Consider the following 115,343-nt stretch of genomic DNA (forward strand, 5'->3'; position numbering starts at 1 on the left):
GCGCGGCGTCGCCCCCCCCGGCGTCTGACCCGCCGTCAGCGTCCTACCCAGCGGAGGGGACCGCCACGCGCGCGTGGCGGTCCCCTCCGCTTTTCAGCCGTCCCCGGCGCTACAGCCCGTCAGGGCTTGAGCACCAGGGTGTCGTTCGTGCTGTCGTCGACGGCCTTCTTGGAGTAGGCCCACGGCAGCAGCTCGCCCTTGATCCACTTGTTGGTCTGGTCCGTGTAGTGGTCGCTGTAGGCGTGTCCGGACGCGCCGGTCAGGTTGATCCAGCGGGACTTGTCGAGGTCCTTCAGGTTCACGACCATCCGCATGGAGGGCACCCAGATCACTCCGTAGCCGCCCGCCGCGTTCCAGCCGGTGGCGTTGACCGTCGCCTCGCCGCCGCCCAGCTTGAAGGGGCCGCGGTTGAGGACCCACTGGAGCCAGCCGGGTCCATCGGTGCCGAGCGTCTGGTTCTTCAGCGTGAGGCGGTGCAGCCGGCCCCAGCTCCAGGTGTCGATGTCCTTGCCGAGCTTGGCCGTGAGGTCCCAGCGGGCGTCCTCCATGGCCCGCGCGAGCAGCTGGTCGCGGTTCTTGGTCTCCGCGTCCGTGCGCGTGCCCGGCGACTTCCACCAGTCGCTGTCCTTATTGTCGAGGTTCTTGCGGATGACCTCGAAGTAGCGGTCGCCGCCGTCGGGCTGCGCGGAGTCCGCGTCCCGCTCGCCGCACTCGCGCACCCGGTTCTCCTCGTCGGCGGGACGGGTGTTCCCGGCCGGCTCGACGGACAGGCACTGGCCCTTGACCCGCAGTTCCTTGGGCAGCTTGTTGCCGATGGAGAGCTGGAGGACGCTGCGCCAGACGGCGTTGAAGTACGCGGCGGCTGCCGAGTCGGCGTCCTGGGTGTAGTCCCAGCCCTCCAGGAGCTTCTGCGCCTCACGGACGTGCTTGTCGGCGATGTCAATCTTGAGCAGCTTGGGCACGAGCAGCCGGGCGATCTCGCTGCTGTTGTCCGTCTGCATCAGCCGCATGTCCTCCGTGGAGATCTTGCCGCCGTTCTTCGTCTTCGCCTTGATGAGGTCGTCGATGCGCTGGCTGCGCGCCCCGTAGCCCCAGTCCGCGGTGAGCTTGTACGGGTACTTCTTGCCGTCGCCGTCGTCGATCACGGCCTGGTTGGCGGTGACGATGTAGCCGCGCTTGGGGTTGTACTCGTACGGCAGGGCGTCCTGCGGGACGGGGTCGCCCCAGCGGTAGTCCGGGTCCCAGCCCGGCGAGGGCAGCGAGCCGTCGCCCTTGCCGCGGGTGGGGATCTTTCCGGGCGCCTGGTAGCCGATGTTGCCCTCGGTGTCGGCGTAGATCAGGTTCTGCGAGGGCACCTCGAAGGACGCGGCCGCCTCGCGGAACTCCTTGAAGTCCTTGGCCCGGTTCAGCTCGAAGACGGCGTCCATGGACTTGCCGGGTTCGAGGGCGGTCCAGCGCAGCGCGATGCCGTAGCCGTCGCCGCGGTCCGGGGCCGCCGCGTCCACCTGGGCCTTCTTGCCGACCTTGACCAGTTCGTCGTCGCGGTCGGAGATCAGCGGGCCGTTGTTGGTCTCGCGGACCGTGATGGTCTTGGTCTTGCCGCCCGCGACCTTGATCTTCTCCTCGCGGGACCGGAAGGGCTTGATCTTGCCGTCGTACTGGTAGCCGTCGGCGGTGAACTTCTCCAGGTAGAGGTCGGTGACGTCGGCACCGAGGTTCGTCATGCCCCAGGCGATGTCCTTGTTGTGGCCGATGACGACGCCGGGCAGGCCGGAGAAGGTGTAGCCGCTGACGTCGTACTGGCACTTCGACGACACCGACCGGCAGTGCAGGCCCATCTGGTACCAGACGGAGGGCAGCTGCGGCGCCAGGTGCGGGTCGTTGGCGAGCAGGGGCTTGCCGGTGATGGTGTGCGCGCCGGAGACGACCCAGGAGTTGGATCCGATGCCGTTGCCGTTCGAGCCGAGGCCCGCGTCCGGGATCTTGTCCAGGACGTCGGAGAGGCCGGAGAGCTGGGACTGCAGGCCGGTGCCCGCGGTCTGGGTGTTCCCGGCGACGCCGGTGCCCGCCGTGCCGGTGCCGGTTCCGGTGCCGGTTCCGGTGCCGCCCGTGCCCGTGCCGCCGCTGCCGGTACCCGTACCGCCCGTGCCGGTACCCGTACCGCCGGTACCGGTGCCCGTGCCGCCTGTACCGGTGCCCGTGCCCGTGCCGCCGGTACCGGTGCCGGTACCCGTGCCCGTGCCGCCGCCCGACGCGTCCTCGTCGCCGTCGAACTCCTTGGTGAGCTCGTTGTAGCGGCCCTCCTGGACGATGGGCTTGTGCAGGTCGTACGGGTAGTCCGGGTACAGGTCCTTGATCTGCGACGGGCCGAGGCGGCTCGTCATCAGGGAGCGGTCGATCTCGTCCTGCATGTTGCCGCGCAGGTCCCAGGCCATGGCCTTGAGCCAGGCCACGGAGTCGACGGGCGTCCACTCCTGCGGCTGGTAATCGTTCTTGAAGGAGAGCGCCGCGTACTCGACGGAGATCTCCTTGCCGTCCTTGCCGTCGAGATAGGCGTTGACCCCCTTGGCGTACGCCTGGAGGTACTTCTTCGTCCGCGGCGAGAGCTTGGAGTCGTACTCCTTCTCTGCGACGCGGTGCCAACCGAGGGTGCGCAGGAACTCATCGGTCTTGACCTGGCTCTTTCCGAACATCTCGGAGAGCCGACCGGAGGTCATATGGCGGCGTACGTCCATCTCCCAGAAGCGGTCCTGCGCCTGCACGAAGCCCTGTGCCATGAACAGGTCCTCGTCGGTCTCGGCGTAGATCTGCGGAATCCCGTTCCCGTCCCGTTTGACGTCGACGGGGCCCGAGAGGCCCTTGATGTCGATGGTGCCCTTGGTCTGCGGGAAGGAGGCGCGAACCGTGCTGATGCTCCAGTACGCGCCGAAGCCGATGCCTCCTACGACGGCCAGGACCAGGACGATCACGATCAGTCGGGCTCGGCGCCCCTTCTTCCTACCGGACTTGCGACCGGAAGAGGCGTTGGTGTTGGAGGGCATCGCTGTCCTTGCTGTCCTTCGCGCGCGGCAGGGCGGGGCGTGTGCGGGTCCTGGAGTGCTGGAGCAACCATAGGCGCAGGGCGATACGGCCTCGGACGCGGAGTCGGAAACCGATGTCGAACACAAGTTCGGAGGACAAGTTCAAAGGAGGGGTGCGGCGCGAGGGCGCCCGTCAAGGGAGCGTTAAAAGTTAGGTAAAGTAACGAAGCGTCTCGGCTCGCACGACGCCTCCCGGCCCTCGCCCGAGGCGTCCTGACCCGCACGAAGCGTCTCGGCTCGCACGACGGAAGGAACGCCCCTGTCTGTCCACGACCTCAACCAGCTCCTGCTCATCAGCTCGCTCGTCCTGCTCGTCGCCGTCGTCGCGGTGCGGCTCTCCTCGCGGAGCGGGTTGCCCAGCCTGTTGCTGTACCTCGGCATCGGCGTCGCCATGGGCCAGGACGGCATCGGCAACGTCTCCTTCAACAACGCCCAGCTGACGCAGGTCATCGGCTATGCGGCGCTGGTCGTGATCCTGGCCGAGGGCGGCCTCGGCACCAAGTGGAACGAGATCAAACCGGCGTTGCCCATGGCCGCGTGCCTGGCCACCGTCGGCGTCGCGGCCAGCGTCGGCGTGACGGCGGCGGGCGCGCACTATCTGGTCGGGCTCGAGTGGCGGCAGGCCCTCATCATCGGCGCGGTGGTGTCGTCGACGGACGCGGCCGCGGTCTTCTCCGTGCTGCGCAGGGTCCCGCTGCCCTCCCGTGTGACAGGTGTCCTGGAGGCGGAGTCCGGGTTCAACGACGCCCCGGTGGTCATCCTGGTCGTGGCCTTCTCCACCGCGGGACCCGTGCACCACTGGTACGTCCTCGTCGGCGAGATAGCCCTGGAGCTGGCCATCGGCGCGGCCATCGGCCTCGCGGTGGGCTGGCTCGGCGCGTACGGGCTGCGACACGTGGCGCTGCCCGCGTCCGGTCTCTATCCGATCGCGGTGATGGCCATCGCCGTCGCCGCCTACGCCGCCGGAGCCATGGCCCACGGCAGCGGATTCCTCGCCGTGTACCTGGCCGCGATGGTGCTCGGCAACGCCAGGCTGCCGCACTGGGCCGCCACCCGCGGCTTCGCCGAGGGCGTCGGCTGGATCGCCCAGATCGGCATGTTCGTGCTGCTCGGCCTGCTAGTCACCCCGCACCGGCTGCTCGACGACATCTGGCCCGCCGTGATCATCGGGCTCTTCCTGACGATGGTCGCGAGGCCCGTGTCCGTCGTGGTCGGCCTGCTGCCCTTCCGGATGCCCTGGCAGGAGAAGGCGCTGATGTCCTGGGCCGGCCTGCGCGGCGCGGTGCCCATCATCCTGGCGACCATCCCGATGGTGAACGGCGTCGAGAACAACGAGGAGATCTTCAACATCGTCTTCGTCCTGGTCGTCGTCTACACCCTGGTGCAGGGGCCGACCCTGCCCGGACTCGCCCGCGTCCTCGGCCTCGGCAAGGGCGGCGGCGCCGACGACCTCGGCATCGAGTCGGCGCCCCTGGAGCGGCTGCGGGGCCACCTCCTGTCCGTGTCCGTGCCCGAGGACTCCAAGCTGCACGGCGTCGAGGTGGGCGAGCTGCGGCTGCCCGCGGGCTCCGCCGTGACGCTCGTCGTGCGCGACGAGAAGTCCTTCGTACCGAGCCCCACGACCGTGCTGCGGCAGCACGACGAGCTCCTGGTGGTGGCGACGGACCCGGTGCGCGACGCCGCCGAGCAGCGGCTGCGGGCGGTCGCCCAGGGCGGCAAGCTCGTGGGCTGGCTGGGGGTGCCGGACTCGTGATCCCGGGAGTACGGGGCTCGTGACCCCGGCGGCGGCGGGCTCGTGATCCCGGGAGTACCGGGCTCGTGACCCCGGCGGCATCGGGCTCGCGATCCCGGGAGCACCGGGCTCGTAATCACAGGCTCCTCTTGCGCAGCACCTGTACTATGAAGGCACACTTCCTTACGCACATGTGAGTACTCGAACCAACTCTGTCTGACGCAGAGCTGGCGCGACCGTATGGCGGCCGCGGCGCCACGCAGTGGGCGACCCGGTATCTACCGCAGTTCTGCGCAAGAGGACAGCTCTCGGCGCCCCCGCACGGGCGCGCTACCAGGCAGCAGAAAGGCATGGGCCGTGGCGTCCACGGTCACCGAGACCCGACCGGGCTACGGACAGTTGCTGCGCACCCCGCGCGCCTGGACCTTCCTGCTTCCGGGCTTCGCCGCGCGGCAGCCGTTCGCGATGCTGACCATCTCCATCGTGCTGCTCGTGCAGCACACCACGGGCTCCTACGGAGCCGCCGGTGCCGTCTCTGCCGTCACCGGCGTCTCCATGGCCCTCTTCGCCCCCTTCGTGGGCAAGCTCGCCGACCGCTTCGGGCAGCGCGCCGTGCTCCTGCCGGGCGTCCTCGTGCACAGCGCGTCCGGCGTCGCCCTGACCGTGCTCGCCCTGTCCGGCGCGCCCCTGTGGACGCTGTTCGCGGCCGCGGTGCCCACCGGCGCCTCCACACCGCAGATCGGGCCGATGGTGCGGGCCCGCTGGGGCGCACAGCTCCAGGGCACCCCGCTCGCGCAGACCGCGGCGGCCTTCGAGTCCGTCACCGACGAGCTGACCTTCGTCCTCGGACCGCTGCTCGCCACCGCTCTGTGCACGGGCATCGACCCGGCGGCGGGGCTGCTCACCGAAGCGGGCCTGACCCTCGTCGGCGGCCTCCTCTTCGCCGCGCAGAAGAGCACCCAGCCGCAGCCGTCCGCAACCGGCGCCCACGCGCGCGTACGGCACGATTCGGCGCTCCGGGTGCCCGGCGTGCGCGTCCTGATCGTCACGTTCCTCGGCATCGGCACCGTCTTCGGAGGCATGCAGGTCTCGCTGGCCGCCTTCACGGAGTCCATCGGCAGGCCCGGCCTGAACGGCGTCCTGTACGGCACGTTCGCCGCCGGCAACATGCTCTCCGGAGTGGCCTGCGGCGCCATCGCCTGGAAGATCACCCCGCAGCGGCGGCTCGTCGTCGGGTACGTAGGCCTGACCCTGATGGCGGCCGGACTGTGGGCGGCGCACTCCGTGCCGCTGCTCGCCGGGCTCGGCCTGCTGGTCGGCGTCTGCATCGCGCCCGCCCTGATCACCGGCTACACGCTGGTGGACAGCCTCGTGGCGCCGACCGCGCGGACGGAGGCCTTCACCTGGCTCACCGGCGCCGTCGCGCTCGGCCAGGCGGCGGCCGTCACGGTCGCGGGACAGCTCGAGGACCGCTTCTGGGACGGTGCCGGATTCCTCGTGCCGCTCGGCGGCACGGCCCTCGCGCTGACCGTGCTCCTGGCCCTGCGCTCCCGGCTCACCCCGAAGTCCTCGGGGCGGACCGTGGCACGTGGCGTGGGTCACCGCGTACCGGCCACGGTGGACTGATCCCGCGGAATACGTCACTATGGACCGTCGTTAGCACTCATCGAGTGAGAGTGCCAGGAGGAAGCAAGTGCCGACGTACCAGTACCAGTGCACCGAATGCGGCGAGGGCCTCGAGGCGGTGCAGAAGTTCACCGACGACGCCCTGACCGTATGCCCGAACTGCGACGGACGCCTCAAGAAGGTGTTCTCGGCCGTCGGCATCGTCTTCAAGGGCTCCGGCTTCTACCGCAACGACAGCCGCGGTTCGTCGTCGAGCAGCGCGCCCGCCTCCGCCTCGTCGCCGTCCGGCTCGAAGTCCTCGTCCTCGTCCTCGGACAGCAAGCCGTCCTCCACGTCCTCGTCGGCGTCCTCTTCCTCGTCGGCGTCTTCCTCGTCGGGGTCTTCTTCGGGGTCCTCCTCGTCGTCCAGCACGTCGTCGACGAGCTCCTCGGCCGCCTGACCCGGCACCTCACAGGCACCGCTGCCCTCGCGGGCGCACAGCTCCTCCAGGACCCCGCTGTCGTACGACGGCGGGGTCCTCGGCGTATCGGCGTCCGGCTACTGTGCCGACCATGGTGAACACGGCGAACGCGACTCAGGCCGAGATCGGCGTCATCGGCGGCTCCGGCTTCTACTCCTTCCTCGACGACGTCACCGAGGTGCACGTCGACACCCCTTACGGCTCCCCCAGCGACTCCCTGTTCCTCGGTGAGCTCGCCGGGCGGCGCGTGGCGTTCCTGCCGCGCCACGGCCGCGACCACCGCCTCCCGCCGCACCGCATCAACTACCGCGCCAACCTGTGGGCCCTGCGCTCCGTCGGCGTGCGCCAAGTGCTCGCCCCGTGCGCCGTGGGCGGTCTCCGCCCCGAGTACGGGCCCGGGACGCTGCTGGTCCCCGACCAGCTCGTGGACCGCACCAAGAGCCGCCCCGCGACCTACTTCGACGGCATACCGTTGCCCGACGGCACCACCCCGCTCGTCGTCCACGTGTCGCTGGCCGACCCCTACTGCCCGGCGGGGCGCACGGCCGCGCTCAAGGCCGCGCGGGGCCGGGACTGGGAACCGGTGGACGGCGGCACGCTCGTGGTGATCGAGGGGCCGCAGTTCTCGACCCGCGCCGAGTCGCGCTGGTACGCCGCGCAGGGCTGGTCCGTGGTGGGCATGACCGGCCACCCCGAGGCGCCCCTGGCCCGTGAACTGGAGCTCTGCTACTCCTCGCTGACCCTGGTCACCGACCTGGACGCGGGCGCCGAGACCGGCGAGGGCGTCTCCCACGAGGAGGTCCTCCGGGTCTTCTCCGCGAACGTGGACCGGCTGCGCACGGTGCTGTTCGACGCGGTGGCGGGGCTGCCGGAGAACGACGGACGGGACTGTGCGTGTGCGGGGGCGCTGGGCGGGATGGAGCCGGGGATACGGCTGCCGTAGGGCGCGCGCGGCTTCCCCTCGGGGGCGCCTGGCCCTCCATCGGGTGAGGGAGTTGTCCACAACCGGTGAGTAGTCCACGGGGCTCAGCGGGGTGGGGCGCGAACCCGCATCGTGAGAACGGAGTCCGGCCCCGGAACGGGCCTCGGAACCAGCCCCGGATCCGGCGTCGGATCCGGATCCGTGCACTTCTCACGACAGGTGGTGGCCGTCATGGCTCGCGCTTCTTCCCAGGTCTCTCAGCGGGACGCCGCCGTGCGCCTGGACGGTGCCCCGGGGCGGGGCGGCGGCAGTGACGCGCCGCCGCCCTGCCGGATGCCGCACTTCTCGCCGCTCCATGTGCGCGGCGGACGCGGGCGCCTGCGGCGGCTGGTGCGGCATCGGCGGCGGGCGCTGGCGGCGGGGCTCGCGATGACGGCCGCCGCGCTCGCGGCCTCGGGTCCGTCGGGTGTCGGCGGTGCGGGTGGGCCGGGCGCCGCGGAGTCCGCCGAGTCCGCGCGTGCGGAGTCCGCCCGCGCCGGGGCCGCCCGGCCCGGCCCGTCGACCGGCGTGGACGGTGACGGCGAAGCCCGCCACAGGGCGCGGCGGGCGGCCCGGTTGGTGACGGCGCCGGTGCGGATCGCGGACGCGGCGACGGTGCGTCTGCTGCGGCCCGGTGCCCGTGTGGACGTGGTGGCGGCCGAGGGGCCCGGAGCGGGCCCTGCTGCGAGTGCGGTGGGCGGGGACGCGCCGCGCGTGGTCGCCGAGGGCGCCAGGGTGGCGCACGTGCCCCGGACGTCCGACGCGGAGACCGGGGGCGGAGCCTTGGTCGTCCTGTCCGTGCCGCGTGCGACGGCGGCACGGCTCGCCGGGGCGAGTGCGACGGCCCGGCTCGCGGTGACGCTGCGATGAGCGGGTACAGGACCATGTCAAGTCGCTCGTTCGCGTTACCGAACTGGACAGAGCTGCCACGCGCTGCCGTAGGTTGCGGAGCGATTTGCCGCACGATCAGCACATGCAACGAAAGGCCCAGTGGTGAGCGAGAAGAAGGAACCGGGCATCTGGCAGGGCTTCAAGGCCTTCCTGATGCGCGGCAATGTCGTCGATCTGGCGGTCGCGGTGGTCATCGGCGCCGCGTTCACGAACATCGTGAACTCGGTGGTGAAGGGCGTCATCAACCCCGTGGTCGGCGCCTTCGGCACGAAGGATCTCGACCACTACAGCTCTTGCCTGAAGTCACCGTGCGTGGTGAAGAACGGCGAGGCGGTCGAGGGCATCCCGATCATGTGGGGCACGGTGCTCAGCGCGACGCTCAGCTTCGTGATCACCGCGGCCGTCGTCTACTTCCTGATGGTCATGCCGATGGCGAAATACCTGGCCAAGCAGACCGCCCGCAGGGAGGCGAAGGAAGGCACCCAGGAGGTCATCGAGATCTCGGAGCTGGAGGTGCTCAAGGAGATCCGCGACGTGCTGGTCGCGCAGCACGGCGCCGGGGGCGCGGGCGGCCCCGGGCTCACCGGAGGTGCGGAGGGGCCTGGCGGCGGGTCCGCGCCGGGTGGCGGAACCGGCCCCGGGGCCTCGCCGCAGTACTAGTCCGAGGTTGTTGGGAGGAAAGAGGCCCGGAAGAGAGGGGCCTGCCCGGGGTGCCGGGCGGGGTCCCCGCTCGGGCCCTCGTGTCCGGTGGGGCCGGGCTCAGATGTGGTGGGGCGGCTTCTCGTCGAGGAAGCGGGCGAGATCGGCGGCGCTGTCGCCGGAGGACGTCGGCCGCTCGCCCCACCCGCGGTCCGTATCGTCCGAGGACTGCTGGGCCAGCGGGTCGTCGAAGACGAGCGCGCTCGCCGGCTTCTCGGCCTTCTGCCGGGGCTTCGGCTCGGCGTCCTTCGGATCGCGCGGTTCGGGGGCGGGGGCGGTGCTCATGCCTCAAGCGTACGTCGGCGGGCTTGCGCACGGCAGGGTGGCGGGCGGAACACGAGGGGCACGCGGGGCTCGGCGGCGCGGGGGGCCGCGCGGCGGTGCGAGTGGCGCAGGGCGGTGCGAGGGGCCGCGCGGCCGGACAGCCGGGGGGAGCGCTGAGCGCGCGCGGCGCGGGGCGGGGTGGTGCGGGCGGCCCGACCGGTCCGTACGGCCGCGCGCGGCGCGGGGCGGTGGGGCGGTGCGGCCGGCCCGACCGGTCCGTGTAGCCCAGGCGGCCCGGACCGGGGGCGGCGAACGACCGGTCCGCACGGCCCAGACCGACCGGACCGAGGACGGCGAACGACCGGTCCGCACGGCCCAGGCCGCCCGGACCGGGGGCGGCGAACGGCCGTGGTACGCATGGCGCATGACGACACGTGACGTACCTGCGGAAGCCGGACGGGCCGGGGCGCTGACCGATGTGGCCGGGTTGCGGGTCGGGCACGCCGGGCGGGCCGGGGACGGCTGGCTCACCGGCACCACCGTCGTCCTCGCGCCGGAGGGCGGGGCGGTCGCCGCCGTGGACGTGCGGGGCGGCGGTCCGGGCACCCGGGAGACCGACGCGCTCGACCCGAGGAACCTGGTGCGGCGGGTCGAGGCGGTCGTCCTGACCGGCGGCAGCGCGTACGGGCTCGTCGCGGCGGGCGGGGTGATGGCGTGGTTGGAGGAGCAGGGCCGCGGGGTGCGGGTCGGCCCCGGTCCGGGGCACGTGGTGCCGGTGGTGCCCGCCGCGTGCGTGTTCGACCTGGGGCGCGGGGGCGACTTCGGGGCGCGGCCGGACGCCGGGACCGGGCGGGCGGCGATCCTCGACGCGGCGGCGCGGGAGAGCGGCCACGCGGTGGCCGAGGGGAGCGTCGGCGCCGGGACCGGGGCGGTGGTGGGTCAGGTCAAGGGCGGCATCGGGACGGCGGGCACGGTGCTCGGGTCGGGAGTCACGGTGGCCGCGCTCGTGGTGGCGAACGCGGCGGGGTCGGGGATGGATCCGCGGACGGGGGTGCTGTACGGACGGTATTTCGGTGCCGAGGACGTGCGGCCGCCGTCGGCCGGGGTGCACGCCCTGGCGCGGGAGCGGCTCGCCGCGGCGGCGGCGCGGAACGTGGCGCCCCCGCTGAACACGACGCTGGCCGTGGTGGCCACCGACGCGGCGTTGACCAAGGCGCAGGCGCAGAAACTCGCGGGCACCTCGCACGACGGTATGGCGCGCGCGGTGCGGCCGGTGCACCTGCTGAACGACGGTGACACGGTGTTCGCCCTGTCGACCGGTGACCGGGCCCTGGACGAGGCGGACCCGCTGGCTCTGAACGAGGTCCTGGCGGCCGGCGCGGACATGGTGACGCGGGCGATCGTCAGGGCGCTGCTCGCGGCGGAGTCGGTGGAGACACCGGCAGGATCATTCCTCGCATACCGGGACCTTTACCAGGAATGACGTGAAGGCGATGAGAAGGCAGTAGAGCCCCTTCAACGCATGGCTATTGGCGTGGCACGGCGGTCGGGTGTGCCGGTCTTCACATCGGCTGGCGGAACCATTCCCTCGCCCGCTCTCTCTTTACTCGTACTGGATCGGACGACGTACTTGGAGCAGCTCGTGACAACGCCGGACTTCGCAGCGCAGCCTCGGCCCCGTCGCCGTCGGCGCGTTCTGCTGGCGACCGCCGCGCTGGCGGCCGTCGGCGCACTGACGCTCTCGGCCTGCGGCGGTGACGCCGACGCCAAGGACGACAAGAAGTCCGGTGGCGGCAAGGACGCGTCCGGCGCGCGGATATCCATCTCCTCCAAGGACGGCGCCACCGACGCCTCCATCAACGCCACCGGCGTGAAGGTCAAGGACGGCAAGCTCTCGAAGGTCGAGATGACGGACGTGACCTCCGGCAAGGCCGTCGAGGGCGCCATATCCGCCGACGGTGGCACATGGAAGCCGAAGGAGCAGCTGGAGCGCGGCACCAAGTACAAGGTCACCGCGGACGCAAAGGACTCCGAGGGCCGCCCGGCCACGGAGAACGCGACGTTCACGACCGTTTCGAACGCGAACAGCTTCATCGGCAGCTACACCCCCGACGGCGGCACCACGGTGGGCGTCGGCATGCCGGTCTCCTTCAACTTCGACAAGGCGATCACCGACAAGAAGGCCGTGCAGTCGCACATCACGGTCAGCTCCAGCAGCGGTCAGAAGGTCGTGGGCCACTGGTTCGGCAACCAGCGCCTGGACTTCCGGCCGCAGGAGTACTGGAAGGCCGGCTCCAAGGTCACCATGAAGATCGCCCTCGACGGCGTGAAGGGCGCGGGGAACGCGACCGGTGTGCAGGACAAGACGGTCACGTTCACCGTCGGCCGCAAGCAGGTCTCCACCGTCGACGTGAACGCCAAGAAGATGACGGTCGAGCGCGACGGCCAGGTCATCAAGACCGTGCCGATCTCCGCGGGCAGCCCCTCCAACCCGACGTACAACGGGCAGATGGTGATCTCGGAGAAGTTCACGCAGACGCGGATGAACGGCTCCACCGTCGGATTCGGTGGGGAGTACGACATCAAGGATGTACCGCACGCCATGCGTCTTTCGACGTCCGGCACGTTCATCCACGGCAACTACTGGAGCTCACCCTCCATCTTCGGAAGCTCGAACACCAGCCACGGCTGTGTGGGGCTCCAGGACGCCCAGGGTGCGCAGGGCGACACCATGGGCAAGTGGTTCTTCGACAAGACCCTCATCGGTGACGTCGTCACGGTGAAGGGTTCCCCGGACAAGACGATTGCCCCGGACAACGGCCTGAACGGCTGGAACATGTCCTGGAGCGAGTGGACGGCGGGCAGCGCCGTCTGACGGTCCCACAACGCAGCGAGCCGCACGGGAACTTGCCGTGCGGCTCGATCGTTTTCCCGTTCCCGGACATGATGTCGGACCCAGGGGCTACGGTATGCACGCACAAGGTGACATGCAGCAACGCCGGAAGCATCCGGGAGTATCCGTGAGCGTCCCGTACGAGGCAGCGTACGAACCACCCGAGTCGCCCGAGCCCGCCTCCCCCGAGGAGCACCTCGAGCGACTGCTCAGCCGCGCCCTGAACTCCTTCGACCTGCCGGACGAGGCCATAAGGAGCCTGGAACGGTCCCTGGCGTACGACAGTTCGCTGCACTCCGCGCACCACAGCGCGGGCATGCACCGCGAGACGTACCGCCACACCTGGCTGCTCGCCGACGGCCAGGCGGTGACCCTCTGGGAGCTCGTGCACAACACCGGCCCCGGCAGCGCGGCCCAGTACGAGCTGTATCTGGACGAGGAGGAGGCCGGCGTCGCCACCGCCCGCCTGCCGCTGCCGCCCGACACCCCCGCGGGCGAGCTGTCCGTCGTCCTCCAGCAGATCCCCGCGCCCGAGCCGCGGCACGCCTATGTGCCGGACGACTCCGCCGACCACGCCCGCCGGCTGCTGCGCCGCGCGGAGAACCCGGCGGGCGCCGACCGGCCGGGCGACGACTTCGCCCGCCTGCTGCGCTCCGCGTTCGCGCACCAGATCACGCAGGCCTTCGGCAAGTCCGGGATCAGCGGCGAGACCCGTCTCGGCTTCTCGCTGTACGAGCACGCGTTCCTGCTCTTCGACGGCTCCGAGGTCAGCCTCTGGGAGGTCGAGCACACGGCGACCACCGACGGCAGGCACATGTGCGAGGTGTACACGAGCGAGCACGCGGCACGCGCGGCGATGGCCCGCAGAGCCCGCGCGTTCCCCACACTCCGCGCCCGCTAGGGCCCGCCGGTCCGGGACCTGGAGCCGGGGCCCTCAGGGCCTGCCGCCGCCGAACTGCCGTGCCAGGCGGGCGAACGCGGCGCGCTCGTCCGGGGTCAGCTCCACCGTCTCCGCGCGCGGCGGGCCCGACTGCACGGGCAGGGAGCGCAGTGCGGGCCCGCCCGGCGCGGGGAGTTCGGCCGCGCGGCGGCGCTGCACGCGCAGGAACGTGACGGCCCAGATCGCGGTCACCGCGGCGAGCAGGGCCACGCCTGTCTGCTGAACGATCGATGCACCCTGGAACATGCGCCCAGTAGACAACAGCGGCCAGATCTACAACAGAGGCGCCAATGACCCTTTGAGCCCGAAGTGACGCATCTCGCACTTGTCACGCTTGTGTCACCCTTGCCGGTGTTGTGAAACGCCCGGCGCGCTCACCGCCCGCACCCGCCGGACCCGAGGCCTTCCGCGCGCCCTTGAGGAGGACGACCACGGCCGTCGCCACCGCGACACCCGCGGCGATCGCGACCAGGTACAGCAGCGGCTGCCCGATCAGCGGGACCACGAACACGCCGCCGTGCGGGGCGCGCAGGGTGCAGCCGAACGCCATCGACAGGGCGCCGGTGACGGCGCCGCCCGCCATCGAGGCGGGAATGACCCGCAGCGGGTCGGCGGCGGCGAACGGAATCGCGCCCTCCGTGATGAAGGAGGCGCCGAGGAACCAGGCCGCCTTGCCGTTCTCGCGCTCGGTCCTGGTGAACAGGCGCCCTCGTACGGTGGTGGCGAGGGCCATCGCGAGCGGCGGCACCATGCCCGCCGCCATCGTCGCGGCCATGACCTTCAGGGAGCCGTCCGTCGGGTGGGCGAGGCCGCCGACCGCGAAGGCGTACGCGACCTTGTTGAGCGGCCCGCCGAGGTCGAAGCACATCATCAGGCCGAGGACGACGCCGAGGACGACCGCGTTGGCTCCGGTGAGGCCCTCCAGCCAGTCGGTCAGGGCGCTCTGCAGCGAGGCGATGGGCTTGCCGACGACGAGGAACATCAGGAAGCCCACGACCGCCGCCGAGAGCAGCGGGATCACCACCACCGGCATGATCCCGCGCAGCACCGCCGGGATCCGGACCCGCTGGATGCCGAGGACCACCCCGCCCGCGAGCAGCCCGGCCGCGAGGCCGCCGAGGAAGCCCGCGTCGATGGTGACGGCGACGGAGCCGCCGACGAAGCCGGGTACGAGGCCGGGGCGGTCGGCCATCCCGTACGCGATGTAGCCCGCGAGCACCGGGACCAGGAAGGCGAAGGCGAGTCCGCCGGTCTGGAAGAGGAGCGCCGCCCAGCTCGTGTGGTCGGTCCACACGAAGTGCTCGGCCACGGACGGGGCCTTGTCGATCTTCCAGCCGCCGATGGCGAAGCCCAGGGCGATCAGGAGGCCGCCCGCGGCCACGAAGGGCACCATGTAACTCACGCCCGACATGAGCCAGGTGCGGAGCTTGGTGCCGTAGCTGTCGCCGGTGTCGCCCGCGCTGTCCACGGGTGTGGGGCCGGTGGGGGCGGCCGTCGTCTCGCCGCGGGCGGCCTTGTCCCTGACCTCCGCGATGAGTTCGGCGGGCCGGTTGATGGCTGCCTTCACCCCCACGTCGACGGTGGGCTTGCCCGCGAAGCGGGGCTTCTCCCGTACGGGGACGTCGTGGGCGAGGATCACCGCGTCGGCGGCGGCGATCGTCGCCGGGTCGAGTCGGGTGAAGCCTGCCGAGCCCTGTGGCTCGACCGTCAGCTCCACGCCGGCCTCGTGGGCGGCCCGCTCCAGGGACTCGGCCGCCATGTAGGTGTGGGCGATGCCCGTGGGGCAGGAGGTCACGGCCACCACCCGGAACGGGCGTTCCGGGCCGGGCGGCGGTCCCGCCGCGGGGGACGCGAGGTCACCGGTACCGGGGGCCGCGGCCGGTGGGTCCTCGCCCTGGATCAGGGCCGCAGCCGACTCCGCGTCCGGCGCCGCCCGCAGGGCCGCTGTGAAGCCCTCGTCCAGCAACTGGCGGGCCAGGGCCGACAGGATGGTGAGGTGGGCGTCGTCGGCGCCCGCGGGGGCGGCGATGAGGAAGACGAGGTCGGCGGGTCCGTCGGGGGCGCCGAAGTCGATGCCGGTCGCGGAGCGGCCGAACGCCAGGGTCGGCTCGGTGACATGGGCGCTGCGGCAGTGCGGGATGCCGATACCACCGTCGAGACCGGTCGGCATCTGGGCCTCGCGGGCGGCGACGTCGGCGAGGAAGCCTTCGAGGTCGGTGACGCGGCCGAGGTCCACCATGCGCAGAGCCAGGGTGCGGGCCGCGGCTTCCTTGGTGTCGGCGGACCGGTCGAGTTCGAGGTCGACCAGGTCCGCGGTGATCATTGCACTGCTCATCGCGGGCTCCTACGCGGGTTCTGTCAGGGGGCGGTCGAGGGGGATCCCGGTCGTGCCGGTGACGGCGTCCGGGGACAGGTCGGCCGGGGTGGGCATGGCGCTGCCGGGGAGCTGGACGGCGGCGGCGCCGTGCGCCACGGCCGAGGCGAGGGCGCGGGGGCCGCTGCCCCCCGCGATCAGGAAACCGGCCAGGGAGCTGTCACCGGCGCCGACGTTGCTGCGTACGACGTCGACGCGGGCGCTCGCGAAGTGGGTGCCCCCGGCGTCGACGAGGAGCTGGCCGTCGGCGCCGAGGCTGGCGAGGACGGCGCGGGCGCCGCGTGCGCGCAGTTCCTCGGCGGCCTCGACGGCGTCGCCGACGGTGGCGAGGGGGCGGCCGACGGCACCGGCGAGCTCCTCGGCGTTCGGCTTGACGACGTCGGGGCGTTCCGCGAGGGCGGCGAGCAGGGCGGGTCCCGAGGTGTCGAGGGCGATCCGGGCGCCCGCGGCGTGGCAGCGGGCGACCAGCTCGGCGTACCAGGAGGGCGCGAGGCCGCGCGGGAGGCTGCCGCAGCAGGCGATCCAGTCGGCGTGCGCCGAGTGGGCGCCGACGGCGTCGAGCAGGGACTCGCTCTCGGCTGGCGTCAGTTCGGGCCCGGGGGCGTTGATCTTCGTGAGGGTGCCGTCCGGTTCGGCGACGGCGATGTTCGAGCGGGTCCTGCCGGATACGGGGACGGGGCTGACCTCGATGCCCTGCTCGTGCAGGAGCCGGGCGACCAGGGCGCCGGGGGCACCGCCGAGCGGGAGCACGGCGAGGGTGCGCACGCCCGCGGCGGCGACGGCCCGGGAGACGTTGACGCCCTTGCCGCCGGGGTCCATGCGCTCGCCGGTGGCGCGGACGACCTCGCCGCGGTCGAGGGCGGGGACCTCGTAGGTGCGGTCGAGGGAGGGGTTGGGGGTGACGGTGAGGATCATCGGCGTGTCCGGGTGGTTCTCGGCGGTGACGGGGTTGCTGCGCGTACGACCGGGGCTCTTCTGCGTACGTTTCCGGGGCTCATACGCGTACGACCCGCGTGCCCGCCTTCTCGACGGCGGTGGCGTCGGCGTCCGTGAGGCCGGTGTCCGTGATGAGCAGGTCGACGTCGGTGAGGTCGGCGAAGCGGGCGAAGTGCTCCTGGCCGTGCTTGGCGGAGTCGGCGAGCAGGACGACCCGGCGGGCGGCGGCGACGGCGGCGCGCTTCACGGCGGCCTCGGCCAGGTCGGGGGTGGTCAGGCCGTGGGCGGCGGAGAAGCCGTTGGCGGCGAGGAAGAGGACGTCGGCGCGGATCTCTCCGTAGGCGCGCAGGGACCAGGCGTCGACGGCCGCCCGCGTACGGTGCCGGACGCGGCCGCCGACCAGGTGGAGCTGGATGCCGGGGTGGTCGGCGAGGCGGGCGGCGGTGGGGAGGCTGTGGGTGACCGCCGTCAGTTCCGCGTCCAGCGGGAGGGCGGCGGCCAGGCGGGCCACCGTCGATCCCGCGTCGAGGATGACGCTGCCCTCGGGCGGGAGTTCGGCGAGGGCCGCGCTCGCGATGCGGTCCTTCTCGTCGGCGGCGGTGCTCTCGCGTTCGGCGAGGTCGGGTTCGAAGTCCAGGCGGCCCGCCGGGATGGCGCCGCCGTGCACCCGGCGGAGGAGGCCCGCGCGGTCCAGGGCCTTCAGGTCGCGGCGGATGGTCTCCGCGGTGACCTGGAACTCGGCGGCGAGGGTGGGGACGTCGACGCGGCCTCCCTCGCGGGCGAGGCGCAGGATCTCCTGCTGGCGCTCTGGGCCGTACATGGCTGGGGGCCTCCTGCTCTATGCCCGATCGTGTGGGTTGCCCTGCACCCTAAGGCCGAACTATGGCTTAAGTAAACACACACGGGCTCGAAGCAGACATAAACAGGCATCGCCAGGCTGGGGGCTGTGCCCACCCGTTCCGCCCCTGGCGGACCAGTTGCCCACAGAGAGAACCCCACCCGCCCCCCGGGGTGAACGGGTGGGTGGGTGGGGCGTCCCGCCGCGGAGCGGCGGGTTACAGCAGGGCAGCCTTGCGGGACTCCGCAGCGTCCGAGGCGTCTGGGGCCTCCAGGGAGGCCACCGCCCCGGCCTCCGGGGAGGCCTCCGCTCCCTCGATGTGCTGGGCGGGCCGCTTCGGCAGCGTGAGCATCAGCAGGAAGATGGCGACGAGGATGCCGACGACCCACCACAGCGCGCTCTCGAAGGCGTTCACGAACTCGGTCGGGACCTGCTGCGGCGCCGCCTTCTCGTCGATGACGCCGAAGAACACCACGGACACCAGGCCGAGCCCGAGCGCGTTGCCCATCTGCTGGACGGTGTTGATCAGCCCGGAGGCCGAACCTGCGTGCTCGCGCGGCACTTCGGAGAGCACGGCGTCGGTGAGCGGCGCGACGATCAGGCCCATGCCGACGCCCATGACGACCAGCGGGAGCGCCATCTGCCAGGAGGCGATGGAGGCGCCGTACCGGTCGGCCTCCCAGATGTAGATCAGCACGCCCGCCGCCATGGTCAGGGCCCCGGCCTGGAGCACCTTGCGTCCGAAGCGCGGCACCAGCTGCTGCACGGAGAGCCCGGCCGCGGCGGACACCGCGATGGAGAACGGGATGCCGGTCGTCCCGGCCCTGAGCGCGGACCAGCCGAGGCCGACCTGCATGTAGAGGGTCCACACCAGGAAGAAGATGCCGAGCGAGATGCCGAAGACGGTCTGCACGGCGATGCCGCCGGCGAAGCTCTTCACCTTGAACAGGGACAGCTCGATGAGCGGGGAGCCGTCCCGCTCCGCCTTCCGCTTCTCGTACGCGACCAGGGCGCCGAAGACGACGATGCCGCCCGCCATCATCACGTACCCCCACACCGGCCAGTCCAGCTCGTGGCCGCGGGTCAGCGGGTAGAGCAGCATCAGCAGGCCCGCCGTGACCAGGACGACGCCGACGAGGTCGAGCTTGAGCGCCCGCGGCGCCCTGGACTCCTCGATGTACTTGCGGCCGAGGAGCAGTCCGGCGACGCCGACCGGGAGGTTGATGAGGAAGATGGGGCGCCATTCCAGGCCGAGGATGTTCCACTCCGTCAGGAGCGCGCCGAGCAGCGGCCCGGAGACCGCGCCCAGACCGACGATCATGCCGAACAGACCGAAGACCTTACCGCGCTCGTGCGCCGGGAAGGTGGCGTGCACGATCGACAGGACCTGCGGCACCATCAGCGCGGCCATCGCACCCTGGAGGATGCGGGACGCCACCAGCATCTCCGGGTTCGCCGCGAACCCGCAGAGCGCGGAGGCGACGGTGAAGCCGGCGATGCCGACGAGGAATATCTTCTTGCGGCCGTAGATGTCACCGAGCCGGCCACCGGTGATCAGACCTGCGCCGAGCGCGAGCGCGTACCCCGCGGTGATCCACTGGATCTGGCTGAACGTGGCGCCCGCGTCCCGCTGGATGGACGGGATCGCGATGTTCACGATCGTCACGTCCACCAGGTCCATGAACGCGGCGGTCATCACGATCGCGAGGGCGAACCAGCGCCGCCGGTCCGATCCCTGTGACGTGTCCGATCCCTGTGCCGCAGGGGTGCTGATGGGAGAAGTCATGCCGTAAGGCTAGGGGTCGTATAGGTCAGATCGTGTCCTAGTTGTACGGCATCCTGGATTCGGCAGGGCGGGACGGCGACGGGAGGCCTCATGGGCGCGAGTACGGGCACGAGTACGGGCACGAGTACGGACACACCGGCGCGGCTGTTGCAGTTGTTGTCCTTGTTGCAGACGCCGCGCGAGTGGCCCGGCGGTGAGCTGGCCGAACGGCTGAACGTCTCGCGGCGCACGGTGCGGCGGGACGTGGACCGGCTGCGGGAGCTCGGCTATCCGGTGCAGGCGACGCAGGGCGCGAGCGGCGGGTACCGGCTCGTCGCCGGGAAGGCGATGCCGCCCCTGGTCCTCGACGACGAGGAGGCGGTGGCCATCGCGGTGGGGCTGCGGGCCGGGGCCGGGCACGCGGTCGACGGGGTCGAGGAGGCGTCCGTGCGGGCGCTCGCCAAACTGGAGCAGGTGCTGCCGTCGCGGCTGCGGCACCGCGTGTCGGCGCTCGGCGCCGCGACGATGTCGCTCGCCGTCGGGGACGGTGCCCGGATCGCGCCCGAGACACTGACGGTGATGGCGTCGGCGACGACCGCGCACGAGCAACTGCGGTTCGCCTACGAGGCGAAGGACGGGACGCCGTCGCGACGGCTCGCCGAGCCGCACCGCCTCGTGTCCACGGGGCGGCGCTGGTATCTGGTCGCGTTCGACCTGGAGCGGCAGGACTGGCGCACGTTCCGGGTGGACCGGGTGTCGGAGCCGTTCGCCACGGGGGTGCGGTTCGCTCCGCGGATGCTGCCCGGGGGCAGCGCGGAGGCGTATGTCCGGCGGAGCGTGCTCGCGCGGCGGCAGGAGTCCGCCGCGTACGAGGTCGACGTGGAGTTCCGGGCCCCCCTCGACCGCGTGGGCGGGCGGCTCCCCGCCTCCCTCGGCGAACTGGTCGCCACCGGCGCCGACCGCTGCCGGCTGCGCGGCACGGCCACCGAGCCCGTGGAGTGGGTGGCGGCCCGCCTCCTCTGGGTGGAGTGCGACTTCACCGTCCACGGGCCGCGGGATCTCATCCTCCGGGTACGGGACCTGGGGCGCCGCCTTACCGCTGCGGCGGGCGCGGGCGATGCCTGATCCCCGCGCTCCGCGCGGGATCCCCTTTCCCACCCACCCACCCGTACACCGGCGGTCGAGACCTCCGCGTCGCCCGACCGCCGCGAGGGCTGGGCCCGCTCCCGGGCCGCCGCTCAAACCGACGGCTCGGAGCGCCCGCTCCAGCCCGTCCGGCGTTTGAGGACAAGGCGCGGAGCGCCGATATCGGGAACCGGAACCACAGCGAACGGAATGTCGAACAACGGGGCCGGGGGGGCACGAGCCCCCCTGCTCGCCCGGCCGGCCTCAGGCCGCCGCGTCGAAGCCGGTGTCGTGCGCCAGCTTCTTCAGCTCCAGAAGCGCGTGCTTCTCGATCTGCCGAATGCGCTCGCGCGTGAGGCCGTGCTCCTTGCCGACCTCCGTCAGCGTGCGCTCCCTGCCGTCCTCGATGCCGTACCGCATCTTGATGATGGACGCCGTGCGCTGGTCGAGGCGGCCGATGAGGTCGTCGAGCTCCTCGCTGCGCAGCAGCGTCAGGACGGACTGCTCGGGGGAGACGGCGGAGGTGTCCTCCAGGAGGTCACCGAACTGGGTCTCGCCCTCGTCGTCCACCGACATGTTCAGCGAGACCGGGTCGCGGGCCCAGTCGAGGACGTCCACCACGCGCTCGGGCGTGGAGGCCAGCTCGGCGGCGATCTCCGCGGGCTCCGGCTCCCGGCCGTGCTCGCGGTTGAACTCGCGCTGCACGCGGCGGATCCGGCCCAGCTCCTCCACCAGGTGCACGGGCAGCCGGATGGTGCGGGACTGGTCGGCTATGGAGCGCGTGATGGCCTGGCGGATCCACCACGTCGCGTACGTGGAGAACTTGAAGCCCTTGGCGTAGTCGAACTTCTCGACGGCGCGGACCAGGCCCGCGTTGCCCTCCTGGATGAGGTCGAGGAGCGGCAGGCCGCTGCGCGGATAGCGCCGGGCGACCGCCACGACCAGGCGGAGGTTGGAGCGGATGAAGATGTCCTTCGCGCGCTCGCCGTCGGCGACGAGGGCTTCGAGCTCCTCGCGCGAGGCGGACGCGGTGGCGTCGGCGCGCTCCACCTGGCCGTCCAGGATCTGCCGGGCGTAGACGCCCGCCTCGATGATCTGGGACAGCTCCACTTCCTTGGCGGCGTCCAGCAGGGGTGTGCGTGCGATCTCGTCGAGGTACATGCCGACCAGGTCGCGGTCGGCGATCTCGCCGCCTACGGCGCGAACACTGCGTGCCGCGTCGGTCTCGCCGGTGTCGGCGGACTTGCGACGGGCGACGGCACGGGTTGCCATGCGTGCTCCCTTGCGTGGTTGTCACTGGTCGGACCGGCGTGCGGGCCGGGTCCTCGGGGCGGTCCGGGGCTGGACCTGTGGTGGACGGCACACCTTCCCAGGTGCCCTGCATCCGATGGAAACAACGACTGGAATCCGGACAGAATTCCCAAGCCGCTCTCTCAATTTCGTGATCATGCAGTACCCTGTGCGGCTCCCGGCCGGGGGCCGCTGCTGTGGGTGACTACAGATACGCAGGTCAGGGCAGAGACCGCAGGTGTTCGGGTGCCCATGACGGACTGCCGCAATCGTCCGCTCCTGAGATCGCCGTCACATTCGGCAGAACCTCTTTCACGCCGTCACCGCAACCGCCCCGCGGGCACCCCCTGCGGGAGAGTGCCGCCGTTGCCGCTCTTCCACCCCAGGAGACGGCCAGGACCGCGCGATGGTTGCGCAGCGGTACAAAGCAGGCATTCTTCTGTGCTCGGGTCTGCTGTGCTCGGGTCTGCCTTCTGTGCTTCGGTCCCCGGGCCTAGGCCCCGCGACCGTTACGGCCGGTCATGGGCCCCGCCTAGCGTGCCGCCCATGAACGCCAACGCCACGAGCGACACCAGCGGCATCCTCGACGAAGCCCTCCAGCGTCTGCACGCCTTCGGTCCCGAGCGTCTCGGGCGCCTCACCAACCACGGGCCGATGGCCGTCGAGGCCCTCGTCCACGGCGGTCGGGCCGCCGTCGTGCACCGCTGGCTCGACCACTACCGGGCCAAGCTGGAGGACATGCCCGCCCGTGTCGCCCCCGTCACGGACGGCGACTGGCGTACGGCGCTCGGCGATCCGCGGCGTGCCGCCGACTGGATCGACCACTTCGAGCGGGCCCTCGCCGAGCGCCCCTGGCAGGAGGTGCTCGCCGCCTGGTGGCCGGTGCTGCTCCCCGGCATCGCGGGCGGCTCCACGCACCCGGTGATCCGGGTGGGCCACGCCGTGCGCACCCTGCTCGGGCCCGGCGGCCAGGCCCCGCCCCGCGTCGCCGAGCTGGCCCACGGCCTCGGCTACTGGGCCGCCCGCCACACCCCGCTGCCCGACCGCACCCCCGTCGCCCTGCCGTCGCCGGCCGACGCGGCGGTCGCGCTCGACGCGGTGGCGCGCATCCCGGACCAGGACGGACCCCTGCCGGCGCGCTTCGCCCAACTCACCACGGTCCCGACATGGCCCGCGCCCGCGCCCGGGAACGCGCCCGGAAAAAAGGCGCCCGCGCCCGGAAAGGCCCCCGGGACCGGACCTGACGCCGCCCCGCCCGAGCCGGCCCCCGACGCCGCCCGCGACCGCCTCGGCGATCTCGTCGCCGCCGCCGTCCACCGCTACGCGGCCCTCGGCCACGGCGATCCGATCATGCTGGTGCACGCCGCGACCGCCCCGAACGCGGTCCTGCGTACGCTGCCCGCGCTCCCCCGCGCGCTCTGGGCGCCCTCGCTCGACGCGGCCTGGGCGGCGAGCGCCGCGGTCACCGCGGCCTACGCGCCCGCGACCCCGGTGACGTACGAGAACGCGTACGCCGAGGCCGGCAGCAGCACCTTCGACGAGGTCTTCGCGCGGGCCGCCGCGCACGGCGACGACCATACGATCAAGTTCGCGGACACCGCCCTCGACGTGGGCGGCCGTACGGCGCGGGCGGCGGCGCTGCGTGGCGTGGAGCTGAACCCTCCCGCCCGGTGAGGACCGCCCCGTGAGGACCGCCGGGGGGCGCGCCGAAAGACACAGGAAAGGCTCGTACAGTGGGATACATGGACACGCCATCCACTGCGTCGGTGGACTCCGCAGGACCGCACTGGCTCGATGCGGAGGAGCAGCGCACCTGGCTGTCGTACATACACGCCGCCACGCTCCTGGAGGACTTCCTCGACCGCCAGCTCCAGCGTGACGCGGGCATGCCCCACGTCTACTACGGGCTGCTCGTGCAGTTGTCCGCGGCGCCGCGGCGGCGGCTGCGCATGACCGAGCTCGCGAAGGGCTCGAAGATCACCCGGTCCCGGCTCTCGCACGCGGTCGCGCGCCTGGAGAAGAGCGGCTGGGTGCGGCGCGAGGACTGCCCGACCGACAAGCGGGGGCAGTTCGCGATCCTCACGGACGAGGGTTTCGAGGTTCTGCGCGCCACCGCGCCGGGGCATGTGCGGGCGGTGCGGCAGGCCCTCTTCGACCGGCTCAGCCCGGAACAGCAGAAGTCCCTCGGCGAGATCATGCGGATCGTCGCCGAGGGACTACAGCCGAAGGACGCGGGGGCGGACCTGCCCTGGCTCCGTTAGGAGCGCCGGACGGGTCGGCCCCCGCCGCACCGCACGGTGCGGCAGGGGCGTGACGTCAGTGCGCCACGACCGGGATCTTCAGGGCGTCCTCGACACCCTCACCGTCACCGGAGGCCACCGGAGTGCCGCTGTCGGCACCGGTGTTGACCAGGACGGCGGCGATCGCCGACGCCACGACCAGGATGCCGACCGCCCACCAGATGGCGGCGGTGTAGCCCTCCACCATGGACTGGGCGGCGAGCAGCTTCTGCGCCGCCGGGGTGGTGGCGGAGGCCGCGTGGTCGGTGATGTACGCGGTGGTCGCGGAGGCCGCGATGGTGTTGAGCAGGGCCGTACCGATGGCGCCGCCGACCTGCTGCGAGGTGTTGACCATCGCGGAGGCGACACCGGCGTCACGCGGCTCGACACCGTGGGTGGCGAGCGACATGGCGGGCATGAACGCCGTACCCATGCCGAGGCCCAGCATCAGCTGCGCGGGCAGGATCAGACCGGCGTACGAGGTGTCGATCTCCAGCTGCGTCAGGAGCAGCATGCCGACGGCGGCGAGCAGGAAGCCCGGGGCCATGAGCAGGCGCGGCGCGACGCGGGTCATCAGGCGGGTGCCGATCTGCGTGGAACCCACGATCATGCCGAAGATCATCGGCAGGAACGCGAAGCCGGTCTTGACCGGCGAGTAGCCCTTGACGATCTGGAGGTAGTACGTGAGGAACAGGAACAGGCCGAACATCGCGATGATGGCGAGGCCGAGCGAGAGGTAGACGCCACCGCGGTTGCGCTCGGTCAGGACGCGCAGCGGGAGCAGCGGCGACTTGACCTTGGCCTCGGTGACGACGAACGCGGCGAGCAGCACGGCGGAGGCGATGAACATCGTCACGGTGACCGCGTCGGACCAGCCGTCGGACTCGGCGCGCGTGAAGCCGTAGACGAGCGCGACCAGACCGAGGGTGGAGAGGACCACGCCGGGGATGTCGAGCGGCGAGCGGTTGCGGCCCTCGGAGGGCTCACGGATCACGAAGTACGCACCGGCGGCGGCGATGATCGCGAACGGGATGTTCACGAAGAACGTCCAGCGCCAGTTCAGGTACTCGGTGAGGAAGCCGCCGAGGATCAGGCCGACGGCGCCACCGCCACCGGCGATCGCACCGTAGATGCCGAACGCCTTGGCGCGCTCCTTGGCCTCGGTGAACATCACCGCGAGCAGCGAGAGCGCGGCGGGCGCGAGCAGCGCGCCGAAGACGCCCTGGAGGGCGCGGGCGCCGAGCATCATGGCCTCGTTGCCCGCGGCACCGCCGAGCGCGGAGGCCGCGGCGAAGCCGATGAGGCCGGTCACGAAGGTGCGCTTGCGGCCCCACAGGTCGGCGATGCGGCCGCCGAACAGGAGCAGACCGCCGAAGGCCAGGGCGTAGGCGGTGATGACCCACTGCTTGTTGCCCTCGGATATCCCGAGGTCTTCCTGGGCGGAGGGCAGCGCGATGTTCACGATGGTCGCGTCCAGGACGACCATCAGCTGGGCCAGGGCGATGAAGACGAGTGCTCTCCACCGCTTCGGGTCGGGGGCGAGTGAGGTGACGGGTGACTGAGACATGGGTGTATCCACCTAGGAAGACAAAGAGGTAAGTACGGGGTGAACGAGACACCGTTCAGGCGTGCGTGCGCATGCGCCCCTGGTCCTGGGGGCGGGTCCTACTTTTGACCCAGGCCCTCCTCGCTGCGGCGCGCACGCCGCTGCCCCCGTTCGTCATGGTCGCGGCGCAGCTCTTCCAAGGTCGCGGCGTGCCCGGGGAGTTCGGAGCGTGCCGGTGCCGTCAGTCCGTCCAGGAACAGCTGGAGGTGACGGTGGACGAACTGGTCGAAGTCCACCAGGCAGCCGGCGCCGGGCAGCGGCCTGGTCAGTTGGGAGAGGGCGACCATCAGATCCCCGACGGCGATGTCGGTGCGCAGCTGGCCCGCGGCGCGTGCGCGTGCCATCAGCCCCTCGACGGCATCCTCCAAGCGGATGCGGGCGGCGCGGAGATCGGGATGGTAGGGGTCGACGGCCTCGGAGAGGATCGGGCAGAGCGCGCCGATGCGCTCGTCCACCGCCGCGTGGACGAAGCCCCGCAGCGCCTCGAACGGGGAGCCGGACTCGGCGTCGGCGGCCTCGATGGCCCGCGCCGCCAGCTCCGTGACCCGGTCGGTGACGTACAGGACGACGTGGTGCACGAGCTCTCCGCGGTCGGCGAAGTGGCGGTACACCGTGGCGTTGCCGACTCCGGCGCGGCGCGCGATCTCGTCGAGCGGCGCCTCGGAGCCCTGCTGGACGAACATCTCGCGGGCGGCGGTGACGATCCGCTCCCGGTTGCGCAGGGCGTCGGCCCGCGGGCGGGTGACGCGGCGCTGCGCTGCGGTGGCGGTTTCCACGGTGGACACTCCTCGATGCGGTCAAAGGCCTCAGATTCGCAGGGCCCGCGGTGGCGGGTCCACCGAATTTCCCGCCGGGAGCCTTGACGTCCCGGCGGGAGCCTGGGGTGGGCGATCCGGGGAGTGGATCCCCGTTTCGCTCGGACACCGGTTAAACGGGGAGCCGATCCCCGCTTATTTCCCCCCTCGGATGTGACCTGTATCACAAACCGATGAAGCGCTCTTCTCGCGTGCCGTTCCCGTACGTGCCCCGCCTCCGGTCCTCCCGGAGGAGGGTCCGCACGCACTCGAAAGACCCTCGATCGGCCGCGAGACCCTCGATCGGTCGCGCTCAGCGAGCGCCCGCGCACCCCCCGACACAGGGTGATCGAACAGGGTGCAGCTCGGGACCGCGGGCTGCCGCGGAGCGGAAGGCGCGTGGATGCAGCAGCCGACCTGGAAGCCGATAGCCCGCTCCCGCCGAGCCGCCCAGGGCCCGCCGCGCCCCGGCAGGCGGGACCGACGCTCCTTCCGGACGCTCCGGCGGCTGCCGCCGCGCACCACCGCGCTCGCCGGGCTCACCGTGCTCGCCCTCGCCCTCACCGCGTCGGCGAGCACCGGCCGGCTCCTCGCCGAGCCGCCCACCGCCGCGGGGCCCAGCGCACAGGCCAGGGCGACGACCCTCGGCCGCTGCCTGATCGGCGGGGACCTCGGGGTGCAGATGTCGGAGGGCATCCCCACCGGGCCCGGCTACTCCCGCTCCACGGGCACGGTCCGCGCCCTGAACCTGATGGTCGACTTCTCCGACGCCCCCGGCGAGGGCCGGGCCCAGGACCGGCTCGGGGAGTTCTTCCCGCAGACCACCGACTGGTTCCGCACCAGCTCCTACGGCCGCGTCGACTACCGGCCCGAGGCTCCGCTCCAGGACTGGCTGCGCATGCCCAAGCCGTTCAAGGCGTACGGGATAGAGCGCGGCGCCCCCTTCGACCCCGGCTACCGGGAGCTGGTCGACGACATCGTCGCCGCCGCCGACCCGGACGTGGACTTCGCGGCGTACGACCTGGTGAACATCCTCGTCACCCCGAACGCGGGCCCCTCCGCCCTGGACACCGTCCTGTCGGTGACGTTCGCGGGCAATCACGAGGCGCCGGTCGCCGACGGCGTGCCGATCTCCAACGCTTCCTTCGTCTACAGCCGCCAGGACGACGGCTCGGGCAACTACGACCAGACCGGCTACCGGGTGCTCCCGCACGAGAACGGCCATGTCTTCGGCCTGCCGGACCTGTACACGCAGGACGGCGGGGGCGCGGTCGGCCACTGGGACATCATGAGCGAGGACTGGGGCGCCAACAACGACCTCCTCGCCTGGCACAAGTGGAAGCTGGGCTGGATCGACGACAAGCAGGTCGACTGCGCGTCGGCGCCGGGCACCACGGAGCACCTGCTCACCCCGCTGGCCCGCACCGGCGGCACCAAGCTCGCCTTCGTCCCGCTGACCAAGGAGACCGGGTTCGCGGTGGAGGTGCGCACCCGCGCGGGCAACGACGAGGTGGTGTGCCGTCCCGGCGTCCTCGTCTACCGCATCGACGCGGACGTCGACACCGGCCACGGCCCGGTCACGGTCTTCGACTCCACCCGTGACAGCGGCGGCTGCACCCGCAGCCCGAACGTGCACACCGAGCTGTCGGACGCGCCGTTCACTCCCGGGGAGACGTTCACCGACCGCTCGTCGGGAGTGCGGGTGACGGTCGCGGGCGCGGACCTGGACGGCAACTACCGGGTGCACATCACCCGCCGCTGACGCCCCCGGCTGCCCCGGCCGCCCTGACTGCCCCGCCCGACCGGGGCGCCCCGCCCGCTCAGGCCGCGAGCGCACTGGCACCCGGCACGGTCTGCCGGACCTGCCGCAGGAACGCCGCGTTGTCCGGCGTACGGCGGATCTGGTCAAGCAGCGCTTCGAGGCCGCTCGACCCCTCACGCGGCTCGCGCTGGTCCCGGGGGTCGCGGGCATCACGGCCGTCCCGGGAGTCCCGCAGATCGAGGGCGCGGCGCAGCCCGCGCAGGGCCGTCAACTCGGCTGTCGGTACGAGGAGTTCCTCGCGGCGCGTGCCGGAGGGCGTGATGTCGACGGCGGGGAAGACGCGCCGGTCGGCGAGCCTGCGGTCGAGGCGCAGCTCCATGTTGCCGGTGGACTTGAGCTCTTCGAAGTAGTAGTCGTCGGCGCGCGATCCGGTCTCCACGAGGACGGTCGCGAGCATCGTCAGGGAGCCGCCCTCCTCGGCGAGCCGCGCGGCGCCGAAGAGGCGCTTGGGTCCCTGTACGGAGCCCGCGTCCACGCCGCCGCTGAGCGTACGGCCGCCGGAGGACGCGGAGTTGTTGTAGGCGCGGCACAGCCGGGTCAGCGAGTCGAGGAGCAGCACGACGTCGCGGCCTTCCTCGACGAGCCGCTTGGCGCGCTCCACGGCGAGTTCGGCGAGCGCGATGTGCGCCTTCGGGGGCCGGTCGAAGGTGGAGGCGAGCACTTCGCCGCGTACGGAGCGCCGCATGTCGGTGACCTCCTCGGGGCGTTCGTCGAGCAGGACGACCATGAGGTGGCACTCGGGGTGGTTGTCGGCGACGGCGGCGGCGAGCTGCTTGAGCAGGACGGTCTTGCCGGTGCGCGGGGGCGCGACGATCAGGCCGCGCTGCCCCTTGCCGATGGGCGCGACGAGGTCGACGACGCGGGTCGCGACCCGGTCGGCGGTGGTCTCCAGGCGCAGCCTCTCCCGCGGGTGCAGCGGGGTGAGGTCGCCGAACCGGGCCCGGGAGCCCGCCTCCTGGGGGGCGTGGCCGTTGACGCGGGCGACGTCGGCGAGGACGCGCGGCTTGTCGCCGGGGACGCCTTCGACGAGGTCGCCGGCGCGCAGGCCATACCGCCGGACGAGGGCGGCGGGGACGAGGAGGTCGTCCGGGCTCGGGACGCAGCCCTCGACGCGGAGGTGTCCGTGCGGGGCGGTGCGGTCGGTGCGGCCGTCCTTGGTGGTGGTGACGGTGTCCTTGAGGTCGAGGACACCGCTCTGAAGGGTGTGGCTCGACTGGCTGTTCATGGGTGGGGTCATGGGTGGGGGTCCTTTCGCGGACAAGCGGGTGCGGAGCCCGGCGAGGCGGCGTGGTCACGCCTCGTACGGCGGGCGGAACGGCTCCGGGCCACGCGGCACTTACGGGCCGCGGTCAGGCCGCCGAGCGGATACCCGCGGCGGGAGCGGAACGAGAACGAGAGCCCCGGAGCGGGAAGCGAAACGCACGGGAAAGCGATGAATGCAAAGCCTCAGAAGAATTCCGAGGAGAAGAAGCACGGCGCCCAGATGGGGCGTACACAGGTGCCGAACGCACAGTAGCACACCGTGCGGCGTGAACGGCGCAGTGCGAGGGGGATCTTGAGCTTCCGCACGCCCGGTGACGCAGTGTGCGCAATCCCGTACGGTGAGTTGCCATGGGTGTCCGTCCGGCCCCAGCTGACCCCTCTGCCCGGCTGCGGCCCCCATGGGCAACCGGCCAGGGTGTGGGTGCGGGCGGCGAGAGGGAGGCGCGCGTCGACGGCCACGGCGCGCGCGGCCCTGACTGCGGGGCTCGCGAAGCCCGAGCCCCGCAGTCATCAACCTGTTTGCCCTGCCGTGTCGCCCCCGCTCCGCCGTACCGTTCTCCCATGCCCGAACTCCAGCGCCTGCGCCCCGACCACGCTCCGGCCCTGCTCGCCTTCGAGCGGGAGAACCGCGCCTACTTCGCCGCGTCGGTGCCGGACCGGGGTGACGACTACTTCACCGGGTTCGACGTGCGCCACGCGGCGCTCCTGGCCGAGCAGGAGAGCGGCGCGTGCCACTTCCATGTGCTCGCGGGCGGGGACGGCGAGATCCTCGGCCGTGTCAACCTCGTGGACGTGGCGGGGGGTTCGGCCGCTCTCGGATACCGCATCGCGGAGAAGGCGGCCCGGCGGGGGCTCGCCACCTCCGCCGTGGAGAAGGTGTGCCTCCTCGCGGCCACCGAGTACGGACTGACGTCGCTGCGGGCCGAGACGACGCTGGACAACCCCGGCTCCCAGGCGGTCCTGGCCCGCGCCGGTTTCGTCGCCACCGGCGAGACCGAACTCGACGGCCGCCCCGGGATCGCGTACGTCCGGGACCTGACGGGCCGCCCCCGCCGCACGGACACGGTGTCCGGGCGACGGTACACGGCGTAACCACTGCCTGCGGACACGTGACGGGTCACCTGGGGGTACGCGACGGTCACCTGGGGGTACGCGACGGTCAGAGGAAGCTGACGTTCTGCGCGAGCGACAGCCGCCCCGAGTAGTTCACGGTGTTCGTCGCGGACCTCATGTACGCGCGCCACGCGTCGGAGCCGGACTCACGGCCGCCCCCGGTCTCCTTCTCGCCGCCGAAGGCGCCGCCGATCTCCGCGCCCGACGTGCCGATGTTGACGTTGGCGATGCCGCAGTCGGAGCCCTCGGCGGACAGGAACAGCTCCGCCTCGCCCTGGTCGCGGGTGAAGATGCTGGAGGACAGGCCCTGCGGCACGTCGTTGTGCAGGGCGACGGCCTCCTCGAACGTGTCGTAGGTCAGGACGTACAGGATCGGCGCGAAGGTCTCCTCGCGGACCACGGCGGTCCCCGCGCGGACGCGGACCAGGACCGGCTCGACGTACGCGGCGTCGGGTGCCAGGTCCGCGAGGCGGCGGCCACCGCCCGCGAGGACCTTCCCGCCCTCGGCCCGGGCGCGGGCGACGGCCTGCCGCATCCGGTCCAGCGCGGCTACGGAGATCAGCGGCCCGACGAGCGTCGCCTCGTCGAAGGGGTCGCCCACGGGCAGCTTCGCGTACGCGGCGGTGAGCCGGGCGACGAGCGGGTCGACGATGTCGCGGTGCGCGATGAGGCGGCGCAGCGTCGTGCAGCGCTGCCCGGCCGTGCCCGCCGCCGCGAACACGATTCCCTGGACGGCGAGGTCCAGGTCGGCGGAGGGCGCGACGACCGCGCCGTTGTTGCCGCCGAGTTCGAGCAGGGTCCGCCCGAACCGGGCGGCGACGCGCGGCCCGACCTCGCGCCCCATGCGGGTGGACCCGGTGGCGCTGACGAGCGCGACCCGGGCGTCGTCGACGAGCAGTTCCCCGACGGCCTTGTCCCCGATGAGCAGCCGGTGCACCCCGTCGGGGGCGCCGACGTCCGCGGCGGCACGGTCGAGGAGGTGCGCGCACGCCAGCGAGATCAGCGGGGTCAGCTCGGACGGCTTCCAGACGACGGTGTCACCGCAGGCCAGGGCCACGGCGGTGTTCCAGGACCAGACGGCGCAGGGGAAGTTGAAGGCCGAGACGACACCGACGACGCCCAGCGGGTGCCAGGTCTCGGCGAGCCGGTGCCCCGGCCGCTCGGAGGCGATGGTCCGCCCGTACAGCTGCCGGGAGAGACCGACCGCGAAGTCGCAGATGTCGATCATCTCCCGGACCTCGCCGAGCGCCTCCGAGCGGATCTTGCCCGCTTCGACGGTGACGAGGTCGGCGAGGTCGCTCTGGTGCTCGCGCAGCAACTCGCCCAGGCGGCGCACCAGTTCACCGCGGACCGGGGCGGGGGTGGAGCGCCAGGCGCGGAAGGCCCGGTGCGCGTCGGCGACGGCGCGGTCGGCGGCGGCCGGGGTGGCGGCGGGCACGGGGAAGAGGGCCTCGCCGGTGACGGGGGTTCTGGCGTGGCACACCGGCCCCGCGCCGGCGCCCTCCGGGAGGGTGAGACCGACCCGGTCGAGGGCGGTGCGGGCGCGGGTGCGGAGGTCTTCGGTGGTGGGAAGGGGGGTGGGGTGCGGGTGAGGCATGGGGGCTCCTCGGGGGTGGGGTTGGGGTTCGGCGTCCGGTGCCCGGGGGCCGGGGGCCCGGGGGCCCGGGGGCCGGGGGGGCAGGCGCCCAGGGTTGTCAGCCGTCGGCGGGCGGGGGTGGCGGAATCGGGTGTTCCAGGCGCAGCTCGCGTGCGGCCCGCGCCAGGGAGAGGGACTGCTGCTGCTCGTACAGGGCGAAGGGGTCGAGCACGTCGCGGCCGACGGCACCGGAGAGCCAGTCGCTGTCGTACGCGACACCTGCTTGCCCCGCCTCGCCCGCCTCGCCTCCCCTACGGGTGCCGGATTCCTCCAGGTTCGACTGGAAGATTCCGGCGGCGGACCGGGGCAGGAAGTCCTCGTACACGATCGGTTCGGCGCGTATCCAGCCCTCGCGGAGGAGCCCCGGGAGGTCCGGGGGCGGGGTGCGGCCGTCGCGGGCCCGGTCGGTGACGGCGTGGTACGTGAAGTGGGCGAGACCGCGGGCGGCGAGGGCGTGTTCGGTGGCGGGGAAGCGGGTGGGCCAGAGGGAGCGGAGGCGGTCGGCGCGGGTGGGGGTCCCGGCGGGGGCCTCGGCGGCGTCGTGGGTTCCGGCGGTGGCGCGGACCCGGGCGGCGTCGCGGCCCCCGGCAGTGGCATGCACCTCCGCCGCCTCCCGGCCCGCCGGGACCGCCCGGTCCGCTCGGTCCTCCCGGTCCGCTCGGTCCTCCCGGTCCGCCCGGTCGAGCAGTTCGTCGTAGCAGGCCCGCCCGCGCCGCGTGAGGGCGATGCCGCGTGCCTCCACCTCGCCGAACCGCACCCGCAGGGACCCGGCGGTGACGGTCCCGTCCGCGAGCCGCAGCGCGCGCGGCTCGTCGAGGGCGCGGAACGAGGTCTGGCGGAGCAGCACGTCAGGGCCGACCCCCCGCGGCGGGCCCTGAATGGTGTCGATCATCTCGATGCCGCGGCCGGTCATCCGCCGGTACAGCTCGTCGATGTCGAGGACGCGGGGCGTGAGGTGGTTGATGTGGGTGCTGCGCACACCGCCGATGTCGGCGGCCACGGCCGACACCCGCTCCAGCGTCTCGTACCAGGTCTTGTCGACGGGTTCCGACGACAGCTCGAAGGCGCCCACGGCCAGGCGCAGGAACCGCTCGGCGTCGCCCTCGGACAACCCCTGCTCGGCCTCGGCGCGGTCGGCGAGGGCGAGCAGCTCCGGCGGGAACAGCTCCCGCCCGGCGAGGAAGCGTTCGAGGCGCTGCCGCAGCTCGGGTTCGAAGAAGCGGGGGTCGGCCGGGGTGAGCAGGGACGTGAAGACGCGGAAGGGGTTGCGGGCGAGTTCGTCGCCGTCGACGGGCCGGAAGGCGGTGGACACGACGGGCACGGCGCTCGCGGCGGCCTCCCGCAGGTCGTAGAAGCCGACGGGCCGCATGCCGAGGGCCCCGAAGACGCGTCCGACCTGCTCCAGCTCCGCCGGGGTGCCGACCCGGATGGCGCCGTGCCGCTCGGCGGTGACCCGCGCGATCGCCCCGAGCCGCTCCGCGTCGCCACCGCGTGCGCGCAGGACGTCCTCGTTCACTTCGCGCGTCACGTCGACGAGGGTGTCGTACGCGGGGACCTCGCGCCCGTACATGGCGGAGAGCCTGACGGCGAAGGCGGCGCGGAGCTGCCAGGGCTCGAGACGGGTCGCCGGTCTGTTCATGAATGCGCCTCCTGCACCACGTGGTCTCGGGGACATGGGCCTCGGTTCACACGACGTGGACCTCGGGACGGCCGCCGGTGACGGGGCCGTCGGCGAACCGTCCGGCGCTCAGGGGTGAGACGTCGACGAAGGGCTCGCGTCCCAGGTACAGGTCCCGTACGACTTCGCCGACGGCCGGGGCCTGCAGGAACCCGTGCCCGGAAAACCCGGTGGCGTAAAGGAAGTTGGAAACATCCCCCGCCCGTCCGATGAGGGCGTTGCAGTCGGGTGTCACCTCGTACAGACCGGCCCACCCGTCGACGACCTCCAGGTCGGCGATGTCGGGCGCACGCACCCGGGCCACGTCCCGGAACGACTCGACCCAGTCCTCGGTCCACGTCGTGTCGAACCCTTCCTGCTGTCCCGGGTCGGCGAGCCCGAGGAGCAGCCCACCGCCGTCGGCGTTGTGGAAGTAGGCGGTGGAGGAGAAGTCGATGGTGAAGGGGATGCGGGGAGCGGGCGGCCGGGGTGGGCGCGGGGGGCGGGTCAGGGCGATCTGGCGGCGCAGCGGCCGTACGGGGAGCGGCACCCCGACGGCGTCGCCGATGCCGGCCGACCAGGCGCCGGCCGCGCACACGAGGGCGGAGCAGGGGATGACGCCCCGGTCGGTGCGCACGGCGGTGACGCGTCCGCCGCCGGTGGTGCCGGTTTCGACGTCCACGCCGGTGACCGTGGTCCCCGTACGGAGGCGCGCCCCGGCCCGTGCGGCGGCGCGCGCGTACCCCTGGACGACGAGCCCCGGCCGGGCGTGCCCGTCGTCCGGCGAGTACACGGCGCCGACGAGGCCTTCGGTCCGTACGTACGGACACAGCTCACGGGCCCGCGCCGGTCCGACGACCCTGCTGGGCACGCCCATGCGGTTCTGCACGGCGACGCTCGCCCCGAACGCGGCGAGGTCCGCGGGGTCGCTCAGCAGGAACAGATAACCCACCCGGTCGAGCCGGATGTCGCCCCCCGGCCGCGCGGCGAAGCCCTCGTACGCCCGCAGGCTCCGCAGCCCGAGAGCGATGTTCACCGGATCGGAGAACTGCGCCCGCACCCCGCCGATCGGCTTCCCCGAACTCCCGCCCCCGAGCGTGCCGCGCTCGACGACGACGAGGTCGCGTACGCCGGCTTCGGCGAGATGGAAGGCGACGGAGAGGCCGATGACGCCGCCGCCGACGATGACGACGGAACCGGCCGTACGGGAGGTTGCGGACACGGCGAGACCCTCCGACTCAACGGGAGTTGAGCAGTTTCCGCTGCGGGAGCCGCTGCGGGAGCTGCCGCAGCTGTTGCTGCGGGAGTTGCTGACGGGCGGGCGATCCACCGGTCATGGTCCAGCAGGACGACCACCACCGTCCACGACCACGCCCAGCCACACCAGCCCCCAGACCGATTCCCGCCCCTCCCCGCTCCTCCCCCCTCCTGCCCGCCCCCCACTCCAGCCCAGCCCTCGGCTCCGGCCCAGCCCCGCACACGCACGCCGGCCGGGCCGACGAGGCCCCCGGCACCTATCCGCTACGCTGTCCTTGGTCACGCCTTCGTAGCTCAGGGGATAGAGCACCGCTCTCCTAAAGCGGGTGTCGCAGGTTCGAATCCTGCCGGGGGCACAGAGAAGTAGCTGTGCAGGGGCCCTTCCGTCCGACAGGTGGAAGGGCCCCCGCTGGCGGCGTACAGGGTGTGCGCCAGGGCTGATGAGCTGCTGTGCGTCAGCTTTCCAGCAGAAACGGCGTGGATTCGGTACGCAAGTCTGTAACTTCTTCTTCTCGGAAAAACTCTGGGTGCCTCAGTGGCAGGATGGCGCCATGGTGCTTCAGGTGGGGGTCAGAGCGCTCCAGAAGAGACGAGATCAGCTACGCGACTCCGCCGAGTCGGTGGACTCGGACGACGCGCTCGGAGACGTGGCCACGGTCTGCCTTCTCTTATTTTATGCCGCTGAGTGCGGGCTCAAGGAGCGGTTACTGGTCCGGCAGGGACGCCGGGACTCTGCCGCCATGGAGGCCACACACGACCTGCGCAAGCTTGCCAAGGAACTACGGCTGCCTCGGGTGATGGGTGCACGCCTCGACCGCCTCCAGAGTTGCAGAATGAACCCGCCCATGCGTGGCTCCGTTGCTCTGGCCGATCTCCATCAGGCATGGCGCTATGGTGCAAAGCTCGACTCAGCGGATGAAAAGGAAGCCCAAGAGGCACTTCGCGCTCTGATCAGTTGGTGTGAGCAGGACTAAGGGTAGGAGTACGTGGTCATGGCCGAGCTGACTGACCTGGAAGGACTCGCTCCACCCGAGCATCTCTTCACTTGGGTGGATGTGGAAGAGCACCTGGCTCTCCTGGCGGCATCGGACCGGTGGCCCCGCTGGCTGCAAGCAGCGGATGGCTGGTGGGACGGGTTGGAGCTCGTCATCTCACCCGGCACCGATGCCGAGAAAGTGAAGCAATGGTTGGACGAAGCTTTCGGAGCTGGTTCGACCGAATGGCACGACGGTACGCTGGTGCTGGCGCTCGACGATCCAAGGACCACAGAATTCGTTGGCCTGCCCGTCATGCTGAGCCCGGCCTCAGACAATGCGAACCAGCCACGACGTATCCCACTACTACGCGAGAAGCACATCACTCCGCAGCTGGCACTCCCGCTGGAAAGGCCCGCCGACGAGTCCTTTGCCGACGATGTACAACTGGTGGCGTTCCATTCATTCAAAGGCGGTGTCGGGCGTACGGTCCACGCGGTTGCCATGGCTGACACTATTGCCCAGCGTGGTGGAAGCGTCCTGTTGATTGACGCCGATCTTGAGGCTCCCGGCATCACGTGGATGCACAGAGCCCAAGGGGGTCAACTCGACTTCTGCTACGAGGATCTGCTCGCTCTGCTGCAGGGGGCCGATGACGGCAGTTGGTCGGGGGCCGTGGACATCGCCGCCGCCTACTTGCCCAACCAGCAGGTCGGGCGATACGCCAGCGGCGGGCGGGTGACCGTGGTCCCGACCAGCCGGAGGCCACTGCTCGGCCCGCCCCGGATCGACCCGGCGGATCTGCTGACGCCGAACCGCTCCCCGTATTTTCTGACCGAAGCACTCTCGGCGCTCGCCGCACGCGTGAAGGCAGACACCCTCGTCGTGGACCTGCGAGCAGGAGCGACCGAGTTGTCTGCCCCTGTATTGCTCGACCCCCGAGTCCAGCGTGTGTTCGTCACCACCTTGAGCCACCAGTCACTCGCTGGAACCGAAAGGCTGCTGCGACAACTGGGACACCGGGCCCCGTCGCTGCAGCATGTCGATCCGGCCAGCGCCGTGATCATTACGCAGTACCGACAGGACGTCCACGAGGATCAGGTGGAACGTGCACGCAATGAACTGGGCAGCGCTCTCTTCGCGTCGCTCAGGCAGTCGGCCCAAGAACCCGGCGCCGAGGTCGACGACACCGGTGAAGTAGACACCGGCCTCCTCTCCCAGCCACTACTCAGTCCGTTCCGGGAAGAGCTGCTTGCACTCCCTTCGGCTTGGGACGCAGTAATGCGAGTGCTGGAGAGCAGCAAGGTAGCCGAAGCCCTGGAACCGATCGTGCCCACTCTGGTTTCTCCGGCTTCCCCCGAAGCAAAGGAACTACTGGAAACGATCGATCACACCACGCTGCGCAGTCGACTGGCGGAGACCGCTCGACGGTTCATTTACGCCGAACGAGAAGGCATGTCGTCAGCCAGCGGCTTCCTGGTAACCGATCCGCTGCGCAGGCTACTGGGTGATCACCGTACAGAACCGCCTTTGGCTCTCGTGGTGGGCGCCAAGGGCGCCGGCAAGACCTTCCTGTACGCGAAGGCATGCGCGGCACAGACATGGGACAGGTTCGCCCAGCAGTCCGAAATCGAAGGCGTTGAACTATCCATTCCCGTGGTTCCCGTACTCGAGTCGGACAATCTTGAGTATGACGCCCTGACAACGCAGGACTTGCGCTCTGCATTCATTGCGGGGCACAGCGGAGAGTCAGGGCAAGGCGCTGCCTCGCAGGAGATCAAAGACCGACTGAAGGCAGGGCTAGCGACGCTCGACGCACAGGACGAGCTTCAGTGGCGACAATTGTGGCTCGAATGCCTAGCTATCGCGGCAGGTGTTCGGCCGCCTGACAGCCGGAGCGCGGAAACCGTTCTCACCGAGCTGGGCAAGCGGGCGCGGGCTGTGTTCGTCATTGATGGCCTTGAGGACCTGCTGCAGTCACTCGACAGCGAATCCAAGCGCACGGCGCTGCGCGTTCTGTTGATCGACGTCCTCGCCTGGCTGCGGTCGCTACGAGGCCGCCCCCTGGGATTGGTGGTTTTCGTCCGTCAGGATCTGGTGGCACGGGCAGTGCGCCAGAACAGCGGGCAGCTCTTGGCTCGATACGATCCCTATGCACTGCGCTGGGACAAAGAGGAGGCTCTGCGGCTCGCACTGTGGGTAACTGCTCACGCAGGCGCGCTTCCCGCGCCCGTGGATCAGTCCCAGATCGCCGAGCTGCCCTACGACGAACTCGTAGACACGCTCATCCCGGTGTGGGGCTGGAAGATGGGAACAGAGAAGTCCAAAGAAGCGCGTTCCCACCTCTGGGTGCCTGCCGCCCTTGGGGATTTCAATGATCAAGTGCAAGCCAGGGACGTGGTTGTTTTCCTCTCCGAGGCAGCGCATCTGTCAATTCCTCAGACCGCGTGGGAAGATCGCTTGCTGATCCCTGGGGCCATGCGCAAGGCACTGCTCGCGTGCAGCACGAACAAGATCGACTCAATTCAGCAGGAGAATCAGGAAGTCGGCGATCTGTTGAGTCGACTGCAGCAGGTGCGCCAACAAGTGACGGTTCCTTTTGATTTGGAGGAAGTGGGCATCTCGGTGAAGGACGCGGACTTCCTCGTGGACTCCGGGGTCTTCGCTCGAGGCCCTGACGGCCGCTATTGGGTGGCTGAAATCTACCGCCACGGTCTGGGGTACGGAAGCGAACGCAGGGCCAAGGTGCTATGGCGGAGATGACAGGCGAGGGCGTCCCTCTGGCCGGTGACCGAAAGCTGTCCTGAAGAATTTCCCGTACGCGAGCCGAATACCTCCCCCCTGGATGCACGTTGTATAACTCCGGGCCGAGGGCCGGGACACCGCACAAGGTCATGGTCGGCTGGCGTCAGGGTCGGCCGGCCGCGCCATGAGGGCTTTTTTCGTCACGCTCGCGGCGTGCAGGCTTGGGGTTCCGAGGGGCAGGGGATGGAGTGCCCCCCGGAGGCGGCTGCGCCCTCGGGGGCGTGCTTCCCGTCGCCGCCTTCGCCGCCGCCGTCACGGCTGCGATCCGGCTGCGTACGCCTTGCGGCAGCGCCTCTCCCCTGACGGTGGTCGTCGTGTTCACCACGTCCTCCGCCAGGGAGTACAGCTTGGTGTTGGTGTTCTGCGACGCCGAGACCAGGACGTCCCAGGCGCTCTCCGGACTCAGGCCGAAGCTCGACATCAGGATGCCGCGGGCCAGGTCGATGGTCGGGCGCGTCTGCATGGCCCGGCGCAGCTGGGTGATCGTGGTCCGCAGGTCCTCCGGGGATTCCGGGGCCTTGGAGGATTCCGGGGGGTCGGGGGATACCGGGGCCTCGGGGGAATCAGGGCCCTCGGGGGACTTCCGCTTCCCGGAGGGCTCCCGCCCCTCGGGGGACTCCTCCGCCTCGTCCGGAGGCGCGTACAAGAAGACCGCCCCGGTCAGGTCGAGGAGTCGCTCCACGGACGGGCTCAGGGAACGGATCGTCACCGCCTTGCCCCGCCTGATGGCCTCCTGGCGCAGGCTGAGCAGCAGATTCAGGCCCGAGCAGTCGCAGAAGCCCACGCCGGTCAGGTCCAGGGTGAGGCCGCGGGGCGCGTCGCCGAGGGTTCGGAACAGGTCGGGGCGCAGGCGTCGGGTGGAATCGAGGTCCAGCTCACCCCTGATGGTCACGGCGACAAGGCCCACAGGGTCCACAGGGTCCACAGGGTCCATAAGGCCCCGGTCGGGGGCGGACCCAGCGCCGTCCGCAGGACGAGGGCCCGGCTCCGAATCAGCACCGTCCGCAGGACGAGAGCCCGGCTCCTGATCAGTGCCGTCCGCAGGTGGAGGGCCCGGCTCCGCCTGAGTGCCGTCCGCAGGGCCGGACTCCACACCCTTCACCCACAGCACCGCGCCCCTCCCACCCGCCGGCACCCGCACCGGCGCAGGCGCTATCGAGGGAACGTCGTTCGGCGCGTACTCGGTGCACCCGTTGCTTCCTCCTGTGAGGGGCTGCTCAGAGTATGCGGGCTCCGGCATGGCCTCTCCCTCTCGCATCTCCGCCTACCGCCGCTTCCGCCCCTAGGCTGCCCCGCCCCGCCCACACCAGTCAACTAATACATGAAACGTAGTACGTGTTTTTGAAAGCGTGTGACTCTCCCCCTAGAGTTGGCGCCATGGATGGAGTGCCCGAGCCGCATACCGGGTGGACGTTTCTGACGAATCACGCACGGGTGCTTGCAGCGATCGCGGACAATCACAACGCGCGTATCCGTGACATCGCCGCGCACTGCCGTCTCACCGAGCGTGCCGTCCAGAAGATCATTGCCGACCTGGAGCAGGACGGATATCTGTCCCACACCCGTGAGGGCCGCTCCAACACCTACCGGATCGATCCGGCCAAGGTCCTGCGGCACCCGGCCGAGTCCGGCCTCGCGGTGGCCTCGCTGCTCTCCCTGCTCGTCCGCGACGAAGCCGACCGCACCGGCTCACCGGCCACCGGGGTCGAGCACAGATGACGCGGAGAGCCCAGCACGGGTGACCCGGAGAGCCCAGCACAGGTGACCCGGAGAGCCGACCGCCCGACGCCCGAGGAGCCGACCGCCCGACGACCGGCGGGCCGACCGCCGATGACCGGCGAACCCACCGCCGCCGGCCACCGAGCGATCAGGGACCGCAAGAACCTCCTCAGCGTCCCCCCGACTCCGACTCCGCCGGCGCGGAGTCGGAGCCTCCCGTACGCACCCTCCCCACCGTCTTGAGCAGCCGGTCCGCCTGCTTGCGCAGACCGGGGTGGGCGAGGACGGTGTTCCGCAGACCGCGCACCGGTCGTCGCCACAGGCGGTGGGCCGTCGCCACCGGGTGCGGCCGGGTCACGAAGCCCTCGGCCACGCGCAGTTCGCGGGTCTTGAGCCAGTCCTTGTACTCCTTGTCGCCGCGCCCCAGGTCCAGGACGCGGACGCCCGCACGGCCCGCCGCCTCCGCCATCCGCAGATGCATGATCAGGCCGGGTGAGTAGTAGCGCAGGTCGGGGTCGTACGTGGTGAACCAGGCCGCGAAGACCGTGCTCGACATCGGGCCGAAGTGCGCGGCGACCGGACGGTCACCGGCGTAGACCACCGAGAGGACGCCGGTGAACTGCTCCTCCCTGACCTGGAAGAGCTGTTCCACCAGGTCCACTATCCACGGTCGCGCGAAGCGGTCCATGCGGGACGTCCTGCGGTACTGGGCGGACTTCCACCGCATGAGCCGGCGCAGCACGGCCGGATCGCGCTCGTCGAAGACGAAGCGCAGCTCCCCCAGGTCGCGCCCGAGGCGCCGTTCCTTCTTCAGGGTCGTCTTGGCGAGGCCCGGGTAGGTGGCGCGCAGCCACTCCGCGTATCCGTCGGACCCGACGGACCGGAGGGACCCGCCGGACCGGACGGACCCGCCGGACCCCACGGACCCGACGCCGGCCTCGGTGTCGGCGCCGCCGCCGTCCTTCAGGTCGATCACCGGCGAGGCGAACGTGCCGGTGACATAGCGGCCGAACGGCTCCTGCTCCTCCACGAGATGATCGAACTCGAAGACGGACAGGCCGCAGGCCCGCAGCAGTTCCCTGGCGTCCCAGGAGACTCCGGGCCGGTGCACGAGGGCCTGGCAGTCGGAGAGGCCGAGGCCGACGGCCCGGCCGACACCGAAAGCGGTGCGCTCGTACGGGAAGAAGCCGACGGGCTCCCCGCCCTCGTGCAGGACCGCCACATGGGCCCCGCCGCGGCACCTGCCGACGCCCGCCGCGAACTCCGGTGCCAGAAACGGGTTTCCGTAGTCGGGCGACTCCTGCATCGTCCGGTGCCAGGCATCGAGGAGCGGGGTGCTCAGCTCCTCGGCCCTGTGGTTGGTTATCTTCACTCAGATCGACCGCCTCTCCGCGGACTCCGCGAGGGGCGCAGTCGCGGTACGGGCCGGTAAGGCGTATCGATCGTTGTCCTTGGATCGCATGGGCGACCCTCCCCCCAATATTTCAGCCGACGCGCTCTTCGCGTCCTGGTCCTCTGCTGGCTCTACCTGTCTTTCCGACGTGCTGGCTTCTTGCGTCTGTGCTGGTCAGCGCCTTGTACGTGGTTCTCGCACCGTCAACGGTCGCACATCGGACGGCCCTGCGCGGCCAAACCCCGCGAAGCCGCGCACCAGTTGTCCAGACCATCGATGTGCCGTGCCCGGGAGTTACTCGCGGGTCCGTGCGCCCCACCACGGCATCGGCCGCGGGTCACCTCGCCCTGCCCGCACGGGCAGCGCTCCGGTTTCCTCGCGCAGTACCCGCTGCCCCTTCTGTTACGCACCGCTGACAGCCCTCCGCCCAACCGCCGCGCGCACCGCCGCCCTCTTTTCGATCATGCGGACACACGCGCGGCGCGAAAGCGCACCCCTGCCCGAAGGGGCCCCCGTGCCCGAAGGGACCCCCACGCCCGAAGGGGCCCCCGTGCCCGAAGGGACCCCCACGCCCGAAGGGGCGACGGCAGCGAGGCAGCGGGCCACCGCCCGGCGGCGGCGAAGGCGGCGTCTCGTCGACTACCCGCGGCGGGGGCGGCGGGGCCTGCGGCGCTGGCTGCCGTCGTGGCGGCAGTGGCTCGGCGGCCTCCTGCTCGGCCTCGGCGCGGTCGCGGGCCTCTTCGGGTACGTGTACGCCACCGTGGACATCCCCGACGAGAACGCCGCGGCCCGGCGCGAGGCCAACGTGTACTACTGGGCGGACGGCACCCAGATGGTGAGCATCGGCGCCGTGAACCGGCAGAACGTACCGCTCGACGAGATCCCGCGGTCCGTGCGGAACGCGGTCATCGCGGCGGAGAACGACAGCTTCTACAGCGACTCCGGCGTCGACCCGCAAGGGCTCGGGCGGGCCCTGGTGAACATGGTGAAGGGCCAGGAGACCCAGGGTGGTTCCACCATCACGCAGCAGTACGTGAAGAACACCTACCTGTCGCAGGACCAGACCGTGACGCGCAAGGTGCGGGAGTTCGTGATCTCGCTGAAGGTGGACCGCAGCAAGAGCAAGGACGAGATCCTCCAGGGGTATCTGAACAGCAGCTGGTTCGGGCGGGGCGCCAACGGCGTGGAGGCCGCCGCGCACGCCTACTACGGCATCCCCGCCCGGCGCCTGGACGCGAGCCAGGGCGCGCTCCTCGCCGCGCTCCTGAAGGGCGCCGAGCTGTACGACCCGTCGGTGAGCGCCGCCAACCACCGCCGCGCCGCGGCCCGCTGGGCCTGGATCCTGGACCGGCAGGTCGCCGTGGGGCGGATGAGCGCGAAGGAGCGGGCCCGGTACGACAAGTTCCCCGAACCGCTGAAGGAGTCCCGGTCCACCAGCCTGAGCGGGGACTACGGACAGACCGGCTACCTCGTCGACGCCGCCGACAAGTACGTGCGCCAGCGCACCGGGCTCACCGGCAAGGAGCTCGCCCAGGGCGGCTACCGCATCCACACCACCTTCGACAAGCGCCGCGTGCACCGGCTCGCCCGCGCCGCCCGCGACGTCCTCGCCCGGGACCTCCGGCCGCGCGAGCGCGCCGACGACAAGGGCGTCCAGGTCGGCGCGGCCTCCGTGCGCACCCAGGACGGCGCGGTGCTCGCCCTGTACGGCGGCGCGGACGCCACCCGGCACTTCAGCAGCAACGCCGACACCTCGGGCGTCCCCGCCGGCTCGGCGTTCAAGCCGTTCGTGCTCGCCGCCGCCCTCCAGGACGGGCTGCGCGCCGACCGCGAGGGGCCCGCGGGGATGACGCCGGGCGAAGCGCTCGTCGAGGGCGGCAACGCCACGTACCGCGAACTCGGCAAGGAGGTCGGACACCGGCGGGTACGGCAGGTCGCGGTGGACGCGGGCATGCTGGAGCGGAGCATGGCGCGCCCCGACGCGTCGTTCCCGCTCGGCACGTCCACGCCGAGCGCCATCCGGCTCGCGGGCGCCTACGGCACGTTCGCGCGCGGCGGCCTCCAGCACGACCCGTACTCGGTGACGTCGGTGACCAAGGACGGCGAGGCCGTCGGGGGCCTGGAGCCGCCGCGCACCCGGCGCGCCCTGGACACCCGCGTCGCCGGGCAGGTCGGCGCCGTGCTGCGGGACGCCGCCGAGGACAGCCTCGGCCGGGTCGTCTCCCGCGACGGGCGGCCCGTCGCGGCCGGGCGCACCACCGGCCAGGACCGCTTCCGGTCCGCCTGGTTCGCCGGGTACACGCCTCAGGTGTCGACGGCGGTGACCCTGTTCCGCACCCGCCCGCGCGATCCGCTGCTCCAGCCGCTGTCCGGCGTCGGCGGGAAGAAGTCCCGGTACGGCAACGCCCTCACCGAGCGCATCTGGCGGGACGCGCTGCTCGGCATCGACCTTGCCCCTGGGGCAGGGTCCAAGGTCGCCGCACCGGAGGCAGCCGCCTCCGGTGACCGGTGAACCGCCGGTCACGGAGGATGACCTCGTGGACGACGCACCCGGCAGCACCCAAGGCCCCCGCCCCGGCCCCCGCACGGACCCCTCGCTCCTGAGCATCGGCGCCTTCGCCGCCCGCACCCGGCTCTCCGCCAAGGCCCTGCGCCTGTACGACCGGCAGGGGCTGCTGCCCCCGGCGCACGTGGACGCCGCGACCGGCTACCGGTACTACCGGCCCGAGCAGGTCGAGCAGGCCCGCACCGTGGTGCTGCTGCGCCGCCTCGACATGCCGCTCGCGGACATCGCGGAGGTCGTCGGCCTCGACGGCGAGCGGGCGGCCGAGGCCGTCGCGGAGCACTGGGCACGGATCGAGGAACGGTACGCCGCCCAGCGCACCCTCGTGGACTACCTCCGCGGCCGCCTGTCCCGAAGGAGCCCCGCCGTGTACGGAACCTTCGAGATCCACACCGCCGACATCCCCGAGACGTTCGTCCTCAGCGAGCGCCGGCACGTCGTCTCCGACGCCCTTCCCGCCTGGCTCGACGCCTCCTTCGGGCGCCTGGAGCAGGCCGCCGAGCGCTCCTGCGGCGGCGTCACGGAGTCGCCGTTCGTGATCTACCACGCCGAGATCACGGAGGACAGCGACGGCCCCGCGGAGGTGTGCGTGCCCGTCGCGGACCCGGCGGCGGCCCGCGCATGGGCCGACAGGCACGGGCGGCGGTGGGGCGTCCGGGCCCGCGTCGAGCCCGCGCACCGGCTCGCGTACACCCGCATCACCAAGGCGCAGGTCGTCTATCCGCAGATCGTCGCCGCGTACGACGCCGTGGAGGAGTGGCTGGCCCGCGAGGGACTCACGCGGGCGGGGGCCTGCCGCGAGGTGTACTTCACGGACTGGGACGCGGCGGGGCCCGGGGACGAGGTGTGCGACGTGGCGTACCCGGTGCTGCCGGCGGCGGCCGGCACCGGCTGCGCCGGCGGGTGAGGAGTAGTCAAGTCCGTTTTCCGCTGCGGGATTTCTCCTGCCTACCGGCTGGAGTCAACGTACTCGTACCGGTTTATCCTGATGCGCCATGGAGTCCCGTGGAGACAGCGGCGACTCGTCCCTGCCGCCGCTGTTCGTCGCCCGGCCGCCGCAGCGCCCCGCCCGCGTGGTGCTGCCGCCGGAGAGCCCCGACCCCACCGTCCTGCCGGAGATCACCCTCCTCGACCGTGCGGTCTCGCGCGGCGACGACCCCGAGGCCCTGGACGGTCTGCCGCTGCCCCCTGACCGGCTGCTCGCCCGCCAGTACCGGGTGGTGCGGCCGCTCGGGTACGGCGGCATGGGCGAGGTCTACCTAGCGCACGACACGAGGGTCGGCGGGCGCGAGGTCGCCATCAAGATCCTGCGCCCGGAGAACGGCGGCCCGGAAGGACCCGCGCCCGACACCGCGCCGCGGCCAGCGCACGACCCCGCCGACCATCCGCTCGCCCGCGAACGGCAGGAGCTCGTCGAGCTCAACCACGACGACATCATCCGGGTCTTCAACTACGGGCACCATCCGGGCGTAGGCGACTTCCTCGTCCTTCAGTACGTCGACGGGCCCACCCTCGAGGAGGTCCGCACCCGCGCCCGGCTGCGCCCCGAGGAGTTCGGGGGCGCCCGCTTCTACGAGTTCGTGCTGGCGTACGGGGTGCGGTTCCTGGCCGGGCTCGCCTATCTGCACGCCCCGGAGCGCGGCAAGGTGTACGGCGACCTGAAGCCGTCGAACGTCATGCACGACGGGTCCACCACGAAGTTCATCGACGTCGGCAGCGTCCGGCGGGCGGGCGCGCCGGGCCTCACCTCCGCGGACTACCGCGCCCCGACGGTCGGCCCGCACGGCGAGTCCACCAGCGGCGACGACCTGTTCAGCCTCGGCGAGACGCTGCGCCACCTGTGCGGGCTCCACGACCTCGACGCGCTCGCCGACCTCTCCCGGCTCGCCGACCTCTCCCCGCTCGCCGGTGCCGACGCCGCGGCGGACGCGCGGTCCCCGCAGGGCCGGGCCGCCCGGCGGACGACGGTGCCGCTGCCGCCCGACGGGCTCGGGCTCGGCCTCTTCTCCCTCGCGCGGGTACTGCGCCGCGCCACCCGGCCCGAACGCGCCGACCGGTTCGCCACGGCCCGCGAGATGGACGAGCAGCTGCGCGGGGTGTTCCGCGAGCTGCGCTCGCTGCGGCTGCGCACGGAGACCTTCGAACCGTCACCGCTGTTCCTCCAGTCCGCGTACGCCCTCGACGGCGGCCTCGGCGCGCCACCGGCACCGGGACGGCGGGCGGAGGCGGAGTCGGCGGGTCCGGACGGCGGAGGTGGCGAGAGCGGGGGCGCGGGCGGGCGGTATCCGGCTCCCGCGCCCACCGCCACCGCGCAGGAGCTGCCCGTACCGCGCCCCGACCCCGGCGACGGCCTCCACACCGCTCTGAGCCGGCTCGGCGACGACGACCCGGCCGCGCTCCTCCAGCGCACGGAGGACTGGCCGGGCACCCCCGAGGTGGAGCTCCTGCGCTGCCGTCTGACCATGCGGCTCGCGCTGCGCCCCTGCGCCCGGACGCCGCCGCAACTGCACTACGCCGGCGCCGCCCTGGTCCGCGCCGAGGACGCCATCGGCGCCGCCGCGGCCCCCTACGACTGGCGGCTCGACTGGCACCGCGGCCTGCTCGCGCTCGCCGACGGCGACGTACGGCGCGCCCGCGGCCACTTCGACCGGGTGTACGCGGCCATTCCCGGCGAGTACGCGCCGAAGCTCGCCCTCGGCCACTGCGCCGAGCGGCTCGGAAGGTGGCGGGAGGCGCTCACCCTGTACGAGGGGGTGCGGGTGCGCAATCCGTCGCTCGGCGGGGCGGCGTTCGGGGCGGCGCGGGCGCGGCTCGCACTCGGCGGGCCGCAGGCGCTCGCCCACGCCGTGGAGGCGCTCGACGCGGTCGCGCAGCACTCCCGGCACCGCACGGCGGCGCGGGTCGCCGCGGTGCGGGTGTGCGCGGACCACGCGCGGGGCGGGGACGATCTGGCGGAGGTCGTGCGGCGGCTCAGGCGGCTGTTCTCCGCGCACGGGCTCACCGACGAGCAGGCGCAGCTGCGGATGCGGGCGCAGGTCTGGGAGGTGGCGCACTCCCTGGTCGCCTCCGGCGCGGTGGACGAGGGGCGGCTGGCCGGGATCGCCGCCGAGGACGACGACGAAGAGCTGGGGTTTCCCGCCTCCATGCGGCTGTTGCGGGACGAGCTGTCGGGGTTCTGGCTCGACCTCGCCCGGCAGGCCGCGCGGGAGCCCCGCGGGGCCGGTGCCGCCGAGCTGCTGCTCGACCGGGCCTACGGCATCCGGACCTTGCAGTGGCGCCATGCCCGGAAGACGGAGAAGGCACGGAAGGCGGAGGCGGCGCGGAGGTCGGGGAAGGCGGGGAAGGCGTCTCACCGGCCAGGTGGTCGCGGCGGGGGCGGAACCGCGTGAAGGGCGTTCGGTTCTGGCAGTGGGTGTGGACCCCGGGAGGGCGGGGGAGCCGGAACCATGCCTATCTGCGGGAGCGGCTCGTGGTGCTTCCGCTGCTGACCGCGCTCGCCTTCACCCCCTTCGCCTGGGCGTACTCCTCGGTGCGCGGGGGCGCCGCGTACGTACAGGAGCGGGTCGCGCCCGCGCTCGGGAACCTGGCGGAAGCCCGGGTGTCGTTGCAGATCGCCGATCAGGAGGCGAGCGACAGCCTGCGGGCGGGGCGGGCCGTCGAGCTGAGCGGGCTCAGTGAGCGGTACCGGATCCTGAGCACGCGGGCCACGCAGCGCCTCAACCAGGTGGCGCGCGGCGGCGCCCTGTCGATGGCCGAGCGGCAGGACCTCGACGTGGTCGCGGGCCTGGTGGCCGACTACGGCACCTGGACCGCTTGGGCGCAGGCCAACGCCGACGACCCCGCGCTGCGCAAGGCCGCCCTCGCGTACGCGCGCAGCATCCTGTGCTCGGCCCGGGAGAAGCCCAGCACCAGCAGCGGCCCCGATGAGCACCTCGGCTGCCGCCACAACACCGGCTCCGACGCCACCGCCGTCGTGGACCGCGTCACCGCCCTGGAGCGCGCCCTCCAGAAGCGGCTCGCGAGCCGGGTGGCCGTCGGCGCGGACGTGCTCGCCGCGTTCCTGGTCTCCGGGGTCGCGTTCCTGCTCCTGGTGCGCGGGTACTGGCGCACCCAGGTGTTCCTGCACCGGCGCTTCCGGCTCCACGCCAGCCTGCCGCTGCTCGGCGCCGCCGTGCCGCTGCTCGCGCTGCCGCTGCTCGCGGTCGACGCCGTGCTCGTCCAGAGAGCGCAGAGCGATGCCACGGCCACCGCCCGCGCGCTGTCGGGCCGGACCACCCCCGCTGACAAGAGCACCGCCGAGATCGCCGATCTGGAGGACTCCGTGGACCGGGAGCTGGCGGAGGGCCGCCTCGCCTACCTCGACGGCGTGTCCGTGTGGGTGCTGCCCGCGGGCCTCCTGAGCGCCGCCGTCACCGGTGGCACCCTGCACGCCTACCGGCGCGAGTACGTCCGTCTCACCCCCGCGGGAGCCACCCCGTGAGCGGCCGCGGGAACCGCCCGGCGCACGTCGCGGCCCGGCGCCGCCCCGGGGCCCTGCGGCGGCCGGTGCGCACCGCCCTCGGCTGCTGCCTGCTCCTGCTCGCCACCACCCTCACCGGCGGCTGCGCCGACGACCGCCGCGACACCCTGGTCGTCCTCGGACCGTGGACGGGGCCCGAGGGCACGGCGTTCGAGGCGATGCTGCGGCGGCTCGACGACGGCACCGGTGAGACGTACACGTACAAGGGCACCCGCTCGCTGCGCGAGACCCTGGTGGCGCAGCTGGAGGCCGAGGATCCGCCCGACGTGGCGGTGCTCAACAGCGTGGGCGAGCTGACCGAGTACGCCCGCGACAGCCTGTTGCAGCCCCTGGACGCCCCGGAACGGCCGCCGTGGGCGCCCCGCGTCGAGGTGTCCGGCGCCCGGCGCACGTACTGGGTGCCGCTGAAGGTGGACCTGAAGAGCCTGGTGTGGAGCGAGGCGGGCGCGGGCGGCGGGGACCGGGGCGGCGGGCGGCCGCGGTGGTGCCTGGGGATGGCCTCGCAGGCCACGTCGGGCTGGCCGGGAACGGACTGGATCGAGGACCTCGTCCTGCACCGCTCGGGCCCCGGCACGTACGCGCGCTGGGCCACGGGCGGGCTGAGCTGGAGCAGCCCCGAGGTGCGGGGCGCCTGGACGGCTTGGGCGCGGCTGCTCGGCGAGCGGTCGCGGAAGTGGGTGGACCTCGCGCTGACCACGTCGTACGAGGGCGTGCCCGACACCGCCGACGGAGACGCCCGCGAGGCCACCCGGGGCCTGCTGAACTCGCCGCAGCTGAACTGCACACACGAACACCAGAGCGCCTTCGTCCGCTATCTGTACACGAACGCAAAGGGTGAAGGGGGCTTGCAGGACGGCCGGGGCAGGCCTGTACGGGTCGATCCGTCCGCCCGCTTCCTGCCAGGACCCGCCGCCCACGACGGCGCGTACGAGGTCGCGGGCGACATGGCGGCGGCCTTCGGCGACCGTCCCGCCGCCCGCGACCTGGTCGAACGCCTGTCCGGTTCCGAGGCGCGGCGGCTGTGGCACGCGGCGGCCGAACCGGCGCTGCGGCCGTTCTTCCCCGGCGCCGGCGACCCGCAGCCCACCGACCCCGGCGGGGACCGGGCCGCCGGCATCCTCACCGGCGGGGCCGAGACGCTGTGCTTCGACGCCTCGGACGCGATGCCGCCCGCGCTGCGGGACACCTTCCACCGCGCGGTCCTGCACTATCTGCGGGACTCGTCGGCCGCCCACCTCGACGCGCTCCTCGGCGAGCTGGACAATGTCCGCACGAAGACCGGCAGGAGCACCCTGCCGCCCGGCGACCTGTGCGCGCCCCCCGCGGGCGGGTGAGCGGAAAATCGAGCTGCGCCTGCCGCCGTACGGCCGCATACTGGCGGAGACCTGGCCTCCCGGGGTCGCTGTCTGCCAACCATTCCGCAGCGGTTAGCGTCTACTCCGAAGGAGTTGCCCCAGCCAGCCGAACGGATCGCCGACCGTGGCCTCTGCCGACCTGTCCTCCCCGTCACTCAGCCGAGCCGACCGGGGCAGCGGCATGCGCGAACCCTGGTACCAGCGGCACCGCATGGCGTTGCTCATCACCGCGGGCCTGCTACCGCTGTATCTGCTGTGGTGGACGGTGTTCGCGACCGGCGGCGGCGACCTCGCCGCGCAGCAGGCCTGGGCGGGCTTCGCCCGGCGCTATCCGGGTTCCGCGTACAGCCTGTTCTGGTACGGCGGCCTGCACACCGCCAACTACAGCGTCATCTCGCCCTATCTGATGGCCGCCTTCGGCGTGCGCACCGTGGCCGCCGCCTCGGGGCTCGCCGCCACCTTCATGGGCGTCTCCATCATCATGCGGAGCTCCATCCGCAAGCCCCTGTGGCCCGCGCTCGTGGTCGGCTTCTCCATGTGGTGCCAGGTCGTGTGCGGGCGGGCGACGTTCATGCTGGGCGTCGCCTTCGGCGTCGGGGCGGTGCTCGCGGCCGTCGGCGGCAACAGCCGCCGCCGGATCGTGGCCGCCACGCTGTGCGCGGCCCTCGCCACCATGGGCAGCCCGGTGGCTGGCCTGTTCCTCGTCGTGGTGGGCGCCGCCTATCTCCTGTTGCGCCAGTGGGGCCGGGCGCTCGCCCTGATCCTGCCGCCGTTCGTCGTGGTGGGCCTCACGACGTGGCTGTTCCCCTTCGAGGGCGAGCAGCCCATGGCGTTCGTCCGGATCTTCCCGCCGGTGCTGCTGTGCGGCGTCGTGATGCTGGCGGCCCCGCGGTCCTGGAAGCTGCTGAAGTTCGGCGCCGGGGTGTACGCGGTGGGCGTCGTCCTGACCTGGCTGATCCCCACCCCGATCGGGACGAACGTCGAGCGCTTCGCCGAGATCGCGGCCCCGCCGATACTGCTCGCCGCCGTCCTCAACCGGGACTTCACGCTCCCCAGGTCACTGCGGCCCCTGCGCCCCGCCCGGGTCCTTCAGACCCTGCGCCGCCTCGGCTCCTTCCGGCCGGTGTGGTCGGGCGTCAAGCGGCACCACATCTGGCAGCGCGCCATCCTCGTCACCGCCGTCGTGCTGTCCCTGACCTGGGTGTCCATCAAGACGACCGCCGACATAGTGGCCTATACGAAGGTGCCCACCTGGGCCGTCGAGACGGACGGCGTCGTCAAGGAGCTGAACCGCCTGGGCGCCGACCGCACCCGCGTCGAGGTGGTCCCGGCCCGCGACCACCGCGAGGCCGCCGTGCTCGCGCCGTACATCAACATGGCGCGCGGCTGGAACCGGCAGGCCGACGTGGAGCGCGGCCGCCTCTTCTACGAGGGCCGCCCGGTGTCCGAGGTGGAGGAGGTCGCCTTCACGTCGTCCTCGTACCGCGCCTGGCTGAACCAGTGGGCCGTCGGCTTCGTGGTGCTCTACAAGGGCGACGGCAAGCCGGACGGTGCCGCCGAGCGCGAGCACGACCTGGTGACCAGCGAGCCCGACTATCTGGAGCAGGTCTGGCACGACGACAACTGGCGGATCTACCGCGTGCAGGACCCCGTGCCGCTCGTCGACAAGCCCGGTTCCGTGGTGACCGCCGACGGCGCCCACCTCACCGTCCGCATGTCCGAGCCCGGCTCCGTCATCGTGCGTGTGGCCTACTCGCCGTGGCTGTGGGCCGAGGGCGGCTGCCTGTACAAGGAGGGCGACTTCACCCGGCTCACGGTGAAGAAGGCGGGCGACGTACGCATCGGGTCCAACTACGCGGGCCCCTCGGGGCCGCAGCCGCGGTGCGCGCCCGACAAGGGCAAGGACTAGAAGCGCGCCGCCGGGGCCCGGACGCAGGGCCCCGGCGCGGCGCACGGCAGAGGGGTGGGGCGCGCCGCAACACCGGCTCGCCCCACCCCTTTGTCGTGCGCTGTGCCCCGCGCCAGGGGACCGTCAGCCGATCCGGGTGAGCTTCGCGCCGAAGCCCGGCTCGGTGAGGTCCTTCTGAAGGGCCACCGGGACCTTGATCGCCCCGCTGGTGGTGCCGTCCCCGACGGTGAGCCTGCCGACGACCGTGCCCGCCTTCGCGGAGTGCGGCGGGGTCTTGCCCGCGTCGTCGATCTCGACCTTCGAGGTCAGTCCGGACCAGCCGACGGCGGTGACGTCCTTGGTGGCGACGACCGGCGTGGTCCCGCCGAGACCGTCGTCGATCTCGCCGACGACCTGGCCCTTCTTCACCACGGTCGTGGCCTTCAGGGCGTCCTGGCCGGCCGCGATCAGGTCCTTGGTGACATCGGTGACCTTGTCGATGTTGGCCACGCCCTGCGAACCGAACTGGGCCAGGGCCGCACCGATGATCACGTGGGTCTTGCCGCCGACCTTCTTCTCCGCGGCGAAGAGGATGTTGCCGCCCGCTGCGGTGGTGGTGCCGGTCTTGATGCCGATGGCGACGGTCGGGACGAGACCGAAGAAGTTGTCCTGCCGGTCGCCGTTGAGGTCCTTGTAGTTGGGCTGCCCCGCGATCTCCTTGAAGATCGGGTCCTCCATGGCGACACGGCCGAGCTTCACCAGGTCCTCGGCGGTCGAGACGGTGGTCTTGTCCAGGCCGCTCGGGTCCGTGTAGTGCGTGTTCTTCATGCCGAGTTCCTTGGCGGTCTTGTTCATCTTGGCGACGAACTTGTCCTCGGAACCGTTGCTGTCCCAGCGCGCGAGCATCCGGGCCACGTTGTTGGCCGACGGCAGCATCACGGCCTGGAGGGCCTCGTACTGGGTGATCTTCTGGCCCTCGGACACCTTGACCACGGACTCGCGCTCCGCCTTGCCCTTCTCGTAGTGCTGCTCCGCCTTGGCGTCGACGGTGAGGGTCTTGCCGTTCTCACCCTTCTTGATCGGGTGGTCGCGCAGGATCAGGTAGGTCGTCATCACCTTGGCGATGCTGGCGATCGGCACGGGCTTCTGGTCACCGGCCTTGCCGAAGGAGCCGATGCCGTCGACGTCCATGGCCGCCTGGCCCTTGTCGGGCCAGGGGATCGACGGCTCGCCGCCCTTGAACGTGTACGACGACGCGCTCGTCAGCGTCAGCTTCGGCTCGGGAAGAGGACGCAGCGCCTGTGCGACTGCGAACACCACGACGAGCAGCAGTACGAGGGGCGTCCAGATCTTGAACCGGCGTACGAGGGTGCGTACGCGGGTCTCCGGGGGCGGCGGCGTGTTGGTCAGCTCGGCGAGCAGGTCGATCGGGGGCTTGGGCGGCAGGGGCTGCTGCCGGGTGGCCTCCGGGGAGACGTCCTGCGGGGGCGTCTGGGGGGCACCGGTCCCGGCGGGGCCTGCCTTCGCGGGGCTGCTCTGGGCGGGGCTGCTCTGGGCGGGGCCGCTCTGCACGGGCAGGGGGGCGGCGCCCGGGGCGGCGCCGGGCTTGGCGCCCGGCTTCGTCAGGGACCTGGTCCGGTGCTCGTCGAGCGGCTTGAGCGCGACGAACTTGCTGGTCCGCTCGGACTCGGACTCGGACTCGGTCTTGGCCTCGGTCTCGGATTCGGTCTCCGGCTTGCCCTCGGGCTTCCCCTCGGCTTTCCCCCCGGCCTTCTCGCCGGGCTTCTCCCCCGGCTTGGGCACGTCGCCGAGCTTGAGCATCGTGGTGGGCTGGTCCACGCCCGAGGACGCGGGGCGGGGGGCCTTGAAGACGGCGGTGGCCTGGTCGAGCGGTCGGTCGTCGGAGCCGGGCCCTGCGGAGTCGTCCTTCGCGCTGCCGGGCTTCGCACTGCCGGGCTCGGGCTCGGCGCCGGGCTCGGGCTCGGCGGTGGGCTTGGACCCGGCGGCGGGCTTCGACCCGGCGGCGGCCTTCGACGACCCGGCGGCGGGCTTCGCAGGCTCGGCCTCGGTGTCGTCCTCCGGCTTCGCGGCGGCGGCCCAGGACGGGGTCTTCGCGGCCTTGCGGACAGTGGTGAACACAGCGGTGGCCCGGTCGACCCGGGGATCCTCGGGCCGGGTCCCGCCGCCGTCGCCCTGGGGCTCGCCCTCGCCCTCGGCGCGGTCGTCGGAGTCACCCTCGGAGTCGCTGTCGGAGTTGTCCTCGGCCTCGGAGCCGCCCTTGGCCTCGCCCTCGGTGTCCGCCTTCGCGGCAGGCGGCCGAGCGGCTTCCGCCTTCGCGGCAGGCGGCCGGGCGGCCGTGAACACGGCGGTGGCCATGTCGACCGCGGACCCCGGGGCGTCCTCGCCGCCCCCCTCCGACGCGTCCCCCGAAGAGTTCTCCTGCCCCGCGCTCACGTCCTCGCGTACGTCGTCGCGTACGTCATCGCGCACAGCGGCGCCGTCCGCGCCCGCAGCGGAGCCGTCCGTACCCTCAGGGGCATCGTCCGCCCCCTCGGGGGCGCCGTCCGCCTCGCCCTCCGGGGAGGATTCGCCGTCACCCGCGACCCACGCGACAACCGCAGCGCGCAGTCGTGCGTCTCCATTGGCGTCGCCCGGCTTGGAGCCGGACGCAGCATCGGACGCCGCATCGGACGCCGGAGCAGCGTCACCCGCACCGTCCGAGGCGCCCCCGCCAGAAACCGTCTTCGACCTGTCGGGGAACTCGCCCGCCACCGATGCCTCCTCGTTCGCCGTACTCGCCGTACTTGCCGTACTCGCCGCACTTACCACGCAAAACCACCGCCCGGACCCACTGTCCGAACCGTGTACCAGTGTCCTGTGTGAGGGCTTAACCCCCGTGGTAGACGAGAACGACATACCTACTGGTTCCCGTACGTACCGCCCACGCGCTCTCGACAGACCAATGTGAGAGGGGTCACCCTGTCATTCATCCACGCGGGGAGGCATGGATGGGCAGGAGCCGCAGAACAATTCCGGAGGAGCTTCTGCTGCTCGCTTTGGACCCGGCCACGGGTACCACAGCGCAGCCGCAGTCGCTCGACCTCGGTCTGGCCGGAGCACAGCTAGTGGAGCTGGCGCTGGCCGGACGGATAGCCCCTGACGGGGATCGTATCGCCGTGGTGATGCCACGGCCGACCGGAGATCCGACACTGGACTCCGCACTGGAACTGCTGCGCAGGCGCGGCAGCCCGGTACGGGCGGTCCACTGGATCGGCGGGCCCCGACTGGGGCTGCGCCAGATCTACCTCTCGCATCTGGAGCGGTGCGGCATGGTGCATGCCGTGGCGGGCCAGATGTGCGGAGTGCTGCCGACGACTCGCTACCAGGCGACGGACACGGCGATCAGCCGGGACATCAGGGCCCGGCTCGATTCAGCGATCCGCACCGGTGTACCACCGGACCCGCGGACCGCGGCGCTCGCCGCCCTGGCCCACGCGGTCGGACTCGGCAAGCACCTGTATCCGGGCAACGAGGGCCGCTCGTCCCGTTCCCGGCTGCGGGATCTGATCAGGCACGACCCGATGGGCGGCCTCGTGGCGCACGCCGTGATGGACGTCCAGAACGGTGTGGCGGCGCAGCCGCGCCGCAGTCCCGCGACCGCGGGGCAGGGCGGGCGTCAGCCCGCGCAGGCGGCACGGGCCGTACCGGAACCCGGCAGGGTGCCGATGCAGCCACACCGAGGTGCGGGAGCCATGGCCCGCGCCGTGGCCCACTGAGCCAGCAGGCCACGCACCACGTGTGCACCGTGCACACGCGCACCGTGCACACGCGCACTGGGCACACGCGCACCGCGCACAAGCGCACTGCGCGCAAGGCGCACAAGGCGCACAAGCACGCCGCGCACATCCCGGCACCAGGGGTCACCCAAGAGCACCGCCAGCACCATCGGACCCCACCAGCAACACTCGCAACAACAGAGACACCGGCAGTATCAGCACCACCAGCAATGCGAGCACCACCAGCAACGCGAGCATCACCAGCACGACAAGCACCGCCAGCAGCACACGCATGATCGGCACCATCAGCACCACCCGCACCCCGGGGTGCACCCAGCGCCGCACCGCAGTCCCCAGACCCGGTTCGGGAGCCGCTGGTCCGCGCGGGCGGGGCGCCGGACGTCCAGGAACGGACGCCGGTGTCCCGGCCCGCGCGGCCGCAACCGCCGCATCTTGCACGCGCGTTGCGAAACCGCGCACGGTGAACGCCGCGCCGGCCCCGCACCTACCGCTGTTCTGCTGTTTTCCAGCGCCGAGTTGACCCGTGGTGGCACTCTGCATGGCAGCAGACACGCAAAGTAGAGGCATAGTGCCGGAGGTGCACGTCCCGTGGCGTCCAACGTCAATCCCACTGTCAGGCGACGCCGGCTCGGACAGGAGCTGCGTCGGCTGCGCGAGCTGAAAGGCATGACGGCCGAAGAGGTGGCGGAGCGGCTGCTCGTCTCGCAGTCGAAGATCAGCCGCCTGGAGAACGGCCGTCGCTCCATCAGCCAGCGCGACGTCCGCGACCTCTGCGGGGTGTACGAGGTCGAGGACCACCGCATCGTCGACTCGCTGATGCAGATGGCCAAGGATTCGCGCCAGCAGGGCTGGTGGCACTCCTTCGGCGACATCCCGTACAGCGTGTACATCGGCCTGGAGACGGATGCCGCCTCCTTGCGGGTGTACGACCCGCAGGTCGTCCCCGGCCTGCTGCAGACCCGTCCGTACGCGGAAGCCCTGATCACCGGCGCGTTGCCGGAGACGACACCGACGGACATCGAGAAACGGGTGCAGGTCCGGATGCGCCGCCAGGAGCGCATCGCGGCGCCGGAGAACCCGCTGCGCCTGTGGACCGTCCTCGACGAGTCCGCGCTGCGCCGCGTGGTCGGCAACCGCGCGCTGATGCGCGAACAACTGGAATACCTGGTGGAGCAGTCGCAACTGCCGCACGTGACGGTCCAGGTGATCCCGTTCGAGATGGGCGCGCACCCGGGCCTGAACGGCCAGTACGCCATTCTGGAGTTCCCGGACGCCTCGGATTCCAGCGTGGTCTACATCGAGGGCGTCACCAGCGACCTCTATCTGGAAAAAGCGAACGACGTCCAGCAATACAGCGTCATGTACGAGCATCTGCGGGCGCAGGCGCTGAATGTGGAGCAATCCCGTCAGCTGATCGCGGACATCGCCAAGGAGTACGCCCGCTGACCTCGGCGATCCGCCGTGATCCCGCTCGGCACTCCGAGGCCCACCCGGCGGCCTGCCGGAGCCTCGATCGATGAAGGCGCCGCACAGTACACCTTCGCCTCATCGCGGCGGAAGACCCCTCTGGAATATGCCATCCGGTTGAGTGAACGACCCATCCGCCGATCGATGTTGGCGAGTAGCGTCATTCACGCCAACAGCACCACGTTGGCGATTACCGCACTACAGCGGTCACAGCAATTCACCAACTGGGCAAAACGGAGCGAACATGGCTATTCAGCAGGGTGCGTCGCACGCGTGGACCAAGTCTTCCTACTCCACCGGGAACGGCGCTTGCGTCGAGGTCAAGTCACCGGTCACGCACGCGATCTCCGTGCGCGACTCGAAGGTCTCGGACGGCCCCGTCCTCGCCTTTCCGGCCGAGTCCTGGAACGTCTTCGTGTCCGAGGTCCGAGGCGGGGACCACGACCGCGGGTGATACGTGCCAATACCGAGACACAACGACATAAGCATCACCGCACCACCGCACCACCGCACCACCGCACCACCGCACTACCGCTTCACCGCACCATCGCATGAGCCCTCTCGACTGGTCCGCCGTCCTGGCCGAGAGGGCTCGGCCTTTTTCCGCGCCGCTAGGCGCCGCTAGCGGAGCTGGTCGACGTAGCGGTCCGTGCCGGGCACGGTCGGGATGAACGGGGCGACCAGTTCCACCCGCCCGGGACCGGAGGCCGCCGCCGGGTCGGCGAGCGGGGCGAAGTGCTCCGCCCAGCAGTCGCGCGGGTCGCACTCCAGGAACCACAGCAGGGTCAGCCGGGTGTCGACGCCCTCGACCTGCTTCACATAGGTCATCCGGTCCCCCGGCAGCGGTGTCGGCCGGAAGATCACCACCATGGCGGCGGGTGACCCCTCAAGGGCCCGTGGCAGCCGCCGCGCCACCAGCCACTCCAGGAGTTCCGCTCGCCGTTCCGGTTCTGCCGCGTCGACGACTTCGAGGACGAGCCCCCGGTAGGGGTGGTCGAGGGCGTGGAAGTCACGCGGTCCGGCGGCGCCGTCCCGGTACACGGTGGCCTCGTGGTCCTGGAACGCCGTGAAGACATGGGTGCGGGCGTGGTGGACACGGCTGTCGCGGTTCAGCCGCTTGTTGATGCCGACGGTCCACTTCATGTGGTCGGCGTAGCGGCCCTCGGTGATCCAGTACGTGGAGAGGTAGCAGCCGGCCGTCACGGGCCGGGCGACGGCCGACTCCGCCGGGAAGCGCAGGAGCTGGAGGTCCCGGGTGGCCACCCAGCGGCGCCCCGCGTACATCCAGGGCATCGCCATCGCGCCCGCGTAGTAGTGGTCGTCCTCGTACCAGCGGTTGTAGGCGTACTCCTGACCGGGATGCGGCTCGACCATGGTGATCAGCGCATGGCCCGGCCGCACTCCGTAGGGCCCGACGGCAGCGAGCTCGCCGTAGACGTCACCGCGGGCCCGTGTACCGCTTCCGCTTCCGCTTCTGCTCCCGTGCCCGCTTCCTCTCGGCTCGCCCATGGCGCACGCACCCCTTCCCGTCTCTTCCTTCCACCCCCGGACGCCCATACTCTGACGCCCCGTCAGACAATGCACCAGAGAACGACCCGGAGGAATCGTGTCGCTGCTCACCGGCAAGACCGTCGTCGTCTCGGGAGTGGGTGCGGGTCTCGGCCACGAGGTCGCCGCCGCAGTCGTACGGGACGGAGGGTGCGCCGTGCTCGGCGCCCGCACCGAGGAGAACCTCGCCAAGTCGGCCGCGGCGCGGTGGCGCGTGCGGCGGAGTCGGCGCCGACCGCGCCGGGCTCGTCGCCGCGCGGGTCACCACGGTCGTCTTCCTCGGCCTCTCCATGGCGGTGACCACGCAGGTCCACTCCCCCGCCCTCAAGGACATCATCACCGTCGTCATCAAGTGGGTCGCCGGCCTCATGGGGCCCATCGCCATCCCGATGATGCTGGGGCTGCTGCGGCAGTTCCGCCGCTCCGGCCCCACCCGGGGGCCCGTGGCCGGGGCTGCAACCGTAGCCCGCCGCTCCGCGTCGGGCCTCTCCCACCCACCCGTTACTGCCGTATCAGCCGCACCGGCAGGGGGGGTTGGGTGCGGCGGGGCGCAGACGCCGACGGGGGTCTGCCACAGGGGGAGGCCAGCATCCGGCTGCTTGGGCGGAAACGGGCGGGCGGGTGGGAAGCAACCCGCCGCGGTAGCGGCGGGGATGGGGCGGCGGGCCGCAGACGCCAACACGGGCCCGCCACAACGAGAGGCCAGCACCCGGCCACTTGGGCGGAAACGGGCGGGCGGGCGGGAGAGTGGGAGAGGAACCGGGTGGGTGAGGCAGGAGTGGCTGAGGAACCCGGCGGGGGGCAGGAGTGGCTGAGGATGGGGGGATGCTGACCGCGAGACGCGTACTGATCGTGGCGTACGACAACACGCAGATCCTCGACATCGCCTGCCCGAGCAGCGCCCTGGACATAGCCAACCGCTGCGGAGCGAACCCCCCGTACCGCATAGAACTGGGCACAGTGTCCCGCCGCCCGGCCCACAGCTCGGCGGGCATCGCCCTGACCGCGGGGCAGAGCCTGGAGACGGTCGCAGGGCCCCTGGACACCCTCCTGGTGGCGGGCGGCGCCGGGTACGAGGAGGCCGCCGCCGACCCCCGCCTGGTCACCCAGATCCGCCGCCTCGCCCCCCACAGCCGCCGCGTGGCCTCCGTCTGCACCGGCGCCTACGTGCTCGCCGCCGCGGGCCTCCTCGACCACCGCCGCGCCACCACCCACTGGGGGTACGGCGACCGCCTCGCCGCCCGCCACCCGACGGTGGCCGTCGACACGAGGCCCCTGTACGTGCGCGACGGCAACGTCTACACCGCCGCGGGCGTCACCAGCGCCCTGGACCTCACCCTGTCCCTGATCGAGGACGACCACGGCCCGACCCTGGCCCGCGCGGTCGCCCGTGAGCTGGTCTCCTACCTCCACCGCCCCGCCGACCAGGCCCAGATCAGCATGTTCCTGGCGGCGCCCCCGCCGGGCGACCGCCTGGTCCGCGACCTCCGCGGCCACATCGGCGCGCACCTCGCCGACGACCTCTCCCCCGCCGCCCTGGCCGCCCGCGCGGGCGTGAGCACCCGGCACCTGACCCGCCTGTTCACCACCCATCTGGGCACCACACCGGCCCGCGCGGTCCGCGCCGCCCGCACCGAGGCCGCCGCCCATCTGGTGCGCTCCAGCGCGCTCTCCCTCGCGGCCGTCGGGCGCCGCTGCGGCTTCCGCTCCGCGCAGACGCTGCGGCAGGCGTTCCTGGACCACTATGGCGCGGGCGGGGACACGATTCGCAGGATGCCGGACATGCCCCGGCCACGGGCACGGCCGGGCCGGGAGACTCCCGTGCCATGACGGACATCCACCCGGGCCGCCGTGCCCTCCTGCGCGGCACCACCGCCACCGCGGCCACCGCGGTCCTCGCCGGCACGGGCCTCGCCGGCGCCTCCGAGGCCGCCGCGACCCCGTACCCGTACGCCTCCGAGAAGCGCGGCGGGGGCAGCGGCCCCCGCATCGGCATCCTCCTGTACGACGGCTACAGCCTGCTCGACCCGACGGGCCCCGCCGAGGTCCTGTCCCGGCTGCCCGGTGCGAGCGTCACGATGCTTGCCGAGCGGCGCGGGCCCGTGCGGACGGACACCGGTGACGTGGCCGTCGTGGCGGAGCGCGCCCTGGAGGAGGCGGGCCGCCTCGACGTGCTCCTCGTACCCGGCGCGGGCAACCGCGGGACGGTCGGCGCGATGGAGAACCGGCGGCTGCTGCGGTGGATCCGCGAGACGGACCGGCACACCCGCTTCACCACGTCCGTGTGCACGGGCTCCCTGATCCTGGCCGCCGCCGGGCTCCTGGACGGGCGGCGCGCGACGACGTACTGGGCGTCGGGCCCGTACCTGGAGCAGAACTTCGACGTCACCTACGTACCCGAACGGTATGTGCGCTCCGGGAAGTTCCTCACAGGGGCGGGCGTCTCCGCGGGCCTGGACATGGCCCTGTACCTGGCGGCGCTGCTCACCGACGACGAGACGGCGAGGGCGGTGCAGCTGGCCGTCGAGTACGACCCGCGGCCGCCGTTCGACGCCGGGAACGCCCAGCGGGCGAGCGCGGAGGAGAAGGCGCGGGCCCTGAAGCTCCTGGCGGACTCCCAGGTATGAGGCCGCCCCCCAGGACCCGCGGAACCCTCAAATGAACCCGCGGAACCCTCAGGCCCGCGGGTACCGCGCCAGCCACCCCGGCGCCGCCCCCGCGGGACTGTGCAGCGCCGGGCCCTGCGTCATCTCCATGGCGAAGTCGTCCGCGAGTTCCAGGACGGTGGCCCGGCCCTCCAGTTCGGTGAGCCAGCCCGGCGGGAGCGCCGTCTCGCCGTGCAGGGCGCCGAGGAGGGCGCCGCACAGCGCGCCGGACGCGGCCGACGAACCGCTGTGGTTGACGGCGAGCCGCAGCCCGTGCCGGATGTCCTCGCCGACGAGGGCGCAGTACACGGCGGCGGCGAGCGCGCCGACCGCCTCGCCATCGCCGACGAGTTCGGTGACGCGGGACGCGGTGGGCATGCCCTGCCGGACGGCGCCGAGCGCGTGCCGCAGCGCGTCGGTGACGGGCTGGTGGCCCGGCCGGGCGGCGAGCAGGGCGAGGGCGCGCTGGATGGCGCCGTCCAGGGACTCGCCGCGGGCGAGGCCGTGCACGAGGACGGTGTGGGCGCCCGCGGCGAGGTGGGCCGTGGGGTGGCCGTGCGTCTGCACGGCGCACTCGACGGCGAGTTGCAGCACCAGCTGCGGCTCCCACCCGACGAGCAGCCCGATGGGCGTCGACCGGGTGGCGGCCTCCGGGCCCTTCTCGCCGGGGTTCTTCGGTACGTCGAGGGTGCCCATGCGGTCGTCGGCGAGCCCGGTGAGGCAGGCTCGGGACGGCGCGCGGCGCGCGTACAGCCACTCCTCGCGGGCCAGCCAGCCGTCCTCCGCGCGACGTTCGTCGGGACCCCAGTCGCGCTGGGTCGCCGCCCAGCGGCGGTAGGCGCGGTGCAGGTCGGTGGGCGGGTGCCAGGCGCCGGTGTCGCGCCGCACCTGGGCGCGTATCAGCCCGTCGACGGTGAACAGCATCAGCTGGGTCGCGGCGGTGACGGCCCCGCGCCGCCCGTGCGCCGGCGCGAGTTCCGTGAGTCCCTCGCCGCCGTGGGCCTCGCGGATCGCGTCGAGGGTGAGCCCGTCGACGGGCGCCCCGAGGGCGTCGCCGACGGCGGCCCCGAGCAGCGCGCCGCGTACCCGGCTGCGGAAGTCCTGCTGCTCGGTGCGGCCCCACACCCCGGTCGCTGCTGCAGTGCTCACCGAACCCCCTTTCCCGTGCCCCGGCGTCCGACTCCGCAGCACTGTAATCGAACGGGAACGGTGGGTTCAGGGCCCAAGGTTTTTGTACGGAGGTGCCCTTACGGCGGCATTTGCAGGCCCTGGTCCTTCTCGGGTGTGGGGCGGTGTTCCGCGTACTCGATCACGGTTCCGTCGGGGTGCCTGGCGGTGGATCCCGCCCCCGTCGGCACCCGGTGCAGCGGTTCGACGACTTCGGCGCCCTCGGCCTCCAGGCGGGCGGGATACGCGTCGGCGGAGTCGACGAGGAGCGTTCCGTCGGTGGCGCGGAAGGGCGCGAGGACCGCGAGGACCTCCTCGGTGCCCTCGACGAGCAGAAAACTTCCCAGGACGGCGAGGGTCGGTTCCCGCTGCGGACACGTGAAGTACATGTCCCGTTCGGTGCCTTGGAGCCGCTCGTAGAAGGCCGTCACGGCGTCCCCCGATCTCGGCGCCCGGTGGGCCCGCCGCTCGGCGGCTACCCCTCCCGCAGCCGGTCGAGTTGCTCCCGTGCCCACCCGTACCCGGGGTCGAGGTCCAGGGCCCGCTCCAGGTCGGCCACGGCCTGGGCGGTCCTGCCGAGGGCCTCGTGGGCGAGGGCGCGGCTGCCCAGGGCCCAGGTGTAGCCGGGGTCGAGGGCGAGGGCGCGGTCGTAGGCGGCGAGGGCCTCCTCGTGGCGGCCCGCGAGGCGCAGGACGTCGCCGCGCTCCCCGGCGATGCCGCTGCCGTCGGGGGCGAGCCGCTCCGCGCGGTCGAGGTCGGCCAGGGCGGCCGGGATGTCGCCGAGCACGGAGCGTACGTGGGCGCGGCGCGTGAGGGCCCAGGTGTAGTCGGGCCACAGGGCGAGGGCGTGGTCGAAGTCGGCGAGGGCTTCCTGCGGGCGGCCGAGGACGTACTTCACCTGGGCGCGGCTGCCCAGCGTCAAGGGCTCGTCCGGGCCCAGGTCGTGGGCCCGGTCCAGTTCGGTGAGCGCTTCCTCGTGGCGGCCCGCCCTGCGGTACGTCTCGCCGCGTTCGCGCGCCACCAGGGCGGCTTCGGGCAGCAGTTCGCCGCAGCGGTCGATGTGCCGCAGGGCCGCCTCGTGGTCGCCGGCCCCGCCCCGGGCGCGCAGCGTGACGGCGAGGCCGTGGTGTCCCCACGGGTCGTCCGGGGCGAGTCCGACGGCGCGCGTGTGGTCCTCCAGGGCCCGCTCGGGCATGCCCGCGCCGAAGTAGCACCAGCCGCGCGCGTTGTACGCGGCCACGCGGCCCTCGTCGTCGAGGCCGCCGCGGGCCAGGAGCAGATCCACCACGCGGGCCGGGCCGAGGCGTGCGTCGGCGAGGGCCGTCAGGCACTCCTCGCCCCAGCGCCGCAGCCGGTCGTCCCCGGCGTCCTCGCCCGCGTCCACGAGGACGCGGGCCCACGCGCGGGCCACGGCCTCGTACCGGGTCTGCGCGTGGCAGGCGTCGACGCCCTGCCGCAGGGCGTCGGCGAGCGCGGCGCCGGGGCGTGCGCACAGCCGGTGGTACAGCTCCTCCACGCGCAGGACCCGCCACCCCGGGTCGCTCCACGGGCGGCCCGCCGCCCAGCCGCGGCTCGCCCCGCCCCGGCCGGACCGGCCCTGTCCGCCGGGGGGCCCGCCGCCGGTCTCCTGCTCGTACGTCCGCAGCCTGGCCGCGAACGCCTCCGCGAGGCGGGTGTGGCCCGCGGTCCACTTCTGCGGGGCCGAGCTGCGGCGCAGGCGCAGCATGGGGGTGCGGACGACGTCGTGGTAGCGGGCGCCGCCCTCGCCCCGGTCGGTGACGAAGGGGAGGGTGCGCAGCCAGGCGTACGCCTCGGCCGCCGCGGTTCCCGGGGCGGAACCGGCACGGGGGTCGGGGCCCGTCACGGGGCCTGGCCCGGCGCCGAACGCGGAGTCCGGGCCGGACCTGGAACCCGACCCTGAGCCCGCCCCGGACCCGGAACCCGACCCGGCCCCGGAGTCAGAGCCAAACCGGGTACCCGACCAGGACCCGGACCCGGAACCCGACCCGGACCCGGAGCCGGAGCCGGGGCCGGAGCCGAGGCCGGAGCCAAACCCGGAACCCGACCCGGAACCCGACCCGGTCCCGGCCCCGGAACCCGACCCGGCCCCGAATCCCGACCCGCAGCCGGGTCCCGAGGCCGTCGCCGTGGCCTCATCGGCCGCCCCGGTCGCGACCCCCACCACCTCCTCGTCCAGGCGGCGCGGCAGCGCGCAGTCCAGAGCCGCCGCCCGCCGCACCGGATCCGGCTCCCAGCGCAGGAAGCGCTCGACGGCGCCCGCGCTCGGGTCGCTCACGTCGGCCGGGACGCGGGCGCCGGGTTCGGCGAGCGTCGAGACCAGGACGGGCAGCCGCCCGGACAGCCTGAGGACCTCCGCCACCACGGGCTCCTCGGTGACGCCCTTGGCGGCGAGCAGCCCGCGCGCCTCGTCCTCGGTGAACGGGGACAGCGGCAGGTCGCGGGCGAAGTCCCGCAGGTCCGGCCAGAGCTGGGGGTCCGGGGGGCGCTGCCCGGAGACGACCACGACGGTGTTCGCGGGCAGTTCGCCGTACCGGTCGGTGGTCATCAGGTCCCGCAGCCAGCGGTCGAGGACCGGTGCCGTCCGTTCGTAGGTGTCGAAGAACAGGACCAGCCAGGGCGCATCGTCCGCCGCGGCGGCCAGGTCGGCGGTGAAGGCGGGCGTCAGGGTGCGCTCGGGTTCCAGGAGGGACCCGAGCGCACCGGCGCCGCCGCCCGGTTCGCCGTTCCCGGCACCGGTGCCGAACCGGTGCCCGAAGCGTTCCCGCAGGCCGTCGGCGCCGCGCTCCAGCTGGGCCGGGTCCACCGCGGCCGCCGCGAAGGGGCCGACCACCGGCACCATGCCGAGTCCCGCGACGCCCGCCCTGACGGCGAGTCGGCTGCCGGCCGACGCCGCTCCGCCCGTGCCGGGGTCGGCGGACGGCGCGGCCGCGGCCTCGCGGGCGCGCTGCCGGTAGGCGGCGAGCGCCCGCTCCAGGGATTTGAGGCGCCGCTCCTGCCGCTCGAACTGGTCGGCGACCTCGGTGAGCACCCGCGGCAGGGAGTCCACCGTCTCGTCGACGTGGGCGACCAGGGCTCCGCGGTCACACGCGAGCTGGCGCAACTCCCCCACCAGGGACGTCTTGCCCACGCCCGCGGGGCCGTGCACGCAGAACAGGAAACGGTGCCGGTCGTCCTCCGGCGGCACGTCGAAGTTCTCCCGGAACAGGCGCAGTTCGTGCCGCCTGCCCACGAAGCCCGAGCGCCCGCGGCGCCGGATCAGCTCCTGCATCGACGGCCGGCCCGGCCCTCGTGATACCCACCCCATGCCCCGCACCCCTCTCGCCCGCCCGCCCGCACACCCGCACACCCGTGCCGGGTGCGTCCCGCCCTGCGCTTGCCGTCGGCTACCGACAGTACGGCGAGCACGGTCCCGCGGAGGGGATGGAGACGCTTACCCGCAAGTAGGCTCCAGTTCGGCCCACACGGTCTTGCAGCCGGCCGGAGCCGGGACGACGCCCCAGCGTTCCGAGTACGCCGCCACGAGCAACATCCCGCGCCCCGACTCGGCCCACCCCGCCCCCGGGCCGTCGACGCGCGGAATCCGGTCACCCCGCGCGTCGGTCACCTCGACGCGGAGCGCCCCGGCGGGATCGAGCCGGAGCGCAAGGCGGAAGTCGCGGCCGGGAACGCGGCCGTGCAGCACAGCGTTCGCGGCGAGCTCGGCGACCACCTGCCGGGCATCCCCGGAGGGGACACCCCAGTCGCGCAGTTGACGCACCGTGAGCAGCCCGGCGAGCCGCGCACCGCTGCGAGTGGCGCTCAACTGGACCGAGAACTGGCGGGCGCCGACGGCGGCCTGAGTCATTTCACTGTTCACATCACTCAGCGTGGCCGCTCGCCTCTACCCTGAACAGCGAGTGAGCCGGTACGCAGAGCGACTGTACGGGTACCTTCCGGAGTCGTCCGGCTCGTACGCGGAAGGCGGGGCGGCGTGGAGGACGAGGAAGCGGCGGCGGTACTCAAGGCCGTGGGCCGCCAGATCAAGGCCTGGCGGGAGACAGCGGGCCTGCGACAGGCGGAGTTGGGCGCGGCCATCGGGTACAGCGAGGAGATGGTCTCCTCGGTGGAACGGGGACGACGCGTCCCGAAGCCGGACCTCCTGGACCTGGCGGACGAGGTGCTGGGGGCGGCCGGGAAGATCTCTGCGATGAAGGGGGACGTGGAGGAGGCGCGGTACCCCCGCTCGGTACGGGACTTGGCGAAGCTGGAGGCCGAGTGCGTCGAGCTCGGCGCGTACGCCAGCCACCACGTCCACGGCCTGCTCCAGACTCCTGAGTACGCGCAAGCGCTGTACGCGATGCGTCGGCCGTCCTACACGGAGGACGAGATCGAGCGCCATGTCGGTGCACGCATGGCGAGAAAGGCCATTTTTGAACACACCCCTCGACCTCAGATCACCTTTGTCCAGGAGGAGGTGACATTGAGCAGGCCGATCGGGGGCAGGATGGTGCTGCGGCAGCAGCTTGAACACCTGTTGAACGTCGCTCAGCTGCGGCATGTGGCCATCCAGGTGATGCCTACGGACCGTGAGGATCATGCCGGTATGGCGGGCTCCCTCCAGTTGCTGAAACTACGGGACGGCAAAGCGCTGGGGCACACGGAGAGCCAGCTCTCCAACCGGCTGATCAGTGACGCCCGGGAAGTCCAGATCGTTGAAATGCGCTATGGAATGATCCGGGCGCAGGCTCTCGCGCCAAAGGAGTCCCTGGCCTTCATCGAGCAAGTACTGGGAGAGACATGAACCCCGACAGCGGCCTCGCGCAACCCACGTTGCGATGGTTCAAGAGCAGCCACAGCAGCAACGACGGTCCCGAATGCGTCGAGGTAGCCATACCCCCCATCCGCACCACCGTCCACATACGCGACTCCAAGAACACATGCGGCCCATGCCTCACTGTCCAAGGCGCGGCGTGGGCCGAGTTCGTAGGCTTCGCGGCCCGGCGCTGAGAGGCCCGGGCCTATGCGTCCAGGACCGGAAGCAGCTCCGGCAGGTGGCCGTCCGACGCGGTGGCTGCCCGCTGCCGGTCCTCGGGGACCTCGCCGTACAGCGTCGTGCGCGGGCGCGACGGGCGGCCCGCCGCGTCCGCGATGGCGACGAGGTCCTTGACGGAGCGGTACGAGCCGTAGCTGGAGCCCGCCATGCGGGAGATGGTCTCCTCCATCAGGGTGCCGCCCAGGTCGTTCGCGCCGGAGCGGAGCATCTCGGCGGCGCCCTCCGTGCCGAGCTTCACCCAGCTCGTCTGGATGTTGGGAATGTGGGGGTGCAGGAGGAGCCGGGCCATGGCGGTCACGGCGCGGTTGTCGCGGGTGGTGGGGCCGGGGCGGGCGATGCCCGCCAGGTACACGGGCGCGTTGGTGTGGATGAAGGGGAGGGTCACGAACTCCGTGAAGCCGCCCGTCTCCTGCTGTACGGCCGCGAGGGTGCGGAAGTGGCCGAGCCAGTGGCGGGGCTGGTCCACGTGCCCGTACATCATCGTGGAGGAGGAGCGCAGGCCCAGCTCGTGGGCCGTCCTCACGACCTCGATCCAGGTCGCGGCGGGCAGCTTGCCCTTGGTGAGGATCCAGCGGACCTCGTCGTCGAGGATCTCGGCGGCCGTGCCGGGGATGGAGTCGAGACCGGATTCCTTGGCCTGCTGAAGCCACTCGCGGATCGAGAGGCCCGTGCGGGTCGCGCCGTTGACGACCTCCATCGGGGAGAAGGCGTGCACGTGCATGCCGGGCACGCGCTCCTTCACCGCCTTCGCGATGTCGAAGTACGCCGTGCCGGGCAGGTCGGGGTGGATGCCGCCCTGCATGCACACCTCCACCGCGCCGACGTCCCAGGCCTGCTCGGCGCGGTCGGCGACCTGCGACAGGGACAGGGTGTAGGCGTCGGCGTCGGTGCGGCGCTGGGCGAAGGCGCAGAAGCGGCAGCCGGTGTAGCAGACGTTGGTGAAGTTGATGTTGCGGGTGACGATGTACGTGACGTCGTCGCCGACCACGGACTTGCGGACGTCGTCGGCGACGGAGCAGAGCGCGTCGAGCGCGGGCCCGTCGGCGTGCAGCAGGGCGAGGGCCTCGCCGTCGGTGAGGCGGGTCGGGTCGTCGGCGGCCGTCGCGAGGGCCGCGCGCACGTCGCCGTCGATGCGGGAGGGCACCATGCCGGGCGCGGCCTGCTCGCGCAGCGCCTCCCAGTCCCCGTACACCTCGTCGAAGTCGTCGCGCCGGTCGGCGGTGCGGCCCGTGGTGTCGATGGTGCGGTGCAGGTCGGTGCGGCCGGAGGCGGCGACGTACCCCTCGTCGGGCTCCTGCCAGGGCAGGCCCCGGACGGGCGCGTCGGGGTCGGCGAGGCCGGTCTCGGGGTCGGCGAGGGCCCGTACGTGCGGCAGCAGGCGCGGGTCGAGCCAGGGCTCGCCGCGGCGCACGAACTCCGGGTAGACGCAGAGGCGTTCGCGGAGCGTGAAGCCCTCCGCCGCCGCCCGCTCGGCCAGCTCCTCGATCTGCGGCCACGGCTTCTCGGGGTTCACGTGGTCGATGGTGACGGGTGAGACGCCGCCCCAGTCGTCGATCCCGGCCCGGATCAGGCGGCCGTACTCGCCGTCGACGAGGTTCGGCGGGGCCTGGACGCAGCCCGCGGGGCCCATGATGAGCCGGGCGACCGCGACCGTCGCCACCAGGTCGTCGATCTCGGCGTCCGGCATGCCGCGCATCGCCGTGTCCGGCTTGGCGCGGAAGTTCTGGATGATCAGTTCCTGGATGCCGTGGTAGGACCGGGCGACGCGGCGCAGCGCGAACAGCGAGTCGGCCCGCTCCTCGTACGTCTCGCCGATGCCGATGAGCAGCCCGCTGGTGAAGGGGACCGAGGAGCGGCCCGCGTCCTCCAGGACCCGCAGGCGGACCGCGGGCTCCTTGTCGGGCGAGCCGTGGTGGGGGCCGCCGGGCTCGCTCCACAGCCGTTCGGCGGTGGTCTCCAGCATCATGCCCATGCTGGGCGCGACCGGCTTGAGCCGCTGGAAGTCGGTCCAGGTCAGGACGCCCGGGTTGAGGTGCGGGAGCAGGCCGGTCTCTTCCAGGATGCGGATCGCTATGGCGCGGACGTAGGCGATCGTGTCGTCGTACCCGTGCGCGTCGAGCCACTCGCGGGCCTCGGGCCAGCGGTCCTCCGGCTTGTCGCCGAGGGTGATGAGGGCTTCCTTGCAGCCGAGCGCGGCGCCTCGGCGGGCGATGTCGAGGACCTCGTCCGGGGACATGAACATGCCGTGCCCGGCGCGGCGGAGTTTGCCGGGGACGGTCACGAAGGTGCAGTAGTGGCACTTGTCCCTGCACAGCCGGGTGAGCGGGACGAAGACGCTCTTGGAGTACGTGATGACGCCTTCGCGGCCCTCGGCGGCGAGGCCCGCGTCCCGGACCCGGCCGGCCGTCGCCGCGAGGTCCTCCAGGTCCTCGCCGCGCGCCTGGAGCAGCACCGCGGCCTCCGCGACGTCGAGGGCGACACCGTCCCTGGCACGTTTCAACGCCCGCCGCATGGCGTTGGCGGTCGGCCGGTCCTGTGCCTTCTCGGGATCCTGCGGCGCGCTACTGGTCATGGCACCGAGCATACGAGCGCCCTCCTCGGCCCCGGTCGCCCCGGTGGCCGGAAGGCGGTGCCCCGTAAGGGGCGCGGGGAGTTGCGCGCTCAGCGTGCGACGGGCCAGTTGCGCGCTCAGCGCGCGACGGGCCGCAGACGCATCTGCCTCATCGCCCCGCAGACGCGACTGCGAACCCGCCGTGGCGGGCCGCGCAGTTCCCCGCGCCCCTACGGGGGCCCTGCCCAGGGGCGCGGGGAACTGCGCGCGCAACCAGCAACAACCCGCAGACGCAACTGCCACCTCACCCCGCAGACGCGACCGCGAACCCGCCGTGGCCGATCGCGCAGATCCCCGCGCCCCCAAGGAAAACCCCGCCAGGGGCGCGGGGAACTGCGCGCGCAACCAGTGGCAAGCCGCAGACGCGTCTGCCCACCACCCCGCAAACGCGACTGCGAATACGCCGTGGCTGGTCGCGCAGTTCCCCGCGCCCCCTACGGGGGCCCTGCCCAGGGACGGGCGCGCACCTTACGGGTCGCGTGGGGGAAACCCCCCGATCCCCTTCCCTTGCAGGGGAGTTCACGGCTCAATACCAGAGTTGCCCGCACCACCAAAACTCAGGGGAGCCGCAGCATGTGCGAGGACGAACGCCACCTGAACAGACGCGCGCTGCTCGTGACGGGGGCGGCGACCGCCCTTACGTTGGGCAGTGTGAGCTTCGCCAGTGACGCCGGGGCCGGGGAACGGCCGGACGGCGGGGGTACCGGCAGGGAGCGGACCGGCAAGGAGACGAAGACGGTCCGGGGCACGCTGCCCACCGGGTCGCCGGACTTCGTGTACCTGCCGGTCGAGGTCCCGCGCGGGGTGCGGGAGCTGCGCGTCGCGTACACCTACGAGAAGCCGTCCGTCCCAGCGGGCACCGTCGGCAACGCCCTGGACATCGGCGTCTTCGACGAGCGCGGCACGGACCTCGGCGGCAGGGGCTTCCGCGGCTGGTCGGGCGGCGCCCGCTCGGAGTTCTTCATCCGGGCCGACGAGGCGACGCCCGGGTACATCCCGGGCCCGGTGCGCGCAGGGACCTGGAACATCGCGCTCGGCCCGTACACCGTGGCCCCGCAGGGACTGCCGTACGAGGTGACGATCACCCTCACCTACGGCGCGCCCGGCACCACGCCGAAACCCGTGTACCCGCCGGAGCGGGCCAAGGGCCGCGGCCGTGCCTGGTACCGGGGCGACTGCCATCTGCACAGCTGGTACTCGGACGGCCGCCGCACCCCCGCGGAGCTGGGCGCCCTCGCCCGCGCCGCGGGCCTGGACTTCATCAACACCTCCGAGCACAACACGCACTCCGCGCACGCCCACTTCTCGGACGTGGCCGGTGACGACCTGCTGGTGCTGCTCGGCGAGGAGGTCACCACCCGCAACGGCCACGTCCTCGCGGTCGGCACCGAGCCCGGCACCTTCGTCGACTGGCGCTACCGCGCCCGCGACAACCGCTTCGGCCAGTACGCCCGGCACATCCGCCGCGCCGGCGGCCTGGTCGTGCCCGCCCACCCGCACGCCACCTGCGTGGGCTGCAACTGGAAGTTCGGGTTCGGCGAGGCGGACGCGGTGGAGGTGTGGAACGGGGCGTTCTCGCCGGAGGACGAGGTGGCGATCTCCGAGTGGGACAACGCGCTGGTCGCCGCCGCCCGCGGGGGCCACCGCTGGACGCCCGCGATGGGCAACAGCGACGCCCACCGCGACCCCGACCCCGTGGGCCGCCCGCAGACCGTCGTCCTCGCCGACGACCTGACCCGCGAGGCGATCCTCGACGGCATCCGCGCGGGGCGCTCCTACCTCGCGGAGTCCAAGGACATCGAGGTCGCCTTCTCCGCGGCCGGTGGCAAGGGGCGGCGCGCGGGCATCGGCGAGCGCCTGCGCGTCGACGCCACCGCCCCGGTGACCGTCCGCCTCGACGTCGAGGGCGTGCCCGGCACCATCGTCCGCTTCATCACCGACCAGGGGGTTCTCTTCACCGGTCCGGTGGTCCCGGAGTCGGGCACGGCGACCGTGGAGTGGCGTACGACGCCCTCGTACGCCGCCTATGTACGCGCCGAGGTGCGCGCACCCTCGACGACCCCGGGCGTGCCCGGCCCCATGAAGGCCCTCACCAATCCCATCTTCCTCGGGCGTTGAGACCGGCCCCGTAAGGGGCGCGGGGAACTGCGCGAGCGGCCACGAAACAGCCGCAGACGCGTCTGCGGGGATCTCAGCAGACGCATCTGCGGCTTTTCGCGGGCTGAGCGCGCAGTTCCCCGCGCCCCTTACGGGGCGCCCCCAGGCCAGACCAGGGACTGCACCTCGCTGTACGCGCCCAGTGCGAACGACCCGCAGTCGCGCCCCACCCCGCTCTGTTTGAACCCCCCGAAGGGGGCCTCCATGTTGCGGCCGACGGTGTTCACGCCGACGCCGCCGGCGCGGAGCCGCCCCGCGACCCGGAAGGCGCGGGCCACGTCGCCCGACCAGACGTAGCTGAGCAGGCCGTACTCGCTGTCGTCGGCCAGGGCGACGGCCGTGTCCTCGGCGGCTTCGCCGGTGCCGTCGAAGGGGACGACCACGACGACCGGGCCGAAGATCTCCTCGCGGACCACCCGCATCCCGGGGGCGCAGTCGGCCAGGAGGGCGGGGGCGACGTAGAAGCCCCGGCCAGTGGCGACCGGGGGGCGTTCGCCGCCCGTCACGACCCGCGCCCCCTCCTTGCGGCCGAGTTCCACGTACGACTCGACGCGCTCGCGGTGCGCGGCGGAGATCACCGGCCCGACGACGGTGTCCCGCTCCCTGGGGTCCCCCACCCTGAGCCGCCCCGCGTACCGCGCCAGCTTCCCGAGCAGGGGCTCGTACACCGGCCGCTGCACGATGACGCGCGTCGGCGCGGTGCAGATCTGGCCGCTGTAGAAGGAGAACGTGGTGCCGATGCCCGCCACCGCCGCGTCCAGGTCCGCGTCCTCGAAGACGATCGCCGCGCCCTTCCCGCCCAACTCCATGAGCTGGCGTTTCATGGTGCGTCCGCAGATCTCGCCGATGCGCCTGCCGACCGCCGTCGAGCCGGTGAAGCTCACCATGTCGACGTCGGGCGAGTCGACGGCGGCAGCCCCGACGTCGGTGTCCCGGCCCGACACGACGTTGACCACGCCGGGCGGCGCGCCCGCCTCGGCGAGGGCCGCCGCGAGCCGGTACACCGACAGCGGGTCCTGCGGCGCGGGCTTGACGACGACCGTGTTGCCCAGGGCCAGGGCCGGGGCGATCTTGCCCGCCGGGTTCGCCCAGGGGTTGTTGTACGAGGTGACGCAGGTGACGACGCCGACGGGGCGGCGGACGGCGACGGCCCCGAGCACGGCGGCCCCGCCCATCGGGCCCGCCTCGTGCACCTGCGGCGGAAGGCCCGTCTCGACGGGCTCCAGGGCGCCGCGCGCGTACCGGCGCAGCCGTGCCGCGGCGACCGCCACCTGCATGCCGCGGGCCGTCGCGGTGGTCGCGCCCGTCTCGGCCCGCGCGAGCTCGACGTGGGCTGCGAGGTCCCGCTGGATCACGTCGGCCGCGCGGTCCAGGACGGCCGCCCGCTCCTGCGGGGAGGTGCGCGACCAGGGCCCGAAGGCGGCCCGCGCCGCCGCTGCCGCCTGCCACACCTGGTTCCGGCTCGCCTCCGGGGCGAGGCCCACGACGCCTTCGGTGGCCGGGTCGATCACCTCGTAGTGCCCGCCGTCGGGCGCGACCCACTCCCCGTCGACGTACAGCCGCTGCGGCCCGCCCGGCTCCCGCCCCGCCGCCGCGCTCACCTCGTGCTCACCGTCCTGGTGTCCCGCCCCGACCGCAGCACCGTCCCCGGTACGGCGCCGCTGACCACGTCGTCGCGGATCACCTCGACGCCGTTGACCCACACGGCGTTCACCCCGATCGCCTCGGAGTCCAGGCGCGGGCTGTCGCCGGGCAGGTCGTGGACGAGGGTGGCCTTGCCCGCGTCGACGCGCTCGGGGTCGAAGAGGACGAGGTCCGCGTGGTACCCCTCGGCGATCCGGCCCCGCTCGCGCAGGCCGAAGAGGCGTGCCGGGTCGTCGGTGAGCATCTTCACCGCCTGCTCCAGACCCACGAGCTTCCGGCCGCGCAGACAGTCCCCGAGGAACCGGGTGGTGTAGGGGGCGCCGCACATGCGGTCCAGGTGCGCGCCCGCGTCCGAGCCGCCGAGCAGGACGTCCTCGTGGTCCCAGGTCGCGGCGCGCAGCGCCCAGGAGTCCGGGTCGTTGTCGGTCGGCATGGGCCACAGGACCGTGCGCAGTCCGTCGTTGGCGCAGATCTCGACCAGGCACGCGAAGGGCTCCTGGCCGCGCTCGGCCGCGATGTCGCCGACCACCCGGCCGGTCAGGCCCTCGTTCGCGGCGGAGTAGGTGTCCCCGATGACGTACCGGTCGAAGTGGGTGAGGCGCCGGAACACCCCGGCCTCCTCGCCGGTGGCCCGCCGCAGCATCTCCGCCCGCACACCCGGGTCCCGGAGCTTCGCGATCCGCTCGGGCACCGGCAGGCCGAGGACGTCGCCCCAGCCGGGGACGAGGTTGAGCGCGCAGAACGTACCGAGCGACATGTTCATGGGCGTGAGGATCGGCATGGTGAGGGCGACGACCCGGCCGCCGGCCCTGCGGGCCCGCTCGCTCGGCACCAGTTGCCGCTCCACCCGCTCGGGCACGGCGGCGTCGATGGTCAGCACGTTCCAGTTCAGCGGCCGGCCCGCGACCGCGCTCATCTCCACGAGCAGGTCGATCTCGGCGTCGCTGAACCGGTCGAGGCACCCGGCGACGATCGCCTCCAGCTGCGTTCCCTCGTGCTCGGCGACCGCCCTGGACAGCGCGAGCAGTTCCTCGGGGCCCGCGTGCCGGGACGCCACGGGCGCCCCGTCGCCGTCGGAGTGCGTGGAGGACTGCGTGGTGGAGAGCCCCCAGGCGCCCGCGTCCATCGCCTCGTGGAACAGTTCGAGCATCCGCTCCAGCTGCCCGGCCGACGGCTGTCCGCCGACCGCGTCGGGCCCCATCACGTACCGCCGCAGCGCGCAGTGCCCCAGCATGAACCCGGCGTTGACGGTGATCCGCCCTTCCAGCGCGTCCAGGTACTCCCCGAACGAGTGCCACGACCAGGGCGCGCCCTCCTCCAACGCCGCCAGCGACATGCCCTCGACCCTGGACATCATCCGCCGCGTGTAGTCGGCGTCCTCGGGCCGCTCCGGGTTGAGCGGCGCGAGCGTGAACCCGCAGTTCCCGCCCGCGACCGTGGTCACCCCGTGGTTCAGGGACGGGGTGGCGCAGGGGTCCCAGAACAACTGGGCGTCGTAGTGCGTGTGCGGGTCCACGAACCCGGGCGCGAGGATCAGGCCGTGGGCCTCCTCACGGGTACGGGCCTCCTCCGTGACGGCGGGGGCGACCACGGCCACCCGTCCGTCCCGGACACCGACGTCGGCGACACGGCCGGGCGCCCCCGTCCCGTCGACGACGGTCACTCCCTCGATGAGGTGGTCGAGCATGACGACAGGTCCTCCCCTGCTTCGATGACCTACGCGGAAGCCGACCCGCGGAATCGACTCGTCCGGTGCACGGGGTCGGTGTCGATCCTCGGGATCACGTGCTCCCCGATCAGCCGGATCGTGTTCAAGGTGTCCGCGTACGAGATGCCGATCGGCAGCCCGAAGGACAACTGGTCGGCCCCGGCCTGCTCCCAGCGCTTGCACTGCCGCGTGACCTCGTCGGGATCCCCGCAGATCATCAGCTCCTCGGCGATGAGCAGCTCGATGATCTCCTCGGTGTAGTCGGGCAGGACCTCGGGCCACTCGGGGATGCCCTCGGGCCGCGGGAAGGTGTCGTGGTAGCGGAAGACGAGGGACTGGAGGTAGTTGAGCCCGCCGTGCACGGCGATCTCGACGGCCTTCTCGTGCGTCTCGGCACAGATCGCCGTCGACGTGACCATGACGTTGTCGTTGACGAAGTCACCGATGGGCTCGGCGTCGCGGACCGCGGTCTTGTACTGCTCCAGGACCCACTCCATGTCGGAGACCTTCTGCACGCTGAAGCCGAGCACCCCGAGGCCCTTCCTCGCGGCCATGGCGTACGAGGACGGGGACCCAGCCGCGTACCACATGGCGGGGTGCGAGGCGCCGTACGGCTTGGGGAGGACCTTGCGCGGCGGCAGCTGCCAGTGCTTGCCGTGGAACCCCTCGTACTCCTCCTGGAGCCACATCTTGGGGAACTCCGCGATGGTCTCCTCCCAGATCTCCTTGGTGTGGTCCATGTCGGTGATGCCGGGCAGGAAGCCGAGGATCTCGTGGGACCCGGCGCCGCGCCCGCTGCCGAACTCGAACCGCCCCTGTGACAGGTGGTCGAGCATCGCGACCTTCTCGGCGACCTTCACGGGGTGGTTGACCTGGGCGAGGGGGTTGAAGATCCCGGAGCCGAGGTGGATGCGTTCCGTCGCGTGCGCGAGGTAGCCGAGGAAGACGTCGTTGGCGGAGAGGTGCGAGTACTCCTCCAGGAAGTGGTGCTCCGACGCCCAGGCGTACTTGAAGCCCGACTTGTCCGCCTGGATGACGTACTCGGTCTCCTCCATCAGTGCCTTGTGCTCGGCCAGCGGGTCCGTCTTCGCCCGCTTGCCGACGTATCCCTGTACGAAGAGTCCGAATTCCACGGAGGTTCACCGTCCTCGTCAGTGTCCTCGCCAGCTTTCCCGTTTCTGACGAGCCGTCAGATCTACTGGACCGACTGTTCCACCGGCGTCAGGGAGCGTCAATACCGCCGATACCGTCAGAGCACGCTGGCCCCGGCCAGCCACCCGCCGTCGATCACGAACGGCTGCCCGGTGATGTACGAGGAGTCCTCCTCGGCGGTCAGGAACAGGGCGAGCCGGGCCACCTCCTCCGGCCTGCCGACCCGGCCGAGCGGCACCAGCTTGCGGTAGAGGGAGTCCAGGCCCCGGGAGCCGAGCTGCGCCGGATTGCTCATCGCGGTGTCGATGGCGCCGGGGCAGACCGCGTTGACCCGGATGCGCCGCTTGGCCAGCTCCAGGGCGGCGACCCTGGTGAGGCCGATGACGGCGTGCTTGGTCGCGCTGTACGCCCCGACGTACGCCATGCCCGTCATCCCCGCGTACGAGGCGGTGTTCACGATCGAACCGCCGCCGGCCGCCGCGATCTCGGGCGCGGTCGTCTTGATGCCGAGGAAGACACCGACCTGGTTGACCTGCACGATCTGCTGGAACTCGGCGAGCGGCGTCTTGGCGAGCTCGCCGAAGCGCAGGATGCCCGCGTTGTTGACGAGTCCGTCCAGCTTGCCGAAGGCGTCCTTCGTGGCGGCGACCGCGGCCGCCCAGTCCGCCTCCCGGCCCACGTCGAGATGGACGTAGCGGGCGCTCTCGGACCCCAGTTCCTTCGCCAGCGCCTCCCCCTGCTCGTCGAGCACGTCGCCGACTACGACGCGCGCGCCCTCCGCGACGAAGAGCCGCGCCTCCTGCTCGCCCTGCCCGCGCGCGCCGCCGGTGACGATGACGACGCGTCCGTCGAGCTTGCCCATGCCGGCCTCCCTGTTCACTTCTTCTCTTTGGAACGAGCGTTCTATCCAAAGTGTGGTGCGACCTCGGCGCCGAACGCCGCCATCTGGTCGCAGAGTTCCTCCCGGCTGCGGCTGCGGAACCGCACCTGGATCTGGTGCACGCCCATCGCCGCGTACGCGCGCAGCGACTCGGCGAGGGCTTCGGGCCCACCGCTGAGGGTGTGCCGCCCCACCGGCCAGGAGGGCGCGCCCACGTACAGCGGTTCGGTGATCGCGCCGATGGTGAGGGGCCCATCGACGCCCGCCTCCGCCCGCAGCCGCCGCAGCGTGGCGATCTTCTCCGGGAGCCGGTCGCGCGGGTCGCCCTGCGGCAGCCAGCCGTCACCGCGCGTCGCGGCCCTGCGGACCGCCGCGGGCGACGAACCGCCGACCCAGACCGGCACCCGCTCCTGCGCCGGACGAGGGCGCTGGCCGAGCCCTTCGAAGGCGAAGAACGCGCCGCGGTGCTCGGGGTACTCCTCGGGGCCGAGGGCGGCGCGCAGCGCGTCCACGGTCTCGTCGAGGAGGGGGCCACGCCGGTCGAAGTCGACCCCGAGGGCCGCGAACTCCTCCGGTACGTGCCCCGCGCCGACGCCGAGGATCAGACGGCCGCCGCTGAGGTGGTCGAGGGTCGCATAGCTCTTGGCGCTCAGGAGCGGGTGGCGCAGGCCGACGATCGCGACATGGCTCAGGAGACGGACGCGTTCGGTGAGGCCCGCCAGCCAGGAGAGGGTGGCGACGGGGTCGTACCAGGTGGTGCCCATGGCGTCGGCGAGCCGGCGCGGGATCGCGACGTGATCGCAGCTCGCGAGGTACGCGAACCCCGCCCGCTCCGCCGTCCGGGCCACCTCGGCCAGGCCCCCCGGCCCGGCACCCGCCTCCCACCCCTCGGCGAACAGCCCACTCTGCGCCTGCACCGGAAGCTGCATCCCATACACCATCCGCCCTGCCACAACGCCCCCTGCCGGCCACCCCATCAGCTCCACTGAATGCCACCACATCGTCGTATCTGACACCCCATCAGGCAAGGCCCCCGTAAGGGGCGAACCCTTACCCCACCTCATAGCCGAGGGCGGCGGCGATCACCTCCGCCTGCACGGAGTCGATCCTCGCCCCGGCGGCCCGGACGGCCAGCGGATCGAGCCCCGAAAGATCGCTACCGCGCAGATCGGCCCCGGCCAGGTCGGCCCCCCGCCACCGCGCGCCGGAGAGATCGCAGAGAGTGACCTCCGCCTCGCCGAGGCGGACCCCCGCGAGGTCCGCCTCGCGCAACCGCACCCCGTCGAACACGGCCTTGCGCAGATCGGCCCCGGAGAGCGCGGTGAACGACCAGTCACCGCCGCGCACCTCGAAGGCCGTGAACGTGCACCCCTGGAAGAGGCTGCCCACGGCCTTGCACTGCTCGAAGCGGGTGTCGAAGAACGTGCATCTTCTGAAGGTGCAGTTGGTGAACGCCGACGAGGCGAAGCGCGCGGCGTTGAACCTGGCCCCCGCGAACGTGCACCCAGCGAACTCGACGCCCTCCGCCTCGGCCTCCGTCAGGTCGGTGTCGAAGAACGTACAGTCCTCGAACACCTGCCCGGACAGATCCCGCCCGTACCAGTCCTCGCCCCGGAACACCTCTGCGCTCGCCATGGATCCGATTGAACAGGGAGGCACTGACAGTCACCCGGGCCCCGGCCAGAGACCCTCCTCCGTCAGGCCGAGCAGGCCGATCGCGTTGCCGCGGACGATGCGGTCGACCACGTCCGGGGCCAGGTGGCCCATCTGTTCCTCGCCGACCTGGCGGGATTTCGGCCAGGTGGAGTCGGAGTGGGGGTAGTCGGTCTCGTACAGGACGTTGGGAACGCCGATGGCGTCGAGGTTGCGCAGACCGAAGGCGTCGTCGAAGAAGCAGCCGAAGACGTGCTCGGCGAAGAGCTCGGACGGCGGCCGGTGGACCTTGTCGGCGACACCGCCCCAGCCCCGGTTCTCCGCCCAGACGACGTCGGCGCGCTCCAGGATGTAGGGGATCCAGCCGATCTGCCCCTCCGCATACATGACCTTGAGGCGGGGAAAGCGCTCGAACTTGCCGCTCATCAGCCAGTCGACCATGGAGAAGCAGCAGTTGGCGAAGGTGACGGTGGAGCCGACGGCGGGCGGGGCGTCCGCGGACGTGGACGGCATCCGGCTGGAGGAGCCGATGTGCATGGCGACGACTGTGCCGGTCTCGTCGCAGGCGGCGAGGAACGGGTCCCAGTAGTCGGTATGGATGGAGGGAAGTCCGAGATAGGGGGGTATTTCGGAGAACGCGACGGCACGGACGCCGCGGGCGGCGTTGCGCCGCACCTCCGCGGCGGCCAGTCCGGCGTCCCACAGCGGGACGAGGGTGAGCGGTATCAGCCGACCTTGCGCGTCGGCGCCGCACCACTCCTCGACCATCCAGTCGTTGTACGCCCGCACCGAGAGAAGGCCCAGGTCGCGATCGCCCGCTTCGGTGAAGGTCTGGCCACAGAAGCGGGGGAAGGTGGGGAAGCACAGGGCGGACTGGACGTGGTTGACGTCCATGTCGGCGAGCCGCTCGGGGACGCTGAAGGAACCGCGGCGCATCTGCTCGTACGTGATGACCTCGAGCTTGATCTCGTCGCGGGCGTAGCCGACGGCCGTGTCGAGCCGGGTGAGCGGGCGGTGCAGATCCTCGTACACCCACCAGTCCCCTATGGGCCCGTCGTCCCCTTTCTCCCCCATCACGGGCGCGAACTTTCCGCCCATAAAGGTCATTTCCTTGAGCGGGGCCCGGACGATGCGCGGCCCGCGGTCCAGATACCTCGCCGGGAGGCGGTCCCGCCAGACGCGCGGAGGCTCCACCGTGTGGTCGTCCACCGAGATGATCCTCGGGAACGGCGGCGCGGCGGGGGCGGCGTCCTGAGTGCTCTCCATGGTCTCCATGCGGTTCACCGTAGCGCCGATCTGACGATCCGTCAGTTGTCCGGATTCGGTCACTGCTGCGGGAACCCTGTGAGAGCCGTCTCCCACGGCTGACGCATCCGCTCCGGACAAGGCAAACTGTGCTCCGGCAGAAAGTCCCACGGGCAGGGCAGGCCCGTCGCGGGCACAAACCAGGCACAGCCGGGCACAGTCGGGCTTATGTGAACAGTCTTCAGCAACTGCGTGCGGCGGGGCAGCAGGGGGAGCGATGGACGGACTACCGCGAGTGCCGGAGCAGCGGCGTTCGACGGCGGAAAGCGACCCTGGGACACCTGAGACATCGGGGCCGGAGTCGATCACGACGGACCAGGGACAGGAGGGGGCGGCGCAGCCTGCCCGCTTCAGCGTCCTCGGCCCCGTACGCGCCTGGCTCGGCGCGGACCAACTGCTCACCGGTTCACCGCAGCAACGCGCCCTGCTCGCCGCCCTGCTGCTGCGCGACGGCCGCACGGCCACCGCTTCGGAGCTGATCGACGCCATCTGGGGTGAGGAACCGCCCTCCCAGGCGCTCGCCGCCATCCGGACCTACGCGTCCCGGCTGCGCAAGGTGCTGCCGCCCGGCACGCTGCTCAGCGAGTCCGGCGGCTATGCGGTACGGGCCGCCGAGGGCGCCCTCGACCTGGCCGAGGCGGAGTCCCTGTGGGCGGAGGCCGAGCGCGCCCGCGGGCTCGGCGATCTGCACCAGGCGCGGTCCCTGGTCAACAAGGCCCTGTCGCTCTGGGACGGCGAACCCCTCGCCAACGTCCCGGGCCCCTACGCGGACGCCCAGCGCACCCGCCTGGAGGAGTGGCGGCTGCAACTCCTCGAATCCCGCCTCGACATGGACCTGGAGCAGGGCTGCCACGCCGAGTCCGTCTCCGAGCTGACCGCGCTGACCGCCGCCCATCCGCTGCGCGAGCGGCTGCGCGAACTGCTGATGCTGGCCCTCTACCGCTCCGGACGCCAGGCGGAGGCCCTCGCCGTGTACGCCGACACCCGCCGACTGCTCGCCGACGAACTGGGCGTCGACCCGCGCCCCGGCCTCCAGGAGCTCCAGCAGCGCATCCTCCAGGCCGACCCGGCGCTCGCCGAGCCGTCCGCGCCCGCCGCCGAGCAGGCCGCGGGCGTCGTGCGGCCCGCGCAGCTGCCCGCCACCGTGCAGGACTTCACCGGCCGCGCCGCCTTCGTCAAGGAGCTCAGCGACATCCTCTCCACCGCCGAGGGCCGCGTCATGGCCGTCTCGGCCCTCGCGGGCATCGGCGGCGTGGGCAAGACCACCCTCGCGGTGCACGTCGCCCACGCGGCCCGCACGCACTTCCCCGACGGGCAGCTCTACGTCGACCTCCAGGGCGCCGGGCCGCGCGCCGCCGAGCCGGAGACGGTGCTCGGCGCGTTCCTGCGGGCACTCGGCACGGCGGACTCCGCCATTCCGGACTCCCTGGAGGAGCGGGCCGCCCTGTTCCGCTCCGTCCTCGACGGCCGCCGCGTCCTCGTCCTGCTCGACAACGCCCGGGACGCCGCGCAGGTGCGGCCGCTCCTTCCCGGCATGGAGGGCTGCGCCGCCCTGGTCACCAGCCGGATGCGGATGGTGGACCTGGCGGGCGCGCACCTCGTCGACCTCGACGTGATGTCGCCCGACGAGGCGCTCCAGCTCTTCACGAAGATCGTCGGCGAGGAGCGGGTGGCGTCCGAGCGGGAGGCCGCGCTCGACGTCGTGGCCGCCTGCGGGTTCCTGCCGCTCGCCATCCGCATCGCCGCGTCCCGGCTCTCGGCGCGCCGCACCTGGACCGTGTCGACGCTCGCCGCCAAGCTCGCGGACGAGCGGCGCCGCCTCGACGAGCTACAGGCGGGCGACCTCGCGGTCGCGGCCACCTTCGAGCTCGGCTACGGCCAGCTGGAGCCGGCCCAGGCCCGCGCCTTCCGCCTGCTCGGCCTCGCCGACGGCCCCGACATCTCCCTCGCGGCCGCCGCCGCGATGCTCGGCCTGCCCCTGGAGGACGCCGAGGACCTCCTGGAGTCCCTGGTCGACACCTCCCTCCTGGAGTCCGCGGCACCGGGCCGCTACCGGTACCACGACCTCCTGCGCCTGTACGCACGCGCCTGCGCGGAGCGCGACGAACTCCCGCCGACCGAACGGGCGGCGGCGCTCTCGCGGCTCCTCGACTTCTACTTGGCGTCGGCCGTACGGGTATACGCGGTGGAGCGTCCCGGCGACCGGACCGTGGACCACCTCGCCGGCCCGGACCGCCCCGGCCTCGACTTCGTCGACGCGGCCACGGCCCTGGACTGGCTGCACGCGGAGGCGGCCTGCATCCTGGCCTGCGTCCAGCAGTCGCTGCGGGCGGACGGTCTGAGGCGGGCGGTGGATCTGCTGCTCGCGGCCAAGGACCTGGCGGAGTCGGGAGCGAGCTCGCACCGGTACGAGGTGGCGACGCGTGCTGCCCGCGACGCGGCGGCGGCAGCGGAGGACCCCCGAGCCGAAGGCAGGGCCCGGGTGAGCCTCGCCCAGGTGCTGTGCAAGTTCGGTCACTTCGAGGACGCCACCGCGGAACTCGAGAAGGCCGCCGCCCTCGGCCAGGAGTCGGGTGACCTCTGGACCCAGGGCAACGCCGCGAACGAACTGGGGATCAACGCCTACTGCCTGAACCGGCACGCTGTGAGCGAGGCCCACCTGCTGCGGGCGATCGAGATCTTCCGGCTCGACGGCAACCGGCCCCACGAGGCGAGTGCTCTGTGCAACTGGTCCCGCGTACTGATTTCCTTGGGGCGTACGGCCCAGGCGATCGACCTCGCTCGCCAGGGCGTGGCCCTCTACAGCGATCTGGGGCTCACCTTCCGGATCGCCAATGCCAAGTCGGCCCTGGGGATCGGTCTGAGTCACGCGGGCCGGCACGCGGAGGCACTCGAACAACTCTCGGACGCCCTGGGCCTGTTCGTCGAGAGCCGTCAGCGCCTCTGGGAAGGCACCTCGCACTACCGGATCGCCCAGGTGCACCTCACGGCCCGGCGGCCCGCCCAGGCAGCCCAGCACGCCGAGCAGGCACTGGCCACGGGCTGCGTCGGTGGCGACTGGATGCGGGCGAACGTCCTCGTCCTGCTCGGCAGGTCACTCGACGCGCTCGGCCAGCTGGACCGCGCGCGGGCGTGCTGGCAGAAGGCGCTCGCCCTGCACACGGAGGCAGACGCTCCGGAAGCCGCCGAGGTACGGCGACTGCTCCGTCCTGTAGCGGCGGCGTGACACGTTCGTCGGGCGCGTTCATCGAACGTTTATGAGTGGCTGTCACTCTCTCTTTATCGACCCGTCGCGTCGGGGGGCAGACGGGTCGCGTGGGCCCCACAGCTATGGTGAGCGGCCCGATCGCCCGTTCAGCGACCCTCGGGGGAGTTGCTGAGCGGGCGGTCCAGTCCCGGAGCCCCGCGCATCGTCAGGAGTTGCCACCATGAGCGAAGCCCAGAAGAAGAAGGCACCGAACCTCGGCCCGCTGGGCGAGGGGCACATCCCCGCCCCGCCGGAGGACGGTCCCGCCGTCCCGCCCGGCGAGGGCCACATCCCGGTGCCGCCCAAGGGCGGCATCACCACCAAGGGCGAGGGACACATCCCGGCACCGCCCAAGGACTGAGACCTTTATCCCGACGGGGATCGGCCGCGGCGGCGCGGAGGGGGAGCCGCCGCGGCCGATGTTTTTCCGGTACGGGTCTCCGCGCGTCGACCGCGCTCCGCAAGCGCTTCAACTCCGCGCGATTTAGCGTGAATTGTTCGAACTTTTGCTCTTATGTGCGGCTAGAGTCACTTGTTGAAAGTCTGCCCCCTCCAAGGAGTTGGAATGACGCGAACCAGGAAGATCTTCGTGACGCTTGCCGTGATGGCTGCGGCGACGGCAGGGGCGGCGTCCCCGGCTCTCGCCGACAGCCACATGCCTTCGCCTCCCGGCGAGGGCCACCTTCCCGTGGTGTCGCCGCGCGGCGAGGGACACCTGCCCTCCAGCCCGCAGGGCGAGGGGCATCTGCCCTCGGGGCCGCAGGGCGAGGGACACCTGCCCAGTTCTCCGCAGGGCGAGGGCCATCTGCCGGCGCCTCCCGGTGAGGGCCACCTCCCGCTGCCCAAGCCGTACGGCGAGGGGCACCTCCCCGCCCCGCCGCAGGGCTGACCACGGCACCGCACGGCCGGGGCCGAGCCGCCGCTCGGCCCCGGTTCAGCGCGCCCGCGCACGCCTGTGCGAAAGTCACCCCATGTCCAGCACCCGGCTCCGTCACCTCTTCCGGCCCGCGCGCCCGACGTCCGCCGCTGTCGCCGTCCTGCTCGGCGCGGTCCTGCTGACCGCGTGCGGCGAGGAGCACAAGGGCGCCGCCGACGGCGTGGACGCGCCCGCCGCGTCGGCGCCGAAGCGCCAGGAAGCGGCCGGAACGTCCGGCACCCCCGGCACGCCCGGCACGTCCCGAGGCGGGAGCCCGCCGGAGCGCACCGCTCCGGCCACGAGCGGCCCCTACGTCGAGCCGGGCGCGGGCGACGGCGCCCCGCACTACCGCGAGAACAACGCCCACCGCTTCCCCGGCAGGATGTCCGCCGCGAGCGAGAAGGCCGCCGACGCCCAGAGGGAGCGCGTCGAGCGGGTGCTCAAGCGGCTCTGGGAGAAGGGGACATGGGACCCGGGCCCGGTGCGCGCGGCGCTCCGCGCGGAACTCGGCGCCGACGCCGAGGAGAAGCTCGTCGTACAGAGCATGTACGCGCGCTGGGAGGGCGACCGCAACGTCACCCCGGAGGGCGCGATGATCGGGCTGCGGGTGCGGGACGACGCCTGCGTGACGGCGTTCGTGCAGAAGACGAACTACGGGGCGAAGACGGACGGCCCGTTCCCGGAGACGGGCTGCATGGAGCCTCCGGTCGGCCACTGAGGCCGCGGGACGGACACCGGGCGCCGGACACCGGGCACAGACCAGACACCGGGCACAGGCCGGGGACACCGGGCACAGGCCAGACACCGGACGCGGGACAGCCACCGGGCGCAGGCCCGCGGCGGGGGGAGCCTGCGCCCCGCGGGGAGGGGAAATCCGTTGGACCGCGACCGCCCCGCCGACCGATAGTGCGCCCATGACAACTCTCGTGCGCCACATCACGTTCGACTGTTCCGACGCCCACACCCTTGCGACCTTCTGGGCCGGGGTCCTTGAGGGCTCGCTGGCGGACGACGATCTCCCCGGGGACCCCGAGGCCCTGGTGACCACGCCCGGCGGGCCGACGCTGCTGTTCGTGACGGTGCCGGAGAAGAAGTCCGCGAAGAATCGCGTGCACTTCGACCTCCAGCCGCAGGACCGCACGCGCGACGAGGAGGTGGAGCGCGTCCGCGCCCTCGGCGCGACCCTCGTCGGCGACCACCGGCTGCAGGACGGCCGCGGCTGGGTGACCCTCGCCGACCCGGAGGGCAACGAGTTCTGCGTGGAGCGCAGCGCGGCCGAACGCGCCGCGACGGACGGCTGACCCTCACCGGCCGAGCCCCCGCGGCCCCCGCATCCCCCGCAGCCCCCGCAACTCCCCCTTCACCACCTTGCCGCTCGCGTTCCGTGGCAGCCCGTCCACGAACTCCACCTGCCGCGGCACCTTGTAGTTGGCCATCTCGCGGCGCGCCCAGGCGATCAGGTCGTCAGCGGTGAGGACGGCCGCCGCGGGCCCGGACGGGGCGCGGCGCACCACGTACGCCTTGCCGACCTCGCCGAGCCGGGCGTCGGGCACGCCGATGACTGCGACGTCGGCGACGGCCGGGTGCGCGCCGATGAGCTGCTCTATCTCGGCGGGGTAGGCGTTGAAGCCGCCGACGACGTACATGTCCTTGATGCGGTCGGTGATGCGCAGGTTGCCCGCCGCGTCCAGGACGCCGACGTCGCCGGTGCGCAGCCAGCCGTCCGCCGTGAGCACCTGGGCGGTGCCTGCCGGGTCCTCGTGGTAGCCGCGCATGACGTGGTGGCCGCGGACGAGGATCTCACCGGGCGAGCCCGGGGGCAGGTCCGTGCCCGCCGCCGACACCACCTTCACCTCCGTGCCGGGGATCGCGCGCCCGGAGGTGGTGGCGACGATGTCCGCGGGGTCGCCGCGGCGGCACATCGTGACGATGCCACTGGCCTCGGAGAGCCCGTACGCGGTGAGGACCGTGGCGATGCGCAGCTCCGTGCGGAGGCGTTCGACGAGGCGCAGCGGGACGACGGCGGCGCCGGTCACCACGAGCCGCAGCGCCGACAGGTCGTGGCTGTCGCGGGCCGGGTGGTCGAGGAGGGACTGGTGCAGGGTGGGCGGTCCCGGCAGGACGGAGACGCGCTCGGCGGCGATGTTGGCGAGGACGGTGTCCACGTCGAAGACCGGCTGCGGGATCATCGTGGCGCCGCGCATGAGGCAGGCGACGATGCCGGCCTTGTAGCCGAAGGTGTGGAAGAACGGGTTCACGATCAGATAGCGGTCGCCCTCGCGCAGCCCGGCGAGTTCGCTCCAGATCGCGTAGCAGCGCAGGGTCTGGGCGTGGGTGATGACGGCACCCTTGGGGCGGCCGGTGGTGCCCGAGGTGTAGATGATGTCGGAGGGGTCGTCGCCGCGTACGGAGTCCGCTCGCGCCCGCACCCGCTCCCGCTCCACCCCGTCGCCGCCCGCGAGGAAGTCCTTCCAGGTGCGGAAGGACTCCGGGGCGTCGTCGGCGAGGACCACGACGTCCTCCAGGTGCGGCAGTCCGGGCAGCGGCCCGCGCCCGGGGCCGTCCGCCCCGCTCCCCGCGGCCCTGCGCAGCGAGGCGACGTACGACGTCCCCAGGAACGTACCGGTGACGAACAGCAGCCGTGCCCGCGAACGGGCGAGGACGCCGGCCGCCTCGGCGCCCTTGAAGCGGGTGTTGAGGGGGACGAGGACCGCGCCCGCGCCGACGGCGCCGAGGGCGCAGACGATCCAGTCGAGGGTGTTGGGCGCCCAGACGGCGACCCGGTCGCCGCGCTCGACGCCGCTCGCGACACAGGCGGCGGTGGCCCGCTCGACGCGCGCGCCGAGTTCCCGGTACGAGATGCGGGTGCGGCCCTCGACGACCGCCTCCCGGTCCCCGTACCGCGTCGCCGCCGCCCGGACCAGGCCCGGCACGCTGCCCCACTCCAGGTCGCCGCGCATCCCTGACCTCCGCCGCCGTCTCGTATGCGCAAGGGCTAGCTGACACTCCGTCAGATTAGCGGTAGCCTGCCGCACTGTCAGCAGCGAGGACCGGGTACGGCGAGGACCGCAGGCAACGACGCGCGCGGAGGTTCCGCATGGCTTCACTCAAGGACGCCACGGCGATAGTCGGCATCGGACAGACGCCCTTCGCCAAGCAACTTCCGGAGAGCGAGAAGGCGTTGGCGTGCCGGGCGATCCTGTCCGCCCTCGACGACGCGGGCATCGCGCCCGCCGAGGTGGACGCGTTCGCCTCGTACACGATGGAGGAGACCGACGAGGTCGAGGTGGCCAAGGCGGTCGGCGCCGGTGACGTCACCTTCTTCAGCAAGGTCGGGTACGGCGGCGGGGGTTCCTGCGCCACCGTCGGACACCTGGCCGCCGCCGTCGCCACCGGGCAGGCGAGCGTCGGCGTCGCCTGGCGCTCACGCAAACGGGGCAGCGGACCGCGCCCCTGGCGGAACACCGCCGTCCAGCTCCCCACGCCCGCGCAGTGGACCCGGCCCTTCGGGCTGCTGCGCCCCGCCGACGAGATCGCGATGCTGACCCGCCGCTATCTGCACGAGTACGGCGCCACCCGCGACCACCTCTTCAACGTCGCGCTCGCCTGCCGCAACCGCGCCAACCAGAACCCGGCCGCGATCATGTACGAGCGTCCGCTGACCCGGGACATGTATATGACCTCGCGCTGGATCAGCGAGCCGCTGTGCCTGTTCGACAACTGCCTGGAGACGGACGGCGCCCTCGCCTGCGTGGTCGTCTCCGCCGAGCGGGCCCGCGACTGCCGCCGGGTGCCGGTGTATGTGCACTCCGTCGCGCAGGGCCTGCCCGCGCAGCACCACGGAATGGTCAACTACTGGAACGACGACCCCCTCTCCGGTCCCGCCTGGACGGCCGCCCGCCAGCTCTGGAAACAGTCCGACGTCGCCCCCGAGGACGTCGACGTGGCCCAGATCTACGACGCGTTCACCGCCCTGATCCCCCTCTCCCTGGAGGGCTACGGCTTCTGCGCCCGCGGCGAGGGCGGCGCCTTCACCGAGGGCGGCGCCCTGGAGATCGGCGGCCGTCTGCCCCTCAACACCGCGGGCGGCGGCCTCAGCGAGGCCTACGTCCACGGCTTCAACCTGATCACCGAGGGCGTGAAGCAACTCCGTGGCACGTCGACGGCACAGGTGCCGGACGCGGCGACATGCTTGGTGACGGCGGGCGAGGGAGTCCCGACATCGGCCTTGCTGCTCCGCACTACGTGAGCAGGCGCCCCGTAAGGGGCGCGGGGAACTGCGCGAGCAACCCCACCGAACCCGCACCCGCGAAGGACGAGAACATGGCAGACGCCCCCGCGAAACAGGAACCCCTCCTGACCCCGGTCGTCGACGACGACGCCACCCCGTACTGGGAGTACGCCGCCCAAGGCGAACTCCGCGTACAAGAGTGCGCCACCTGTGGCGAACCCCGCTTCCCCCCACGCCCCTGCTGCCCGCACTGCGCGAGCTTCACCACCACCTGGCGCAGGACCAGCGGCCGGGGCCGCGTCTGGTCCTACGTGGTCCCCCACCCCCCGCTCCTGCCCGCCTACGCGGCCCGCGCCCCCTACCCCGTGGTCCTGGTGGAACTCACCGACGCCCCCCGCGTCCGCCTGGTCGGCAACCTGGTCGCGCGGGCGGGCGCGGCGCTCGACTCCGTCCCCCTGGAGCGGGTACGGATCGGGGCGCGGGTGCAGGCGGTCTTCGCCGACCAGGGCGGGGTCGTGGTGCCGCAGTGGATCCTGGAGCGGCCGTGACGGGGGCGAGCGGTCTGCGGGTCGAGCGGGACGCGGCGACCGGGGTCGCCGTGGTCACACTGGACCGCCCGGAGCGGCACAACGCGCTCGACCTTGCCACGGCCACCGAACTCGGCTCGTGCTGGCGGGAGTTCCGCTACGACAACACGGTACGGGCGGTCGTCCTCACCGGCGCGGGCGAGCAGGCGTTCTGTACCGGCGTCGACCGCGCCGCCGAGGTCCCGCAGCCGTCGTCGCCGTACTCGATCGACGATCCGCTCCTGACCGTCGGCCCCAAGGCCAACGACCTGTGGAAGCCGGTCCTCGCCGCCGTCAACGGCATGGCGTGCGGCGGGGCCTTCTATCTGATCGGCGAGTGCGAGTTCGTGCTCGCCGCGGAGCACGCCACGTTCTTCGACCCGCATACGACGTACGGGATGGTCAGCGCGTACGAGGCCGTCGCCATGGCGCAGCGGATGCCGTTCGGGGAGGTGGCCCGGATGGCGCTCATGGGGACGGCGGAACGGGTGTCCGCGCGGCGGGCGTACGAGGTGGGGCTCGTGTCGGAGGTGGTGGCGGGGGCCGGGGTGCGGGCCGCGGCGGTGGCTGCCGCCGAGACGGTGGCGTCCTTCCCCACGGCGGCGGTGCAGGGGACGGTGCGTGCCGTCTGGTCGGCCCGCGAGGCCGCCCGCGCGCAGGCCATGGCGCACGCGCCGCACCTGATCGCCCTGGGCAACGCACCGCCCGCCGACCAGTCGGCGCTCTTCGCATCGCGCGAGCGGGGGGCACCCTTCCGCATCCGCTAGGGCGAGCCTGCGCGGGGGCGTGCCCCGCATGGCGGGGAGCACGCAGCCGGCGTAGCGTCAAGGCGACGGCCGCCGTTCGAGCCCCTTCCGTGCCCGCTACGACGGCCGTCCCGCTCTTCTCCCACCCACGGGCCTTTCCCCCTGCGGGGGGCTTCTCCCACCCACCCCTTTCCCTGCGGGGAGCCACCGGAGCGGGCTGCCGGGCCCAGGCCCAGGCCCAGGGCTACGGGCCTAGCGGGCGGTGGCCGTGCCCCGTTCCGCGTCGAGGGCGTAGACGCAGCGGTCCTTGCTGCACGCGTAGACCACCCCGTCCCGCACCACCGGCGCCCCGGTGATCTCGCCGCCGGTGGCGAGCTTCCAGCGGAGGCGGCCGTCGTCGGCCTTGAGGGTGTAGAGGAGGTGGTCGGTGGCGCCGAAGTGGATGCGGCGGTCGGCGACCACGGGCGAGCCGACGACCTCGCCACCGGCCTGGAAGCGCCACTTCGGGGTGCCGGTGACGGCGTCGAGGGTGTACAGGCCCTTGCCGCTGCCCACGTGGACGTGGCCGTCGGCGACGAGCACGGGGTCGACGGAGGACCGGGACTCGGTGGCGATGCGCCAGCGGTCGCGGCCGTCGGTGGCGTCCAGGGCGTACACGGTGCCGAGGTAGTCGGCGAGGTAGACACCGCCGCCGGTGACGGCGGGCCCCGGTGCGAAGGTGGGCGGCGAGAGGAACACCGCGGGTGCCTCGAAGTGCCAGCGGACATGCCCCGCGGCCACGTCCACCGCGAGGACGCGGGTGCCCGCGGCCACGTACACGTACCCGTCCGCCGCCTGGGTGACCCGTACGGGAACGCCCCCGCAGGACGCGGCGTCCCCGACGGGGTAGGACCAGCGCTCGATGCCTGTACGGGCGTCGACGGCGCGCAGCCGGGCGTCCTTCCAGACGTACACGGTGCCGTCGACGATGACGGGCGCGGCCTCGGGCGTCTCGAAGTCGGTCTGGGCGTTCGTGATCTCCCAGAGCTTCTCGCCGTTCGCGGCCTCCCAGCCCTGGACGCCGCCGCCGCGCGTCGCGGTGACGACGGTGCCCCGGTCGGCCTGGAGCGCGTACACCCAGGCGTCGGTCTGGATCCGCCACAGGTCGGAGCCGTCGGCGCCGTCCAGCGCGTACAGGGTGGGGCCGTCGGAGGCGTGGATGCGGCCGTCGGCGACCGCCATGGACCAGGCGACGTCCCGTGTCTTGAAGCTGCGCCGGCCGGTGCCGACGTCCAGGGCGTGCACCTCGAAGGACGTGACGTACACGAGGTTCCCGGCGACGGCGGGCGTGCCCCACACGTCGTTGGACATCCGGAACCGCCAGGGCCGCCAGGAGGCCGGGGCCCCGGCGGCGGGTGCGGCGCCCGCGCCGTGGCCGGTGGGGGCGGCGTGCCCCTGCCGGTCCGGCGCGGCGGCCGGGGCGGGCGCGGGCGCCGACCGGGACCAGGACCCGGCGAGCCCGGAGTCCACCGGCGGCAGGGCGGCCCGCGCCTCGGCGACCCGCGGTCCGGGCCCGATCGGCACCTGCGCCCCGGCGAGCTGCACGGGCCCGGCGTCGGGCACACCGCCGAGCGGTGCGTGGAACGGCTGGGACGCCGCGACGGACGGCGCCTGGGAGGGCACCGCGGGCGGCGCGGCGGCGTGCGAGGGCATGGCGGGGGCGGGCGCCGGAGGGGCGTGGGCCGGGGCCTGCCGTGGCGGCGGCGGTACGGCAGGGACGGGCCCCGCGGGGCGCCCGCCGCGGCCCCCGGACCCGCCACCGGCCCCGGACGCGACCCGTACCGGCGGCCGCCCGCCCCGGCGGGACTCGATGAGCGCGACGGCCCGCTCGGGCAGCCAGGCGGACGCGGTGCCGCTGTCGTCCCCGTTGCCCTCGGAGGCGAACAGGTGCGGGGCGAGCTGGGACTGGAGGTCGTTGGGGGTGGGCCTGCGCACGGCCTCCATCTGCATGCAGGACTCGATCAGGGGCCGCAGCTCGGCGGGCAGGCCCTCCAGGTCGGGGCCCTCGCGCAGCAGCATGAAGACGGTCTCGACGGGGTTGGCGCCGTGGAAGGGGGCGTGTCCCGTGGCGGCGAAGACGAGGGTCGAGCCGAGCGAGAAGACGTCGCTGGCGCCGGTGACGCTGCGGGAGTCCTTGGCCTGTTCGGGCGACATGTAGGCGGGCGTACCGACGGCGACGTTGGTCATGGTCAGCCGGGTGTTGGAGACGCCCGACGCGATACCGAAGTCGATCACGCGCGGGCCGTCCTCGACCACCAGCACGTTGGACGGCTTCAGGTCGCGGTGGACGAGCCCGGCACCGTGGATGGACTCCAGGGCCTCCGCGACGCCCGCGGCCAGCCACCGCACGGCCTGCGTGGGCAGCGGCCCGTGCTCGTTCACTATTTCCTCGAGGGAGGGGGCCGGTACGTACGCGGTGGCGAGCCAGGGCACCGCGGCCCGCGGGTCGGCGTCGACCACGGCCGCCGTGTAGAAGCCGGACACGGCCCTGGCCGCCTCGACCTCGCGCGTGAAGCGGACCCGGAACAGCTGGTCCTCGGCGAGCTCGGTCCGCACCGTCTTGATCGCCACGCGCCGCCCGGACGCGGAACGCGCGAGATAGACGAGCCCCATGCCACCGGCACCGAGCCGTCCAAGGACCTCGAACGGGCCGATCCGCCGCGGATCGTGCTGCGTCAGCTGGTCCACCACTTGCCTGCCACCTCCCCGTACGCGACCGCCGCTTGGAGCAGCCCCGTGCAGCGTCTCACCACCGAGCCGCTACGGCGGCACGCACCCTGATTCTTCCTGGCCCGGCCCCCGGTTGCGAACCCGGGGCAACATCGGGCCGTTTCAGGGCAAAGGGTACGTATGGGGACATCAGCCGGAACGTCGGTCCGGCTCCTGGAGGACCGCGAAGGCGGCGCCCTGGTTGTCCACGAGGGCACCGATGCGCCCGTACGGCGTGTCCACCGGCTCGTCGCGCACGCGCCCGCCGAGCCGCCGTGCCGTGGCGATCGCCGCGTCGCAGTCGGCGACGACGAAGTAGTTGAGGAAGTGCGGGGGCATCTCGGGCGGGAAGCCGTCCGCCATGACGGCCCGGCCGCCGAACGCGGTCCCCGGCCCCGCCTCGGTTCCGGCGGGCGACCAGATGCGGAAGTCCTCACCGCCGTCCCCCAGCTCGTCCTCCAGGTCCAGGCTGCCGTAGCCGAAGACGCCCTCGTAGAAGAGGTCGACCTCCGTGGAGCGGGCGTACACCTCGGTCCAGCAGAAGCTGCCGGGCTCGCGCTGCCTGCCGAAGCCCGGGTGCGTGCCCGCCTGCCAGAGCCCGAAGACCGCGCCCTCGGGGTCGGCGGCGAGCCCCACCGTCCCGTACGGGCCGACCGGCACCGGGTCCGTGATCATCTGCCCGCCCGCCCCCTTGACGCGGACGGCGAGCGCGGCGGCGTCCGGCGTCGCGAGATAGACGGTCCAGGAGGTGGGCATGCGGCCGTCCGACTTGGGCGCGAGGCCGGCGACGGGCTCGCCGCCGAGGAACGCCCGGGTGTACTGCACGCCCGGCCCGCTCCGCCCGCCCGGCCCGCTCCACCCGCTCTGCCCGCTCCAGCCGCCCGGCCGGCTCCCCCCGCCCTGGCCGCTCCCCCCGTCCGGCTCGCACTCCGCGGGCGAACCGTCCTCGAAGGTCCAGCCGAAGAGCTCGCCGTAGAAGCGCTTGCCGCCCTCGACGTCCGGGAGCGTCGCGTCCACCCAGCACGGGACGCCTTCCGCGAAATCCATGAGACCGTTCCCTCGGTTCGCCGCGGAGGACCCTCCTGTGGCCTCCGTCACAGCCAAGCTAGCCGCACGTCCGGGCACCCGCAGCCCAGCGACTCGAACATGTGGTCAATTCCAGCGGGGCGCCGATGCTACCCACCCGCGCGGGCACGGGGTGCCACGCCCCCGCTCGCGACGACGCTTTCCGGACGGCGCACACCCCCCTCCCGGGCGTCGCTCCCCGCACCCCCGCGACCCCCTGCGACCCCCCTCTGGCACCCCTTCAACCCCATTTGCACTCGGCCGAATCGCGCTCCGATCACCCCTCGGTAAGCTGACGGCATGACAGGACAGGTACGTACCGTCGACGGCCGCGTGGCCGGTCGGCGCGGTCAGGCGACACGTCAGAAACTCCTTGAGTGCCTGAGCGAGATGCTCAGCTCCTCGCCCTACCGGGACGTCAAAGTCATCGACGTCGCCCGGAAGGCGGGCACTTCGCCGGCGACGTTCTACCAGTACTTCCCGGACGTCGAGGGCGCCGTCCTGGAGATCGCCGAGCAAATGGCCGTGGAGGGCGCCCAGTTGACGCAGCTCCTGGAGGGCCGCTCCTGGGTCGGCAAGGCCGGCTGGCAGACCTCGCAGGACCTGGTGGACGGGTTCCTCGACTTCTGGCGGAAGAACGACGCGATCCTGCGGGTCGTCGACCTCGGCGCGGCCGAGGGCGACAAGCGGTTCTACAAGATCCGGATGAAGATCCTGAACTCGGTGAACAACTCCCTTACGGACACCGTCAAGGAACTGAAGGCCAAGGGCAAGATCGACAAGGACGTGAGCCCGGCGGCCCTGGCCGGTTCGCTGGTCGCCATGCTCGCCGCGGTGGCCTCGCACCAGCGCGGCTTCCAGACCTGGGGCGTCAAGCAGGCCGAACTGAAGCCGAACCTGGCCATGTTGGTACATATGGGCGTGACGGGCAAGAAGCCGACGAAGTAGGCGTACGTACCCGAAGTCGCGCAGCACCGAAGTCCTGTCACCACGGCGGCGGATCACTCCGAGTGATCCGCCACTGTGCTCTCTGTGCCCACTGCGCGCACTGTGCCCGCTGTGCCCACTGCACTCGCTGCGCTTGCTGTGCCCGCTGCGCTTGCTGCGCTCCCTGTGCTCCCTGTGCTCCCTGTGCTCTCCGTGCCTTCCGCGCCTTCCGCGCCTTCCGCGCCCTCTACGTGCCGACGCCCGGGGGCCGCCGCTCGATCCGGAACAGCCGGATCTCGCGCTCCACGCGGGCCTGGTAGCCGGCGTACGGAGGCCAGAACGCGACGGCCGCCCGCCATGCCGCGGCCCGCTCGGCGCCCGCCAGCAACCGCGCCCGCACCGGGACGTCCGTGCCGCGCAGGCTGATCGAGGCGTCCGGATGGGCCAGCAGGTTGGCCGTCCACGCCGGATGTCCGGGTCGCCCGAAGTTGGACCCGACGAGCAGCCAGGTCCCGGCCTCCTCCGGCACGCAGGCCAACGGTGTGCGCCGCTCGACGCCACTGCGCGCGCCCCGCGCGGTGAGGATCACGCCGGGCAGCATCTGGGCGCTGAGCAGCACCTTTCCCCGGGTGAGCCGATGCACGGCACGGTCGAGGGCAGGCACGACGCGGGGTGCGACGCGGGCGAAGGCGCGGGTCGCCGACACCTTCTGCACCAGCTCGCGCACCGGCCGCCGCCCACGTCGGGCGCCCATCAGACGCCCGCCCCGGCCACTCGAACGGCGGGCGCGCCCCGCTTCCGCGCCCCGGCGCCCCCTGGGGAGCCCGTTCCGCCGAAGAGCCCGGCGCGTTCGGCCGCGTGCGCCCGCAGCCGGTGCACGGGCCCGAAGAGCAGTTCGTCCCCGGCCGCCCGTTTGACGTACAGATGGGCGTCGTGCTCCCAGGTGAAGCCGATGCCGCCGTGGAACTGGACGGCTTCGGCGGCGGCGCGGCGCAGGGCGTCGAGGCCGTGGGCGAGCGCGAGCCCGCCGACGCCCTCGCCGCCCCCCTCCGGCTGCCCGCCTTCCTCCTGCTGCCCGCACCCCTCCTGCCGCCCGCCTTCTTCCGGCTGCCCGCACCCCTCCTGCCGCCCGGCTCCGGCCGCCCAGGCGGCGTAGTACGCGGCCGAGCGCGCCGCCTGCACGGCCACGTACACGTCCGCGAGGCGGTGCTTCACGGCCTGGAAGGAGCCGATGGGGCGACCGAACTGCTCGCGCTCCTTGACGTGGGCGACGGTGCGGGCGAGGGCGTGGTCGGCGGCGCCGACGGCTTCGGCGGCGAGCAGCACGGCGGCCTGGTCGCCGACCCGCCCGAGCGCGGCGGCCCCGCCCCCGTCCGCCGTGTCCTCGCCCACCAACTCGGCGCCGACGTCCCGCAGTTCCAGCCGCGCGCGGGGCCGGGTCTCGTCGAGGGCGGTCTGGCGTACGCGTACGAGCCCGGGGGCACAGCCGCGTACGAGGAAGAGGAGGGTGCGGGAGCGGGCGTAGCCGCCGGTGTGCGCGGCCACGAGGACCAGCTCGGCGGTGTGCCCGTCGAGCACTTGGTCCACCTGCCCGTACAGCCGCCACCCGGCGCCCTCGGCCCGCGCCTGCACACCCCCCGCGAGGCCGCCGCCCGCCCAGTCGCCGGGGCCGCCGCCGACGAGGCCGAGGGCGGTGGCGAGGGCGGCGCCGGGGACGGCGAGGGTGGCGGTGAGGTCGCCGGCGGCGATGCGGGGGAGGTGGTCCGCCTGCTGGCGGGGGGTGCCGTGGGCGAGGAGCACGGGCGCGGCGAGGCCCGCGGTCGCGAGGAGCGGTGTCGGGGCGAGCGCCCGCCCGAGTTCCTCCGCGGCGAGCGCCGAATCGACCGGCCCGCAGCCGACCCCTCCGTACCGCTCGGGCAGCGCGAGTCCGGGCAGCCCGAGCCGCTTCGCGAGGACGGCCCACAGGGCGCCGTCGTACCCGGCGGGAGTGCGGACGGCGGCCTTGACGTCGTCAGGTCCGCAGCGCTCGGCGAGGGCGGCGCGCAGGGTGCGGCGGATCTCGTCCTGTTCGGCGGTGCAGGCGGCGTCCATCGCCGGGCTCCTCCCCCGGGCCCGCGAGGGACCCGCGTCACCGGGCCCTCGGGGGAACGAGGACCCGAACCTGACGCCTCGTCACATCCGATGCCGAGCGGACATACTAGGCCCCGACACCTGGCATTCCCACCCCCGCGACACGAGCCCGCCCCTACCTGCCCCCACCTGCCCCTACCTGCCACCCGACTAGCTGATATACCGTCAGATTCATGACGACGCAGCCGCGCTCGAGTATCCGGCAGCCGCACGGGGCCGCGCCCCGCCGTGCCGGGCGGAAGGTCGCCGTCGTAGGGGTGGCGCTGTCGGACTGCGGCCGGGTGGACGACGCGACGGCGTACGCGCTGCACGCGCAGGCGGCCCGGCGCGCGCTCGCGGACTCCGGGCTCGGCCGCGAGGTGATCGACGGGATCGCGTCGGCGGGGCTCGGGGTGCTTGCGCCGGTGGAGGTCGCGGAGTATCTGGGCCTGCGCCCGCGCTGGGTGGACTCCACGTCCGTGGGCGGGGCGACCTGGGAGGTGATGGCGGGGCACGCGGCCGACGCGATCGCGGCGGGGCACGCGAACGCGGTGCTGCTCGTCTACGGTTCGACGGCGCGGGCCGACCTCAAGGCGGGCCGGCGCACGGCGAACCTGTCGTTCGGGGCGGGGGGCCCGCTCCAGTTCGAGGCGCCCTACGGCCACACGCTGATCGCCAAGTACGCGATGGCGGCGCGTCGCCACATGCACGAGTACGGCACGACGCTGGCGCAACTCGCGGAGGTGGCGGTGCAGGCGCGGGCGAACGCGGCGGGCAACCCCGAGGCGATGTACCGCGACTCGATCACGGTGGACGACGTCCTGACGGGCCCCATGATCGCGGACCCGTTCACGAAGCTGCACTGCTGCATACGGTCCGACGGGGGCTGCGCGGTGCTCCTCGCCGCCGAGGAGTACGTGCCGGACTGCGCGTCCACGCCGGTGTGGGTCCTCGGCGCGGGCGAGCACGTCTCCCACACGACGATGTCCGAGTGGCAGGACTTCACGGTCTCCCCCGCAGCGATCAGCGGCCGCCTAGCCTTCGAACGCGCGGGGGTGCGTCCCGCGGACGTCGACATCGCCGAGGTCTACGACGCGTTCACGTACATGACGCTGGTGACCCTGGAGGACCTGGGCTTCTGCGGGAAGGGCGAGGGGGGTGCGTTCGTGGAGGGCGGCCGCTTGCGCCTGGACGGCGCGTTGCCCACGAACACGGACGGGGGCGGGCTTTCCGCGCAGCATCCTGGGATGCGGGGGCTTTTTCTGGTGGTGGAGGCGGTTCGGCAGTTGCGGGGGTGTGCGGTGGCCCCTGGGGTCGCCGGGGCCACCGGGTCCGCCGGGTCCACCGGGGCCGCGGGAGCCGCCGGGCCCCCGAGAGCGGCCAAGGCTGCCGGGCCAGCGGGGCGGCAGGTGTGGAAGGCCGGGGGGCGGTTGCCGGAGGTGGCGGTGGTTTCGGGGACCGGGGGGTGGTTCTGCTCTTCGGGGACTTTGGTGTTGGGGCGGTAGGGGGTGGGCCGGGCCGGCGACTCACCCCCGCAAGGACGGCGCCTCGGCGAGACTGTCAGGTGCTACGCCCACCCCTCCAGAGACACCTGCGGCCCATCCGCGAGATAGCGGTGGAGGGCGCTGGCGGTGGTGTCGACGAAGGCTTCGGGGATGGCGGTGGCGTCGGCCCAGCGGACCTGGGAGTGCTTGTGGGGTTCGCGGTTCTCGGGTTCGCCGGTCCATTCGTGGGCGGCGAAGACAACGGTGAGAAAGCCGTTGGGGGCTTCGACACCCCAGGCGCCGTGGATGATGTGGGCGACCTTGAGGGACTCGGGCTTCACCGTGAGGCCGGTCTCCTCGTAGAGCTCGCGGACCGCGGTTTCCGTGATGGGTTCGCCCGGTTCGCTCTTGCCGACAGGCAGGTCCCACATCCCCTGGGCGAACTTCGCGTTCTCGCTGCGCTGGAGAAGGACGACGCGGTTGGTGTCCTTGTCGTGGACGATGACCGCGGCGACCAGCAGGGTCATCGATTCGAGCGCCGGCTTGAGGGCCTTCGGCTGGTCGTCGGTCTGCTGGACCACGGTGTTCCCTTCGTCGGGCGGGTTGTGGGGCATGTTAGGCGAGGGTCTCGCGGGCGCGGCGGGCGAGATCGGTGGCACCGGGCACTTTGCGTCTTTGGTAGATCGCGAGTGTGGAGCGGATCGAGGTGATGGCCTTGCGGGTGCGGTCCGAGGTCATGCCCTCCATCAGGACCATGGCTTGGGCCCAGGCCGCGACGGCTTCGTCGGCCCGGGCCTGGGCGGCGAGGCTGTCGCCGAGGTCGGCGTGGGTGAGGGCGTGGACGCGCTTGTACTTCTCCGGGTCCCAGCGAGTGAGGGCGTCCCGGTGCTGATGTTCGGTGCCGGTGTGGTCGGCGAGGTCGGTCAGGGTGCGGGCAGTGTGGCTGGCCACGGTCCCGGCGGCCGGGCCGCTCACGTGGGAGTAGCTGGGCTGGGGACCGTCGACCCGCAGGAGGGCGTCCTCGGCGGCGAGCAGGGCGCGGGCGGCCGACGGGTGTTCGGCGGTGGCGGCAAAGGCGCGGGCATGAGTGATGTGAAGGAGGGCCTCGGTCTGGCCGTCGACGTGGCCGAGACCTTTGCGTAGGGCACCTTCGACGAGGTCGACGCAGTGGTGGGGCTGCTTGAGGCTCAGTGCCTGATGGGCGAGGGCACGCATCATCCAGGCGGCATGGCCGTGGGGGTCCGCTTCGCAGGCGAGCTTGTAGCCGACCTGGTAGTAGCGCTGGGCGGCGCCTTCCTGACCGAGGTCGTGGTGCTTCCATCCGGCTAGGTAGGCGAGTTCGGCGACTGCGCCGAAGGCGGCTCGACGCAACGCTTCGCCGGGGAAGCGGCCGCGCAGCATGGGGGCGGCTGTGTCGGCGAGGTACGCGGTGACGGTGGTCAGGCCGTGCCCGCCACCGAGGCGCTCGTCGGCTGCGCTGAACGCTGCGGTGATCTGGCGTACGACGTCGATGTCCTCTCCGCCGACCAGGGACGTGCCGGTGCGGGCGCGGAGCATGCGGGCGGTGGCCTCGTGGTCGTAACCAATCGGCATGGCGACGCCGGCGGTGGTGAAGGCCGCGACGGCGAGGAAGCGGCGGCGTTCGACGTCGGCGCGGCCCAGGTCGGTGGCCGCGAGGACGGGGTCGGATTCCGTCGGCTCTTCGTCATCACTGGTCCGGAGGCCGATCTCGGTCTGGGTGACGGTGCGCCCCACTCGGCGGGAAAGCGCCTCGGCGAGGTATTGACCCACCCGGCCCGACGGTGCGCGGGTGCCATTCACCCAGTGCGAGATGGCCGACTTGTTGGTCTGGAGGATCTCGCCGTTCTCGGCGGCGACACGTCGTACGTCTCGGGCAAGGGCCTCGTAGGTGCAACCGACCGCCGCGATGACGTCGCACAGACGGGGATTGGGGTCTCTCTGCGTCGCCACGCTCGCCTCCGTCCCGGAGCTGTAAACCGCGTATACCGCTCCAACTACCTGCCACCGTACCCACTGAGCGTGACTGCCGGTTCACTTGTCAGTAGCCGCCCGGAACGGCGCAACCCACATCCAGGCTCCCCCTGGTCCGGGCGGCACCCCGAAGTTCCGCACGCCCCCACCGGGTTCGGGCACTCCTGTGCCCGAACCCGGACGATCAGAGACGGAGACACGGTGACCACCACCGACATCACCGACATCACGGCCGTCACGGTTGAGCTGCCCGAGGCGTTCGACCCACGCTGGAGCCGCCTGCCCGGCATCCAGGTCGACGGCCGACGCATCACCATCGCCCCGGCCGAGTACTTCTTCCGCTTCGAGTCCAACACGTGGCTCGTCGCCGACTGGGAGCTGGTCAAGGTCCAGCTCCTGCACGTGGACGAGACGACCGAGAGTGCCGTCGAGCAGCTCGCGCTCGACTTCATCAAGCAGCACGGCGAGTCGACCTCCGACGCGGCCCGCGTCCTGGCCACCGCGTACGAGGTGTACGCCCACCTCTTCCGCGACGAGCACCTGACCGGCCTCGGACTCCCGCAGATCACCGCCGAGCACCTTCGGATGCTGCGCGAGGCGGCCACGCTCATGGCGCTCAACAAGGTCGAGCCGGACGGGCACATCTCCAACGTCGGCCCGTGCTGGTTCTTCCCCGCCGCCACCTCCGTCGTCTTCGACCTGGACGACGAGACGGGCGGGATGCTCGACGAGGTCTACCACGGCGGCTGGTTCAACGAGCACCGCCGGATCGAGTCCATCAAGGCCCACGCCGCCCTCGGCGGCCGCCTCGTGCACGGCTGCCAGTCCGTACCGGACCAGTCCGGCGGAGTCGTCGCACCCTACGGTGCCTCGATGGCCAACTTCCGCAACGACCTCGCCGCGTTCAAGGCGGGCTGGATCGAGCAGGTCCACGCCCACCGCGTGCCCCCCGCGGCATAACCCACCACCCCGATCGGGCCCCGGGGCGGGCCGGTATCCGTCGCCCGCCCCGGACGCCACCACCCCACCCCGGAGCCCTCCTGTGATCACGAACCCCAGCGCCGAACTCCTCGACAACCTGCTCACCGCGACCGGCCGGACCACCGCCGTACGCGAGGAGGTACGCGTGTGGTCCATGTCCGGCGTCGAACGCGTGACCTTCCCCGATGGCGCCACGGCCGTCTTCAAGTACGCCAAAAGGCCCTTCGACAGCGAGGACCAGGCCCTCCGCCTGGCCCGCACCCTCGGCGTACCCGTCCCCGAGATCCGCGCCTCCGCCGCCCTGGACGGCTGGCTCGGCATGCTCATGGAGGACCTCGGACCGTCCGTCCGTGAGGCCGACGACCTCGACGGTGCCGCCGCGGCCGTGGTCCTGCACGGAACCCGTACGGCGCCGCCCTTGCCCGTCCTCGACCAGGACCGGCTGCGGACGCTCCCGCCCAGGGCCCTTGAGCACCTCGAACGGCTGCGCAAGGCCGACCGGTGGCAGGACGCCGACGACGTCGAAGACGCGCTCAACCGGATCGCCCAGGCCGCCGAAGCCCGCTCAGCCGGAGCGATCCTTGCGCCGTTCGGCTGGGTGCACTCCGAGTTCCACCCCACCAGCCTCCACATCGGGGAGCGCGGCTGGCGGCTGCTCGACTTCGCCCGCGCCTTCACCGGCCCCGGCCTGCTCGACCTCGCCAGCTGGCACGGCACCGTCGAACCCCCGCACCCCGCGCGCCTGCGCCTCTTCCTGGAGCAGTACGTCACCGCCGGTGGCACCCCCGACGCCCTGGCCTCGCGCGGCGGGCTGACCGCCGAGAACTGGGCCCTGGGCTGGCACCGCATGTGGGCCGTCGAATGGTTCATGGAGCAGTCCGTCCGCTGGATCGACGACCCGGCCACCGACCCCGCCCACATCGACGCCGTCCGCCGCCACCTCTCCGACGTCGTGCGCCTCCTGGAGGTCTGACGTGCCTGCCCAGGCATCCCCATGGCTCGCTCACGCCGTTCAGCGCACCGCCGCCGGACGCGCCGAGCCTCTCTCCGTACCCGCCCGGATGGAGTGGACCACGAGACCCGGCCAAGGCCCTGGAGCCGATGTCCTCGGCCCCGACCTGCGCGGCAAGAGACTCCTGGAACTGGGCTGCGGCCCCGGCCACAATGCAGCCCACCTCGCCACCCGACACGGCGCCCACGTCACCGGCGTCGATCTGGTCGGCCTCCAGGTCCGCCGCGCCCGCTCCCACTACGGGCGGCTGAACAACCTCACCTTCGTCGCCGGGCACGCCCTGCACCACCTGCACGCCTCCGACGAGCAGTTCGACGCGATCTACTCCGTCTTCGGCGCAGTAGGGCTCGCCGCCCCCGAACTCCTGCTCCCGGCCATCGCCCGACGCCTCACGCCCGGCCGGGTGCTCGCCTTCTCCGTCCCCCACCCGCAGCGCGGCGGCCGCAGCCCGTCCGGCGACGACCGTCCCCGCCGCGACCACGTCACTCTCCCCGACCGCTCCCGGCTCCCCGTCGCCCGGTGGGAGTTCTCCACGGACCGCTGGGAGAAGCACCTCGGTCGAACGGGTTTCCGGATCACCTCTGCCAAGGAGTTCCACGATCCCCGCGCGGGCCACTGGCCCACCACCCTGCTGATCCGCGCCCGCAGGCTCTGACAGCCGCGACCGTCCGGCCCGTGGAGGACCGATGCGCCCGCCCTACCTGCTTCTCGACGTCGACGGCGTCCTCGTACCCTTCCCCGACGAGCACGGCTCGACCCCGGCCACCCACGCCCGCCACGACGTCGCCCCGACCGGCCGCAGCACCGACGACCCGGTCGCCGTCTGGCTCAACCCCGACCACGGCCACCTGCTCATGGACGTCATCCGCACCGGCCTGGTCACCCCCGTCTGGTGCACCAGCTGGCGCCAGGACGCCACCACCCTCATCGGGCCACTCCTGGGCCTCCCGACGCTGCCGTACGTCGACCTGCCGCGCCCGCAGATCACCACCAGCCACCCCAACGGCTACCTGTGGAAACGCGACCACGTCGACACCTGGCTCGGCGACGCCGCCGCCGTCTGGATCGACGACGACTTCACCGCTCTCGACCATGCCTGGGCGAGAGAGCGCACCGCCCACGGAACGGCTACCCTCCTCGTTCAGCCCGATCCCCACCTCGGGCTGCAGTCCGAGCATCTGACCGAAGTCGCAACGTGGGTCGCGCGCTTACCCACAGCCCAAGCCCGCGCCGTCTGACGGCAGGTGCGCTGTGGGACCTACTGCCGCGGATCGGCCGGTGCGGGCCACCCCCGACCCAGCAGCTCGCGTCAAGGGGTGACCCACAGTCCGAGCACCGCGGCCGGACCCCCGCTCAGGGGGCGGGCAGCCGGGTACGGCTGTTCAGTCCTGGTGGAGTTCGTTGCGCCCCGGCCCCCCGGACAGCTTGTCCCTGCCAGTGCCGCCCCACAGGACGTCGTCGCCGCTGTTGCCCCACAGGGTGTCGTTCCCGGCCTCGCCGTACAGCTTGTCGTTGCCCTTGCCGCCGAAGAGGACGTCGGCGCCGCCCTTGCCGTGCAGGACGTCGTTGCCGTCCTCGCCGTGCAGGGTGTTCTCCTCGCCGGTGCCGGTCAGGGAGTCGTTGCCGGGGCCGCCGAAGCAGTCCTGGCTACAGCGCGTGAGGGTGTCGTTCCCGGCGTCGCCGAACGGGCCGAAGCCCATCGGGCCGCCGCCGCCGTCGAGGCGGTCGTCGCCGTCGCCGCCGTGCAGGATCGCGGACTGCGACGCCTTGATGACATCGTTGCCCTTGCCGCCGTAGACGCCGGCCCAAGCGCTGCTGTCGAGCGGGAGGGTCGCGGTGTCGCTCTTGTCGCCGAGGTCGATGCGGTAGGTGTCGGAGTCGTCCGAGTTCTCCGGGATCTTGAACGCGCAGCGTACGGCGGTGCGGTCGCCCTCCTCGGGGTACACGCACTCGTCCCACTCCGCCGCGTCGGCGGAGATGGTGATGTCGTACTTGTCGTGGAAGGTGATGAGGTAGTAGTCGTCGTGCTCGCCGCGGTGCTCGATCCTCTCGTCGACCGTCACCTTGTTTACCTGGCCGGGCGCCGCCTTGTAGTAGAGCTCGTCGCCGTCGTGGACGACGGACGCCGTGGCCCGCGCGGCGGTCGGCGCGGCCGGCGCCGCCTGGGCGTTCGACGCCGTTAAGGCGGCCGTGCCGAGGGTCAGGGCGAGCGTGGCGGTGGCTGCGACGGTCCGGTGAATGCGCATGCGGAAGTAACCCTTCAGGGTGTGCGGATGTGCGGCTGTGCGGGTGTGCTCGTTCGTGTGCGTGCGGCTGTTGGTGTCGTGGTGCTTCTGGTCATTCAGTTAGACAGGAGGCCCGGGAGCCGCGTTGCCCCGCGGCTCATGAACAGCGGCGGACGGCACGGTGACCGGTACGTGACCCTCGTCCTGGCAGCCGTGCCCCGCCCAGGGGGAGAGAATCTCCCCCATGACCACACCCGACCCCGCTGCCGCCCCCGCCCCACCCCCCACGGAGTTCCAACGGCTCCTGCGCGCCCAGAAGGTGTGGGACATCGACCTGCCGGAGTTCGACCCCGCGGTGGCCCCGCCCGTCCCCGTGGCCCTGTTCCACCGCTGGTTCGCCGAAGCGGTCGACGCGGGCCAGCCCGAGCCGCACACCATGGCGCTGGCGACGGTCGACGAGACCGGCGAGGACGGCAAGGACCGCGCCCCGGACGTCAGGACCGTGATGCTGCACGACGCCGACGACGCCGGCTGGCACTTCGCGACCCACGCGACAAGCGCCAAGGGCAGGCAGCTCGCCGCCCACCCGCGAGGGGCCCTGCACTTCTACTGGCCCGCACAGGCCCGCCAGATCAGGCTGCGCGGCCCCGTGCGGACGGCTCCGCACCGCGAGGCGCTCGCCGATCTGCACGCCCGCTCGACGGGGGCCCTCGCGGCGGCGCTCGTCGGTCGTCAGAGCGAAGTGCTGACCTCGTACGCGGAGTTGACGCGTGCCTCGGAGGCCGCGTGGGAACGTGCCCACACAGAACCTGACGCCGACGCGCCGGGCTGGACGCTGTACGTACTGGTGCCGCAAGAGGTGGAATTCTTCCAGGGGGACGCGCGGAGGCGGCATGTGCGACTGCGCTACCGCGCGACGCCGAACGAGGGCTGGGTGAGGGAGTTGATGTGGCCGTGACGACCCACGAGGAACCCGCGCTGCGTCCGGCGACGCTGGACGACGCGGCAGACGTCGCCCGGATCTGGCACGAGGGCTGGGCCGACGGCCACCTCGGCAACGTGCCCGCCGCGCTGCTCGCGGTGCGCACCCCGCACTCCTTCGGGCTGCGCGCCCCGCAGCGGGTCACGGACACCGTCGTCGCCGTGGTGGGCGGCGCGGTCGCCGGCTTCGTGATGGTGGTCGACGACGAGGTCGAGCAGGTGTACGTCGCGGCGGACCACCGCGGTACCCGGGTCGCGAAGGCCCTCCTCACCGCCGCCGAACAGCGGGTGGCGGGCAAGGGGTACGCGCGGGCCTGGCTCGCCGTCGTCAACGGCAACGCCCGCGCCCGCAGATTCTACGAACGCAACGGCTGGACCGACGAGGGCCTCTTCGAGTACCTGGCGGCGAGCGACAACGGTCCCATCCGCGTACCGTGCCATCGGTACGCGAAGCGGGTCGCGGCGGTCGGCTGAGCGGGCGTTGCGGCAGCCGGTCGCGGATGCGCCGTCCGGCTGCCGGTGTGGCATCCGGGTGCGGCAACCGGTCGTGGATGTGGCATCCGGGTGCGGCAACCGGTCGTGGATGTGGCCTCCGGGTGCGGCAGTCGGTCGCGGATGCGGCATCCGGGTGCGGCAGTCGGTCGCGGATGCGGCATCCGGGTGCGGCAACCGGTCGCGGTTTCGGCATCCGGGTGCGGCAACCGGTCGCGGATTCGGCATCCGGCTGCGTCCCACGCGTACGTGTGGCCCCACGCGCACAGGCATGCGGACGAGTGGCCCCATGCGTACGCATGCCTGTGCGCGTACGCGCATGCCTGTGCGCGTACGCGCACCCCTGCCCCCGTACGCATGCCCGCGCCCGTACGCGCACACTCAAGCGCCCGCCCCCACACACCGCCGGAACACCGGCACCACCGGACCCCCCGGCGCCCGCACACGGAAGACCACCTCCAGGGGCAGACCCGGACGCAGCCCCGCGCCCGCGACGGACGCGGCGGCCTCGACGAGTTCTGTCATCATGCGCGGGCCCTCGGCCAGGTCGACGACCGCGGCCGTGTACGGGACGCGGGTCGCGAAGGGCGGCAGGTCGTTCCGGTGGACGACGGACCAGGTGTAGAGGGTGGCCCGGCCGCTCGCCCGCTCCCAGGTGACGTCCTCGCTCCAGCAGTGCGGACAGAACTCGCGGGGGTAGTGGTGCGCGCGCCCGCAGGCGGGGGCGTGGCATCGGCGGATCAGGAGCCGCCCCTCGGCGGCGGCGTCCCAGTAGGGGCGGGTGAAGGCGTCGGGCTCGGGGAGATCGTGCCGCGCGCCCCCTGCCCGGCCACGCGGCACCTGCTCCTCCAGCGGAACCTCCCCCTTCACCGGGCACCCCCCGCAGCCCCGTCCGAACTCACCCCGCCCGGACCCACCTCACCTGGACCCGCCCCGCCCGGACCCGCCCCGCCCTCATCCCCTACGGCGCACAAGACGGCCCACAAGCCCCCCGCACGCCCCTCAAACCAGCCCTTTTCGCCCCACCGGCCCCGACTCCCCGACCGCACACCGCCCCGGGAGCGGTGCATCGTGCACCGACCGCCGCCGCCGTACCCGAACGCCTCCACGCCGCGCCCCCTCTTCCCGCCTCTTCCCGCCTCGGGCCGCCGCCCCGCCCCACCCCGCCAGGGATGTTCCGGGCACCGACACCTCCTCGACCTGACGGTATGTCAGTTCAATGCGAAGGGCGACAGGACGACAGAAGCGTCACGGGAGTACAGGAAAGGGTGCGCGCGCGTCCGTACGCGTGATCGGATCGCAACCGGTTTCGGACTTGACCGTCACCCATCAAGTGACGGCGTGGTTACGCTCCAGAACATGGCCGACTCCACCACCTCCCGCGCGCGCCGCGCCGAGCGCCCCGCGACCAGGCGCCCGGCCGACGACCGCCCGGTCTACGTCATCGGCGGCGGCCCCGGCGGGCTCGCCACCGCGGCCGCGCTGCGCGCCCGCGGCGTACGCGCCGTCGTCCTGGAGAAGTCCGACCGGGTCGGCGACTCCTGGCGCGCGCACTACGACCGCCTCCGGCTGCACACCACCCGCCGCCTCTCCGGCCTGCCGGGCCTCGCGATACCGCGCTCCTTCGGGCGCTGGGTCGCGCGCGACGACGTGGTCCGCTATCTGGAGAAGTACGCCGAGCACCACGGCCTGGAGGTCGTCACCGGCGTGGAGGTCTCCCGCCTGGAGCGGACGGCCGACGACGCCGGCTGGCTCCTCCGCGCCACCGGCGGCCGCGAGCTCACCGGCAGCGCCGTCGTGATCGCCACCGGCCACAACCACACCCCGCGCCTGCCGGACTGGCCCGGCCGTGAGGCCTACACCGGCGACCTGCTGCACGCGAGCGCCTACCGCAACCCCGCCCCGTACGCAGGCAAGGACGTCCTGGTCGTCGGCGTCGGCAACACCGGTGCGGAGATCGCCGTCGACCTCGTCGAGGGCGGCGCCGCCCGGGTGCGGCTCGCGGTGCGCACGACGCCGCACATCGTGCGCCGGTCCACGGCCGGGTGGCCCGCGCAGCGCTCCGGCATCCTGTGCCGCCGACTGCCACTGCCCGTGGTCGACCGCCTCGCCCGCGTGGTGGCGCGGGTGAGCGTGCCCGACCTGTCCGCGCGGGGGCTGCCGCGCCCGCGGACCGGCCTCTACTCCCGGGTCCGGCAGGGCGCCATCCCGGTGCAGGACGTCGGCCTGATCGACGCCGTGCGCGCGGGCCGCGTCGAGCCGGTGGCAGCCGTGGAGTCCTTCGAGCAGGACAAGGTCGTCCTCGCGGACGGCAGCCGCGTGGGCCCGGACGCCGTCATCGCCGCCACCGGCTACCACCGCGCCCTGGAACCACTGCTCGGCCACCTCGGCGTGCTCGACGACCGCGGGCGCCCCCGGGCGCACGGCCCGCGCACCGCGCCGGGCGCCCCCGACCTGTACTTCACCGGCTTCACCAACCCCATCAGCGGGATGCTGCGCGAACTGGCCAGGGACGCCGGACGGATCGCGGGGGCGGTGGCGAAAGCACAGGCACGGGCGCAGGCACGGGCGCAGGCACAGGCGCGCGCGAAGGCTCGCGCACAGGCGCGCGCCGAGGCTCGCGGGTGAGGGGCTACGGCCCCCCGGGGCCTACCGACCCGTAAGTAACCGGCCAGTTCGCCCGCGCGCCCTTGGCAGCGGCCGGTTTCTGCGGTTCCGTGGTGTTACCGGGCGTACGCAGCTGTCGCACCCTCCCCGGGCGACTCCTCCGTACCCGGCCGCGCCCCGACACACCACGACTCCTCCGTACCGGTACGACGACCTCCCCGCACCGTCGTCAAATACACGCAGCCCCATTCCTGACGCAACGTCAGTTCAGTAATCTGACTATGCGTCAGTTATGTTGCTGTCACACAGGAGCGGGCGGACCGATGCTTGGATCGACATACGGCACCTTCACCTCCGACCCCCGCCGCGCCCGCGCGGTGGCCTGCGGCAGCCTTCCCGCCGCCACCGTCCACGGCCGCGCCGCGGCAGCCGGCGACCTGGACGTCGGCGGCCGGCCGCTGTACGCCGACGTACCCGACCTCGACCGGTTCTTCCACCCCGAGTCCGTCGCCGTCATCGGCGCGTCCGACGCCGAGGGACGGCCCAACACGGGCATCACGCGCCGCCTGCTCGACTGGTCCGAGCGGGTCGGCGCGCGGCTGCACCCCGTGCATCCGACCCGTGACGCCGTCTTCGGCCGGCCGTGCGTCCGCTCGGTCGGGGAGCTGTCCGAGACAGTCGACCTGGCCGTGCTCCTGGTCGGCGATCCGCTGCCGGTCGTCGAGGAACTCGCGGAGGCCAAGGTGAAGTTCGCCGTGGCGTTCGCGGCCGGGTTCGCGGAGTCCGGCGACGCGGGCGCCGCCGAGCAGGAGCGGCTCGCCGCGGCGGCCGGCCGCGCGGGGGTGCGCCTCCTCGGCCCGAACACCAACCTCAACGCCTTCGAGGAGTTCCGCGACGACCTGGAAGGCCCCGCCATCGCGCTGATCACCCAGTCCGGCCACCAGGGCCGTCCCGTCTTCACCCTCCAGGAGCTCGGGGTGCGCCTCTCCCACTGGGCACCGACCGGCAACGAGGCCGATCTGGAGACCGCGGACTTCATCTCGTACTTCGCCGAGCAGCCCGAGGTCGGCGCGATCGCCGCGTACGTGGAGGGGCTGAAGGACGGTCGCGCCTTCCTGCTGGCCGCCGACCGGGCGGCCCGGCGCGGGGTGCCGGTGGTCGCGGTCAAGGTGGGGCGCACCGAGACCGGGGCGCGCACGGCCGCGTCGCACACCGGCAAGCTGACCGGGTCCGACGCCGTCGTGGACGCGGCGATGCGGCAGTTCGGGGTGATCCGTGTCGACGGGCTCGACGAACTCCAGGACACGGCCGCGCTGTTGGCGCGGGCGCGGCCACCGCGGTCGGACGGGGTCGTCGTGTACTCGATCTCGGGCGGCACCGGCGCCCACTTCGCCGACCTCGCCACCGGGGCGGGCCTGCGCCTGCCGACGCTGTCCGCCGCCAAGCAGGCCGAACTCCACGACTGGATCCCCCACTACCTGAACGTCGCCAACCCGGTGGACAACGGCGGCCACCCGGTCGGGGACTGGCGCGGCCGGAAGATCATCGACGCGATCCTGGCCGACCCCGACGTCGGCGTCCTCATCTGCCCGATCACCGGCCCCTTCCCCCCGATGAGCGACAAGCTCGCCGAGGACCTGGTGGCGGCGGCCGAGGAGACGGACAAGCTGGTGTGCGTGGTGTGGGGGTCGCCGGTGGGCACGGAGGCCGCGTACCGCCAGACGCTGCTCGGCTCGTCGCGGGTCGCCACCTTCCGTACGTTCGCCAACTGCATCGGCGCGGTACGGGCGTACGTCGACCACCACCGGTTCACGTCCTCCTACCGCTCCCCCTTCGACGAGGCCCCGCGCACCGTCTCGCCGTCCTTCCGCAAGGCCCAGGCCCTCCTCGAACCGGGCCACCGCCTGAGCGAACACGCGGCGAAGCAACTCCTGCGGGCGTACGGGATCCGCGTACCGCGCGAGCAACTGGTCACCAGCGCGGCGGCTGCCGTACGGGCGGCGGGCCTGGTCGGCTACCCCGTCGTCATGAAGGCGTCCGGCGCCGGCATCGCCCACAAGACCGAGCTCGGCCTGGTCAGGGTCGGCCTCACCTCCGCCAGCCAGGTCCGCGACGCCTACCGGGACCTCACCGACATCGCCCGCTACGAGGGCGTCGGCCTCGACGGCGTCCTGGTCTGCCAACTGGTACCCGTCGGCGTCGAGATGGTCGTCGGCGTCGCCCCCGACCCGCTCTTCGGGCCGACGGTCACGGTCGGGCTCGGCGGGGTGCTCGTGGAGGTGCTGCGGGACGTCGCGGTACGGGTGCCGCCGTTCGGCGAGGAGGAGGCCCGCCGCATGGTCGCCGCCCTGCGCGGGCGCGCCCTCCTCGACGGGGTCCGGGGCGCGGCCCCCGCCGACGTCGACGCCCTGGTCGAGGTCGTCCTGCGCGTCCAGCGCATGGCCCTCGAACTCGGGGACTCCCTCGCCGAGCTCGACATCAACCCGCTGGTCGTGCTGGACCGGGGGCAGGGGGCTGTGGCCCTGGACGCCTTGGCCGTCTGCCACTGAGGGGGCACCCGCCCTTCCACCCGCCCTCCACCCGCACCGGGGTCGAGGGGCCACACCCACCCCGTCCGGCGACGGCCCCGCAACGAGCCGCCGCTCCGCGGCGGTCTTCCCCCACCCACCCACCCTTCTCTCCCACCCGCCCCGGCGTATTTCCAGCCCGTCCAGCGTTTGAGGACGAGGCGCGCAGCGCCGACAAGAGCTGGGGTCCAGGGGGCGCAGCGCCCCTGGTTACGGGAAGGGGGCGGGACTGGGGCGCCCCGCGAGGCCACATCCACCCACCCACCCACCCACCCACACCGAAACGGACCCCACATGCCCACCCCCGACCCAACCTCCGCCCCCGCCCTCCTCCACACCCTCGACGCCCAAGGCATCTCCTGGATCACCCTCAACCGCCCGGACGTCCTGAACGCCCTCACCCCCACCCAACGCGACGACCTGATCACCCTCCTGGAGGGAGCGACCACCGACCCGACGGTGCGAGCCGTCGTCCTCACAGCCACCGGCAAGGGCTTCTGCGCCGGCGCGGACCTCCGGGTCGGCACCGGCACCCCGCCCCCCACCGCGGAACGCCAGGCGGGCGACATCTCCCGCACCCTCAGACAGGGCGCCCAGCGCCTGATCACCGCGGTCCTGGACTGCGAGAAACCGGTCCTCGCGGCGGTGAACGGCACGGCGGCGGGCCTGGGCGCCCACCTGGCCCTGGCCTGCGACCTGGTCCTGGCGGCGGAGTCGGCCCGCTTCATCGAGGTGTTCGCCCGCAGGGGCCTGGTCCCGGACGGCGGGGGCGCCTATCTGCTCCCCCGACTGATCGGCCCCCAGCGCGCCAAGGAACTGATGTTCTTCGGCGACGCGATCGACGCCACGGAGGCGGCCCGCCTGGGCCTGGTCAACCGTGTCGTCCCGGACGCCGACCTGGAGAAGACGACCCGCGCCTGGGCGGACCGCCTGGCCGCGGCCCCCACCCGCGCCCTCGCCCTCACCAAGCAGCTCGTGAACGCCTCCCTGGAGTCGGACCGCACCACCGCCCTCGCCGCGGAGGCCGCCGCACAGGAGATCAACATGACGACGCGGGACGCGCAGGAGGGAGTGCGAGCGTTCGTGGAACGCAGGCAGCCCGCGTACCGGGGCCACTGAGCTCGATCATCCCGCGGCTATCCCACGGACCGGGACCTGGACCACAGCTCCTCGGCATGCTCGGAGAAGCGATCGAACATGCCGCCCTCGCCGACCCGCCGCAGGTGCAGCAGGGGCGAGTCGTGGCCGACCAGCCTGGCCAGGTGGGGGGTCACCAACGCGTCGCCGTCGAACCGGAAGACTGACAGGGACACATGGTTGATGGCGTCCTCGGGTGCGCTGAAGCGCACCTCCAGCCCCTCCACCGGGTCGAGCCGCGCCAGTTCTTCCAAGGTCATGTTGATGCGCGTGGAGACCGAGAGAGCAATGTCCTCGACGGCTTCCCGCTGCCGGGTGACCTCGCCTCCCGGATCACCGAGCAGAAAGCGGACCCGAACGCCGTCACGCGTCTTGCGCCGGAGTACCTGCGAGAACGCCGGAACCAGCGTCCAGAAGAAGTAGTTGGTGTAGCCGCTCAGGAACAGCTCTTCCCGGGTCTCTTCGGACAAGGAGCCCCAGAGTGTCGACGGGGCCGCGGAACGGTAGGGGTAACTCTGGACGATCTCCAGGTCCCCACCTGTCTTCAGCCGCTCCTTGACGGCTTTGGGCCAGAGCATGTCTTCATCCACTCCCAACGCGTGCAGCCAAACGTCGGGGTGACTGGTTGGCAGCGTCCATAGCGTGCCTCAGCGATGTATTCAAGGTCTCCCCCACGGACATTTGGACCTTTTGCAAGGTAGCGCCCCGATGCGTCAACTGTCCGTAGAAATGGCTCAGATACGTCCGTCCGGGTCGGCAATCCTGCGGTGGTAGCCGAGCGGATGGAGTCAGTCATGGGAAACGCGGCAGCCGAGGGCGCCCGGGCCGCAGTACGCGAGGGGCCCGTGGACGCAGTCATGATGCGCCGGACCACGTCGCGTCTGCTGTCGCCGGGAGCGGAGGTGGTGACCGATCCCAAGGAACTGAACGATCTGACTCTCCTCCTGCGGGGGCACATCATGCTCCTGATCCCGGAGGTGGAGGCCGCCACCGCATGGTTCCCCGACGATGACGTACCGGCCACGTGCGCGCGGGCATGCCTGGGCGAAGCACGCATGAAACTCAACGTGGCACCTCCTGCGGGACCGGCCGCAGGGATCGCTCACTCGCAGAAGCTCGCCCGCGTACTGAACGCGCTCCTGGACCACCAGGAGAATCTCTCTGACGCGCCGCCACGCCGCTGGTCCCGGAAGGTGTCCTGAGTGGACAGGCAGGCGATCCATGTGGGCATGGTCGTGTACGACCGGAGCTACGAGATGCCCGCCCGCGTGACCGGGTTCGACGGATCCAGGGTCGCCCTGGTCCGCCCGGCGGGGCTCACCTGGTCGGTACCGCCGGGGGCGATCCGCCCGGCGACAGCGGCCGAGCGGCGGCAACTCCGCGCGCTTGCCGCCCTCCACAAGGTCAAGACCAGAGGGACCCACCGGGCCTCACCCCTTCCGAACTGACGCACCGTCAGGTTCAATGGAGCCATGATGGGACACGCAGGCATGGCGGCCACCGTCGTCCGATATCTCCGGTCCGTCGGGGCGCCGACCTCGGCGGGGCCGGAGGTCGAGGCGTTGCCGCCGCCCCATCTGCGGGCCGTCCGCGAGGACGAGCGGGCGCCGGTCGACGGGGCCGAGTTCCGCCGCGTACTGGGGCACTTCGCGACCGGCGTGACGGTCGTGACGGCACCGGCAGGGGACCCGGAACCCACAGGGAACCCAGGAACGGCAGGGGACCTGGTGCCCGCAGGGAACCTGGGAACCCGAGGGCACCCGGGACCCCCGGGTGCCGCCCCCGGCCCCGCAGGCTTCGCCTGCCAGTCCTTTTCCTCCCTCTCCCTCGACCCGCCCCTCATCTCCTTCATGGTCGCCAGGTCGTCCACCACCTGGCCCCGCATCGCCCGCGCCGGCGTCTTCTGCGTGAACGTCCTCGGTGCCGGCCAGGGCCCGCTGTGCCGCGCCTTCGCGGTCAGCGGGGCGGGCGGGGCGGACAAGTTCGCGGGGGTCGCGTACGACGTC

94 protein-coding genes, 1 tRNA gene and 2 pseudogenes (1 of these 97 cut by a window edge) are annotated in these 115,343 nt (G+C 72.5%); 56 read left to right on the forward strand and 41 right to left on the reverse strand.

The genetic code is table 11. From position 1 onward, the window contains the following. Positions 1–119: 119 nt before the first annotated feature. Positions 120–3,041: a penicillin acylase family protein gene (locus GPA10_RS14860; protein ID WP_157165913.1), complete on the reverse strand. Its 2,922-nt coding sequence runs from the start codon at positions 3,039–3,041 to the stop codon at positions 120–122. 298 nt (positions 3,042–3,339) lie between these two features. On the opposite strand from GPA10_RS14860, the gene GPA10_RS14865 reads away from it, so the two are divergent. The 6 genes from GPA10_RS14865 (at position 3,340) to mscL (ending at position 9,410) form a co-directional block, all read left to right on the forward strand. Beyond that, positions 3,340–4,833 carry a potassium/proton antiporter gene (locus GPA10_RS14865; RefSeq protein ID WP_058846115.1) on the forward strand — a complete coding sequence of 498 codons (1,494 nt, stop codon included), beginning with the start codon at positions 3,340–3,342 and terminating at the stop codon, positions 4,831–4,833. 336 nt (positions 4,834–5,169) lie between these two features. After that, positions 5,170–6,438, forward strand: a complete 1,269-nt coding sequence (locus GPA10_RS14870; protein WP_343040855.1) for an MFS transporter — start codon at positions 5,170–5,172, stop codon at positions 6,436–6,438. A 67-nt stretch (positions 6,439–6,505) separates the two neighbouring features. Beyond that, complete coding sequence (locus tag GPA10_RS14875) at positions 6,506–6,877, forward strand: FmdB family zinc ribbon protein (RefSeq protein WP_343040856.1); 372 nt, start codon at positions 6,506–6,508, stop codon at positions 6,875–6,877. Positions 6,878–6,989: 112 nt separating this feature from the next. Then, a complete protein-coding gene (locus GPA10_RS14880) occupies positions 6,990–7,841 on the forward strand; it encodes an S-methyl-5'-thioadenosine phosphorylase (protein ID WP_157165914.1) in 852 nt (283 codons plus the stop codon). Positions 7,842–8,051: 210 nt separating this feature from the next. Then, a complete protein-coding gene (locus tag GPA10_RS14885) occupies positions 8,052–8,729 on the forward strand; it encodes a hypothetical protein (RefSeq protein WP_343040857.1) in 678 nt (225 codons plus the stop codon). A gap of 123 nt (positions 8,730–8,852) precedes the next feature. Further along, the gene (gene mscL, locus GPA10_RS14890; protein WP_343040858.1) at positions 8,853–9,410 is read left to right on the forward strand and encodes a large conductance mechanosensitive channel protein MscL; all 558 of its coding nucleotides are present in this window, start codon (positions 8,853–8,855) and stop codon (positions 9,408–9,410) included. A 99-nt stretch (positions 9,411–9,509) separates the two neighbouring features. Here the strand turns inward: mscL and GPA10_RS14895 are convergent, their stop codons facing one another. Then, positions 9,510–9,734 (reverse strand): hypothetical protein, encoded by a 225-nt coding sequence (locus tag GPA10_RS14895; protein WP_157165915.1) that lies wholly within the window; start codon positions 9,732–9,734, stop codon positions 9,510–9,512. A gap of 403 nt (positions 9,735–10,137) precedes the next feature. Between GPA10_RS14895 and GPA10_RS14900 the strand changes: the two genes are divergently transcribed. The 3 genes from GPA10_RS14900 (at position 10,138) to GPA10_RS14910 (ending at position 13,507) form a co-directional block, all read left to right on the forward strand. After that, a complete protein-coding gene (locus GPA10_RS14900; protein WP_157165916.1) occupies positions 10,138–11,196 on the forward strand; it encodes a P1 family peptidase in 1,059 nt (352 codons plus the stop codon). Positions 11,197–11,343: 147 nt separating this feature from the next. Next, positions 11,344–12,588 (forward strand): L,D-transpeptidase, encoded by a 1,245-nt coding sequence (locus GPA10_RS14905; protein WP_058846121.1) that lies wholly within the window; start codon positions 11,344–11,346, stop codon positions 12,586–12,588. 145 nt (positions 12,589–12,733) lie between these two features. Next, on the forward strand, positions 12,734–13,507 hold the full coding sequence (locus GPA10_RS14910) for a DUF6227 family protein (RefSeq protein ID WP_343040860.1): 774 nt from the start codon (positions 12,734–12,736) through the stop codon (positions 13,505–13,507). A 33-nt stretch (positions 13,508–13,540) separates the two neighbouring features. Here the strand turns inward: GPA10_RS14910 and GPA10_RS14915 are convergent, their stop codons facing one another. The 5 genes from GPA10_RS14915 to GPA10_RS14935 form a co-directional block, all read right to left on the reverse strand. Beyond that, positions 13,541–13,792 carry a hypothetical protein gene (locus GPA10_RS14915; protein WP_157165918.1) on the reverse strand — a complete coding sequence of 84 codons (252 nt, stop codon included), beginning with the start codon at positions 13,790–13,792 and terminating at the stop codon, positions 13,541–13,543. An 82-nt stretch (positions 13,793–13,874) separates the two neighbouring features. After that, positions 13,875–15,881 (reverse strand): PTS fructose transporter subunit IIABC, encoded by a 2,007-nt coding sequence (locus tag GPA10_RS14920; protein ID WP_157165919.1) that lies wholly within the window; start codon positions 15,879–15,881, stop codon positions 13,875–13,877. Between the two features lie 9 nt (positions 15,882–15,890). Continuing rightward, positions 15,891–16,835, reverse strand: coding sequence for a 1-phosphofructokinase (gene pfkB, locus GPA10_RS14925; RefSeq protein WP_157165920.1), 945 nt, complete (start codon positions 16,833–16,835; stop codon positions 15,891–15,893). Between the two features lie 79 nt (positions 16,836–16,914). Then, positions 16,915–17,676 (reverse strand): DeoR/GlpR family DNA-binding transcription regulator, encoded by a 762-nt coding sequence (locus tag GPA10_RS14930; protein WP_157165921.1) that lies wholly within the window; start codon positions 17,674–17,676, stop codon positions 16,915–16,917. 235 nt (positions 17,677–17,911) lie between these two features. Beyond that, positions 17,912–19,480, reverse strand: a complete 1,569-nt coding sequence (locus GPA10_RS14935) for an MFS transporter (RefSeq protein WP_157165922.1) — start codon at positions 19,478–19,480, stop codon at positions 17,912–17,914. 90 nt (positions 19,481–19,570) lie between these two features. Between GPA10_RS14935 and GPA10_RS14940 the strand changes: the two genes are divergently transcribed. Then, positions 19,571–20,584, forward strand: a complete 1,014-nt coding sequence (locus GPA10_RS14940) for a helix-turn-helix transcriptional regulator (protein WP_157165923.1) — start codon at positions 19,571–19,573, stop codon at positions 20,582–20,584. Between the two features lie 264 nt (positions 20,585–20,848). Here the strand turns inward: GPA10_RS14940 and GPA10_RS14945 are convergent, their stop codons facing one another. After that, positions 20,849–21,856 carry a sigma-70 family RNA polymerase sigma factor gene (locus GPA10_RS14945; RefSeq protein WP_058846129.1) on the reverse strand — a complete coding sequence of 336 codons (1,008 nt, stop codon included), beginning with the start codon at positions 21,854–21,856 and terminating at the stop codon, positions 20,849–20,851. Positions 21,857–22,420: 564 nt separating this feature from the next. Between GPA10_RS14945 and GPA10_RS14950 the strand changes: the two genes are divergently transcribed. Then, on the forward strand, positions 22,421–23,548 hold the full coding sequence (locus GPA10_RS14950; protein WP_157165924.1) for a questin oxidase family protein: 1,128 nt from the start codon (positions 22,421–22,423) through the stop codon (positions 23,546–23,548). Positions 23,549–23,616: 68 nt separating this feature from the next. Then, positions 23,617–24,135, forward strand: a complete 519-nt coding sequence (locus GPA10_RS14955) for a MarR family winged helix-turn-helix transcriptional regulator (protein ID WP_058846131.1) — start codon at positions 23,617–23,619, stop codon at positions 24,133–24,135. 55 nt (positions 24,136–24,190) lie between these two features. Here the strand turns inward: GPA10_RS14955 and GPA10_RS14960 are convergent, their stop codons facing one another. Further along, positions 24,191–25,720 (reverse strand): MFS transporter, encoded by a 1,530-nt coding sequence (locus tag GPA10_RS14960; protein ID WP_157165925.1) that lies wholly within the window; start codon positions 25,718–25,720, stop codon positions 24,191–24,193. A gap of 98 nt (positions 25,721–25,818) precedes the next feature. Continuing rightward, the gene (locus GPA10_RS14965) at positions 25,819–26,535 is read right to left on the reverse strand and encodes a TetR/AcrR family transcriptional regulator (RefSeq protein WP_107450115.1); all 717 of its coding nucleotides are present in this window, start codon (positions 26,533–26,535) and stop codon (positions 25,819–25,821) included. 421 nt (positions 26,536–26,956) lie between these two features. Here GPA10_RS14965 and GPA10_RS14970 point away from each other — a divergent pair, with 421 nt between their 5' ends. Beyond that, positions 26,957–28,315 (forward strand): M6 family metalloprotease domain-containing protein, encoded by a 1,359-nt coding sequence (locus GPA10_RS14970; RefSeq protein WP_107450116.1) that lies wholly within the window; start codon positions 26,957–26,959, stop codon positions 28,313–28,315. Between the two features lie 58 nt (positions 28,316–28,373). Here the strand turns inward: GPA10_RS14970 and rho are convergent, their stop codons facing one another. Next, positions 28,374–29,612, reverse strand: a complete 1,239-nt coding sequence (rho, locus tag GPA10_RS14975) for a transcription termination factor Rho (RefSeq protein WP_246259102.1) — start codon at positions 29,610–29,612, stop codon at positions 28,374–28,376. Positions 29,613–30,199: 587 nt separating this feature from the next. On the opposite strand from rho, the gene GPA10_RS14980 reads away from it, so the two are divergent. Then, a complete protein-coding gene (locus tag GPA10_RS14980; protein ID WP_157165926.1) occupies positions 30,200–30,730 on the forward strand; it encodes a GNAT family N-acetyltransferase in 531 nt (176 codons plus the stop codon). A 67-nt stretch (positions 30,731–30,797) separates the two neighbouring features. Here GPA10_RS14980 and amaB read toward each other — a convergent pair whose 3' ends face one another. From amaB to GPA10_RS14995, 3 genes are all read right to left on the reverse strand, one after another. After that, positions 30,798–32,348 (reverse strand): L-piperidine-6-carboxylate dehydrogenase, encoded by a 1,551-nt coding sequence (gene amaB, locus GPA10_RS14985; RefSeq protein ID WP_157165927.1) that lies wholly within the window; start codon positions 32,346–32,348, stop codon positions 30,798–30,800. Between the two features lie 97 nt (positions 32,349–32,445). Beyond that, positions 32,446–34,026, reverse strand: a complete 1,581-nt coding sequence (locus GPA10_RS14990; protein WP_157165928.1) for a 2-oxoadipate dioxygenase/decarboxylase family protein — start codon at positions 34,024–34,026, stop codon at positions 32,446–32,448. A gap of 46 nt (positions 34,027–34,072) precedes the next feature. Further along, the gene (locus GPA10_RS14995; RefSeq protein ID WP_343040862.1) at positions 34,073–35,266 is read right to left on the reverse strand and encodes an NAD(P)/FAD-dependent oxidoreductase; all 1,194 of its coding nucleotides are present in this window, start codon (positions 35,264–35,266) and stop codon (positions 34,073–34,075) included. 318 nt (positions 35,267–35,584) lie between these two features. Between GPA10_RS14995 and GPA10_RS15000 the strand changes: the two genes are divergently transcribed. From GPA10_RS15000 to GPA10_RS15010, 3 genes are all read left to right on the forward strand, one after another. Further along, positions 35,585–35,657, forward strand: a tRNA-Arg gene (locus GPA10_RS15000). 195 nt (positions 35,658–35,852) lie between these two features. After that, positions 35,853–36,275 (forward strand): hypothetical protein, encoded by a 423-nt coding sequence (locus GPA10_RS15005; RefSeq protein WP_058846139.1) that lies wholly within the window; start codon positions 35,853–35,855, stop codon positions 36,273–36,275. Positions 36,276–36,293: 18 nt separating this feature from the next. Next, positions 36,294–39,038: a KGGVGR-motif variant AAA ATPase gene (locus GPA10_RS15010; protein ID WP_157165929.1), complete on the forward strand. Its 2,745-nt coding sequence runs from the start codon at positions 36,294–36,296 to the stop codon at positions 39,036–39,038. A 145-nt stretch (positions 39,039–39,183) separates the two neighbouring features. Here the strand turns inward: GPA10_RS15010 and GPA10_RS15015 are convergent, their stop codons facing one another. Further along, a complete protein-coding gene (locus tag GPA10_RS15015; protein WP_198351606.1) occupies positions 39,184–39,972 on the reverse strand; it encodes an ANTAR domain-containing protein in 789 nt (262 codons plus the stop codon). 485 nt (positions 39,973–40,457) lie between these two features. On the opposite strand from GPA10_RS15015, the gene GPA10_RS15020 reads away from it, so the two are divergent. Then, entirely contained in the window at positions 40,458–40,799 is a 342-nt protein-coding gene (locus tag GPA10_RS15020; RefSeq protein ID WP_157165931.1) for a helix-turn-helix transcriptional regulator, read from the forward strand. Positions 40,800–40,968: 169 nt separating this feature from the next. On the opposite strand, the gene GPA10_RS15025 is transcribed toward GPA10_RS15020, so the two are convergent. Beyond that, positions 40,969–42,171, reverse strand: coding sequence for a GNAT family N-acetyltransferase (locus GPA10_RS15025; RefSeq protein WP_343040863.1), 1,203 nt, complete (start codon positions 42,169–42,171; stop codon positions 40,969–40,971). 685 nt (positions 42,172–42,856) lie between these two features. Here GPA10_RS15025 and GPA10_RS15030 point away from each other — a divergent pair. The 6 genes from GPA10_RS15030 (at position 42,857) to GPA10_RS15055 (ending at position 52,538) form a co-directional block, all read left to right on the forward strand. Continuing rightward, positions 42,857–44,704 (forward strand): transglycosylase domain-containing protein, encoded by a 1,848-nt coding sequence (locus tag GPA10_RS15030; RefSeq protein WP_246259145.1) that lies wholly within the window; start codon positions 42,857–42,859, stop codon positions 44,702–44,704. A 25-nt stretch (positions 44,705–44,729) separates the two neighbouring features. Beyond that, complete coding sequence (locus GPA10_RS15035) at positions 44,730–45,662, forward strand: MerR family transcriptional regulator (RefSeq protein WP_343040865.1); 933 nt, start codon at positions 44,730–44,732, stop codon at positions 45,660–45,662. 88 nt (positions 45,663–45,750) lie between these two features. Next, entirely contained in the window at positions 45,751–48,144 is a 2,394-nt protein-coding gene (locus GPA10_RS15040; protein ID WP_157165933.1) for a serine/threonine protein kinase, read from the forward strand. An 80-nt stretch (positions 48,145–48,224) separates the two neighbouring features. Beyond that, positions 48,225–49,235, forward strand: coding sequence for a hypothetical protein (locus tag GPA10_RS15045; protein ID WP_198351607.1), 1,011 nt, complete (start codon positions 48,225–48,227; stop codon positions 49,233–49,235). After that, the gene (locus GPA10_RS15050; protein ID WP_343040866.1) at positions 49,232–50,608 is read left to right on the forward strand and encodes an alpha-glucoside ABC transporter substrate-binding protein; all 1,377 of its coding nucleotides are present in this window, start codon (positions 49,232–49,234) and stop codon (positions 50,606–50,608) included. The genes GPA10_RS15045 and GPA10_RS15050 overlap by 4 nt, the downstream gene beginning before the upstream one ends. A gap of 202 nt (positions 50,609–50,810) precedes the next feature. Beyond that, positions 50,811–52,538 carry a hypothetical protein gene (locus GPA10_RS15055; RefSeq protein WP_107450133.1) on the forward strand — a complete coding sequence of 576 codons (1,728 nt, stop codon included), beginning with the start codon at positions 50,811–50,813 and terminating at the stop codon, positions 52,536–52,538. 123 nt (positions 52,539–52,661) lie between these two features. Here GPA10_RS15055 and GPA10_RS43690 read toward each other — a convergent pair whose 3' ends face one another. Then, positions 52,662–55,289 (reverse strand): D-alanyl-D-alanine carboxypeptidase, encoded by a 2,628-nt coding sequence (locus tag GPA10_RS43690; protein ID WP_343040867.1) that lies wholly within the window; start codon positions 55,287–55,289, stop codon positions 52,662–52,664. A gap of 236 nt (positions 55,290–55,525) precedes the next feature. On the opposite strand from GPA10_RS43690, the gene GPA10_RS15065 reads away from it, so the two are divergent. Beyond that, positions 55,526–56,293 (forward strand): GOLPH3/VPS74 family protein, encoded by a 768-nt coding sequence (locus GPA10_RS15065; RefSeq protein WP_058846146.1) that lies wholly within the window; start codon positions 55,526–55,528, stop codon positions 56,291–56,293. A gap of 144 nt (positions 56,294–56,437) precedes the next feature. Here the strand turns inward: GPA10_RS15065 and GPA10_RS15070 are convergent, their stop codons facing one another. Further along, a complete protein-coding gene (locus tag GPA10_RS15070; protein ID WP_157165934.1) occupies positions 56,438–56,587 on the reverse strand; it encodes a hypothetical protein in 150 nt (49 codons plus the stop codon). Positions 56,588–56,902: 315 nt separating this feature from the next. Here GPA10_RS15070 and GPA10_RS15075 point away from each other — a divergent pair, with 315 nt between their 5' ends. After that, positions 56,903–57,760, forward strand: coding sequence for a helix-turn-helix domain-containing protein (locus GPA10_RS15075; RefSeq protein WP_058846148.1), 858 nt, complete (start codon positions 56,903–56,905; stop codon positions 57,758–57,760). A 265-nt stretch (positions 57,761–58,025) separates the two neighbouring features. Then, entirely contained in the window at positions 58,026–58,235 is a 210-nt protein-coding gene (locus GPA10_RS15080; RefSeq protein WP_058846149.1) for a DUF397 domain-containing protein, read from the forward strand. A gap of 167 nt (positions 58,236–58,402) precedes the next feature. Here GPA10_RS15080 and GPA10_RS15085 read toward each other — a convergent pair whose 3' ends face one another. Next, positions 58,403–59,290, reverse strand: coding sequence for a hypothetical protein (locus tag GPA10_RS15085; protein WP_157165935.1), 888 nt, complete (start codon positions 59,288–59,290; stop codon positions 58,403–58,405). Positions 59,291–59,387: 97 nt separating this feature from the next. Between GPA10_RS15085 and GPA10_RS15090 the strand changes: the two are divergent. The 4 genes and pseudogenes from GPA10_RS15090 to GPA10_RS15105 form a co-directional block, all read left to right on the forward strand. After that, a pseudogene (locus GPA10_RS15090) lies at positions 59,388–59,531 on the forward strand (SDR family oxidoreductase); the annotation flags it as partial. 31 nt (positions 59,532–59,562) lie between these two features. Beyond that, a pseudogene (locus GPA10_RS42445) lies at positions 59,563–59,778 on the forward strand (Na+:solute symporter); the annotation flags it as partial. Between the two features lie 376 nt (positions 59,779–60,154). After that, positions 60,155–61,159, forward strand: coding sequence for a GlxA family transcriptional regulator (locus tag GPA10_RS15100; RefSeq protein WP_058846151.1), 1,005 nt, complete (start codon positions 60,155–60,157; stop codon positions 61,157–61,159). After that, the gene (locus GPA10_RS15105; protein ID WP_058846152.1) at positions 61,156–61,956 is read left to right on the forward strand and encodes a DJ-1/PfpI family protein; all 801 of its coding nucleotides are present in this window, start codon (positions 61,156–61,158) and stop codon (positions 61,954–61,956) included. Before GPA10_RS15100 ends, GPA10_RS15105 begins: the two co-directional genes overlap by 4 nt. A gap of 48 nt (positions 61,957–62,004) precedes the next feature. On the opposite strand, the gene GPA10_RS15110 is transcribed toward GPA10_RS15105, so the two are convergent. The 4 genes from GPA10_RS15110 to GPA10_RS15130 all read right to left on the reverse strand — a co-directional run bounded on the left by GPA10_RS15110 (position 62,005) and on the right by GPA10_RS15130 (position 67,006). Then, complete coding sequence (locus GPA10_RS15110; RefSeq protein WP_058846153.1) at positions 62,005–63,123, reverse strand: ADP-ribosylglycohydrolase family protein; 1,119 nt, start codon at positions 63,121–63,123, stop codon at positions 62,005–62,007. 98 nt (positions 63,124–63,221) lie between these two features. Continuing rightward, on the reverse strand, positions 63,222–63,572 hold the full coding sequence (locus GPA10_RS15115) for a VOC family protein (RefSeq protein ID WP_198351608.1): 351 nt from the start codon (positions 63,570–63,572) through the stop codon (positions 63,222–63,224). A gap of 44 nt (positions 63,573–63,616) precedes the next feature. Then, positions 63,617–66,466, reverse strand: coding sequence for a tetratricopeptide repeat protein (locus tag GPA10_RS43370; RefSeq protein WP_281364798.1), 2,850 nt, complete (start codon positions 66,464–66,466; stop codon positions 63,617–63,619). Between the two features lie 126 nt (positions 66,467–66,592). Then, positions 66,593–67,006 carry an ATP-binding protein gene (locus GPA10_RS15130; RefSeq protein ID WP_157166052.1) on the reverse strand — a complete coding sequence of 138 codons (414 nt, stop codon included), beginning with the start codon at positions 67,004–67,006 and terminating at the stop codon, positions 66,593–66,595. A gap of 126 nt (positions 67,007–67,132) precedes the next feature. On the opposite strand from GPA10_RS15130, the gene GPA10_RS15135 reads away from it, so the two are divergent. Together GPA10_RS15135 and GPA10_RS15140 are read left to right on the forward strand one after the other, a co-directional pair. Further along, on the forward strand, positions 67,133–67,942 hold the full coding sequence (locus GPA10_RS15135; protein WP_343040870.1) for a helix-turn-helix domain-containing protein: 810 nt from the start codon (positions 67,133–67,135) through the stop codon (positions 67,940–67,942). Continuing rightward, complete coding sequence (locus GPA10_RS15140) at positions 67,939–68,148, forward strand: DUF397 domain-containing protein (protein ID WP_157165936.1); 210 nt, start codon at positions 67,939–67,941, stop codon at positions 68,146–68,148. Before GPA10_RS15135 ends, GPA10_RS15140 begins: the two co-directional genes overlap by 4 nt. Positions 68,149–68,159: 11 nt before the next feature. Here GPA10_RS15140 and GPA10_RS15145 read toward each other — a convergent pair whose 3' ends face one another. Next, positions 68,160–70,766 carry a bifunctional FO biosynthesis protein CofGH gene (locus GPA10_RS15145; RefSeq protein ID WP_157165937.1) on the reverse strand — a complete coding sequence of 869 codons (2,607 nt, stop codon included), beginning with the start codon at positions 70,764–70,766 and terminating at the stop codon, positions 68,160–68,162. A gap of 612 nt (positions 70,767–71,378) precedes the next feature. Here GPA10_RS15145 and GPA10_RS15150 point away from each other — a divergent pair. Next, a complete protein-coding gene (locus GPA10_RS15150; protein ID WP_157165938.1) occupies positions 71,379–72,923 on the forward strand; it encodes a CehA/McbA family metallohydrolase in 1,545 nt (514 codons plus the stop codon). Between the two features lie 128 nt (positions 72,924–73,051). Here GPA10_RS15150 and GPA10_RS15155 read toward each other — a convergent pair whose 3' ends face one another. The 7 genes from GPA10_RS15155 to GPA10_RS15185 form a co-directional block, all read right to left on the reverse strand. Further along, on the reverse strand, positions 73,052–74,563 hold the full coding sequence (locus GPA10_RS15155) for an aldehyde dehydrogenase family protein (protein ID WP_343040872.1): 1,512 nt from the start codon (positions 74,561–74,563) through the stop codon (positions 73,052–73,054). Beyond that, positions 74,560–76,293: an N-acyl-D-amino-acid deacylase family protein gene (locus GPA10_RS15160; protein ID WP_157165939.1), complete on the reverse strand. Its 1,734-nt coding sequence runs from the start codon at positions 76,291–76,293 to the stop codon at positions 74,560–74,562. Before GPA10_RS15160 ends, GPA10_RS15155 begins: the two co-directional genes overlap by 4 nt. A gap of 29 nt (positions 76,294–76,322) precedes the next feature. After that, positions 76,323–77,447 carry an LLM class flavin-dependent oxidoreductase gene (locus tag GPA10_RS15165; protein WP_343040873.1) on the reverse strand — a complete coding sequence of 375 codons (1,125 nt, stop codon included), beginning with the start codon at positions 77,445–77,447 and terminating at the stop codon, positions 76,323–76,325. Positions 77,448–77,563: 116 nt separating this feature from the next. After that, positions 77,564–78,328, reverse strand: coding sequence for an SDR family NAD(P)-dependent oxidoreductase (locus GPA10_RS15170; RefSeq protein WP_157165940.1), 765 nt, complete (start codon positions 78,326–78,328; stop codon positions 77,564–77,566). A 41-nt stretch (positions 78,329–78,369) separates the two neighbouring features. Beyond that, positions 78,370–79,275, reverse strand: a complete 906-nt coding sequence (locus GPA10_RS15175; RefSeq protein ID WP_246259104.1) for an LLM class F420-dependent oxidoreductase — start codon at positions 79,273–79,275, stop codon at positions 78,370–78,372. Between the two features lie 121 nt (positions 79,276–79,396). Beyond that, positions 79,397–79,981, reverse strand: coding sequence for a pentapeptide repeat-containing protein (locus GPA10_RS15180; RefSeq protein ID WP_157165942.1), 585 nt, complete (start codon positions 79,979–79,981; stop codon positions 79,397–79,399). Positions 79,982–80,011: 30 nt separating this feature from the next. Then, positions 80,012–81,274, reverse strand: coding sequence for an amidohydrolase family protein (locus tag GPA10_RS15185; protein ID WP_157165943.1), 1,263 nt, complete (start codon positions 81,272–81,274; stop codon positions 80,012–80,014). Positions 81,275–81,521: 247 nt separating this feature from the next. Between GPA10_RS15185 and afsR the strand changes: the two genes are divergently transcribed. From afsR to GPA10_RS15210, 5 genes are all read left to right on the forward strand, one after another. After that, entirely contained in the window at positions 81,522–84,530 is a 3,009-nt protein-coding gene (gene afsR / locus GPA10_RS15190; protein WP_157165944.1) for an SARP-family global regulator AfsR, read from the forward strand. 202 nt (positions 84,531–84,732) lie between these two features. Beyond that, positions 84,733–84,912 (forward strand): hypothetical protein, encoded by a 180-nt coding sequence (locus GPA10_RS15195; RefSeq protein ID WP_157165945.1) that lies wholly within the window; start codon positions 84,733–84,735, stop codon positions 84,910–84,912. Between the two features lie 204 nt (positions 84,913–85,116). Then, complete coding sequence (locus GPA10_RS15200; protein WP_157165946.1) at positions 85,117–85,440, forward strand: hypothetical protein; 324 nt, start codon at positions 85,117–85,119, stop codon at positions 85,438–85,440. An 82-nt stretch (positions 85,441–85,522) separates the two neighbouring features. Further along, positions 85,523–86,185: a hypothetical protein gene (locus GPA10_RS15205; RefSeq protein ID WP_157165947.1), complete on the forward strand. Its 663-nt coding sequence runs from the start codon at positions 85,523–85,525 to the stop codon at positions 86,183–86,185. Between the two features lie 196 nt (positions 86,186–86,381). Then, entirely contained in the window at positions 86,382–86,768 is a 387-nt protein-coding gene (locus tag GPA10_RS15210) for a VOC family protein (RefSeq protein WP_157165948.1), read from the forward strand. 3 nt (positions 86,769–86,771) lie between these two features. Here the strand turns inward: GPA10_RS15210 and GPA10_RS15215 are convergent, their stop codons facing one another. Then, a complete protein-coding gene (locus tag GPA10_RS15215; RefSeq protein ID WP_157165949.1) occupies positions 86,772–88,427 on the reverse strand; it encodes a FadD3 family acyl-CoA ligase in 1,656 nt (551 codons plus the stop codon). Positions 88,428–88,564: 137 nt separating this feature from the next. On the opposite strand from GPA10_RS15215, the gene GPA10_RS15220 reads away from it, so the two are divergent. The 3 genes from GPA10_RS15220 to GPA10_RS15230 all read left to right on the forward strand — a co-directional run bounded on the left by GPA10_RS15220 (position 88,565) and on the right by GPA10_RS15230 (position 91,031). Beyond that, a complete protein-coding gene (locus GPA10_RS15220; protein ID WP_157165950.1) occupies positions 88,565–89,716 on the forward strand; it encodes a lipid-transfer protein in 1,152 nt (383 codons plus the stop codon). A 74-nt stretch (positions 89,717–89,790) separates the two neighbouring features. Continuing rightward, the gene (locus GPA10_RS15225; protein ID WP_157165951.1) at positions 89,791–90,246 is read left to right on the forward strand and encodes a Zn-ribbon domain-containing OB-fold protein; all 456 of its coding nucleotides are present in this window, start codon (positions 89,791–89,793) and stop codon (positions 90,244–90,246) included. Beyond that, positions 90,243–91,031 (forward strand): enoyl-CoA hydratase/isomerase family protein, encoded by a 789-nt coding sequence (locus GPA10_RS15230; RefSeq protein ID WP_343040876.1) that lies wholly within the window; start codon positions 90,243–90,245, stop codon positions 91,029–91,031. The genes GPA10_RS15225 and GPA10_RS15230 overlap by 4 nt, the downstream gene beginning before the upstream one ends. A gap of 231 nt (positions 91,032–91,262) precedes the next feature. Here GPA10_RS15230 and afsK read toward each other — a convergent pair whose 3' ends face one another. Then, positions 91,263–93,740, reverse strand: a complete 2,478-nt coding sequence (gene afsK, locus GPA10_RS15235; RefSeq protein WP_343040879.1) for a protein serine/threonine kinase AfsK — start codon at positions 93,738–93,740, stop codon at positions 91,263–91,265. 168 nt (positions 93,741–93,908) lie between these two features. Then, positions 93,909–94,805, reverse strand: coding sequence for a VOC family protein (locus GPA10_RS15240; protein WP_157165952.1), 897 nt, complete (start codon positions 94,803–94,805; stop codon positions 93,909–93,911). Positions 94,806–95,123: 318 nt separating this feature from the next. Here GPA10_RS15240 and GPA10_RS15245 point away from each other — a divergent pair, with 318 nt between their 5' ends. Beyond that, complete coding sequence (locus GPA10_RS15245) at positions 95,124–95,771, forward strand: TetR family transcriptional regulator (RefSeq protein ID WP_058846177.1); 648 nt, start codon at positions 95,124–95,126, stop codon at positions 95,769–95,771. Positions 95,772–95,997: 226 nt separating this feature from the next. On the opposite strand, the gene GPA10_RS15250 is transcribed toward GPA10_RS15245, so the two are convergent. Next, on the reverse strand, positions 95,998–96,504 hold the full coding sequence (locus GPA10_RS15250; protein WP_157165953.1) for a nitroreductase/quinone reductase family protein: 507 nt from the start codon (positions 96,502–96,504) through the stop codon (positions 95,998–96,000). Then, the gene (locus tag GPA10_RS15255) at positions 96,504–97,841 is read right to left on the reverse strand and encodes an acyl-CoA dehydrogenase family protein (protein WP_157165954.1); all 1,338 of its coding nucleotides are present in this window, start codon (positions 97,839–97,841) and stop codon (positions 96,504–96,506) included. Before GPA10_RS15255 ends, GPA10_RS15250 begins: the two co-directional genes overlap by 1 nt. A gap of 212 nt (positions 97,842–98,053) precedes the next feature. On the opposite strand from GPA10_RS15255, the gene GPA10_RS15260 reads away from it, so the two are divergent. Then, on the forward strand, positions 98,054–99,364 hold the full coding sequence (locus tag GPA10_RS15260) for a thiolase C-terminal domain-containing protein (RefSeq protein ID WP_157165955.1): 1,311 nt from the start codon (positions 98,054–98,056) through the stop codon (positions 99,362–99,364). 62 nt (positions 99,365–99,426) lie between these two features. On the opposite strand, the gene GPA10_RS15265 is transcribed toward GPA10_RS15260, so the two are convergent. Both GPA10_RS15265 and GPA10_RS15270 read right to left on the reverse strand, forming a co-directional pair. Continuing rightward, positions 99,427–99,957 (reverse strand): NUDIX domain-containing protein, encoded by a 531-nt coding sequence (locus tag GPA10_RS15265; protein WP_157165956.1) that lies wholly within the window; start codon positions 99,955–99,957, stop codon positions 99,427–99,429. A 1-nt stretch (position 99,958) separates the two neighbouring features. Next, on the reverse strand, positions 99,959–101,314 hold the full coding sequence (locus tag GPA10_RS15270; protein ID WP_343040881.1) for an NsdA family TPR-like regulatory protein: 1,356 nt from the start codon (positions 101,312–101,314) through the stop codon (positions 99,959–99,961). 222 nt (positions 101,315–101,536) lie between these two features. Between GPA10_RS15270 and GPA10_RS15275 the strand changes: the two genes are divergently transcribed. The 4 genes from GPA10_RS15275 to GPA10_RS15290 all read left to right on the forward strand — a co-directional run bounded on the left by GPA10_RS15275 (position 101,537) and on the right by GPA10_RS15290 (position 104,566). Beyond that, on the forward strand, positions 101,537–102,295 hold the full coding sequence (locus GPA10_RS15275) for a hypothetical protein (protein WP_343040883.1): 759 nt from the start codon (positions 101,537–101,539) through the stop codon (positions 102,293–102,295). Positions 102,296–102,377: 82 nt separating this feature from the next. Beyond that, positions 102,378–103,289, forward strand: a complete 912-nt coding sequence (locus tag GPA10_RS15280) for a phosphotransferase family protein (RefSeq protein ID WP_343040885.1) — start codon at positions 102,378–102,380, stop codon at positions 103,287–103,289. Position 103,290: 1 nt separating this feature from the next. Further along, positions 103,291–103,983, forward strand: coding sequence for a class I SAM-dependent methyltransferase (locus GPA10_RS15285; protein ID WP_343040886.1), 693 nt, complete (start codon positions 103,291–103,293; stop codon positions 103,981–103,983). A gap of 31 nt (positions 103,984–104,014) precedes the next feature. Continuing rightward, positions 104,015–104,566 (forward strand): HAD domain-containing protein, encoded by a 552-nt coding sequence (locus tag GPA10_RS15290; protein WP_157165957.1) that lies wholly within the window; start codon positions 104,015–104,017, stop codon positions 104,564–104,566. A 144-nt stretch (positions 104,567–104,710) separates the two neighbouring features. Here the strand turns inward: GPA10_RS15290 and GPA10_RS15295 are convergent, their stop codons facing one another. Further along, on the reverse strand, positions 104,711–105,574 hold the full coding sequence (locus GPA10_RS15295; RefSeq protein ID WP_157165958.1) for a calcium-binding protein: 864 nt from the start codon (positions 105,572–105,574) through the stop codon (positions 104,711–104,713). A gap of 223 nt (positions 105,575–105,797) precedes the next feature. On the opposite strand from GPA10_RS15295, the gene GPA10_RS15300 reads away from it, so the two are divergent. After that, positions 105,798–106,511, forward strand: a complete 714-nt coding sequence (locus tag GPA10_RS15300; protein WP_157165959.1) for a pyridoxal 5'-phosphate synthase — start codon at positions 105,798–105,800, stop codon at positions 106,509–106,511. Continuing rightward, a complete protein-coding gene (locus tag GPA10_RS15305; RefSeq protein WP_058846422.1) occupies positions 106,508–107,008 on the forward strand; it encodes a GNAT family N-acetyltransferase in 501 nt (166 codons plus the stop codon). The genes GPA10_RS15300 and GPA10_RS15305 overlap by 4 nt, the downstream gene beginning before the upstream one ends. A 399-nt stretch (positions 107,009–107,407) precedes the next feature. Here GPA10_RS15305 and GPA10_RS15310 read toward each other — a convergent pair whose 3' ends face one another. Then, on the reverse strand, positions 107,408–107,896 hold the full coding sequence (locus GPA10_RS15310) for a Zn-ribbon domain-containing OB-fold protein (RefSeq protein ID WP_425505746.1): 489 nt from the start codon (positions 107,894–107,896) through the stop codon (positions 107,408–107,410). 489 nt (positions 107,897–108,385) lie between these two features. Here GPA10_RS15310 and GPA10_RS15315 point away from each other — a divergent pair, with 489 nt between their 5' ends. The 3 genes from GPA10_RS15315 to GPA10_RS15325 all read left to right on the forward strand — a co-directional run bounded on the left by GPA10_RS15315 (position 108,386) and on the right by GPA10_RS15325 (position 113,319). Beyond that, positions 108,386–109,654 carry a flavin-containing monooxygenase gene (locus GPA10_RS15315; RefSeq protein ID WP_157165960.1) on the forward strand — a complete coding sequence of 423 codons (1,269 nt, stop codon included), beginning with the start codon at positions 108,386–108,388 and terminating at the stop codon, positions 109,652–109,654. Positions 109,655–109,956: 302 nt separating this feature from the next. Next, on the forward strand, positions 109,957–112,182 hold the full coding sequence (locus GPA10_RS15320; RefSeq protein WP_157165961.1) for an acetate--CoA ligase family protein: 2,226 nt from the start codon (positions 109,957–109,959) through the stop codon (positions 112,180–112,182). A 312-nt stretch (positions 112,183–112,494) separates the two neighbouring features. Further along, a complete protein-coding gene (locus GPA10_RS15325; protein WP_157165962.1) occupies positions 112,495–113,319 on the forward strand; it encodes an enoyl-CoA hydratase/isomerase family protein in 825 nt (274 codons plus the stop codon). 17 nt (positions 113,320–113,336) lie between these two features. Here the strand turns inward: GPA10_RS15325 and GPA10_RS15330 are convergent, their stop codons facing one another. Beyond that, complete coding sequence (locus GPA10_RS15330; RefSeq protein ID WP_425505747.1) at positions 113,337–113,927, reverse strand: XRE family transcriptional regulator; 591 nt, start codon at positions 113,925–113,927, stop codon at positions 113,337–113,339. 204 nt (positions 113,928–114,131) lie between these two features. Between GPA10_RS15330 and GPA10_RS15335 the strand changes: the two genes are divergently transcribed. The 3 genes in view from GPA10_RS15335 to GPA10_RS15345 are tightly spaced (at most 24 nt apart) and all read left to right on the forward strand, a layout consistent with a single transcriptional unit that may run on beyond the window. Continuing rightward, the gene (locus tag GPA10_RS15335; RefSeq protein WP_157165963.1) at positions 114,132–114,539 is read left to right on the forward strand and encodes a DUF6415 family natural product biosynthesis protein; all 408 of its coding nucleotides are present in this window, start codon (positions 114,132–114,134) and stop codon (positions 114,537–114,539) included. After that, entirely contained in the window at positions 114,540–114,785 is a 246-nt protein-coding gene (locus GPA10_RS15340) for a hypothetical protein (protein ID WP_343040889.1), read from the forward strand. It begins immediately after the preceding gene. A 24-nt stretch (positions 114,786–114,809) separates the two neighbouring features. Next, positions 114,810–115,343, forward strand: partial view of a flavin reductase family protein gene (locus GPA10_RS15345; RefSeq protein WP_246259105.1) — the 5' portion only. Its footprint extends 192 nt past the window's final position; the window shows 534 of its 726 coding nt (coding positions 1–534); it begins with the start codon at positions 114,810–114,812; the stop codon falls past the right edge of the window.

Source organism: Streptomyces typhae (assembly GCF_009755605.1).
In the GTDB taxonomy this organism is placed as follows: Bacteria; Actinomycetota; Actinomycetes; order Streptomycetales; family Streptomycetaceae; genus Streptomyces; species Streptomyces typhae.

What these genes read in the sequence shown, in the direction of transcription:
- GPA10_RS14860 (WP_157165913.1), bottom strand. Translation starts at nt 3,041, where the DNA reads ATGCCCTCCAACACCAACGCCTCTTCCGGTCGCAAGTCCGGTAGGAAG.
- GPA10_RS14880 (WP_157165914.1), top strand. Translation starts at nt 6,990, where the DNA reads ATGGTGAACACGGCGAACGCGACTCAGGCCGAGATCGGCGTCATCGGC.
- GPA10_RS14885 (WP_343040857.1), top strand. Translation starts at nt 8,052, where the DNA reads ATGGCTCGCGCTTCTTCCCAGGTCTCTCAGCGGGACGCCGCCGTGCGC.
- GPA10_RS14895 (WP_157165915.1), bottom strand. Translation starts at nt 9,734, where the DNA reads ATGAGCACCGCCCCCGCCCCCGAACCGCGCGATCCGAAGGACGCCGAG.
- GPA10_RS14900 (WP_157165916.1), top strand. Translation starts at nt 10,138, where the DNA reads ATGACGACACGTGACGTACCTGCGGAAGCCGGACGGGCCGGGGCGCTG.
- GPA10_RS14915 (WP_157165918.1), bottom strand. Translation starts at nt 13,792, where the DNA reads ATGTTCCAGGGTGCATCGATCGTTCAGCAGACAGGCGTGGCCCTGCTC.
- GPA10_RS14920 (WP_157165919.1), bottom strand. Translation starts at nt 15,881, where the DNA reads ATGAGCAGTGCAATGATCACCGCGGACCTGGTCGACCTCGAACTCGAC.
- pfkB (WP_157165920.1), bottom strand. Translation starts at nt 16,835, where the DNA reads ATGATCCTCACCGTCACCCCCAACCCCTCCCTCGACCGCACCTACGAG.
- GPA10_RS14930 (WP_157165921.1), bottom strand. Translation starts at nt 17,676, where the DNA reads ATGTACGGCCCAGAGCGCCAGCAGGAGATCCTGCGCCTCGCCCGCGAG.
- GPA10_RS14935 (WP_157165922.1), bottom strand. Translation starts at nt 19,480, where the DNA reads ATGACTTCTCCCATCAGCACCCCTGCGGCACAGGGATCGGACACGTCA.
- GPA10_RS14940 (WP_157165923.1), top strand. Translation starts at nt 19,571, where the DNA reads ATGGGCGCGAGTACGGGCACGAGTACGGGCACGAGTACGGACACACCG.
- GPA10_RS14945 (WP_058846129.1), bottom strand. Translation starts at nt 21,856, where the DNA reads ATGGCAACCCGTGCCGTCGCCCGTCGCAAGTCCGCCGACACCGGCGAG.
- GPA10_RS14950 (WP_157165924.1), top strand. Translation starts at nt 22,421, where the DNA reads ATGAACGCCAACGCCACGAGCGACACCAGCGGCATCCTCGACGAAGCC.
- GPA10_RS14955 (WP_058846131.1), top strand. Translation starts at nt 23,617, where the DNA reads ATGGACACGCCATCCACTGCGTCGGTGGACTCCGCAGGACCGCACTGG.
- GPA10_RS14960 (WP_157165925.1), bottom strand. Translation starts at nt 25,720, where the DNA reads ATGTCTCAGTCACCCGTCACCTCACTCGCCCCCGACCCGAAGCGGTGG.
- GPA10_RS14970 (WP_107450116.1), top strand. Translation starts at nt 26,957, where the DNA reads ATGCAGCAGCCGACCTGGAAGCCGATAGCCCGCTCCCGCCGAGCCGCC.
- rho (WP_246259102.1), bottom strand. Translation starts at nt 29,612, where the DNA reads ATGACCCCACCCATGAACAGCCAGTCGAGCCACACCCTTCAGAGCGGT.
- GPA10_RS14980 (WP_157165926.1), top strand. Translation starts at nt 30,200, where the DNA reads ATGCCCGAACTCCAGCGCCTGCGCCCCGACCACGCTCCGGCCCTGCTC.
- amaB (WP_157165927.1), bottom strand. Translation starts at nt 32,348, where the DNA reads ATGCCTCACCCGCACCCCACCCCCCTTCCCACCACCGAAGACCTCCGC.
- GPA10_RS14990 (WP_157165928.1), bottom strand. Translation starts at nt 34,026, where the DNA reads ATGAACAGACCGGCGACCCGTCTCGAGCCCTGGCAGCTCCGCGCCGCC.
- GPA10_RS15005 (WP_058846139.1), top strand. Translation starts at nt 35,853, where the DNA reads ATGGTGCTTCAGGTGGGGGTCAGAGCGCTCCAGAAGAGACGAGATCAG.
- GPA10_RS15010 (WP_157165929.1), top strand. Translation starts at nt 36,294, where the DNA reads ATGGCCGAGCTGACTGACCTGGAAGGACTCGCTCCACCCGAGCATCTC.
- GPA10_RS15020 (WP_157165931.1), top strand. Translation starts at nt 40,458, where the DNA reads ATGGATGGAGTGCCCGAGCCGCATACCGGGTGGACGTTTCTGACGAAT.
- GPA10_RS15040 (WP_157165933.1), top strand. Translation starts at nt 45,751, where the DNA reads ATGGAGTCCCGTGGAGACAGCGGCGACTCGTCCCTGCCGCCGCTGTTC.
- GPA10_RS15055 (WP_107450133.1), top strand. Translation starts at nt 50,811, where the DNA reads ATGCGCGAACCCTGGTACCAGCGGCACCGCATGGCGTTGCTCATCACC.
- GPA10_RS15065 (WP_058846146.1), top strand. Translation starts at nt 55,526, where the DNA reads ATGGGCAGGAGCCGCAGAACAATTCCGGAGGAGCTTCTGCTGCTCGCT.
- GPA10_RS15070 (WP_157165934.1), bottom strand. Translation starts at nt 56,587, where the DNA reads ATGCGTGTGCTGCTGGCGGTGCTTGTCGTGCTGGTGATGCTCGCGTTG.
- GPA10_RS15080 (WP_058846149.1), top strand. Translation starts at nt 58,026, where the DNA reads ATGGCTATTCAGCAGGGTGCGTCGCACGCGTGGACCAAGTCTTCCTAC.
- GPA10_RS15085 (WP_157165935.1), bottom strand. Translation starts at nt 59,290, where the DNA reads ATGGGCGAGCCGAGAGGAAGCGGGCACGGGAGCAGAAGCGGAAGCGGA.
- GPA10_RS15100 (WP_058846151.1), top strand. Translation starts at nt 60,155, where the DNA reads ATGCTGACCGCGAGACGCGTACTGATCGTGGCGTACGACAACACGCAG.
- GPA10_RS15105 (WP_058846152.1), top strand. Translation starts at nt 61,156, where the DNA reads ATGACGGACATCCACCCGGGCCGCCGTGCCCTCCTGCGCGGCACCACC.
- GPA10_RS43370 (WP_281364798.1), bottom strand. Translation starts at nt 66,466, where the DNA reads ATGGGGTGGGTATCACGAGGGCCGGGCCGGCCGTCGATGCAGGAGCTG.
- GPA10_RS15130 (WP_157166052.1), bottom strand. Translation starts at nt 67,006, where the DNA reads ATGACTCAGGCCGCCGTCGGCGCCCGCCAGTTCTCGGTCCAGTTGAGC.
- GPA10_RS15140 (WP_157165936.1), top strand. Translation starts at nt 67,939, where the DNA reads ATGAACCCCGACAGCGGCCTCGCGCAACCCACGTTGCGATGGTTCAAG.
- GPA10_RS15145 (WP_157165937.1), bottom strand. Translation starts at nt 70,766, where the DNA reads ATGACCAGTAGCGCGCCGCAGGATCCCGAGAAGGCACAGGACCGGCCG.
- GPA10_RS15150 (WP_157165938.1), top strand. Translation starts at nt 71,379, where the DNA reads ATGTGCGAGGACGAACGCCACCTGAACAGACGCGCGCTGCTCGTGACG.
- GPA10_RS15160 (WP_157165939.1), bottom strand. Translation starts at nt 76,293, where the DNA reads ATGCTCGACCACCTCATCGAGGGAGTGACCGTCGTCGACGGGACGGGG.
- GPA10_RS15170 (WP_157165940.1), bottom strand. Translation starts at nt 78,328, where the DNA reads ATGGGCAAGCTCGACGGACGCGTCGTCATCGTCACCGGCGGCGCGCGC.
- GPA10_RS15175 (WP_246259104.1), bottom strand. Translation starts at nt 79,275, where the DNA reads ATGCAGCTTCCGGTGCAGGCGCAGAGTGGGCTGTTCGCCGAGGGGTGG.
- GPA10_RS15180 (WP_157165942.1), bottom strand. Translation starts at nt 79,981, where the DNA reads ATGGCGAGCGCAGAGGTGTTCCGGGGCGAGGACTGGTACGGGCGGGAT.
- GPA10_RS15185 (WP_157165943.1), bottom strand. Translation starts at nt 81,274, where the DNA reads ATGGAGACCATGGAGAGCACTCAGGACGCCGCCCCCGCCGCGCCGCCG.
- afsR (WP_157165944.1), top strand. Translation starts at nt 81,522, where the DNA reads ATGGACGGACTACCGCGAGTGCCGGAGCAGCGGCGTTCGACGGCGGAA.
- GPA10_RS15195 (WP_157165945.1), top strand. Translation starts at nt 84,733, where the DNA reads ATGAGCGAAGCCCAGAAGAAGAAGGCACCGAACCTCGGCCCGCTGGGC.
- GPA10_RS15200 (WP_157165946.1), top strand. Translation starts at nt 85,117, where the DNA reads ATGACGCGAACCAGGAAGATCTTCGTGACGCTTGCCGTGATGGCTGCG.
- GPA10_RS15205 (WP_157165947.1), top strand. Translation starts at nt 85,523, where the DNA reads ATGTCCAGCACCCGGCTCCGTCACCTCTTCCGGCCCGCGCGCCCGACG.
- GPA10_RS15210 (WP_157165948.1), top strand. Translation starts at nt 86,382, where the DNA reads ATGACAACTCTCGTGCGCCACATCACGTTCGACTGTTCCGACGCCCAC.
- GPA10_RS15215 (WP_157165949.1), bottom strand. Translation starts at nt 88,427, where the DNA reads ATGCGCGGCGACCTGGAGTGGGGCAGCGTGCCGGGCCTGGTCCGGGCG.
- GPA10_RS15220 (WP_157165950.1), top strand. Translation starts at nt 88,565, where the DNA reads ATGGCTTCACTCAAGGACGCCACGGCGATAGTCGGCATCGGACAGACG.
- GPA10_RS15225 (WP_157165951.1), top strand. Translation starts at nt 89,791, where the DNA reads ATGGCAGACGCCCCCGCGAAACAGGAACCCCTCCTGACCCCGGTCGTC.
- GPA10_RS15240 (WP_157165952.1), bottom strand. Translation starts at nt 94,805, where the DNA reads ATGGATTTCGCGGAAGGCGTCCCGTGCTGGGTGGACGCGACGCTCCCG.
- GPA10_RS15245 (WP_058846177.1), top strand. Translation starts at nt 95,124, where the DNA reads ATGACAGGACAGGTACGTACCGTCGACGGCCGCGTGGCCGGTCGGCGC.
- GPA10_RS15250 (WP_157165953.1), bottom strand. Translation starts at nt 96,504, where the DNA reads ATGGGCGCCCGACGTGGGCGGCGGCCGGTGCGCGAGCTGGTGCAGAAG.
- GPA10_RS15255 (WP_157165954.1), bottom strand. Translation starts at nt 97,841, where the DNA reads ATGGACGCCGCCTGCACCGCCGAACAGGACGAGATCCGCCGCACCCTG.
- GPA10_RS15260 (WP_157165955.1), top strand. Translation starts at nt 98,054, where the DNA reads ATGACGACGCAGCCGCGCTCGAGTATCCGGCAGCCGCACGGGGCCGCG.
- GPA10_RS15265 (WP_157165956.1), bottom strand. Translation starts at nt 99,957, where the DNA reads ATGCCCCACAACCCGCCCGACGAAGGGAACACCGTGGTCCAGCAGACC.
- GPA10_RS15290 (WP_157165957.1), top strand. Translation starts at nt 104,015, where the DNA reads ATGCGCCCGCCCTACCTGCTTCTCGACGTCGACGGCGTCCTCGTACCC.
- GPA10_RS15295 (WP_157165958.1), bottom strand. Translation starts at nt 105,574, where the DNA reads ATGCGCATTCACCGGACCGTCGCAGCCACCGCCACGCTCGCCCTGACC.
- GPA10_RS15300 (WP_157165959.1), top strand. Translation starts at nt 105,798, where the DNA reads ATGACCACACCCGACCCCGCTGCCGCCCCCGCCCCACCCCCCACGGAG.
- GPA10_RS15315 (WP_157165960.1), top strand. Translation starts at nt 108,386, where the DNA reads ATGGCCGACTCCACCACCTCCCGCGCGCGCCGCGCCGAGCGCCCCGCG.
- GPA10_RS15320 (WP_157165961.1), top strand. Translation starts at nt 109,957, where the DNA reads ATGCTTGGATCGACATACGGCACCTTCACCTCCGACCCCCGCCGCGCC.
- GPA10_RS15325 (WP_157165962.1), top strand. Translation starts at nt 112,495, where the DNA reads ATGCCCACCCCCGACCCAACCTCCGCCCCCGCCCTCCTCCACACCCTC.
- GPA10_RS15335 (WP_157165963.1), top strand. Translation starts at nt 114,132, where the DNA reads ATGGGAAACGCGGCAGCCGAGGGCGCCCGGGCCGCAGTACGCGAGGGG.